103 protein-coding genes, 3 tRNA genes and 1 pseudogene (1 of these 107 only partly in view) are annotated in these 115343 nt (G+C 37.5%); 33 read left to right on the top strand and 74 right to left on the bottom strand.

The window, feature by feature from the left end:
* The 7 genes from BN3282_RS05335 to BN3282_RS05305 form a co-directional block, all read right to left on the bottom strand.
* Positions 1 to 664 carry the 5' end (the start) of a [FeFe] hydrogenase, group A gene (locus BN3282_RS05335; RefSeq protein WP_059067242.1) on the bottom strand. It extends 1028 nt beyond the left edge of the window, so only the first 664 of its 1692 coding nucleotides appear in the window; the start codon lies at positions 662 to 664; its stop codon lies off the left edge, out of view.
* Between the two features lie 12 nt (positions 665 to 676).
* Complete coding sequence (nuoF, locus tag BN3282_RS05330; RefSeq protein ID WP_059067240.1) at positions 677 to 2563, bottom strand: NADH-quinone oxidoreductase subunit NuoF; 1887 nt, start codon at positions 2561 to 2563, stop codon at positions 677 to 679.
* A 4-nt stretch (positions 2564 to 2567) separates the two neighbouring features.
* Positions 2568 to 3041, bottom strand: coding sequence for a complex I 24 kDa subunit family protein (locus BN3282_RS05325; protein WP_059067238.1), 474 nt, complete (start codon positions 3039 to 3041; stop codon positions 2568 to 2570).
* Between the two features lie 343 nt (positions 3042 to 3384).
* The gene (locus tag BN3282_RS05320; RefSeq protein WP_059067236.1) at positions 3385 to 4260 is read right to left on the bottom strand and encodes a PfkB family carbohydrate kinase; all 876 of its coding nucleotides are present in this window, start codon (positions 4258 to 4260) and stop codon (positions 3385 to 3387) included.
* A 17-nt stretch (positions 4261 to 4277) separates the two neighbouring features.
* Positions 4278 to 5261 (bottom strand): SIS domain-containing protein, encoded by a 984-nt coding sequence (locus BN3282_RS05315; RefSeq protein ID WP_242866605.1) that lies wholly within the window; start codon positions 5259 to 5261, stop codon positions 4278 to 4280.
* 2 nt (positions 5262 to 5263) lie between these two features.
* Positions 5264 to 6523, bottom strand: coding sequence for an MFS transporter (locus BN3282_RS05310; RefSeq protein WP_059067234.1), 1260 nt, complete (start codon positions 6521 to 6523; stop codon positions 5264 to 5266).
* Between the two features lie 13 nt (positions 6524 to 6536).
* On the bottom strand, positions 6537 to 8093 hold the full coding sequence (locus tag BN3282_RS05305; RefSeq protein WP_059067232.1) for an amidohydrolase: 1557 nt from the start codon (positions 8091 to 8093) through the stop codon (positions 6537 to 6539).
* Between the two features lie 245 nt (positions 8094 to 8338).
* Here BN3282_RS05305 and BN3282_RS05300 point away from each other — a divergent pair, with 245 nt between their 5' ends.
* Positions 8339 to 9064 (top strand): GntR family transcriptional regulator, encoded by a 726-nt coding sequence (locus BN3282_RS05300; RefSeq protein ID WP_059067230.1) that lies wholly within the window; start codon positions 8339 to 8341, stop codon positions 9062 to 9064.
* A gap of 212 nt (positions 9065 to 9276) precedes the next feature.
* Here BN3282_RS05300 and BN3282_RS05295 read toward each other — a convergent pair.
* From BN3282_RS05295 to BN3282_RS05285, 3 genes are all read right to left on the bottom strand, one after another.
* A tRNA-Cys gene (locus BN3282_RS05295) sits at positions 9277 to 9348 on the bottom strand.
* Between the two features lie 52 nt (positions 9349 to 9400).
* Positions 9401 to 9472: transfer RNA gene (locus tag BN3282_RS05290), tRNA-Glu, on the bottom strand.
* A 110-nt stretch (positions 9473 to 9582) separates the two neighbouring features.
* Complete coding sequence (locus tag BN3282_RS05285) at positions 9583 to 10968, bottom strand: DUF6612 family protein (protein WP_059067228.1); 1386 nt, start codon at positions 10966 to 10968, stop codon at positions 9583 to 9585.
* Positions 10969 to 11139: 171 nt separating this feature from the next.
* Here BN3282_RS05285 and BN3282_RS05280 point away from each other — a divergent pair.
* Positions 11140 to 12514 (top strand): annotated as a pseudogene (locus BN3282_RS05280) (transposase).
* 214 nt (positions 12515 to 12728) lie between these two features.
* Here the strand turns inward: BN3282_RS05280 and BN3282_RS05275 are convergent.
* The 12 genes from BN3282_RS05275 to BN3282_RS05220 form a co-directional block, all read right to left on the bottom strand.
* Positions 12729 to 15080: a transglutaminase domain-containing protein gene (locus BN3282_RS05275; protein ID WP_059067226.1), complete on the bottom strand. Its 2352-nt coding sequence runs from the start codon at positions 15078 to 15080 to the stop codon at positions 12729 to 12731.
* A 107-nt stretch (positions 15081 to 15187) separates the two neighbouring features.
* Positions 15188 to 15709 (bottom strand): hypothetical protein, encoded by a 522-nt coding sequence (locus BN3282_RS05270; RefSeq protein ID WP_059067224.1) that lies wholly within the window; start codon positions 15707 to 15709, stop codon positions 15188 to 15190.
* Positions 15693 to 16211: an RNA polymerase sigma factor gene (locus tag BN3282_RS05265; RefSeq protein WP_059067222.1), complete on the bottom strand. Its 519-nt coding sequence runs from the start codon at positions 16209 to 16211 to the stop codon at positions 15693 to 15695. Before BN3282_RS05265 ends, BN3282_RS05270 begins: the two co-directional genes overlap by 17 nt.
* A 28-nt stretch (positions 16212 to 16239) precedes the next feature.
* Entirely contained in the window at positions 16240 to 17403 is a 1164-nt protein-coding gene (locus BN3282_RS05260) for a DUF3810 domain-containing protein (protein ID WP_242866603.1), read from the bottom strand.
* A gap of 296 nt (positions 17404 to 17699) precedes the next feature.
* Entirely contained in the window at positions 17700 to 18161 is a 462-nt protein-coding gene (gene tnpA / locus BN3282_RS05255; RefSeq protein WP_059066847.1) for an IS200/IS605 family transposase, read from the bottom strand.
* Between the two features lie 245 nt (positions 18162 to 18406).
* Positions 18407 to 19018 (bottom strand): manganese catalase family protein, encoded by a 612-nt coding sequence (locus BN3282_RS05250; RefSeq protein WP_059067220.1) that lies wholly within the window; start codon positions 19016 to 19018, stop codon positions 18407 to 18409.
* The gene (locus BN3282_RS05245; RefSeq protein ID WP_162858217.1) at positions 18982 to 19467 is read right to left on the bottom strand and encodes a spore coat protein CotJB; all 486 of its coding nucleotides are present in this window, start codon (positions 19465 to 19467) and stop codon (positions 18982 to 18984) included. The genes BN3282_RS05250 and BN3282_RS05245 overlap by 37 nt, the downstream gene beginning before the upstream one ends.
* Before the next feature lie 91 nt (positions 19468 to 19558).
* Positions 19559 to 21157, bottom strand: a complete 1599-nt coding sequence (locus BN3282_RS05240) for a xylulokinase (RefSeq protein ID WP_082667482.1) — start codon at positions 21155 to 21157, stop codon at positions 19559 to 19561.
* Positions 21158 to 21340: 183 nt separating this feature from the next.
* Positions 21341 to 21413: transfer RNA gene (locus BN3282_RS05235), tRNA-Ala, on the bottom strand.
* Between the two features lie 114 nt (positions 21414 to 21527).
* A complete protein-coding gene (locus BN3282_RS05230) occupies positions 21528 to 22346 on the bottom strand; it encodes a CvpA family protein (RefSeq protein ID WP_059067217.1) in 819 nt (272 codons plus the stop codon).
* Between the two features lie 8 nt (positions 22347 to 22354).
* Entirely contained in the window at positions 22355 to 23548 is a 1194-nt protein-coding gene (locus BN3282_RS05225; RefSeq protein ID WP_059067215.1) for a DUF5711 family protein, read from the bottom strand.
* Positions 23549 to 23602: 54 nt separating this feature from the next.
* Complete coding sequence (locus BN3282_RS05220) at positions 23603 to 24718, bottom strand: LysM peptidoglycan-binding domain-containing protein (protein ID WP_059067213.1); 1116 nt, start codon at positions 24716 to 24718, stop codon at positions 23603 to 23605.
* A gap of 208 nt (positions 24719 to 24926) precedes the next feature.
* Here BN3282_RS05220 and BN3282_RS05215 point away from each other — a divergent pair, with 208 nt between their 5' ends.
* The 5 genes from BN3282_RS05215 to BN3282_RS14605 are packed head-to-tail and all read left to right on the top strand — an operon-like array spanning position 24927 to position 30355.
* On the top strand, positions 24927 to 26654 hold the full coding sequence (locus BN3282_RS05215) for a zinc ribbon domain-containing protein (RefSeq protein WP_059067211.1): 1728 nt from the start codon (positions 24927 to 24929) through the stop codon (positions 26652 to 26654).
* 18 nt (positions 26655 to 26672) lie between these two features.
* Positions 26673 to 27341, top strand: coding sequence for an ABC transporter ATP-binding protein (locus BN3282_RS05210; RefSeq protein ID WP_059067208.1), 669 nt, complete (start codon positions 26673 to 26675; stop codon positions 27339 to 27341).
* A 51-nt stretch (positions 27342 to 27392) separates the two neighbouring features.
* Positions 27393 to 28613 carry an ABC transporter permease gene (locus BN3282_RS05205; protein ID WP_059067206.1) on the top strand — a complete coding sequence of 407 codons (1221 nt, stop codon included), beginning with the start codon at positions 27393 to 27395 and terminating at the stop codon, positions 28611 to 28613.
* 39 nt (positions 28614 to 28652) lie between these two features.
* Complete coding sequence (locus BN3282_RS05200) at positions 28653 to 29840, top strand: ABC transporter permease (RefSeq protein WP_059067204.1); 1188 nt, start codon at positions 28653 to 28655, stop codon at positions 29838 to 29840.
* Complete coding sequence (locus tag BN3282_RS14605; protein ID WP_082667481.1) at positions 29837 to 30355, top strand: HD domain-containing protein; 519 nt, start codon at positions 29837 to 29839, stop codon at positions 30353 to 30355. The genes BN3282_RS05200 and BN3282_RS14605 overlap by 4 nt, the downstream gene beginning before the upstream one ends.
* Before the next feature lie 59 nt (positions 30356 to 30414).
* Here the strand turns inward: BN3282_RS14605 and BN3282_RS05190 are convergent, their stop codons facing one another.
* The 14 genes from BN3282_RS05190 to BN3282_RS05125 all read right to left on the bottom strand — a co-directional run bounded on the left by BN3282_RS05190 (position 30415) and on the right by BN3282_RS05125 (position 47682).
* Positions 30415 to 34125, bottom strand: coding sequence for a Rib/alpha-like domain-containing protein (locus BN3282_RS05190; RefSeq protein WP_059067201.1), 3711 nt, complete (start codon positions 34123 to 34125; stop codon positions 30415 to 30417).
* 299 nt (positions 34126 to 34424) lie between these two features.
* Positions 34425 to 35363: a transketolase family protein gene (locus BN3282_RS05185; RefSeq protein WP_059067199.1), complete on the bottom strand. Its 939-nt coding sequence runs from the start codon at positions 35361 to 35363 to the stop codon at positions 34425 to 34427.
* Positions 35351 to 36187: a transketolase gene (locus BN3282_RS05180; protein WP_059067197.1), complete on the bottom strand. Its 837-nt coding sequence runs from the start codon at positions 36185 to 36187 to the stop codon at positions 35351 to 35353. Before BN3282_RS05180 ends, BN3282_RS05185 begins: the two co-directional genes overlap by 13 nt.
* An 18-nt stretch (positions 36188 to 36205) precedes the next feature.
* Positions 36206 to 36859 carry a fructose-6-phosphate aldolase gene (gene fsa, locus BN3282_RS05175; RefSeq protein WP_059067194.1) on the bottom strand — a complete coding sequence of 218 codons (654 nt, stop codon included), beginning with the start codon at positions 36857 to 36859 and terminating at the stop codon, positions 36206 to 36208.
* Positions 36860 to 37096: 237 nt separating this feature from the next.
* Positions 37097 to 38209, bottom strand: coding sequence for a LacI family DNA-binding transcriptional regulator (locus tag BN3282_RS05170; protein ID WP_059067192.1), 1113 nt, complete (start codon positions 38207 to 38209; stop codon positions 37097 to 37099).
* Between the two features lie 15 nt (positions 38210 to 38224).
* Positions 38225 to 38821 carry a recombination mediator RecR gene (gene recR, locus BN3282_RS05165; RefSeq protein ID WP_059067190.1) on the bottom strand — a complete coding sequence of 199 codons (597 nt, stop codon included), beginning with the start codon at positions 38819 to 38821 and terminating at the stop codon, positions 38225 to 38227.
* Between the two features lies 1 nt (position 38822).
* Positions 38823 to 39176, bottom strand: coding sequence for a YbaB/EbfC family nucleoid-associated protein (locus BN3282_RS05160; RefSeq protein ID WP_059067188.1), 354 nt, complete (start codon positions 39174 to 39176; stop codon positions 38823 to 38825).
* A 2-nt stretch (positions 39177 to 39178) separates the two neighbouring features.
* A complete protein-coding gene (dnaX, locus tag BN3282_RS05155) occupies positions 39179 to 40768 on the bottom strand; it encodes a DNA polymerase III subunit gamma/tau (RefSeq protein ID WP_059067186.1) in 1590 nt (529 codons plus the stop codon).
* A gap of 51 nt (positions 40769 to 40819) precedes the next feature.
* Positions 40820 to 41896, bottom strand: coding sequence for a 6-phosphofructokinase (locus BN3282_RS05150; protein ID WP_059067185.1), 1077 nt, complete (start codon positions 41894 to 41896; stop codon positions 40820 to 40822).
* A gap of 264 nt (positions 41897 to 42160) precedes the next feature.
* A complete protein-coding gene (locus BN3282_RS05145; protein WP_059067182.1) occupies positions 42161 to 43210 on the bottom strand; it encodes a hypothetical protein in 1050 nt (349 codons plus the stop codon).
* Positions 43197 to 44000: a DeoR/GlpR family DNA-binding transcription regulator gene (locus BN3282_RS05140; RefSeq protein WP_242866602.1), complete on the bottom strand. Its 804-nt coding sequence runs from the start codon at positions 43998 to 44000 to the stop codon at positions 43197 to 43199. Before BN3282_RS05140 ends, BN3282_RS05145 begins: the two co-directional genes overlap by 14 nt.
* An 81-nt stretch (positions 44001 to 44081) precedes the next feature.
* Positions 44082 to 45185, bottom strand: a complete 1104-nt coding sequence (ulaG, locus tag BN3282_RS05135; protein WP_059067178.1) for an L-ascorbate 6-phosphate lactonase — start codon at positions 45183 to 45185, stop codon at positions 44082 to 44084.
* Between the two features lie 256 nt (positions 45186 to 45441).
* Positions 45442 to 46788 carry a glucose-6-phosphate isomerase gene (locus tag BN3282_RS05130; RefSeq protein ID WP_059067176.1) on the bottom strand — a complete coding sequence of 449 codons (1347 nt, stop codon included), beginning with the start codon at positions 46786 to 46788 and terminating at the stop codon, positions 45442 to 45444.
* An 87-nt stretch (positions 46789 to 46875) separates the two neighbouring features.
* On the bottom strand, positions 46876 to 47682 hold the full coding sequence (locus tag BN3282_RS05125) for a hypothetical protein (protein ID WP_059067174.1): 807 nt from the start codon (positions 47680 to 47682) through the stop codon (positions 46876 to 46878).
* Positions 47683 to 48046: 364 nt separating this feature from the next.
* On the opposite strand from BN3282_RS05125, the gene BN3282_RS05120 reads away from it, so the two are divergent.
* Together BN3282_RS05120 and BN3282_RS05115 are read left to right on the top strand one after the other, a co-directional pair.
* Positions 48047 to 49162 carry an anaerobic sulfatase maturase gene (locus tag BN3282_RS05120; RefSeq protein ID WP_059067172.1) on the top strand — a complete coding sequence of 372 codons (1116 nt, stop codon included), beginning with the start codon at positions 48047 to 48049 and terminating at the stop codon, positions 49160 to 49162.
* Positions 49163 to 49280: 118 nt separating this feature from the next.
* Positions 49281 to 49523, top strand: a complete 243-nt coding sequence (locus BN3282_RS05115) for a TIGR03905 family TSCPD domain-containing protein (RefSeq protein WP_059067170.1) — start codon at positions 49281 to 49283, stop codon at positions 49521 to 49523.
* A gap of 38 nt (positions 49524 to 49561) precedes the next feature.
* Here BN3282_RS05115 and BN3282_RS05110 read toward each other — a convergent pair whose 3' ends face one another.
* From BN3282_RS05110 to BN3282_RS15305, 8 genes are all read right to left on the bottom strand, one after another.
* A complete protein-coding gene (locus BN3282_RS05110; RefSeq protein ID WP_059067168.1) occupies positions 49562 to 51079 on the bottom strand; it encodes a sulfatase-like hydrolase/transferase in 1518 nt (505 codons plus the stop codon).
* A gap of 5 nt (positions 51080 to 51084) precedes the next feature.
* Positions 51085 to 51828: an ABC transporter ATP-binding protein gene (locus BN3282_RS05105; RefSeq protein ID WP_059067166.1), complete on the bottom strand. Its 744-nt coding sequence runs from the start codon at positions 51826 to 51828 to the stop codon at positions 51085 to 51087.
* Positions 51829 to 51840: 12 nt separating this feature from the next.
* A complete protein-coding gene (locus BN3282_RS05100; protein ID WP_059067164.1) occupies positions 51841 to 52605 on the bottom strand; it encodes an ABC transporter ATP-binding protein in 765 nt (254 codons plus the stop codon).
* A complete protein-coding gene (locus tag BN3282_RS05095; RefSeq protein WP_059067162.1) occupies positions 52584 to 53372 on the bottom strand; it encodes an ABC transporter permease in 789 nt (262 codons plus the stop codon). Before BN3282_RS05095 ends, BN3282_RS05100 begins: the two co-directional genes overlap by 22 nt.
* Positions 53369 to 54202, bottom strand: coding sequence for an ABC transporter permease (locus BN3282_RS05090; RefSeq protein ID WP_059067160.1), 834 nt, complete (start codon positions 54200 to 54202; stop codon positions 53369 to 53371). The genes BN3282_RS05095 and BN3282_RS05090 overlap by 4 nt, the downstream gene beginning before the upstream one ends.
* A 143-nt stretch (positions 54203 to 54345) precedes the next feature.
* Positions 54346 to 55422, bottom strand: a complete 1077-nt coding sequence (locus BN3282_RS05085; protein WP_082667479.1) for an ABC transporter substrate-binding protein — start codon at positions 55420 to 55422, stop codon at positions 54346 to 54348.
* A gap of 129 nt (positions 55423 to 55551) precedes the next feature.
* Positions 55552 to 56598, bottom strand: a complete 1047-nt coding sequence (locus BN3282_RS05080) for a LacI family DNA-binding transcriptional regulator (protein WP_082667478.1) — start codon at positions 56596 to 56598, stop codon at positions 55552 to 55554.
* A gap of 713 nt (positions 56599 to 57311) precedes the next feature.
* A complete protein-coding gene (locus BN3282_RS15305; protein WP_267304199.1) occupies positions 57312 to 57551 on the bottom strand; it encodes a helix-turn-helix domain-containing protein in 240 nt (79 codons plus the stop codon).
* A 510-nt stretch (positions 57552 to 58061) separates the two neighbouring features.
* Between BN3282_RS15305 and BN3282_RS05075 the strand changes: the two genes are divergently transcribed.
* Together BN3282_RS05075 and BN3282_RS05070 are read left to right on the top strand one after the other, a co-directional pair.
* Complete coding sequence (locus BN3282_RS05075) at positions 58062 to 58643, top strand: 5S rRNA E-loop-binding protein (protein ID WP_059067155.1); 582 nt, start codon at positions 58062 to 58064, stop codon at positions 58641 to 58643.
* 185 nt (positions 58644 to 58828) lie between these two features.
* A complete protein-coding gene (locus BN3282_RS05070; protein WP_059067153.1) occupies positions 58829 to 59536 on the top strand; it encodes an MgtC/SapB family protein in 708 nt (235 codons plus the stop codon).
* A gap of 420 nt (positions 59537 to 59956) precedes the next feature.
* Here BN3282_RS05070 and BN3282_RS05065 read toward each other — a convergent pair whose 3' ends face one another.
* Positions 59957 to 60454, bottom strand: coding sequence for a DUF6147 family protein (locus BN3282_RS05065; RefSeq protein WP_059067151.1), 498 nt, complete (start codon positions 60452 to 60454; stop codon positions 59957 to 59959).
* Positions 60455 to 60541: 87 nt separating this feature from the next.
* Positions 60542 to 61438, bottom strand: a complete 897-nt coding sequence (locus BN3282_RS05060; RefSeq protein ID WP_059067149.1) for a DUF4367 domain-containing protein — start codon at positions 61436 to 61438, stop codon at positions 60542 to 60544.
* 284 nt (positions 61439 to 61722) lie between these two features.
* Here BN3282_RS05060 and BN3282_RS05055 point away from each other — a divergent pair, with 284 nt between their 5' ends.
* Positions 61723 to 62793 carry an undecaprenyldiphospho-muramoylpentapeptide beta-N-acetylglucosaminyltransferase gene (locus tag BN3282_RS05055; RefSeq protein ID WP_059067148.1) on the top strand — a complete coding sequence of 357 codons (1071 nt, stop codon included), beginning with the start codon at positions 61723 to 61725 and terminating at the stop codon, positions 62791 to 62793.
* 67 nt (positions 62794 to 62860) lie between these two features.
* On the opposite strand, the gene BN3282_RS05050 is transcribed toward BN3282_RS05055, so the two are convergent.
* Both BN3282_RS05050 and BN3282_RS05045 read right to left on the bottom strand, forming a co-directional pair.
* Complete coding sequence (locus tag BN3282_RS05050) at positions 62861 to 63406, bottom strand: RNA polymerase sigma factor (protein WP_059067146.1); 546 nt, start codon at positions 63404 to 63406, stop codon at positions 62861 to 62863.
* A 13-nt stretch (positions 63407 to 63419) separates the two neighbouring features.
* The gene (locus BN3282_RS05045) at positions 63420 to 63827 is read right to left on the bottom strand and encodes an HIT family protein (protein WP_059067144.1); all 408 of its coding nucleotides are present in this window, start codon (positions 63825 to 63827) and stop codon (positions 63420 to 63422) included.
* A gap of 181 nt (positions 63828 to 64008) precedes the next feature.
* On the opposite strand from BN3282_RS05045, the gene BN3282_RS05040 reads away from it, so the two are divergent.
* Complete coding sequence (locus tag BN3282_RS05040; protein WP_059067142.1) at positions 64009 to 64740, top strand: sensor histidine kinase; 732 nt, start codon at positions 64009 to 64011, stop codon at positions 64738 to 64740.
* On the opposite strand, the gene BN3282_RS05035 is transcribed toward BN3282_RS05040, so the two are convergent.
* The 16 genes from BN3282_RS05035 to BN3282_RS04960 all read right to left on the bottom strand — a co-directional run bounded on the left by BN3282_RS05035 (position 64733) and on the right by BN3282_RS04960 (position 78525).
* Complete coding sequence (locus BN3282_RS05035) at positions 64733 to 65329, bottom strand: rhomboid family intramembrane serine protease (RefSeq protein ID WP_059067140.1); 597 nt, start codon at positions 65327 to 65329, stop codon at positions 64733 to 64735. The genes BN3282_RS05040 and BN3282_RS05035 overlap by 8 nt on opposite strands.
* Before the next feature lie 129 nt (positions 65330 to 65458).
* Entirely contained in the window at positions 65459 to 66238 is a 780-nt protein-coding gene (locus BN3282_RS05030) for a DUF6382 domain-containing protein (protein WP_059067138.1), read from the bottom strand.
* Entirely contained in the window at positions 66235 to 66636 is a 402-nt protein-coding gene (locus BN3282_RS05025; protein ID WP_059067136.1) for a TadE family protein, read from the bottom strand. The genes BN3282_RS05030 and BN3282_RS05025 overlap by 4 nt, the downstream gene beginning before the upstream one ends.
* Positions 66623 to 67054, bottom strand: a complete 432-nt coding sequence (locus BN3282_RS05020) for a prepilin peptidase (protein ID WP_059067134.1) — start codon at positions 67052 to 67054, stop codon at positions 66623 to 66625. Before BN3282_RS05020 ends, BN3282_RS05025 begins: the two co-directional genes overlap by 14 nt.
* Positions 67042 to 67848, bottom strand: coding sequence for a hypothetical protein (locus BN3282_RS05015; RefSeq protein WP_059067132.1), 807 nt, complete (start codon positions 67846 to 67848; stop codon positions 67042 to 67044). Before BN3282_RS05015 ends, BN3282_RS05020 begins: the two co-directional genes overlap by 13 nt.
* 93 nt (positions 67849 to 67941) lie before the next feature.
* Complete coding sequence (locus BN3282_RS05010; RefSeq protein WP_059067131.1) at positions 67942 to 69312, bottom strand: DUF5702 domain-containing protein; 1371 nt, start codon at positions 69310 to 69312, stop codon at positions 67942 to 67944.
* Between the two features lies 1 nt (position 69313).
* On the bottom strand, positions 69314 to 69502 hold the full coding sequence (locus BN3282_RS05005; RefSeq protein WP_059067129.1) for a Flp1 family type IVb pilin: 189 nt from the start codon (positions 69500 to 69502) through the stop codon (positions 69314 to 69316).
* Between the two features lie 45 nt (positions 69503 to 69547).
* Positions 69548 to 70792 carry a hypothetical protein gene (locus tag BN3282_RS05000; protein ID WP_059067127.1) on the bottom strand — a complete coding sequence of 415 codons (1245 nt, stop codon included), beginning with the start codon at positions 70790 to 70792 and terminating at the stop codon, positions 69548 to 69550.
* Positions 70793 to 70795: 3 nt separating this feature from the next.
* Complete coding sequence (locus BN3282_RS04995) at positions 70796 to 71389, bottom strand: type II secretion system F family protein (protein ID WP_205408527.1); 594 nt, start codon at positions 71387 to 71389, stop codon at positions 70796 to 70798.
* 109 nt (positions 71390 to 71498) lie between these two features.
* Entirely contained in the window at positions 71499 to 72713 is a 1215-nt protein-coding gene (locus BN3282_RS04990) for a TadA family conjugal transfer-associated ATPase (protein ID WP_059067123.1), read from the bottom strand.
* Positions 72706 to 73530: a P-loop NTPase family protein gene (locus BN3282_RS04985; RefSeq protein ID WP_205408526.1), complete on the bottom strand. Its 825-nt coding sequence runs from the start codon at positions 73528 to 73530 to the stop codon at positions 72706 to 72708. Before BN3282_RS04985 ends, BN3282_RS04990 begins: the two co-directional genes overlap by 8 nt.
* A 411-nt stretch (positions 73531 to 73941) precedes the next feature.
* Complete coding sequence (locus tag BN3282_RS04980) at positions 73942 to 74151, bottom strand: pro-sigmaK processing inhibitor BofA family protein (RefSeq protein WP_059067118.1); 210 nt, start codon at positions 74149 to 74151, stop codon at positions 73942 to 73944.
* Between the two features lie 75 nt (positions 74152 to 74226).
* Positions 74227 to 75651 carry a family 4 glycosyl hydrolase gene (locus BN3282_RS04975; protein WP_059067116.1) on the bottom strand — a complete coding sequence of 475 codons (1425 nt, stop codon included), beginning with the start codon at positions 75649 to 75651 and terminating at the stop codon, positions 74227 to 74229.
* 26 nt (positions 75652 to 75677) lie between these two features.
* Positions 75678 to 77081 (bottom strand): PTS transporter subunit EIIC, encoded by a 1404-nt coding sequence (locus tag BN3282_RS04970; protein ID WP_059067114.1) that lies wholly within the window; start codon positions 77079 to 77081, stop codon positions 75678 to 75680.
* A gap of 92 nt (positions 77082 to 77173) precedes the next feature.
* Positions 77174 to 78043, bottom strand: coding sequence for a PRD domain-containing protein (locus BN3282_RS04965; RefSeq protein WP_059067112.1), 870 nt, complete (start codon positions 78041 to 78043; stop codon positions 77174 to 77176).
* A 14-nt stretch (positions 78044 to 78057) separates the two neighbouring features.
* Positions 78058 to 78525 (bottom strand): PTS sugar transporter subunit IIA, encoded by a 468-nt coding sequence (locus BN3282_RS04960; RefSeq protein ID WP_059067110.1) that lies wholly within the window; start codon positions 78523 to 78525, stop codon positions 78058 to 78060.
* 496 nt (positions 78526 to 79021) lie between these two features.
* Between BN3282_RS04960 and BN3282_RS04955 the strand changes: the two genes are divergently transcribed.
* Positions 79022 to 80491: an FGGY-family carbohydrate kinase gene (locus BN3282_RS04955; protein WP_059067108.1), complete on the top strand. Its 1470-nt coding sequence runs from the start codon at positions 79022 to 79024 to the stop codon at positions 80489 to 80491.
* Between the two features lie 97 nt (positions 80492 to 80588).
* Here the strand turns inward: BN3282_RS04955 and gyrA are convergent, their stop codons facing one another.
* The 6 genes from gyrA to dnaA all read right to left on the bottom strand — a co-directional run bounded on the left by gyrA (position 80589) and on the right by dnaA (position 89304).
* Positions 80589 to 83084, bottom strand: coding sequence for a DNA gyrase subunit A (gene gyrA / locus BN3282_RS04950; RefSeq protein ID WP_059067106.1), 2496 nt, complete (start codon positions 83082 to 83084; stop codon positions 80589 to 80591).
* Positions 83085 to 83135: 51 nt separating this feature from the next.
* Positions 83136 to 85073: a DNA topoisomerase (ATP-hydrolyzing) subunit B gene (gyrB, locus tag BN3282_RS04945; RefSeq protein WP_059067105.1), complete on the bottom strand. Its 1938-nt coding sequence runs from the start codon at positions 85071 to 85073 to the stop codon at positions 83136 to 83138.
* Between the two features lie 11 nt (positions 85074 to 85084).
* Positions 85085 to 86170, bottom strand: a complete 1086-nt coding sequence (gene recF / locus BN3282_RS04940; RefSeq protein WP_059067103.1) for a DNA replication/repair protein RecF — start codon at positions 86168 to 86170, stop codon at positions 85085 to 85087.
* Positions 86171 to 86211: 41 nt separating this feature from the next.
* Positions 86212 to 86427 carry an RNA-binding S4 domain-containing protein gene (locus tag BN3282_RS04935; RefSeq protein ID WP_059067100.1) on the bottom strand — a complete coding sequence of 72 codons (216 nt, stop codon included), beginning with the start codon at positions 86425 to 86427 and terminating at the stop codon, positions 86212 to 86214.
* A 65-nt stretch (positions 86428 to 86492) separates the two neighbouring features.
* Positions 86493 to 87602 (bottom strand): DNA polymerase III subunit beta, encoded by a 1110-nt coding sequence (gene dnaN / locus BN3282_RS04930; protein WP_059067098.1) that lies wholly within the window; start codon positions 87600 to 87602, stop codon positions 86493 to 86495.
* Between the two features lie 331 nt (positions 87603 to 87933).
* Positions 87934 to 89304 carry a chromosomal replication initiator protein DnaA gene (gene dnaA, locus BN3282_RS04925; protein WP_059067096.1) on the bottom strand — a complete coding sequence of 457 codons (1371 nt, stop codon included), beginning with the start codon at positions 89302 to 89304 and terminating at the stop codon, positions 87934 to 87936.
* Between the two features lie 358 nt (positions 89305 to 89662).
* On the opposite strand from dnaA, the gene rpmH reads away from it, so the two are divergent.
* From rpmH to rsmG, 8 genes are all read left to right on the top strand, one after another.
* On the top strand, positions 89663 to 89797 hold the full coding sequence (rpmH, locus tag BN3282_RS04920) for a 50S ribosomal protein L34 (RefSeq protein WP_004841272.1): 135 nt from the start codon (positions 89663 to 89665) through the stop codon (positions 89795 to 89797).
* 60 nt (positions 89798 to 89857) lie between these two features.
* The gene (gene rnpA / locus BN3282_RS04915; RefSeq protein WP_059067094.1) at positions 89858 to 90193 is read left to right on the top strand and encodes a ribonuclease P protein component; all 336 of its coding nucleotides are present in this window, start codon (positions 89858 to 89860) and stop codon (positions 90191 to 90193) included.
* Positions 90194 to 90223: 30 nt separating this feature from the next.
* Entirely contained in the window at positions 90224 to 90436 is a 213-nt protein-coding gene (gene yidD, locus BN3282_RS04910) for a membrane protein insertion efficiency factor YidD (RefSeq protein ID WP_059067092.1), read from the top strand.
* A 12-nt stretch (positions 90437 to 90448) separates the two neighbouring features.
* The gene (locus tag BN3282_RS04905; RefSeq protein WP_059067091.1) at positions 90449 to 91753 is read left to right on the top strand and encodes a YidC/Oxa1 family membrane protein insertase; all 1305 of its coding nucleotides are present in this window, start codon (positions 90449 to 90451) and stop codon (positions 91751 to 91753) included.
* Between the two features lie 21 nt (positions 91754 to 91774).
* A complete protein-coding gene (gene jag, locus BN3282_RS04900) occupies positions 91775 to 92572 on the top strand; it encodes an RNA-binding cell elongation regulator Jag/EloR (RefSeq protein WP_059067089.1) in 798 nt (265 codons plus the stop codon).
* Between the two features lie 89 nt (positions 92573 to 92661).
* Positions 92662 to 94077: a tRNA uridine-5-carboxymethylaminomethyl(34) synthesis GTPase MnmE gene (gene mnmE / locus BN3282_RS04895; RefSeq protein WP_059067087.1), complete on the top strand. Its 1416-nt coding sequence runs from the start codon at positions 92662 to 92664 to the stop codon at positions 94075 to 94077.
* The gene (gene mnmG / locus BN3282_RS04890) at positions 94043 to 95953 is read left to right on the top strand and encodes a tRNA uridine-5-carboxymethylaminomethyl(34) synthesis enzyme MnmG (protein WP_059067085.1); all 1911 of its coding nucleotides are present in this window, start codon (positions 94043 to 94045) and stop codon (positions 95951 to 95953) included. Before mnmE ends, mnmG begins: the two co-directional genes overlap by 35 nt.
* Positions 95954 to 95966: 13 nt before the next feature.
* Positions 95967 to 96677 carry a 16S rRNA (guanine(527)-N(7))-methyltransferase RsmG gene (gene rsmG / locus BN3282_RS04885; protein WP_059067084.1) on the top strand — a complete coding sequence of 237 codons (711 nt, stop codon included), beginning with the start codon at positions 95967 to 95969 and terminating at the stop codon, positions 96675 to 96677.
* A 346-nt stretch (positions 96678 to 97023) separates the two neighbouring features.
* On the opposite strand, the gene BN3282_RS04880 is transcribed toward rsmG, so the two are convergent.
* Positions 97024 to 97986, bottom strand: coding sequence for an alpha/beta fold hydrolase (locus tag BN3282_RS04880; RefSeq protein WP_059067082.1), 963 nt, complete (start codon positions 97984 to 97986; stop codon positions 97024 to 97026).
* 226 nt (positions 97987 to 98212) lie between these two features.
* On the opposite strand from BN3282_RS04880, the gene BN3282_RS04875 reads away from it, so the two are divergent.
* The 5 genes from BN3282_RS04875 to BN3282_RS04855 all read left to right on the top strand — a co-directional run bounded on the left by BN3282_RS04875 (position 98213) and on the right by BN3282_RS04855 (position 102742).
* On the top strand, positions 98213 to 98980 hold the full coding sequence (locus BN3282_RS04875) for a ParA family protein (protein ID WP_059067080.1): 768 nt from the start codon (positions 98213 to 98215) through the stop codon (positions 98978 to 98980).
* Between the two features lie 3 nt (positions 98981 to 98983).
* Entirely contained in the window at positions 98984 to 99889 is a 906-nt protein-coding gene (locus BN3282_RS04870; protein WP_059067078.1) for a ParB/RepB/Spo0J family partition protein, read from the top strand.
* A gap of 68 nt (positions 99890 to 99957) precedes the next feature.
* On the top strand, positions 99958 to 100488 hold the full coding sequence (locus tag BN3282_RS04865; protein ID WP_059070286.1) for a DUF4446 family protein: 531 nt from the start codon (positions 99958 to 99960) through the stop codon (positions 100486 to 100488).
* Positions 100489 to 100561: 73 nt separating this feature from the next.
* Entirely contained in the window at positions 100562 to 101848 is a 1287-nt protein-coding gene (gene serS, locus BN3282_RS04860) for a serine--tRNA ligase (protein ID WP_059067076.1), read from the top strand.
* Positions 101849 to 101866: 18 nt separating this feature from the next.
* Positions 101867 to 102742 carry a DUF3881 family protein gene (locus BN3282_RS04855; RefSeq protein ID WP_059067074.1) on the top strand — a complete coding sequence of 292 codons (876 nt, stop codon included), beginning with the start codon at positions 101867 to 101869 and terminating at the stop codon, positions 102740 to 102742.
* A gap of 895 nt (positions 102743 to 103637) precedes the next feature.
* On the opposite strand, the gene BN3282_RS04850 is transcribed toward BN3282_RS04855, so the two are convergent.
* Both BN3282_RS04850 and BN3282_RS04845 read right to left on the bottom strand, forming a co-directional pair.
* Positions 103638 to 105413, bottom strand: a complete 1776-nt coding sequence (locus tag BN3282_RS04850; RefSeq protein ID WP_059067072.1) for a sensor histidine kinase — start codon at positions 105411 to 105413, stop codon at positions 103638 to 103640.
* A gap of 18 nt (positions 105414 to 105431) precedes the next feature.
* The gene (locus BN3282_RS04845) at positions 105432 to 106178 is read right to left on the bottom strand and encodes a response regulator transcription factor (protein WP_059067070.1); all 747 of its coding nucleotides are present in this window, start codon (positions 106176 to 106178) and stop codon (positions 105432 to 105434) included.
* A gap of 162 nt (positions 106179 to 106340) precedes the next feature.
* On the opposite strand from BN3282_RS04845, the gene BN3282_RS04840 reads away from it, so the two are divergent.
* From BN3282_RS04840 to BN3282_RS04815, 6 genes are read left to right on the top strand one after another with little or no spacing between them, the layout of a single operon-like run.
* On the top strand, positions 106341 to 107675 hold the full coding sequence (locus BN3282_RS04840; protein ID WP_059067068.1) for an ABC transporter substrate-binding protein: 1335 nt from the start codon (positions 106341 to 106343) through the stop codon (positions 107673 to 107675).
* 55 nt (positions 107676 to 107730) lie between these two features.
* The gene (locus BN3282_RS04835) at positions 107731 to 108609 is read left to right on the top strand and encodes a carbohydrate ABC transporter permease (RefSeq protein WP_059067067.1); all 879 of its coding nucleotides are present in this window, start codon (positions 107731 to 107733) and stop codon (positions 108607 to 108609) included.
* A 1-nt stretch (position 108610) separates the two neighbouring features.
* Positions 108611 to 109450: a carbohydrate ABC transporter permease gene (locus tag BN3282_RS04830; protein ID WP_059067065.1), complete on the top strand. Its 840-nt coding sequence runs from the start codon at positions 108611 to 108613 to the stop codon at positions 109448 to 109450.
* A 35-nt stretch (positions 109451 to 109485) separates the two neighbouring features.
* Positions 109486 to 111216: a hypothetical protein gene (locus tag BN3282_RS04825; RefSeq protein ID WP_059067063.1), complete on the top strand. Its 1731-nt coding sequence runs from the start codon at positions 109486 to 109488 to the stop codon at positions 111214 to 111216.
* Positions 111197 to 113137: an ADP-ribosylglycohydrolase family protein gene (locus BN3282_RS04820; RefSeq protein ID WP_059067061.1), complete on the top strand. Its 1941-nt coding sequence runs from the start codon at positions 111197 to 111199 to the stop codon at positions 113135 to 113137. Before BN3282_RS04825 ends, BN3282_RS04820 begins: the two co-directional genes overlap by 20 nt.
* A 3-nt stretch (positions 113138 to 113140) precedes the next feature.
* The gene (locus tag BN3282_RS04815; RefSeq protein ID WP_082667475.1) at positions 113141 to 113860 is read left to right on the top strand and encodes a GDSL-type esterase/lipase family protein; all 720 of its coding nucleotides are present in this window, start codon (positions 113141 to 113143) and stop codon (positions 113858 to 113860) included.
* Positions 113861 to 114013: 153 nt separating this feature from the next.
* Here BN3282_RS04815 and BN3282_RS04810 read toward each other — a convergent pair whose 3' ends face one another.
* Positions 114014 to 114619, bottom strand: coding sequence for an HD domain-containing protein (locus BN3282_RS04810; RefSeq protein ID WP_059067058.1), 606 nt, complete (start codon positions 114617 to 114619; stop codon positions 114014 to 114016).
* Positions 114620 to 115343: the final 724 nt, after the last annotated feature.

The following is a 115343-nucleotide window of genomic DNA, read 5'->3' as shown; positions in this document are numbered from 1 at the left end:
GTATATTTTTATCTGCCAGTATCTTCCACACCGGTTCTACATCTTGTTTGATACTGATCGCTCCCGTCGGACAGACCGCACGACACTGGCCGCAGCCTACACAGTCCGTCTCAGACAGATTCTTATTAAACGCTGGTGTTACCTGCATCTTAGAACCACGAAATGCAAAATCTAAAATTCCCAGTCCCTGGATTTCTTCACAGGTCCTCACACAGTCTCCGCATAAAATACATTTATTCGGATCACGGATGACACATGCCGAGGACGTATCTTTGGGAAGCTGTTTTTTATTATTTTCAAACCGTACATCCATGATCCCCAACTGTCTGGACAGCTTCTGCAAAGTACAGACTCCGTTTTTCGCACAAGTCGTACAATCCCGGCAGTGAGAGGCAAGCAGCAGCTCAATGATCATTTTTCTATGATGCTGCAGCCTCGGTGTATTCGTATAGATCACCATTCCATCCCGCGGCGTTTCTGAACAGGACGCGAATATTTTCCCTCTGTCATCCTCCACCACACACATACGGCAAGCGCCATACGTAGAAAGTTCTGAATGATAGCAAAAAGTCGGAAGGTCGATGCCTGATTTCCGGATAACGGAGAGAACATTTTTTTCATTCGTAAATTCTACTCTTCTATTATTGATCATCATATAACTCATGTCCGTGTCCTCCTAGCCTTCAATATGTATTGCGCCAAACGCACACGCACTCTCGCATGCGCCACATTTAATACATTTCTCGTTATCGATTACATATGGTTCTTTTATCCTGCCGCTGATAGCGCCCACAGGACAGTTTCTGGCACACTTGGAGCATCCTTTGCAGCGTTCAGGACTGATGATAAATCTGCGCATCGCCGTACAGGTATGAGAAACACATTTTTTCTCCACCACATGCTCCATGTATTCCTCACGGAACAATTTTAATGTGCTCATAACCGGAAGCGCCGCGCTCTTTCCAAGGCCGCATAAAGCTGTATCCGTGATCGTTGTCGCCAATTCTTCTAAAAGATCTAGATCTTCGACTTTTCCGTTTCCTGCTACGATCCTTTCCAATATCTCCAGCATACGCTTTGTACCTTCCCGGCACGGCACACATTTGCCGCAGCTTTCGTTCTGTGTAAAATTCATAAAGAATCGCGCTACTTCTACCATACATGTATGATCATCCATGACAACAAGTCCGCCAGAACCGATCATAGCCCCCATTTTTTTCAGAGAATCAAAATCCAGATGCACATCCAGATGCGGTGTGATCAGACAGCCGCCGGAGGGACCGCCGATCTGTACTGCCTTAAATTCTCCGTCCCCTTTTATTCCACCGCCTATATCATAAATAACTTCCCGCAGTGTTGTTCCCATAGGCACTTCGATCAATCCCGTATGTTTTACGCTTCCTGTCAAGGCAAATGCCTTTGTTCCCGGACTATTCTCCGGTCCTATACGTTTAAACCAATCTGCCCCTTCTAATATGATCATCGGTACATTCGCAAAGGTTTCCACATTGTTCAGAACCGTCGGTTTGCCAAATAGCCCTTGTTCTACCGTCCGAGGCGGCTTTACACGAGGCATTCCTCGATTTCCTTCAATAGAAGCCGTCAAGGCGCTTCCTTCCCCACAGACAAAAGCTCCTGCCCCACGATTGATATGTAGACGAAAACTAAAATCGGTCCCCAGAATATTGTCTCCTAGTAAACCACACTCCTCCGCCTGGCTGATCGCAAGCTTCAGACGGCTGATCGCAAGAGGATACTCCGCGCGTACATAGATATACCCTTCCTTTGCCCCAACCGCGTAAGCGCCGATCATCATGCCTTCGATCATTTTATGCGGATCGCCTTCCATGATGCTTCTGTCCATAAAAGCGCCCGGATCTCCTTCATCTCCGTTGCAGACAACATAGCGTGTCTTTTCTTTTTGCCTTGCCACCTGAGACCATTTATATCCGGTCGGAAAGCCACCGCCTCCCCGTCCCCGGAGACTGGAATCTGAAATTTCCTGTATTACTTCCTCCGGTGTCATCTCAAACAACGCTTTTTCCAAAGCCTTATAGCCGCCTGTAGAAAGATATTCCTGAATATGCTCTGCATCGATATGTCCGCAGTTTTTCAATACGTTTCTTGTCTGTTTCTTATAAAAAGGGATATCTTCCTGCCGTTTATATTCGATCCCGTCCTGTTTAAACAAAAGATGACGTATAGGATCCCCTCTTTCGATCGTCCTGTGGAAGATCTCCTCACAGTCTTCCAGCTGCACTTTTGTATACAGGATCCCCTGAGGCTCGATCCTCATAAGCGGTCCCATCTCACAAAAACCATGGCATCCGCTTTTTTTTACAGCAATCTCGCCGTCACCATGCGCGATTTCCGGTCCAAAATGTACTTCTACATCTGGATTATCCTTCACTAATTCACACATTCTTTCATAAATTTTGCCGGAACCTCCAGCTAAACATCCTGTCCCCGCGCAGATCAGGATTCTACACTTACTGTTTTCCATCTGTGCCTTTGAAGTCTGGCGTATCTGCTCCAGTATTTCTCTGTTTTCTATTCTTTCCATACGCTTATGCTCCTCTCAATTCATGAATCAGCTCTGCCGCGGCATCCGGAGTCATAGCCGGGTATACTTTGTCATTAACAGTCAGCACAGGTGCCAGCCCGCAGGCGCCAAGGCAGGAGACTGTCTCCAGAGTAAACATCATATCATCTGTGGTCGCTTTCTCACTGGATAAACCCAATTCACTGTACAGACGTTCCAAAATAGGGATGGATTTACGCACATGGCAGGCTGTCCCATCACAGACTTTAATGATATATTTCCCTTTTGGCTCAAAAGAAAAGTTTTCATAAAATGTAGCCACACTATACGCTTTCGCTTCATTGATTCCAAGCTTTCCCGCCACATAATCTAAGAGTTCCGGCGGAAGATAGCGATACTCTGCCTGGATATCCTGGATAATAGGAATGAGAGATGCCTGTTCGGCGCCATGTTCCGCAATAATCTCATCCGTCTTGTCATAATAGCTTTGGTCTAACATTGGGATCCCTCCTTATTTTCATACATTATAGTTAAAAAATTATCAATTAAAAATTATTATATGGTAATCTTATATAATATTCAACTGTTTTTATGTATTTTTTGTAGTACATTATTACTGTTTATCTGCTCTATTTTTTTGTGCTTTTTATAATTTTTTACCGTGTTACAAGGATGAAACTGCAAAAAAGGAGAGCAGTTCATTAACGATAATAAGAAATGCCTCCCATCACAGCGATTATCACCCGTGAAAGGAGGCAGATACGATACACTTTATACTTATACTATTCCTACTCAATTCCTGATTTTTTAAAATAGTATATATTACGATTCGTTTTTTTCTTTTATTCTGTTTTCAGAGCATCTATCTGGACTTCTTTTCTATGTCCAAACGCCCCTTCCATCTGACATACTTTTGCAGCAAACTTTGCAGCCTCTTTTATGCTTTCTTTGATTGCTATGTCATCATCCATATTCTTTTTCTTACGATCAAGATAGCCTACCATAAAAGTAGTAATAAGAGAATCACCTGCGCCCATTGTATCTATCGCTTTTTCAATTGGATAAGCTGGCTGTTCAAAAAACTTATGATTGGCATAAAGCATACAGCCTTTTGCTCCTCTAGAAGCGCATACAATTTTCGGTCCATAAGATGCTATCTTCTTAAGATGTTCCTTTACTTCATCATCTGTTCCATCAAAGGAGCAGAATGCATATGTTACTAATGGTGCTATTTTTTCATAATATTCTGATTCAGAATCATCTGAAAAATCAAAGGATAATGGAAGCCCAGCTGCTTTAATCTTCGCAAGCTGTGACTCCATATAACAGTAATTTCCACTATGCACCAAATCAAATTCTGCAAGATATTCCAGATCGAATTCATCCAGATTATAAATATGCTTGCTACGGACTCCACCTTCATTATAATCTAGAAATACACGATCACCATCTTTTAATGTACATCTGGAATAACCATTTTCTCCTTCAATTTTTTTGCACTTTACCAGTTCAATCTTTTCTTCCCTTAATGCCGAAATAACATGATCCGCATTTTTATCAGTGCCAAAATAGCCCATATAAGCACACCTTTTTGCGCCAAACATCTTGGCATACACTGCCAGATTTACACAATTTCCACCCGGATACTGCACATTTTCGTGAGTATAAATATCTACCACGTTGTCACCAAAGCCAACCACACTTACATCATAATTCATGTTACTTCTCCTTTCTCCTAGTACTCTACCACTCCCATATATCGACGCATATCCAATGGGTGTCCACTCTTATTCTGAATTGCGGTACGATATAGCACGCTCATTTCATAGAATAACGGAGCATTAAAATAATCTACACAGGAAGCATCAATTGCATCCATTCCACAATCTGCAGCATCAATAATCTCATATTTTTCTGCATATTTATTTAAAAACACTTCCGCTCTTTCATCAATCATTCTTGTCTTTCCTACCGATTTTAAGAGGATATAAATATGATCTTTATCTGTCACCTCAAATGGGCCATGGAAATATTCTGCAGAATCAAAATAACAGCAATCCATCCATTGCATCTCCTGAAGAGAACAGATTGCAAAACCGTATGCCTGTGCATATGCCGAACCAGATGCCATAATATATAAAAATGGGGCATTATAATAATGTTCTGCAAAATTCCATGCCTTATTCTGGAACTTCTTTGTCGCATTGCGGATGATTGCGTCGCATTTAATAATTCCCTCCTTCATCCCTTCATAAAGTTTATACTCTGGCTCCTGTCTGCGGATCAACTCATTTATAATACTATAATTTAATCCTAATGGCCTGTCTTTCTGTAACGTTTCCGGTTCCCAGTCATAAACAATCGCATGGAATTTGTCACTGTCACAGGCACTCCCCGGTGTATGTGTATATGTAATGACAAATGCGCCTTCTTTTACAGCAAGTTCTGCTGCTTCTACAGTTTCCATTGTATTCCCACCATGTGAACAGAGGATAACAACAGAATGTTTTCCAAGTTTCTTTGGAGGGGTTAAAACAAATTCCTTACTGGTGATCCACTCTGCTGTCATAGTAGATGATTCGCAGTTAATAAAGTAACATGAGGAGTAAAGATCAACTAAAGAACCGCCGCAAGCCACGAAATATACTTCACTGATTGTTCCATTTTCCTTTTCAATCGTATCTACAAAGTTTTCTACATTAAATTCTGATGCATGCATTTTTAAATTCCTTCTTTCTTATTATTTTTCTTAATTAGTTTTCTCATTAAAATGGTTATAACTAGACCCAGTACAGCTGTTCCCATCAGGAACCCAAAAATCATCGGATAAGCATTATTTCCAAATTTGTCCATCCACTTTCCGAAAATAATATAGTAAAAGGAGTCTGGCAAATATCCAATAATAGATGCAATCCCTATTACAGTTCCTGCGTATACCTGTTTAAATTTACATTCTTGCAATCCTGACCAAATTACTCCGTAAAGCATCATGCCAATTGCGCTTGGTAATAAAGAAACAATAGTTGCCAGTCCCGGACTGATGCTAGAAGGCATTATCAATACCCCGCCATAAATCACAATTGTAATTCCAAATGCCGTCATATACCATTTTGTAGAAGATTTAAAAATTTTATCTATGATAATTCCACCAATCGGACATAAGAGATTCATAAGATTGCTTCTTACAATACTGATAAAGGATGATTGAACCAGTGATACACCAAGAACATCTGTCAGATATGGTGAAAAATAAGATACACTTGTATACAAGCCGTATGCACATAATACCATCAGTGAAAAGAGCCATGTCATCGGATTCTTTAGTGCTTCACCAACATATTTAATCTTAAATTCTTCATCAGAAGATTTTGTCTCTGTAATACTTTTTTCTTTAAAAAATATCATTGTCAAGATTAATGCGACTGCTGTAAATGCTACCATTGCCCATACCGCAATACTAAAGGAAGTAGACGGATCATCTGATAAATGGCTTACCTGTAAGCATACCGCATTTAAAATTGCAGAAATAATACCAGAGGCTGCATAATAAATCCCATAACACATTCCCTGTTCTTCTGCTGTGCCAACCTGACCTACGGCTTTGGTTATTGCTGCCCAGAATACAAAGATCGTAGATACACCAAGTCCAGCCCATAATACACAGGCTACTGCAAAATTCATTGTCAATGCATAAATAATTCCGATAATTACAGAACCCAGAATGGATCCTACAAGACATTTTTTTACTGACCATTTATCAGCCAATATTCCTCCCGGAATCAATGTGATTGTATTTGCTGCTGCATAAATTGTCATTAGAATTCCCGATTGGGTATTCGTGATTCCCATAGCTGCAATCTGTTGATCATAAAATACATATCTGATATACGGAAAACAATACATAACTGCATTTACAAGTCCCAGAATGAAAAGTACCCATAATGTTTTTACACTCAAATGTGCTTTTGTTTGATCGCTCATCACAACCCCTCCTTTAACTGTTCTCCATTTCTTTATAAACATCCCGCCCAGCACATATTGTTCTTAAAACATGTGCCTTCCGGATTTCTTTAATATCTGCTTTAAACAGATTCCTGTCAAAAATTACAATATCGGCCTGTTTACCACTTTCCAGAGTTCCCAATATATGTTCCTGCCCCATAGCATACTGGCTTCCAACTGTCCATGTTTTTAACATTTCCTGTATTGTCAAACCATTCTTTGGTTGAACCTGTTCTGCAGCATCGGCAGCATAGGTCCCACATCCATAGTAAATCGCCTCCGGTATATCCGGTATTAACATTGGAAGATCTGTTGCTCCACTTAAAATCACGCCATAATCTGCAAGTGAACGGTAATTCATATAACGGCTCCGTCTACTGCCCAGTTTTTCATCATAATCTCTCTTCCAGTTTTCACAGGAATCCAACTTATAGACCTGTGCATAAATCTCTCCAAAGACTCCAAGCTGTGCCATTTTCTTCTCATCTTCTGCGCCAGTCAGTTCCAAATCTGTAATTCCATGCCGATTCTTCAATTTTCCATTTTCCTTCTCACATTTATCATAAATCTGAAGAATTTTATGGAAAGAACCGTCTCCTTCAGAATGCAATGTAAATCGGAAACCTTCCCGGTCTGCTGCAAGTACATCTTCTTCTAGTAATGTATAATCAATATACTTTTTGCAACAATACTCTTTTCCTTCATATGGCTCCATCAAGTCTGCCTCTTCCGAGAGTATCAATCCATCTGTCATCTGATTATAACCGGAAAATCTTAAGAAATCAGAATGATATTTCCTCTTCATTTCTTTTCCATATTCTAAATCCATTTTCTTTCCTACAGGTTGTGACATAAAAGAAATCCGAAGGCTTAATTCTGCTTTCTGTTCTAATTCTGCCAATATATCTGTAAAACCATAAAAATTGTCAAATCCTATTTCTTTCACAGATGTTATTCCATGTCTGTTTAACATAGACATGTACGCCTTGAACTGTGGAATAATAAACTCTCTGTCGTTCAAATAAATTTTCATGATCTTATAAATTGCTTCTGAACTTCCACATGTATCTGGTGTAAATCCAAATACTTCTTCTGCAACTTTATTCATGGCACAATATCCATGGCCTGCTGTAAATAAAATAACCGGTCTTTGGATCTGTTCCAGTACCCCTTCTTTATTTATTTTTTCTGCCAGTTCCATTTGTATATGATTTCCAAATAAAACCATGACTTCTGGGGTATTTTTCACTTTCTCTGACAACAGTTCCATAACTTTTTGCAAATTAAGTACTTCTGACAAATCCTCGCCAAGATAATCCACTACATATCCCGTAAAAAACGTATGAGTATCACCAAAACCCGGACAAATGGTTCTCTCCCCATAGTCCACAACTTCCGTAGATGCACTTACCAATCTACTTGGGATATTTCCACGCCCAACTTCAAGAATCCGTGTTCCTTTTATTGCTATATATCCCGGATATACCTTTTCCGAAACAGAATCAAAAATACAGGCTGATTTAAATATCTTATCTGCTTTTTCTATCATTTTCCCACCTCCTTTTTGCTGTATTGATTATATCATTCTATAACGTTATATTCAATATTGTTACTTTATCTAATACTATTTTCATTACTATTCACATTTTATTGTCCATTTTTTATATTTTTTCTTTTATTTTTATTGCATTTTTAACAGTTTTTCATATAATCTTTCTTGTATAATGTTTTTCAAATTCATATTGTCATATAAAACATCATATGTTATTATAATGTCTGTGAGGTGATATTATTATGAACTTAAACACAGCCAGCGATATTCCTCTGTTCGAACAGTTAAAAAATGATTTATTTGAACAGATAAAAAAAGGGATTTATATTTCCGGCCAGCAAATTCCAACAGAAACTGAATTATCTGAACTATATCATGTAAGCCGTATTACAATAAGACGTGCCATTACTGAATTATGTAATGAAGGGATTTTGATTAAGAAACAGGGAAAGGGAACTTTTGTAAAAGAGCGCAAAATTTTTCGGAAATTAGAGCATACGCTCAGTTTTTCTGATGCGTGTAAAGCCAATCAAATGGAAGCTTCTACTATTGTAACAAAACGCGAAGTCATACCTTGTGAACAGTATCACTTGGATAATAGCAGGCTCTTTGAAGGAGATTCTATTGTTTATATCCAGCGTATCCGATACGCAGATACCATACCTATTATGATCGAGAACAATTATTATCCCTGCCAGAAATTTTCATTTTTGCTAACAGAACCTTTAGATAGCTCTCTATATCAGCTTTTGCGTGAGAAATATAATATCTGCATTGGATGTTCACAGAATTCTTATATTGATGCTATAAAGGCTTCTACAGAACAAGCCAATCTGCTTCGTATTTCCCCCGGTGACCCACTGTTTCTTTTTCATACAGAAATGTATGATATTCACAATCAGCTTATTCATGTAGGATATGAATATATCTGTGGCAGTAAATACCGTTTCTGTTATGACAATTCATAACTTATTTTTATTGTTCTGGAGCCAATATCCACTATACTTCCCCCTACATGACCTTGCATTAGCGCTCTTATAAGAAAGATTGTATCGAAGGAAACAACTGTAAAACACCAATAGAAAAACGAAAGAAATTGCTTACTGTAGGTAAAAAAATGTAAAAAGAAAGTTGCCGCTTCACGATTTATCAATCGTTGAAGCGACAACTTCTTTTCAAGAGGCGCAGACCGGATTTGAACCGGTGAATCAGGGTGTTGCAGACCCACGCCTTACCGCTTGGCTACTGCGCCTTATCATAAAACCGCTGCTTTAGGATGTCTACATCCTTTTACATACGATCAATGACTCCGACGGGAATCGAACCCGTGTTACCGCCGTGAAAGGGCGATGTCTTAACCGCTTGACCACGGAGCCTCAAAACAATCACTGCTTCCGCAGTGACCGTTTTTTATATTAGCATATATGTTTCTCTTTTGCAAGCCTTTTTTTCAAGTTTCTTTCAAAAATCTACTTAAACTCTTTTTCTATTCATGATGATCCATATACATACTCATAACCAGTCCTGTCTCTGCCTCAAAATCAATCTCGCATCCGTTATAGTAACTGTCTTCTGCATACCAGCTGTACATATCCATATAGTCTCCTTCATAGACATCTTCACATGCACCATACGCTGCTGTCACTTCTTCTACTGTAGAGCCGATCTGGATTCCGCCTGGGAAGATCACTGTCATACCGCCATTTTCCAGACCATAATCATCTACAGAAATCCCTCCAACCAAGCAGTCTTTTAATTCCAGCGCAGAACCGGATGTATTGAGAGCATCTACCATGATCTGGTTTCCATTTTCATCCATGAAATAGGCAAGTTCATACTCTCCTGTATTGACCATATAATTAGCCGGTGTGTAGCTCGTATCCAATGTCAGACCTAACGCTTCAAGTTCCGACATCTCACAAGGAAGTGTCAGCACCGTATCATTGATCTGTACTGTATAGCTGTCCCAACTGTCTCCCAGTTTACCGCTCTGTTTCGCAGGCGTTGCTTTTTTATCTGTACCTTCATCCTCGTCCATGTCAAAGTCGTCTGCCGCATCCCCGGAAACTGCCTCTTTCGCCTCATCTGGAACTTTGATCTCTTTTACCTTATCATATTCTACATAAGTCATTTCTATATAGAAATCGGATACTTCTACATCTTCTCCGGTTTCTCCCATCATAGATTCCATAACTTCCTTCATGTCTATGTTCACTCTTGCCGGAAGGATAGATTCTTTGTAGACTTCTACCGTACATGGGATCGTCACATCTTCTAAAGCGTCTTCATCCATGACTCCGTCTAAACCGAATGAGCTCATCATCTCTTCATCGAACAGTCCGTTTAAACTTTCTCCTTTGATCTCTCCTTTAAGTTCAAAACATTCTTCACCTTCTACATCTGTCAGATCTTCTGATAATTCAAAATCATCTGCCATATCTTCAAAACCGCCAAACATGTTCTCGCTGAGCACATCGATTTCGCTTTCGTCCATTTCTTCCTTAGACCACTCATCTTCGATCATGCTGTATGATACATATGTATCATCTTCCTTGATCGAATACGCTTCCATCTGCGCACTCATACTGGATCCACTAAAATCTATAGAAATATCCCCTTCAATATGTGCCGCTTCCGGTTTCTTCGTAGCCTCTACATCCAGTTCCATACCTATTCCCATAGTATCTGTTCCGTCTGTTAAGGATGCTTCCACATTCATGCTGCAAAGTGCGGATTTGATGTCCTTCATATTCTCGGACATATCCTTAAATAAATTTTCCGGCGTCGCCTTTGTTCCACAGCCGGACAACAGCGTTGCTGTCATTACTGCGACCATACCCGTCGCTGCTACTCGTTTCCCATACTTCTTCATAGATTTTTCTCCTTTTCCTTTTAGTTAGTTAATAGGCGTTTGCGAAACGCCACAAGCCGCATAAATACGGCATTTTAACTTTTATAAAACAAAACATCTCCTCAACGGATTGTGGTAAAATAGAGTTGCCTAGAAACTATAAACCAACCACCCGAAAGGAGATGTACCTATATGATAACATATAAGCAGCTCACTTTGGCAGAAGTTTTTGAAAATTGCCAAAATAAATTCGATAATGACAAATATCAGTTTCTTTCTCTACTTGACCAAACCATTAATCTTGATGAAATTGTTCCTGTTTCTTTTGTTACTCATTTTCACGCTTCTACAGGAAGACCTCGCAAGCATCAGCTTTATCCTATAATCAAGGCTCTCCTTATTCAGCGCATTTTCTCAATCCCGACCGATACTCTTCTGATCATATTTTTAAAATATTCTCAGGAACTACGGGATTTTTGTGGCTTCCGTGTTGTTCCTGATGCCTCAAAATTCACCCGTTTTAAACAGGACTTTCTTATGGACTTACAATCGATGTTTGATCACTTAGTTGATATCACTGAACCGATCTGCCAACGTATTGATTCTAACCTTGCTTCCATGAGCATCTTTGATACTTCTGGAATTGAGGCATGGGTGACAGAAAATAATCCGAAATACGCGAACCGTATCATAAAACAGTTAAAGGCCTTTGCAAAGGCTCACAACTTTGATCCTTACAAAGCTGCTTACGGCTCAATGCCCACACACGCTGCTGCTAACCCGGCTATCCAACAGATGTATATCAACGGACATTTCTGCTATGCCTATAAGTTTGGTATTGTCACGAATGGTCTTGGTATTGTTCGCGATATTACCTTCTACAATAAAGATTTCCTAAATGCTCATCCTGATATCATTGTTGAAAAGAAATCCGATTCGCCAGATGAAGATAAATCACTTGCGGACTCTAAGGCGCTGCTCCCTGTTTTGATTGATTTCTTTCAGAAGCATCCTTTGATCAACCCTAAAACTTTTCTAGGCGATGCCGCTTTTGATACCATTGAAATCTACAAAGCCCTTTTGGATGATCTTGGCTTTGAAAAAGCATTGATTCCACTCCGGACAAAACTATCAATGGAAGAACATGGCTACACCTTCAACGAAAATGGTGTTCCTTGCTGTCCGCATGATTCCACACTTCCAATGAAACGGGAAGGGAGTAAATCTCATCTGAGAAGCAAACTTCCCAGCATGAAGTTTGTATGCCCTAAAATGAAATGGGAATACAACCGCGAAACCAAAACGAAACGCCGTGTCTGCCACTGTGAGAACCCCTGTACCACATCTTCCTGTGGAAGAATGATTTACATTTACCCCGAAAAGAATCTGCGTGCCTATCCCGGTGTGGAACGTGGTTCCGTAGAATGGGATGAGACCTACAAAATCCGTGTAAACGTTGAAAAATCAATCAACCATTTTAAAGACAGTTTCTGTATTGCCGGTCGTAAAACCCAAAATGAGAAAACACTACATGCAGATTTGTTGCTTGCAGGAATTTCTCAGTTAATAACTGTCATGGTTGCTGATAAAATTCACCAGCATCAATATATACGAAGTTTAAAACCACTCATAGCATAGGACTTACCAACTTCATAAGCCCATGAGGTTTATTTGTTGTGCCAAGAAATGAACGATTTTCACTTCCTATCTCAAGAATCCTGCATGACAGGATCCTTTGCCTGTTTTTAATCAGGATTGCGGACTTGTTTCGCAATTACCTATTAGTTAGTTAAATATATCACTCCCATCCAATATGTGCCGCTTACATCACTGCTTCCATATTGGGTGATAACCTGTTCAGCAATTTCCATAAATTCCTCGTCATTAAGGTTATAATCCGTCCTGAAAACTGCACTCCCCTCTTCTTCTAATGCTTCTGTTACCGGGGTCACGATCTCTTCCTGTCCATAAAATTTTTCTTCTATATGATAATATTCATTTTCATCGGTAGAAGCCTCATACTCTTTTACTTTGCTATCCAATGCATATCGTGTATCTTCTACCAGCACTTTTTTCGCCGCATTATCCGGAAGATTCAACAATGCATTGAAAATCAGTTCATTATCATTATTCGTACTGTCTACAATCTGCCACTGCCCCTCGATCTTTACTTTATTCCAGGCATGCGGAAGATCGCCGTCTAGATTTCCTGTCACTATGATACTCTCCAACCCTGCCGCATCCGCAAGAAGTTTAAATGCGCCTGCATAACTAGAGCATACACCTTTTTTGTTTAAAAGTACACCATATGGCGTAAATGCATCGTTAAATTTTTCATCCACCCCGACGAAATTATTTTCTTCTGCATTTTCCAGAGCATCCATATCATATTCTGCCGTGTCGCACAGATATTGGTTGATTGCCAGCTCTTTCTCCAATTCTGTCATATCTTCTGTAATGATCTCTTTTATGACATTCTGGACCTCAGCGGCAATTTTCTCCTGCTTTTGACTAATCTCGTCTGTATCTATATCATACTGCACAGACAATGTTTTTCCGTCCGCAGAGATTGAAGCGCTTTGTACGCCTAACACCATTGGATTCTGATAAACAGCTTCCTCCCAGGCATCCAGTAAATATTCCTGATCCGAGCTCTCCGGAAATTCAGACAAATCGATCGCCATATTGCCGCTCATCATATTTACGGCAAGGTACTCGCTCAAAGCGCTGTTTGCCGTGACAGGATATTCCGTAACCTGTACTTGCTCTGTGTCCTCTTTCGCTTCCTCTTGTTCCTCTGTCATTTCAATATCAATGGCTCCGCCTTTGCCGCGTAATTTTTCCTGCCGTTTATGTATTTCCTCCAAATCCTCTTCCCATGTGTCCGGGTCGTAATTTTCCACAACCACTGTGCCTGTAAAATCCGTACCGTCTATGGTATACGGTATTTCTACGATATCTACTTCCACCAGCCTTAGATCCGACATATCTGCCTTCTCATATTCTCCCCAGGTCTCTGTCTTTTGCTTAGCTTTATCAAAATCATAATTCACCAGTTTTTGCACCAGTGTCCCGTCACACATCGTGACCCATTTATACGCAGGCATTTCTTCAAAACCTTCTGTATAGTTGGAACCTTCCTCCGACAGACTCATTCCCACTTCTTCGGTATAAGGAACTTTCCTGGCTATATCCTTCACATCAAATGTATTGCTGATCGCCGATGTCCCATCCTCTGACGCTGCGATCACACAGTAATACGTATCGTATTCCGAATTTCTCGGAATAGCTTCTGTTCCCTCTCCATATTCTTTTATATAATATTGCTCGCTTCTGTCTGCCTCAGACACCGCATACGTAACAAACTGTCCGTTAGACTCCGGTGTCCACTCTGTTTCGTCTGTACTTGCCCGCACCAGACCGCTTCCGGAGAAACCGCTGTCTTCATTATAGACCAGAGACATCACATAATATCGCTCCGCCCCTTTTATAGGTTTCCATGTAAATACAGGCTTTCCATCCTCACTTATTGTCAGATTAACTTTCGGCGCCTTCTCCACCTCATGCTTTACTTTAAAAACAGTCACCTTCGGTTTGGCAAGCGCTTCTCCCGTCTCGCAGTCCACATACTGCACCATATAATATTGAGGAAGATTGCCCCAGTCATTTAATTCTCCCTTGTCAAACAATGTGCCGTCTGACGGATGATACCCTGGATCTTCTTCTCCCAGATCTATACTGGCGATACCCGCCGTCTCCCATCTGGGCGGTGTGACAGACAGCACCTGGGTTTCCTCATCCCACTCAAAATGGGAGCCGACAGCCTGCGTAAGCTGCGCATCTTTATACACATTTACAATCTGTGTATACTCTGTAAACTCTCCGCCTTTAATGTCAAATCCCATTTGCAGCGTCAGCTTCTCATCCCGTCCTACATCTTTTATAGGCTCTGTATATTCATATTTCTCGTCCTGTGCATATTTCTCTTTCGTCTTTTCTGCGAGTTTCTTGGTTTCCATGACTGCGCCGTTTTTCTTTGTGCTGTCATTTCCGGTGCTGCCGCCGGCAGAACATCCTGTTATCAGCATGACTGCTGCTGCAGTACAAATATATCTAGCATATTTTATTTTCACTTTCTCACCTCTCTGCTGCTTTTAGTTCCATTCCTTCTGTACAAAGACATGTTCTTGATCCGTGTTCTGCTTATAATACCTCGCATCCCTGCAAAAGGTTACAGCAATTACAGCTGTTTTTTCAAATATGCCAAAAAATCTTCATACGAAATATCTTCTCCCTTTAAATAACAATACTTTCCTTCCTTTTTATACGCCGCAAACCATTTTGACTCTCCTGTTTTGCCGATATGCACTTCACAGCCATTTACTTTGCTGGGCTTGACATCCCACAATTCCCGCGGAGCGATATCCTTTTCTTCCCCTGTGTGAAGTTCTATATTTCCCTCCGTTTTTTCACTGTCTTTTGCGTTTTCTCCTGTTTTGTCTGTGTCCGTTTTTCCCAGATTTCTTTCAATATTCCATTGCGCAGAGGCGACCTGTATCTCTTCTACGTATACCTTGTCTCTTGCCGCAAATCGCCAAGTTCCCAAGATCGCCAGGCACAGACAAGCCACAGCGGCACCGTTTCTGACGATATAGAATACCTTTCTTTTGCTCTTTTCTTTTCGCATCTGCTTTCTCGTCTTCTCTAGAAGTTCCTGGGGAGCGTGAATTTTATCATTTGCACTTTTATATTGCTCCTGCATGTCCGAATTCTCCTTTCAGTACTTCTCTTAGCTTCGCCCTGGCACGGGAAAGTCTTGTCTTTACTAATGACTCTGACACATTCAGTACCTCACCGATCTGTTTCACCGTATATTCTTCGTAATAAAATAAATGTATGACATTCTTGTAGTCTGCAGGAAGCGCCTGCACAGCCTCATATACACTGTGCTCTTTCGTTTCCATCTCATAAGACATCTCTTTCCCCGGCTCTGATACAAAAGGCACCGTTTTTCTTCTGTATGCATTGTCAAACTGTTTCTTACAGCAGTTTATCGTAACACGGATAAGCCATGCCTTTAAATGTTCTTCGTTTTCAATGCGATTCTTATATTTTACAAGCCGCAGAAACACCTCCTGGAAAACATCCTCCGCCTCACTTTTATTCTTCATCTGAAGCACAGCGATACGGTATACCATGTCTCCATATTCTAAAAGCGCCTTTTCTGTATCTATTTTATATCTTTCCTGTACCAGTCCTTTCATATAAAATACCCTTCATCTCCTGTAAAAGTTACAGCCTTTCATAAAAATATGCCACGATCAGATCTACCATTCTGTCATAACTGTATACTCCTTCTGCCTGTCCGTTCACTTTCAAATAGGTATCATTCACTTTGTTCGCTACTTCTGCGACTGTCCCGTCATATGTATTCCAAAATATATTGTTTGCTGCCAGATCCGCTTCTGCATCCTCTGCCAGTTCCCCTCGCACTTCCTGCCACTTCTGCGGAGATACCTCATATAGTGTATTCATACAATACAGCCACCCAGACAGATACCCACTGTATTGAAACACCATATCCTGTGACTCTGTACAGGCAAGAAACGCGATAAAGTTTGCCTCCTGTTCCTGCATAAATCCACGCAGATGAGAAAGCTCATGACAGAGTGTAAACGGTATGTTGTATGCCAGCATATCCGCATTATAACCGGCTTCTATAGTAAACGGTATATACATTCCTGTCAGTCCTTGATAAGAGAGTATCTCCGAAACGAGCAGTCCTTTAGGGCGCGGATAATATCCCCGGAGACAGGAAAATGTGCCGCTTAGATTTTTCATAGCCTTTACAGATTCTTTCTCTGCTGCTCTTAGAGCAGTGGACTTTTTTTCTTCAGCTTCTAACTGCAATCTCCCTTCTGTATCTCTTGGAACTTTATCCGCTCTTATATTGACCTCCTTCGTAAGCCAGAGGCAGACTTCCTCCAATTCTTCTGTACTATATTCTCTGATATCAATTCCCGCCTCATCTGAAAAAGATCCTCTGTGGTAATTGATCCCACAGCAGGTCACATAGAGAAATAAAAGGATGCCTGCTGCTAAAAATACCCTGGAAAACCACCTATAAAAAAGGACTCCTTTTTTCCCTCCGGTCAGCATCCTTCCAATCATATGAACAGTAGATATAAACAGAAGCGCAAGAAGTATGTACAGCAAAATTTCCGCCATAGAAAATGGGAACAGAGCGGATACCCTTCCCAGGAAAGATACCAGAAAAAAATAGACATGCGTGGAATACCACTGTGCCATTCTGTCATTGCAAGCCGCGCACACGAGAAGAATTACGCCGGATACCAAAAGGATCGCAGCCGCAGCAGCATAACCGTCATATCTATAAATCTTCCTATCCTTTTTAGCTCTTTTGCGGAACATTTTTCTTTTTGCCTTGTTTTTCATATTGTTTATCTGCATGTTGAAATTTTTTTATAAGTTTATGATTATTTTATCATATATTTATATGAAGAAAAAGAAATATTCGCGCAATTGAAGCTAAAATAATGAGAGTCGCCCCCACCCGTAAAACGGGTGGCTCGGGACGCGGGCTCTAAGCCCGCCCTACTTGGCCGCGCCTCAAGGCGCTGGCTTTCTCTTTTTACGCCATGGGAAGTCTACCCTTTGTAGCCTTCCCACGGCTCCGTTCAAGCCACATTGCTATTGACTCGTCGCTGCCCCTAAAGGGGTGTTTGTACTACTCAGCCTTGACCCTTAAAAGGGTCTTCATATTCTTTCACACTGAGTTTGTCTTGCATAATATCCGCTTTTTCCTGTTCTTGTATATACTTCTTTATCGCGGCTTCATTTAATCCGACTGTGCTCACATAGTATCCTTCCGACCAGAAATGACGATTCCCAAACTTATACTTTAAATTTGCGTGTCTGTCAAACATCATCAGCGCACTTTTTCCTTTCAAGTATCCCATAAATGATGATACACTGATTTTCGGCGGTATACTTACCAGCATATGCACATGGTCTGACATCAGATGCCCTTCCAATATCTCCACTCCTTTGTAACTGCACAATTGTTTCAATATATCCCGCAAATCATTTTTGTATTGATTATAAACAATTTTTCTTCTATACTTGGGGGTGAAGACGATGTGATACTTACACATCCACTTCGTATGTGCGAGCGAATTCGTTTGCTTTGCCATTGAAATCACCTTTCCTTTCTTTAATAGTGGCCTGAACACCTCTATTATAAAGGAAAGGTGATTTTTTGTATAACTAACGTCGCGCACCCGCATAGCAGGTGGATTATATTTCGCACGTTTCCGTTTCTCTGTTGAGAAACTCCAACGTACTCAACTGGGTCTATCCGACCCCTATTAAAAAGAAAAACCGGCGAGACATTTACAATCTCGCCGGGCTTCCACGTAAAATAAAAACACAACTCGTTTTATTTTCGAAAAAGTGTCTTATCAAATTCTGGGTTAAAATAATAATAATTCTGACTGTCCAATTTTTCTTTTACCTTTTCCAGTGCTTCTCCAAAGCGCTGAAAATGAACGATCTCTCTTGTCCGCAGGAATTTCAATGGTTCTCTGACCTCCGGATCGGTTATCATCCTAAGAAGATTATCATATACTGTACGGGCTTTTTGCTCTGCCGCCAGATCTTCTGTCAGATCTGTGACCGCATCGCCTTTAGACTGGAATTCCGTCGCCGAAAAGGGCAGCGATGACGCAGCCTGTGGCCACAATCCACTGGTATGGTCTATATAATATGCGTCAAACCCTGCCGTCTTTGCTTCTTCTATAGTCAGATTTTTTGTAAGCTGGTACACCATGGCACAGATCATTTCCATATGCGCCAATTCTTCCGTACCTATATCTGTCAGCAGCCCTCCGACTTCTTTGACCGGCATCGAATACCGCTGCGCCAAATATCGCATGGACGCCGACAATTCCCCATCCGGTCCGCCGTACTGACTGATAATAAGCTGTGCCGTCTTGGGACATGTCTTTGTGATCTTTACAGGAAACTGGAGTCTTTTTTCATAATACCACATAAAGTACATCCCCCTTCCCACGGCATTGGCAGTCTTTGCCAACCAAAATATTCTGTTTCTTTGTCTTCTGAACAGCAGTCTCTTGTCAATGGTCCGCATATTTCCGCAAACTTCTGCAAAAGTTCTTTTCTTTCACCGGTCTTTTTTAGAAACATTTGTAATGCCGCCGTATCCTGTTCGTGTGTATCCAGATATAAAGTCAGATCATCCAATACAAAACTGAGTTCCTGAATCTTTCCCAACATTTCTTCTTGTTCTGTCTGCCGAGGATCCAACTTCTCTCCTTCTGCCGCTTCTTGTTCTGCCCCTTCTGTCATTTCCTCCGCGGCAAAAAACGGTTTATCTAACGCTTTAAAGATCGTTCCCTTTTTTAAAGCTTCCCGGTCTAGATATAAATCTCCCCATTCCTGCACGGGAACTGTCGCTATCGCCAAATTTTTCTCCGACATAAAAACCACCCTTTCTGTATAAAATAATTGTGCCGGCACTTTTAGTGTCTGCATGTAAGAGTGTTTTTAGTTTAGAAAAATTCTCCTATATTTATAAAAGATTCTCTACCGCCGCTCTTTCAACCGCCAGTCCGTTTTTATACTGCCGCATAAATTTCTCGAACCCTACGACATCCTTTTCTGTCGGATCGCATGTATTTTCTTTTGCTGTATGATATACCCTGTCACGCAAAAATGTCTCCAAGGTCTCCTCTTCTCCACGTCTCATCCGATAAGCTGCCAACAGGGCAATTCCCCAGGCGCCGCCTTCTCCTGCTGTTTCCATAACAGACACCGGCGCTTTGACAGCCGCCGCGAGAAGCCGCTGTCCGACCTCCGGCGTTTTAAAAAATCCGCCGTGTCCGTATATCTTGTCTATTCTTATATTTTCCTTCTCATATAGGATATCCATCCCCATCCGGATGGCGCCTAGTGTCGTCATAAGATTGACACGCATAAAATTAGCCAGGTTAAAATGGCTATTTGGCGTTCTCACAAATAAAGGGCACCCTTTGTCAAAGCCTGTGATATGCTCCCCGGATAAATAGCAGTAAGATAAGAGCCCGCCGCCATCCGCTTCTCCTTCTAAGGCTTTCGCAAAAAGCGTGGTATAGAGTGTATCCATGTCTACCTTTGCCCCCACTGCCTCGGTAAATTCACGGAAAAGCTTCGCCCATCCGTTAATATCGGAAGTACAATTATTACAGTGTACCATCGCCACCAATTCTCCGGCAGGCGTTGTCACCATGTCCAACTCCGGATACACGCCATCCAGCTCTTTTTCCAATACGATCATAGCAAAAATAGATGTTCCCGCTGACACATTCCCTGTACATTTCGCTACGCTGTTCGTCGCAGTCATTCCCGTTCCGGCATCTGATTCCGGCGGGCACATAGGGATCCCTGCTTTCAGTCTTCCGGAAGGATCCAGAAGCGCGGCCCCTTTAGCCGTCAAGGCTCCCGCCTCTTCGCCGGCTAGCAGCACCTTCGGCAGTATCTGCCGAATCGTCCAAGGATACTTCTTGTCTGCGATCTTTTCATCGAACTTGTCCAACATTTCCGTGTGAAATTGTTTTTTCACTGTGTCCACAGGAAACATCCCCGATGCTTCTCCAATGCCTAAAACTTGTTCTCCCGTCAGTTTCCAATGTACATATCCTGCCAAAGTCGTTAGATAAGCAATATCCTTTACATGGGGTTCCTCATTTAAGATCGCCTGATACAAATGTGCAATACTCCATCTCTGCGGAATATTATAGCTAAACAGTTCTGTTAGTTCCTCTGCTGCCTGTCCCGTCATCGTATTGCGCCAAGTACGGAATGGCACCAGCAGCCTGCCCGTCTTGTCAAACGCCATGTATCCATGCATCATCCCGCTGATCCCGATAGCTTTTATCTGTGAGAGTTCTACGCCATATTCTTCTTCAACATTCCTGCACAGATCCTGATAGCAGCTTTGGAGCCCTGTCCATACGTCTTCTATATGATAAGTCCAAATCTCATTTTCAAACCGGTTCTGCCACTCGTAACTTCCAGATGCAATAGGCATGTTCTCCCCATTGATCAGTACTCCTTTGATCCTGGTCGAACCAAATTCTATCCCAAGTATGGATTCTCCATTTACAATTTCCGCTCTTATTTTTCCATCCATATACGTTTCTCCTTCCATGGTCTGCTTATTCAATAGAAATCTCTCTGTATCTGCTTTCTATTATAGAGAAGCAGAACTGTATTTACAACATATATAGATAGAACTCCATACAACAAAAAAAGACCTGCTTACAAAAGCGGTCTCTTTTTATTTCTGTCTTCAGAATTTGTCCTATTTTTTTAATGGAGAATACGAGATTCGAACTCGTGACCTCCTGCTTGCAAGGCAGGCGCTCTCCCAACTGAGCTAATCCCCCGTGTGACTGATTTTTTCAACTTCAATAGAATAGCATACAACCGGAAGATTTGTCAATATCCCGCCGCTAATTTTTCGGCATAATTTTTTATCTGTTTTTATCGCGCGCTGTTTACTAAAACGAAAGTAATTTACTGAGCAAAATATTCTTTTCGTACAAAAATGTAAGGATCGGGCTCTTTTCGATCATTTCAAAACATGCCGCTCCCGCCGCGGTGGAATAGCAGACAGTGATCACCAGAAAACCAAGCCATACGATAACAAGCGCGATAAATATTCCGAGCACAGCTCCGCCCAGATGATTAAAAAAGCCGATCACCGGCAGTTCTCCAATGATATGCACTGCAACCATCAGTGCTTTTACTATAATGATCGCTAATATAAACGTCACAAGAAACGATACAATACGCATTGCCAGCCTGGATATATACGCCGCCGCATATTCTGGAAAGGTATCCACTCCTAGTTCCTCATAAATAGCAGCATTATTATTTTCTATCAATGCATTTTTTAAAAACTGCGGAATAGGCGCTTTTTCAATCTCCTGAATCTGTACGTCCTTCGGAATTTCGCCAATAACACCTAAAATATCCTGTGGAGTTATCCCCAGCATGTCCCAATCCAGTTCATTTAATTTCTGGATCTCGTCAGATTGCAATCCTTCCAGCGGCGTGCCGCTTAACTCCATATCGCTTAATTGTTCTGCTGAGATTTCCGGCATAAATGCTTCTACCACCTTTTCTTCAAGTATCTCATCCGCAGGCGTATATTTCTGAAGCACATCAGCCACATAAGGTGACAAGAATATCACGATGACAATTGTAAGGATAGTAGAAATCAAAGACAATCCGATCTTTAAAGCCCCACGGATATATCCTGCCACTATACTCACTAAAAAAATAACTCCGACAATGATCAACAGCCAATTATCCATATGTTCTCCTATTTTGTCAAGTATATTACGCGCAGTCCGTTCGCGCTCATCACATAGTATCTATTTATTCCCCACGCATGTGAGATTTCCTGTGCATCCACTTTTAGATCTCCTTGAAACTTTATGATCCCCGTGGCTGTGATGATACAGCATTTTGAGCCTTCATACAGGATCACCTCGTCACCGTCCATTTTTACTTTGCTGTACTCTCCCGTAAATCCACGGTTCATCACCTGTTTTCCGTCTTTATCGTACAGCCGGACTTCATAGCCGGACTTTTCCTTGTTTAAAAGGATAAATCCTACGTATTTATCCGTATGAAATACACTTTTTATTTCTTGTGTGATTTCGATTTCCTTCTTCTTTTTCGGAATATCCGTGCCTTCATAAATTGTAAAAAAATGATCGCCGATTACAACCGACCGGCTTTCTCCCATAAAAAAGATTTCTCCTATGACTGAATCCGCATATTCTTCTTCACTGACCTCATTATCTGCTTTTGCTTTTCCGGTTTCCCCAAAATTATAATATACGACCCTGGATTGCATAGCTGTACCATTTACACACAAATAAGAAACTGCCAGCAACATTCCGTCATCTGAGATTTCAAGCGCCGTAGGATACCCGGCATTTCCTGCGGTCACCTGATGCTCTACCAAAATATTTCCTGTTGCGTCATACGCCATGATCATCGGTGTATTCTCATTTTTTAAAAGTACACCCACGATCCCCTGCTCTGACACAGTCATCTTTTCAATCGGAAGGTTTGTCTCTATCTCGCCTTTTAAACCTTTTTGTGTAAAGACCTGGATCGTATTTCCGCCGATATCTGCCACTGCAAAAGTTTCCCCATTTATATCGACTGCAGGGCTTTGAAACTGAGCAGGCTGTATCCACTGTTCCTCATTTTTATGATCCAGCAGTACGACTCCATCTCTGTTATAGCGAATGATACTGTCTTTAAATACCGCATAGCGATTGCTGTCAGAAGTCTCCTGCGTATACTCTGCCGCTGTTCTTGCAGTCTGATACGATTTATTTTTCAGCAATAGAAACGTCCCGATCATGGCAAGAATAAGCAGTCCGACTACCACGATGATCTTCTTCATCTTTTCTATACGATGCTTCTTCTCTCTTTTTTTGACCGCCTCCATATCCGGAGACTTTACTGCCTGCAGATATGGTTTTTTCTTTTGCGCCATATAATTCCCCTTAATTTCTATCTTTCATCTTTTCTCCACGATTATAACATCATTTTAGGGTAATAGCAATTTTTGTCCTACGTAAATCAGATTTCCGTCTGTTATCCCGTTCATTTTACATATTGCCTCCACATGATCTACATCGCCATACATCTTCTTACTGATGATCGCCAGTGTATCTCCTTCTTCTACCACATAGACTCCATCGCCGCCATTTTCCCCGGACTGTGCTTTTGCTTCTTCTGTATCCTGCGTATCCTCCGCTCCTTCCTGCACACCGCCGGCTTGTCCTATATCTTGCAGTGCTTCTTTCTGCTGTGTTTCTTTCTGTTCTGTTTCTTCTGTGACAGCAGTCACAGCGCCGCTCGTTTCCTGTATCTCCATAGAATTTGTATCTGTTGCCGCTGTATCTGTCAGATGCTTTAGTGTCGTCTGCACAGATTTCATTTTGTCAAAATTATTGACCATGGTGACTCCCATGATGATCACGACCAAAAGCAGACATGCACTTACCGCATAGATCAGACGATTTGCTTTTTTCTGCTGTTGGCTTTCTTCCCTGTTTCTAACCATACTACGAAAGTCCTTTGCAGCTCTATCTTCAACAGTTTCCGAGGGACACACCCCATTTTTCTTTCTTGCAGAGATCATATAGTTCTGCATGCAGGGGTTTTTCTCGTAATAAGTATAATGTCCGCCAATCTCCAGCAGATCGTTTAGTTTATGTACATAATAAATCTCGTCCTTTTCAATCGGATCTTTCATGATAAAGACCGTGTTTTTCTTTGGGAATGACTTTTTATGTAGTTTGATCGTGCTGTGCTCCGGCGTCAAAGGTACGCCCGCATGAGCCACAAACCAGCCAAGCATTTCGCCGTCTTCAAAATACTGCTTGCAGTCCTCGTATGCTTTCTTCCATGTATCCTCATCTATCACATAATCTTTGCCCGAAAGTTTCAGATCGTGCATACGGATCGCTCCATATATGTATACATATTCATCCTCTTCTGTCTTTTGCATATCTCCTATAAGAAACGCCCCCACAGGCCCCTCTTCTGCCTTGTCACATATCTGTGTAAAAAATGTGTCCACATAATCTTCCACATAGATTTTGGGGCTGTCACTGACATTTCCGATCTGCCGCACGTTTTTTGGAATCTGTCTTTCCATTATACTCACCTCTATTTAAATTTTTTCTTAGCATAGCATACAAAAACAGGCTGATTTTAGCAGTTAGTGTCAGGTGCGTTCGACAAATTGAACAGAACTGTTCGCATAGCGGGAAAATATTAGCTCCATCACCCTTTTTTACATTGAACAGATTTTTCTTTTCATATATAATTATAAAAAGAGAAATGTTTATAAGGAGGAAAAAGGAATGTTTTGTAAAAATTGCGGTACACAATTAACGGAAGGAGTAAAATTTTGTCCCCGCTGCGGTACTCCTATTCCGGAGCAAAAACAGACGGCTTCACAGCAGACAGCCGCCCCCTCCGGCACGCTGCATACTGCTGCCCCCTCTCCTAAAAAGCCTGGCAGCAAGAAAAAGATCATTATTCCTTGTGTCGTTGCCGGCGCGGTTTTGATCGTCTCTGTCGGCGCATTCGCCATGACAAAGACGAACGCGTTCAAAGCCAGATTTACTGATCCCGTCGACTATTATAAAGCCGTTGAAACGGCATATATTGATAAAAATGCGGCAATACTTGAAAAAACAGCTTCCAACAAAAGCGATTCTTCTTCTATCACTATGGGCGTAGATATAGACGACGCAGGGATCGCGCTTCTAGGTATAGGAAATTATGATGCAGAGATGATTACAAACGGGCTCAACGAGCTGGAACTCCAGGTGAATTATGGACAGACGGATGATCTGATGGGTGCAGAGGCAGCACTCTATTCCGGCAAAGACCGTATCGTCAGCGCCAATACCGTGATAGACTCTGAATATGAAGAAGCTTATATCCAGATCCCGGAGATTTCTTCCGGATATCTCTGGATAGATGAGGAAGCCTATTCGGAGGCCTCTCTGGGATCTTTATCCATTCTGACCGACATCCCGGATACTGCTAATCTGTCTCCTATTTTCAGTAAATATGCCAAGACCATGCTGGACTATGTAGAAGATGTAGAACGCGAAACAGATGAATTGAAAGTAGACGGTATAGCACAGAAAACCACTCATCTGACGGTTACAATGGACGATAGCCAGCTGCAGGATCTGTTTGTAGACATTCTGGAAACAGCACAAAAAGACGAGGATCTAAAAGATTATATCGTGTGGCTGGGAGACTGCAGCATGATGAGTAACGGGTATTATGACAACAGTTATTATGATGACGACTATTATTATGATGATTATTATGACGATGATTATTATGACGACTATTATGATGGAGAAGCGTATTACGACTCTTTTATAGAAAGCCTCGATAACGCTATAATAGAGATTGAAGAATACGGCGCTTTGGATGAAGCAGAAGCCGAAATGGACGTCTGGGTAGATAAAAACGGGGCGATCATCGGAAGAACTCTGACTGTCTCTAATTTCGAAGAAACTATGGAAGTTTTCAATTATCAGACTACCCGAGAAAAAGATAAATTTGCCTGTGTTCTATCTTTTGGAGATCCTGCCAGTGAATATGGAGACTATGTTCTCTTAGAAGGCAATGGCTCTATCAAAAAGGGCCTTGCCGACGGAACCTTTACACTGGAATCTTATGGTGAAACTATAGGGGAATTCACTCTTTCCAACTATGACCTTAAATCTGCAGAAGATGGCTATTTCAACGGTACCCTGGCAGTGAGCAGTGATATGTCTTCCGATCTTTACGGATATGGACTTGAGGTCGCTGTCGCATCTAATGCAGATGGCGGAGAGTATACATTTTCTATTCTCAGCAATGATGTTTCTCTGGGCTCTATCCATATGACATATACAAACGATTCTGACTATACACCTAAGATACCGGACAGCAGTGAATTATATAATGTCATGGACTACGAGGATATGTATGACTATGAGGATTCCATGGATCTTTATGCTCTGGAAGAAAATTGTAAGAAAAATGAATTTCTTTCCCTTATGCTTGAAGAAATGTATTAAAGAACCGGGTGCAGCAGTATGATACAAATCAACCATCTGTCAAAAAATTACGGAAAAAAAACAGTCCTTCACAATATCTCTTTATGTGTGGACCGGGGAACCTGTGTTGGTATCCTGGGAGAAAACGGCTGTGGCAAATCCACTTTTTTCTCCATTCTTGCCGGGACGTTGCCCGGCAAGAGCGGAGAATTTCTTTATAACGGCATTGACCTTTTCCAAAACCGAAAAGCGCGTGCTTCCATAGTCGGGTATGTGCCGCAGGGCATACCGCTTCTAGAAGAATTACATGCGCTGGATAATCTCCGGCTGTGGTATCGCAGCCGGAAAGAACTCAAGCAGGAACTGGAAAACGGTGTTCTTGCCATGCTTGGAATTCCTGATTTTCTAAAAGTGCCTGTATCACGTATGTCCGGCGGAATGAAAAAACGTTTAAGCATTGGCTGCGCCGTGGCGCATCATCCGAAAGTTCTTTTACTGGATGAACCCTCTGCCGCGTTGGATCTCATCTGTAAAGAACGGATCGCCAATTATCTTCTGGAGTTTAAACGCCAGGGGGGGATTGTACTACTGACCACACATGATATCCAGGAACTTCCTCTATGTGACGCTTTATATATCCTAAAACAAGGTTCTCTTATCCCCTATACATATGACGGCAATTACCATCATCTGGCGGGGAAATTATAATAGATACTTTCTACGGCACAGGATAACGGATACCTAAGGGAGATACCTGATATGAAATATTTTACTCTGCAGATCAAACGGGTATGTAAAGCTTTTCCGGCTATCATACTTACAACGATCATACTTGCCGGGGCACTCGCCGCCCTTGCCTATATACAGCTTTCTTCTGCCTCTGCTTCAGAACAGAGGCAGAAAATTACACTCGCCCTTGTAGGAGACAAAGAGGATCCAGCTATCGGACTTGGCGTATCCCTTATGCAGGAGATGGATTCTTCCCGTTTCACATGTGCGCTGGTAGATATGGAAGAAGCAGAAGCACAAAAAGCTCTGGAACGACAGGAGATCCAGGGCTATCTTCTCATACCCGAAGATTTTATCCAATCTGTTATGTATGGATACAATGAAAAGGTAACTTTTGTAACCGATTTCTCGCAGCCTGGTATCAGTATCCTCCTGGCAAGGGAACTGGCCGATGCGGTCTCCGTTCTCTTGACCGAAACCCAGTCTGGTATTTATGCCTTTCAGCGTTTTGCCGAGCAGGAAGATATGACAGCAGGGCTGGATGAGGCAGTATACGATATGAATATCCGCTATTTCAATTTCGTTCTGCCCAGGCAGCAGCTGTATCATATCGATACACCAGATTCTCATACCGCAATTTCCACACAAGGCTATTATTTTTGTTCTTTTCTGCTGCTCTTTTTTCTTTTTATCGGTATTGCCGGATGCCACCTTTTTGTGCGCAGTGACCTTTCTCTGTGTCGCTTGCTTTCTGTCCGTGGTTACGGCAGTTTTCCCCAGGTCCTTTCCGAATATGCTGCCTGCTGTTTCCTTCTACTTTTGCATTATCTTGCGGCTCTGGCTCTGTTGACAGGTATGATAAAAATTACAGGGATTACGCTGCCTGAACTTATAGGTGAGTCTTTACAGGCATATATAAAAATCTTTTTGGCTTTTGGGCTGCTGATCCCAGTCACTGCCGGGCTTCTTTATCTACTGTCTTCTCTTGTCCGCAGTTTGATCAGCGCCGTCATCTTGATCTTTTGCTGTATATTGTCTCTGGGCTATATTTCCGGCTGCTTTTATCCATTATCTTTCTTTCCGGAAAGCTTACAGAAACTGGCGGGCTTCTTACCTACCGGCATGTCCATGGAATATATGCAGCGAGTTCTGACTGGGGAAAGTCCAGGATGGCTTCCTGTATTTTTATGTATCTGGACAATTCTGTTTTTGTTGTCCGCCTGGGCGGTCCGCAGGCGCCGGCTTGCTTGAACCTGACATAAAAACAATAGATATGAGGCATATACTACAATGAAAAAATTATGGTTATGGTACCTTCTGCTTACCAAAAGATTATTGAAAAAACCGTCTTTCCTGGCAGTCCTTTTACTCGCTCCGCTTTTGGCCCTTAGCCTTACACTCCTTGCAAAGGAGGAAGCGCATATTGTCAAAATCGCGGTGTATACAGAAAAATCTGCAGATCCGCTGGGAGAACAGATCACAGATGAACTGTTGGAGCTAGACGGCGTTATAGAGTACATTCCCTGTGACACAGAAAACGAACTGCGCAGTAAAGTCGCCTATGCGCAGGCAGACGCAGGTTACCTGATCCCGGCAGATCTGACAAAACAAATAACGAACTATGTCTCCGGCAAGAAACACAGTCTGCCCTACCACGGTCACCTTATCGCTTTTATCACCAACGAGAATACTACACAACTCCAACTTGCCAGAGAACAATTCTACACAGTATTATATCCACATCTATCAAAGAGCATAGCCGAACAGTTTACCCTGGAACAGCCATATTTTTCTCGCTTGGATCAAGACTATGTCACAAAAACGCTGGATAGATTTTATGAAGAAATGCATGTGGATGAATCCATCTTCCGTTTTTCCTATACGGAAGGGAGCGCTCCTCTCCCTCTGGAAAGCAACAGCTATCTGACCTCCCCCTTAAGAGGTCTGCTGGCTCTGTTCGTATTCCTCACCGGCCTTTCTTCCTCTCTGTATCTGCTGAAAGACAAAAGATCTGGTATCTTTTCCTGGGTAAGGTATGACTTAAAGCCTCTGTATGACTGGACCTATATTCTTTCAGGAACTATCCTGGGCGGTCTTATGGCTTATGCGGGACTTTTCCTGTCCGGTACATTTACCGACTGGCAGACCGAGCTTCTTCTCATGCTGCTGCTTATCTTTGCAGTTTCAGGTTTTTGCGGTATACTAAGTCAGACCATAAGAAATATTTCCGTACTCGGTACGTGTATTCCGCTGCTTTTATTACTGTCCGCCGCTCTCTGCCCGATATTTGCGTCTGTACCAGGATTAAAACCGGTAAAATATATGCTGCCTCCTTATTTTTATTTATACGGACTGCACAGCGGACATTTTCGCCTGTATTTATTCTTATACGGTATCTTTACAACTTTATTGTGCCTGCTTCTGCACCGTATCTCTGAAAAACATTATATAAAAAGGATGGGAACTTCTGTAAAATGATAAGATTGCATAATAAACTACTTACAAATCTGAAAAGAGAAGCTGTACAAAAACATGAAAATCTGAAAAGAGACTGGGGCGAAGATTTCTATGCCTGCATAAAAGATATTGCGGAACATCCCGTCGTACTGCGGATGAAGCTCTATCCTCATCACGGAAAAACAAACTGTTATCAGCATTGTCTCCACGTGGCCTTCTATAATTACCAGTGGTGCCGTTTTATGCACTTGGATGCCATCTCTGCTGCCCGTGCAGGAATGCTGCACGATCTGTTCCTCTACGACTGGCATACTCACGCCCAAAAGACAGGCAATCGTTTCCATGGGCTTACCCATCCCAAAACTGCCTATCAACATGCCCGAAAATTTTTCCGGCTTAACTCTATAGAACGAGATATTATCCTGCATCATATGTGGCCTGTCACACTATTTCATTTTCCAAGGACAAAAGAGGGATGGATCACGACTTTGACAGATAAGTACTGTGGTCTGCTGGAATCTTCACGCCGAAAATGAAAGTAACGAACTTGTTCAAAGAAAGGGGGAGGCTCTAGATGAGTCTCCCTTTCTTTATATTAAAACTGTTTCCTTCTAAATTTCCTTCTAAGGATCACACCTGCCGAGCCTAAGAGAGCAGCTCCTAATCCCCATACATTTCCTGTGTCTCCTGTTTTTGGTGCATTTGCAGACACCTTTTCGATATTTAAAGAACTCGCCTTCGTTCTTCCATTATTTGAATCGTCTGTTCCTGATTTTTTGCCATTCTGGCTGTTGTCACTTGATGTTTGACTTTTCTGATTATCGTTGACAGGCTTTTCCTCTTTTGGCTTCTCTACAATAACCGGAATCTTTACCTCCTCTTTACTTCCATCTGGATAAGTCACTTCCACCGTACCTTCATATTCTCCCGGTTTAGATGTATCAATCGTTCCCTCCGGCGTAATATCCTCTACCTTGGTTCCTTCCGGAAGTGCATCCAAATTTGTTACATTATCTGTAAGATCTGGTTTTTCTCCAGGTTTGATTACTTCTTTCTCGACCTTTGGATCGTATTTATCCGCATCTGTCATCTCCGGCTTTTTCTCATTCACATGGATCTGAACTTCTACTTCATCCTGTGAACCATCTGGATAAGTCACTACAATAATTCCCGTCTGATTTCCGACACTATTAGTATCAATTGGCTGTTTCCACGTATAGTCTGTATTTTCCGGGAGCTGATCTTTATTTCCAATCCCTTCTTCCGCATTTGCAGGTTCTCCAATTTCCACCGTAATATCTTTCCCTGCCGGATCATAAATATCTTTGGCGTCTCCATAGGTAACGATTACTTTTACTGTATCCGTCGTATTATCTGCATAGGTTACAACGACATCAACTGCCTGATTTTTCCCACTTGCCGGGATATCTCCTATAACAATCTTGGATTTTATTTTTTCATCTGGCGCATCCGTTGTTACTTTCCCAAGAACTTCTGCTTCCGTCGCAATATCTCCATAGTCTTTGTTCAATATACCTCCTGTTGCCGTATACTTCTGCGCATCTGTCTGGTCTTCCCCGGGCTTAGAATTTGGGTCTTTTGGATCCGTTCCTTTTTCTATCTCTTCTGTATCCGGAAAACCATCTCCGTCATCGTCATCATCTATGATATCAGGCGTTCCGTCTCCATCCGTATCCCTTTGTACTGTGACTACAAATGATTTGCTCGTAGTTGCTCCGTCTTTTTCTGCTTTCACTGTTATCGTGATATCTTTCGTTTCTTCTGCTCCATTCCACTCTACACTTGGTGTACCCTGAATGGTTCCATCTTCAAAAGTTAATCCGTTTCCTAAACCTTCTACTGTTACTGTGGATCCTTCTGTAACTTCCGGCGTCACTGGTGTGATGGCAGTTCCTTCTACGACTGTCTGATTTTCGATATCTCCCACAGTTGGTGGTACAACTAAGTCAATTTGAGGAATTGAATTAGGATCTTTTGGATCCGTTCCTTTTTCTATCTCTTCTGTATCCGAAAAACCATCTCCGTCATCGTCATCATCTATGATATCAGGTGTTCCGTCTCCATCCGTATCCCTTTGTACTGTGACAGTAACTTCTACGTTTTTTATGGATGTACCATCTTCTGATGTTACAATTGCATGAAGTGTAATATTCTGCTCTTCATAAGTGTTTGAGTCTTTATCTCCCCATAAAAGCCCAGCAGGCATTCCTGATAAATCTCCCTTTTCATCAATTGTCAATCCCGAATTATTTCCTTCGTCATGTACTCCTGAAACAGTAAAACCATCTTCATTTGCCTCAATTACTTTTGTATTAGGCGCTACCTCCTGTCCTTCAATCTGTTTTGGAGGATTCGTAACAGTCACTTCAAAACCTTGTACCACTTTTACAGGAACAGTCACCTCAAAAGGCTCATCTCTGTCCGGCACAGTTACCGATACAACTCCTGTTTTTTCTCCAATCTCATCTGTATTTGGTGTTGTTTTCCAAGAATATTTTGTCCCTTCCGGCATTTTGGCTGCGTTTGCAATTCCTGATTTCGCAATAGTACTATCGTCTGTTAAATCCGTATCTTTAGCAATTTCTATCGCTTCCTGAACTGCTTTAGGAACCTCTTTTACTGTTGCTTTTGCTTCTTCTCCCTTTGTATATCTCGGATCTGAAGGAATGATACGAACTATAATCTCATCGCCGGCTTTACCTAGCTTACTTGGATCATTTACATTAAACTCTAATTCTTTTACTATTGTCTTAGGTACACCGTTTTCTTCTGCATTTAGATTATTTATAGTAGCTATTATTTCTCCATTTTTGTTAATAAGCTGTGCTTTATTTCCTTTTCCTGCATTTTCATTTAATAAAACAGACGCTTTTACTTTTGTGTCTCCATTATAAGGCGCCTTAATCTTTGGTATCCCAATATAAGGACTTTGATCGCTATTTACCTCTTCGTCGTCAGTCTTTCCGTCACCGTCAATATCTTGAACTCTGTAAAAGCCAACACCATGCGTATTTGGAATTAACGCATTTACAGTCTGATCTGTAAGCCATGCATGGAAAACAAAATCATCTCCGAAAGGTGCGCCCTCACTTACTCCAGCTTCATTTCTCAGTTCTTCCAAAATTTGATCCATTGGCTTGTTAAGTTTATATACATATCGTATAATTACCGGTCTCGGAGAGCCCTCTGTAAATGCAACATAATCTGTAAGATTACTATCCGTGAAAAAGCCTGTACCATATTTGACATTTTCAGGTCTTCTGTCTATAGATAAATCTATAACTTTTTTATTACCTTTACCGCTAAAAGAAAAATCTGGTGCTACTGCAGTGGCATCTTCCATTTTATATAGCTCTATCCCATCGATATACTTTACAAGTCTTGGATCAACAGAATATTTTAAATTCCATGGTTTATTTTTTGCACTTATCGTATAGCTCAAATTCGTATTCTTTGAAATTTTATAATCTACAACGATTGCGCCATTCGAACTTCCAATAACTGGATTCTTTTCATATCTGCCCTCCACCGATGCATGTTTGAACCAATCGTTGCCGACAGATACTGCATTTTCAATATTGTCTTTATCAATACCCTGTACCTTGAAAAAACCAGTCGAATCAATTCCCGGCACAATTTTATCCTCATCTTTCTTACTTGTCAGATAAATCCTATAAAACAGCTTGTCACTGCTTAATTTATCATCTCCTATGTCCGCGAGAATTTCCTTTACCGGTTTTTCAAAATAGATTTTACCATTATATGCCGTTTGTGTATCTGTCGTTTCTCCTCCTGCAAAGATTCCCGCGCTTGCCCGAATATAATTAGCGACCCATATATTTTTGCTTCTCCCTAGTGTATCGTTTTTTCTTTGAAAAACAATTCTTTGTGAACTTGCACTTCCTTCCACAAGTCTCTTAGGCTCAACCTCAATTTTAGTTATATATTTTGCAAGCCTCTCATCAATCTGAAGATTTATTTTCCAGTTTGCTGTTGAAGCTGCAATATTATGTTTTCCATACAGCTTAAAGTTCGCTTCTGTCGTAGTATTGTTTTTTGACAGATTTTCCGGATCAAATTTTAAGTCCTGAAAATTGTATTTCTTATTTTTTGTATATCCCAGCATCTCATAATCAATATTTCCAGACGCTGCTTTACTCCCAATTGAACTGCTGTCAGCTGCCATTGTCATCGGCGACAGCACAAATGTATATCCCAACACACATGACATCACTCCAATAGATACTTTTCTGATCTGCTTGATCACAGATTTTTTGTTTCTCAATTTCTTCTCTCCTTCGCTCTTTCTTCCGTACTTATCGTACTTATTTTTTGTTCCTATTTCCTATTAGAAATAAAATATACTTATATATTATTTCTAAAATTTAATTCTGGATATATTTACAGAAAACAAAAACTATATATACATACTTTAGCCGCATTATACATAGCGCAGGAGTCTGTCATAAAAATATCATAAACAACAAAAATGCCATCAGAACCAACCTAACACTGCTAAGATCACAGATTGGTTTCTAATGACATTTCACTTATTTTATATCTCGTTTTTCTTCTCTTACAATACTACATAAACGCCTTGATCTTCTGATAGATACTCTCTGTATCCAGACCATATTTCTTCAAGAGTTCCAGTGCAGGCCCTGATTCGCCGAATGTATCGTTGACTCCGATCTTCAGCACTTTCGTCGGCGCCTTTTCGGAAAGAACGTCACATACTGCGCTTCCCAGACCGCCGATAACGGAATGTTCTTCAACTGTAACAACTTTCCCTGTCTCTTTTGCCGCTGCGACCACAAGTTCTTCATCCAAAGGTTTGATCGTATGGATATTGATCACCTTTGCTTCAATCCCTTCTGCCGCCAGTTTTTCTGCGGCTTCCAGACAATTTGCTACTGGAAGACCTGTCGCAATGACCGTCACATCTTTTCCTTCTCTTAATACCACGCCTTTTCCGATTTCAAACGTATAATCCGGTTTATCGTTGATCACCGGAACCGCAAGACGTCCAAAACGCATATACACAGGACCCTGGTGTTCATATGCTGCACGCACGGCAGCTCTGGCTTCAATATCATCAGAAGGATTTAATACAACCATTCCTGGAATCGTACGCATCAATGCGATATCTTCGTTACACTGATGTGTCGCTCCGTCCTCACCTACAGAAATACCAGCGTGTGTGGCGCCGATCTTCACGTTCAAGTGGGGGTATCCGATAGAATTCCTCACCTGCTCAAAAGCACGTCCTGCCGCAAACATGGCAAAAGAACTTGCAAACGGAACCATCCCAGCAGCCGCCAGCCCTGCTGCCACGCCCATCATATTTCCTTCTGCGATCCCACAGTCTATAAATCTATCCGGATGTGCCTTCTTAAATACACCTGTCTTTGTCGCTGCCGCCAAATCGGCATCCAGTACGACGATCTCTTTATGTTCATTTCCAAGTTCAGCCAAAGCATTACCGTAGCTATCTCTTGTCGCAATCTTCTTTACTTCTGACATAATGCTTCACCTACTTTCTCCAAATCTTTCATAGCAATCTCATACTCCTCATCATTCGGAGCCTTACCATGCCATCCTACCTGATTTTCCATGAAAGATACGCCTTTCCCTTTCACAGTCTTTGCAATGATCGCTGTCGGACAACCTTGTACCGTCCTTGCCTCTTTAAAGGCTGCTTCTATCTGATCAAAATCATTTCCATCAATATTGATCACGTGGAAATTAAATGCCTCAAACTTTTTGTCGATCGGATATGGAGAGTTGACTTCTGTGATCTCTCCGTCTATCTGCAGATTGTTGTTGTCTACGATAACTACCAGGTTATCCAGTTTTTTATGGCCTGCCAACATAGCAGCCTCCCAAACTTGTCCTTCCTGGATCTCTCCATCTCCCAGCAGTGTATATACACGATACTCTTTTCCCTGCAGTTTTGCCGCAATCGCCATTCCTACTGCTGCTGAAATCCCCTGTCCCAACGAACCGGACGTCATATCTACCCCCGGAATGTGCTTCATATCCGGATGTCCCTGAAGATATGAACCTGTATGGCGCAGAGTCTTTAAATCCTCCTCTGGAAAATATCCTTTTTGTGCCAGAACAGAATATAATCCAGGAGCCGTATGCCCTTTAGAAAGTACAAACCTGTCCCGATCCGGATCTTTCGGGTTCTTTGCGTCTACATGCATTTCTGCAAAATAAAGGTAGGTAAAGATCTCTGCTGCCGAAAGTGAACCGCCCGGATGTCCGGCTTTTGCGCTATGTACTGCCGTTACGATCCCTTTGCGGACCTCATTTGCAGTTTTCATTAATTCCAGTTTGTTCATGGTTTCCTCCTATTGGTTTTATTCACCAAATACTGCTTTATAGTCTGCCTGAAACTTTTCAATTCCAGCATCTGTCAAAGGATGATGTGTCATCTGCTCGATCACTTTGTATGGAACTGTCGCAATATCCGCTCCCGCAAGGGCACAGTCTGTAATATGGATAGGATTGCGCACGCTGGCAGCAATGATCTCGCTCTCAATTCCTGCTACTTCAAAGATCTGCGCGATCTCTGCGATCAGGTCTGTTCCTCTTACGGAGATATCATCCAAACGTCCCAGGAATGGGGATACATATGTCGCGCCTGCACGTGCTGCAAGCAATGCCTGGTTTGCTGTAAAGATCAAAGTCACATTCGTCTTGATCCCTTCGGATGAAAGCACTTTGCATGCCTTTAATCCTTCTACAGTCATTGGGATCTTTACGACCATATTTGGATGGATCTTTGCGATCTCTCTTCCTTCTTTGATCATACCTTCTGCGTCTGTTGTTGTTGCCTTTACTTCTCCGCTGATAGGTCCGTCCACAATAGAGGCGATTTCTGCGATGACTTCCTCAAATACACGTCCTTCTTTCGCTATCAAAGACGGGTTGGTCGTTACCCCGCAGATAACTCCCATATCATTTGCTTTTTTGATGTCCTCTACATTTGCTGTGTCAATAAAAAATTTCATTTGCTGTTCCTCCTTGAACTTAAACCAATTTTACCTATTTTCGATTATATCCCATTCTCAGAAAACAGGTCAATAGCACTCATAATTATTAATAATTTTATTTTATTTATAATTTTTAATTATTAATATTCTTTTTTCTATGGCTTGCTGTTCAGGTTTAAAATCCCATTGCTTTTGTCTATATTCAGTCTTATATTTCTGTCGACAAAAGAGGGTTCTCAAATTATTACTAATAATTTACTTTCTTGTATTAATTTTTCTTTTTTTACTGTGTGGATAAGAGGTCGTTCCTCTTTCCACGACTCTTGGTTCATACTCTACATGATAGATACTGACCGGTTCCATTTCCGCATAGCGCCGGCTTCTTGTATTGATCTTTTTCATGATAATGTCGCAGGCATCCATTCCTTTATAGATCACAAAATGCTCAATCGTAGTCAGCGAAACTTTATGCATTTTCGCGAAAAGTGTATTGTCACACCCCATGACAGAAATATCTCCGGGCACCTTATATTTCTCATCATACAAAGCGTCTAGGATTCCAAAGGCGATCATATCATTTAAGCCTGCGATAGCTGTAAACCCTTGTTCTTCTTTTAAGAGTTCTTTTGTCAGATCATATCCGATACGGTATTCTGAATCGATTCCGGGAATATCTTTGTCTATCTGTTCGTCTGCCGCCTTGATAATGACATTTTCTCCCAAGCCGACCTCCTTGAACTCCTTTAAAAAACCCTCTACCCTCTTAGAACGCTGCTTCTGTCTTACCGTCAAGGGCGGAGCAATGTACGCCACATGCTTATGCCCCAATTCTAAAAGATGTTTTGCCATCAGCCTGCCAAGCTTTGCATTATCCAGCTCCACGGCATCTACGTCTAGCTTTTCATTCTGATTGTTGATAATGGCAAAAGGGATTTTTCTGGAAAGTTCTTCTACAAGAGGCATAAAACATCTGCTGGGATTGCAAGTATAAATGACGCCCTGCGGATTCAGTCCCGGCATCATTTTCAAATATCTTTCTTCTAGTTCCAGATCTCTTTGCGTATTGCACACAAATAATCCAAAGCCCTGTTCTGTCGCCCTGGACTCAATTCCCTGCAGCAGCATCACATAGTAAGGATTGGTCAGATTCGGGCTTAAGACCACCAGCAATTTCTCCCGGCGGATCTCTTTCCTGGGCTTGCGGTGTGGCAGTTCATAGCCCAATTCCTTTGCTGCACTTTCTACCCTTTGCACCACTTCTTTAGAAAAAGATACATTATACTTCTTATTCAGTATCATAGAAACGGAAGCCTGAGACACCCCTGCTTTTTTTGCCACATCAGAAGATGTTACTTTTCTCTTATTCATCGCCTGTATTCCTCTTTAAATCTCTGTCCTGCCTTCCAATGCACGCAAAAGTGTGACTTCATCGATATACTCCAAATCTCCGCCAACCGGTACACCGCTTGCGATCCTGCTTACCTTGATCCCGGCAGGCTTGATTAGTTTGCTGATGTACATAGCTGTCGTTTCACCTTCCAAACTGGAGTTCGTCGCGATGATGACCTCATCTACATCTCCCTGTAATCTTTCCATCAACTCTTTAAGACGGATATCTCCCGGCCCGATTCCCAGCATAGGAGAAATAGCTCCGTGCAGGACATGATATACGCCGTCATATTTTCCTGTCTTTTCATAGGCAGCCAGATCTCTGGGAGTCTCCACTACCATGATCGTCTTATGATCCCGCTTTTCATTCCTGCATATAGGGCAAACTTCCTGATCTGTCAGCGTACAGCATTCTTTACAATAACGCACGTTGTTTTTTGCCTCTACGATCGTTTTCGCCAAGTTCTCTACCTGTTCTTTCGGCATATTGATTATATGAAAAGCAAGCCGCTGTGCGGACTTGCTTCCGATCCCAGGGAGCCTGGATAACTCCTCGATAAGCCTACTGATCTGATTACTGTAATACTCCATTTTAGAACATCCCCGGTACTCCGCCGCCTAAGCCGCCTGTCAGCTTCGACATTGCCGCGCCTGACTCCGCGTCTACCTGACGCAAAGCTTCATTCACAGCGGCAACGATCAGATCCTCCAACATCTCAATATCATCTGGATCTACGACTTCCTCTGCAAGTTTCACCTTCATCACTTCTCTTTTTCCGGAAACTGTTACTTCCACAGCCCCGCCTCCTGCTGCCGCGGTAAATTCTTTCGATTCCAGTTCCTTTTGCTGTTCCTCCATCTGCCGCTGCATCTTCTGCGCTTGTTTCATAAGATTTGCCATGTTTCCAGGCATACCTCCGCCCGGAAATCCTCCACGTTTTGCCATGTTTAATCCTCCACTATAATCTCCATATTTATTTTCTGTTCAATATCCACGAATGTATCTTCAAAGTGCCTTCCTTCTTCTACATGACGCACTTCTACTTCCACTTTCTTTCCAATCCGGTTTTCTATCAGCGTTTCCAGTTCGCTTTTGTGCTCTTCACTCCCTACCACATCCGCCTCCAGACTTCCCGGCATCACGATCAGCAGGCGGTTGTCACCGCCCAAACTCAAACGCGCTTTCTTTAAAAATGTACGAAGCAGTCCGGAAGTCTCCTCTGCGATGGAACGAAAATTCTGTACAACCTCTTTTACATCCTCCGGGATCGCCTTTGGAATCTCTGGTTTTATCCGGCTCTCCTGCGGCATATCCACTCGCCCGTCAGACCTTCCTGTATAGTCTGCGTAAGCCGCCTGCCCTGCCATACCCGCAGCAGGAATTCCCTTCTCTACTTTTTCTTCTACAGCGCGGATTCTGTCCAGTAATGTATCTGTCTGTATCTCCATCGCCGGCACACATAGCTTGATCAGCGCCACTTCCAAAAGCACTCTTTTCTGTGTTGCGTATTTCAATTGTCCTGAAAGTTCAGAAAATACACGGATAAACCGGAAGAGCATATCTGTCTCGATCATCTGTGCTTCTTCTTTTAATTGCTCCATATTTTCCGTGGATACATCCAATACATCCTCTATATTATCAGATGTTTTTACCAGAAGCAAGTTTCTTAAATACCAGGTAAAATCCGCCGCCATCTGGGTCAATTCTCTGCCCTGCATGACAAGTTCTTCCACTGTATCCAACACTTTCGCCACATCTCTGGAAACAATATTGCGCAAGAGCTGGCTGAATACGTCTGTATCCACTGCGCCTAATACTTCCAGTACATTATCATACGTCAGGGTCTGTCCCAAATAAAATGCGATACACTGATCCAGCAGACTTAAAGCATCGCGCATAGAACCGTCCGCCGCCTTTGCTATATAGCGGAGCGCCTTTTCCTCCACCTCTACCTGTTCCCTGCCCATCAGGTCTTTCATGCGCCTGCAGATTGTCTCTATGCTGATTCTTTTAAAATCATAGTGCTGACATCTGGACAAGATTGTGATCGGTATTTTATGCACTTCCGTTGTCGCCAGGATAAAAATGACATATTCCGGCGGTTCCTCCAATGTCTTTAAAAGCGCATTGAAAGCCCCTATGGAAAGCATATGCACCTCGTCTATAATATAGACTTTGTATCGACCTTCTGTAGGGCGGTAAGTAACTTCCTCTCGAATCTCCCGGATATTGTCCACACCATTGTTGGATGCCGCATCTATTTCAATCACATTCATGGACGTTCCTGCCGCAATGGAACGGCACATAGCACATTCCCCACAGGGACTTCCATCTATCGGATGTTCGCAGTTTACCGCTTTGGCAAATATCTTTGCTACGGTCGTCTTCCCGGTTCCCCTTGTCCCACAAAACAGATATGCATGCCCGATACGGTTTGCTTTGATCTGATTTTTCAGCGTTGTAATAATGTGGTCTTGCCCTTTTACATCCTCAAATGCCGTAGGACGAAATTTTCTATAAAGTGCCGTATATGACATGAATTACACCTCTTACTTCATACTTTTTCCTTTACAATTATGAAAAAACTATCATTTGTCTCCAAAACTGATCCCGACCATTCTTGCCTCCTTGATCAGACTACAGTTGGGATCTACATATTTGAGTTTCCCGGCTATTTCCTCAAGCGGAACCTTTATCGTCTCTCCTTTTTTCATAGCCACCATATATCCATATTCTTCGTTTAAAATAAGTTCTGCCGCCTTTGCTCCTACTCTTGTAGAAAATACGCGGTCATACGGGCATGGTGAACCTCCTCTTTGGGTATGCCCCGGTACAGTAATGCGCACTTCTTTGTCTGTCTTTTTCTGTATCTGCTCTGCAAGCTCATAGGCGATCGAAGGATATTTTCTCTTTGCTACCTTCTCCTTATACTCTTTCTTTTTCAATTTTGCATCTTCTTTAGAAATAGCGCCTTCCGCCACTGCCAGGATCGTAAAGGCTTTTCCTGCCGCGGAACGCTTCTGGATCACATTCGCGATCTCATCGATGTCATAAGGAATCTCTGGAAGAAGGATAATATCTGCCCCTCCTGCGATTCCTGCATGTAAGGTAACATGTCCGACTTTATGTCCCATGATCTCTATGATAAATACCCGGCTGTGAGAAGTCGCTGTCGTATGGATCCTGTCGATTGTATCGGTAGCAATATCTACCGCACTCTGGAAACCAAACGTCATCTCTGTCCCCCACAGATCGTTGTCGATCGTCTTCGGAAGAGACACTATATTCAAGCCTTCTTCTCTTAACAGATTCGCTGTTTTTTGTGTGCCGTTTCCTCCCAGGATCACCAGACAGTTTAAGTTCAACTTATGATACGTATGCTTCATTGCTTCTACTTTATCCAGCCCATCCTTATCCGGTACGCGCATCAGTTTAAACGGCTGTCTGGACGTCCCCAGGATAGTGCCTCCACGGGTCAGGATCCCGGAAAAATCTTTTGATGTCAGCATATTAAAATCTGCATATATCAAACCTTTATATCCATCTTTAAAACCATATATCTCTACATCATCTCTCTTAGAACAAAGCCCTTTAACCACGCCGCGCATAGCCGCATTCAAAGCCTGGCAGTCACCGCCGCTTGTCAGCATCCCGATTCTTAACATTCTTCTATTCCTCCTTTACACCATGATCTATATAATAATAGACAGCCGAAGATGATCGGCTGTCTATTATTATACTCTATTTGTTTTGCAGTTTAAAAGGATTTTCTCCATATATTTCATTTTCATGTTTTATAGGACTTACTATATACAAATATCTAAAACTGTGTAATCCATATGACAAAAACTCCAAACTTACTCTTCTAAAGTGTAATATATAACAAAAGGCTGACCTTATCAGCCAGCCTTCTCTACATCTATATAATTTTATTCTCCCTCAAATGTATACATCGCGATCTCATCGATTTCTCTGTTTGTAGAGATCAGCACTTCCTCACCGTCTCTGACATACTTACATACATTTGCCGGTCCACAGTCCTGATCCAGAACTGTGGCCTTATATTCCTTTTCTTTCTCATCATAGGTAAATGCCAGAAGATTTCTTTTTCCCTTTCTATGCCCGATGATGACCGTCGGTTCTCCAAGCAGTGTGCCGCCATAGATAGCATGCGCAAATTCTGCGGTGTCATATGTATACACTTTTTTGTATGCCCCGTCTTTCTTTTTCAAAATATAAATATTTTGTCCGTGGAATGGGGAGATCATAACCAGTTCCGGCTCTCCGTCCCTGTCCAAATCCACAAGTACCGCATCGCTTCCCGGTTCATCTGTCAATTTCTCGATTTCCCAACTTTCCTCTGCGGATGCCGGAGGGATAAATTTATATACGCCTTCGTCACAGGAGATCAGACATACATCCGTCCCCTTTTCCTGCATTTTATAGTAACCGTGATTTTTCAGCATATTGTCTTTGATAACGGTCAGTTCCAGCTGGTGCTCCTCATCAAAACAACTTAAATCCTCCGGAAGTACTGCTGCATAAGTCTTGCCAGGCATAGACCAGTCGTCCTTATAGGCATGTCCGGATTTCAGCGCACATGCAATCAGATAATTTACGCCGTTTCTCGTAACAATATCAAACCGATGTACATGTGGAAGTTCCACTAATGTGCGTACTTCCCAGCCCCCGTTTTCTCTAGGGGATACGATCACGATCTTTGCTTCTTTGGAATCATTTGGGGAATAAAACTTATGGGTCGCTAAAAATACACCGTCGCTTCCCGGTACCTGCACCATGCTCATAACTCCGCCCGGTTCTTCCCAAATAGTATCTGCCTTATTTCCCTGTGCATCAAATAAATAGCAAGGATCCTGCTTTTCTGCCGCCACGAGGATATGCTGCTCCCCTTTGTACATAAGCGGCGCTATAGAATAACATTTTGTAAGCTTTCCTAATACTTTTTTATTTACTTTCAAGACTGACGCCTCCTGCTTCTTTTTCCGCTTTCACCTGATGAATCTGTACGCCCATTTTTTCTATCTGTTTCAATACATCTTGAGGCGCCTTTTCATCCGTGATCAAATGCCCGATCTGTCCGATCGCTGCACTTGTAAAACTGCTGTTTTTCCCAATCTTTGTATGATCTGCCAACACATACACATCTTTCGTTGCATTTTGGATCATCAATTCATTGATTTTTACTTCTGCGGCGATCTCTGTCGTCATACCTGACATTGGAGATATCCCAGAGCATCCAACGAACGCTTTTTTCGGAAACACCGTCTGCAGATTGCGGATAGCAAAATCTCCAACCATCGCGTCTTTGGGATGACGTAGTTCTCCCCCTGTCATCAACACACTGATTCCTTCCGGATAATCTGTGTGGATCGCCTTTCCATTATTTGTAATGACTGTTACATTATCACAGTTGATATATTTTAAGATCTGCAGTGCATTTCTGCTGGAATTAATAAACAAAGAATCTCCCGGCTCTACAAGAGAAGCCGCATATTTAGCAATCAGATTCCTGTATACACTGATCTCTCCATCTTCTTTTTTCTCTGCTTTCGCACAGACAGCACCGCCGTAAAACCGTACAAGAAGATTTTTCTCTTCTAAATACTGCAAGTCTCTGCGGATGGTGATCAAAGATACCTGAAATTTTTCTGCCAGTTCATCTACCCGCACCGCCGGATTTTCTTTCATGAGAGCAAGTATCTGTTTTCTTCTTCCTTCTACATATGCCCGTTCTCTTTTCATCGCCATACACTCCGTCCATATATGATCATATTTCTTCTATATATCCTTCCGTTCTTTAAAAGAAGTGTTTTTTATCTTAAACTTCTTTTACAGTAATGAACGGAACGGAATATTCTGAGGAGCTTCAAAACAGTCCTCAAATCCTCTTCTGTGGTGATATGCTCTTTTATCTTTATCTGTAGGATATACATATTTTCCTCCTACTTCCCAGAAGAAAGGATGGAAGTCATACCCTAAACGATCCTTTTTCATCTCATACAGAACCTTGATCTCATTTACATCCGCCATAAAGTTTGTCCATACATCATAATGGATCGGGATCACTACTTTACATCTCAAGGCTTCAGCCATTCTGAGTATATCAACAGATGTCATTTTATCCTGCATACCTACCGGATTCTCTCCATAAGAACCAAATGCCACATCAATATCGTAATCTTTTCCATGTTTTGCAAAATAAATAGAATAATGAGAATCTCCGCTGTGGTAAATATTTCCTCCCGGTGTCTTGATCAGGTAATTGACTGCCTTATCATCCATGTCTGTAGGACATTTTCCCGTCAGTTCTTCTCTGTCTTCTCCCTGGGAATCTGTCGTTACGATACAGGTTCTGTCAAAAGAATCTAATGCAATGATCTCGATATCTTTGATCTTAATAGAATCTCCTGGTTTTACGGTTATGCATCTATCTGCCGGTACTCCCCATTTTTTCCACAATTCTACAGATTTCTTTGGTCCGATAAAAGGTACCGGAATCTCTTTTCCATTTTCATCTACGGTTGTCATACCGCTTTTGATCACATGGGAAGCATACTCGGCGCTCATATGATCCTGATGATAATGTGTGGCAAGCACTGCGTCTACTTGCTTAATGCCAAATGGATCGATTACAAACGGAACCGCTCTTAGATTTGGCTGCATTGCCCTTGCGCCACACATATTTGCCATCTGATGTCCAACCTTCATCTTGCCGTCTCCATGTGTTCTCTTTCCGTTTCCGCACCACAAGTCTACGGTAATATTGCATCCTCCCGGCGTCTTAAACCACATGCCTGTACAACCAAGCCACCACATTGCCACTGTACCTGGTTTTACTTCTTCATTCTCGATCTCTTCATTGAGCCATGTTCCCCATTCCGGAAATGTACTCATAATCCAACTTTCACGAGTGATCTCATCAATTTTGCTCATCAGACTTCCTCCTCAACTAGGGTTATGTTTTATTAATTGAATAATATCACATATTATGTTCTTTTTCAATCGTATTATATGATTGTTTTCATTCATAACCTATCCGCTGCTATCTATTTATTCTTGAAAACACAAGCAGAATGCTTTCATAGATATGCACAAAAAAGCTGACGCAAATACAAAGAAGGATTTGCGTCAGCTTTATATAGAACTTCCTACATAAAAATATCACATTGTTTCTAAATATAGTACTATATTATAATCTCTTTAATAACTCTTCTCTTTCCTTTTCATATCCTGGTTTTCCAAGTAAAGCAAACATGTTTTTCTTATAACTTTCTACGCCTGGCTGGTTAAATGGATTAACGCCGAGTAAATATCCACTAAGCCCACAGGCAAATTCAAAGAAATAGAATAATTCGCCAAGATAAAATTCGTTCTGCTCCGGTATTTTTACCATGAGGTTCGGAACATTCCCATCTGTATGGGCAAGGATCGTTCCATTCATTGCGCTTTTATTAATAAAGTCTACATTTTTTCCTGCCAGATAATTCAATCCGTCCAAATCAACCGGCTCTTCATTTATGATAATTTCTTCTCTGGATTTTTCCACATTTAAAACAGTCTCAAATAAAATTCTGTTTCCATCCTGTATAAACTGTCCCATAGAATGAAGGTCTGTTGTCAGATCCACGGAAGCCGGGAAGATTCCTTTCTGATCCTTTCCTTCACTTTCTCCATACAACTGTTTCCACCATTCAGATACATAATGCAGGCTTGGTTCATAATTCGCCAGAACTTCTATTGTCTTCCCTTTACGCAGCAGGATATTACGGATCGCCGCATACTGCATAGCATCATTTTCCGCGAAATCTTTCTCCAGCGCTGCTTTTCTTCCAGAAGCCGCTCCCTCCATCAATTTGGTGATGTCAGCCCCGCTCACCGCGATCGGCAGAAGTCCGACTGCTGTCAAGACAGAAAAACGTCCGCCCACATCATCCGGTACTACAAATGTCTCATATCCTTCTTCTGTCGCAAGATTCTTCAATGCCCCTCTTGCCTTATCTGTCGTTGCATAAATTCTCTTGGCAGCACCTTCTTTTCCATACTTCTTTTCCAATATTTCTTTGAAAACACGGAAAGCAATAGCTGGTTCTGTAGTTGTACCAGATTTGGAGATCATATTAATGGAAAAATCTCTGTCTCCTACCACGTCTGCCAAATCTTTGATATATGTACTGCTGATACTGTTTCCTACATAATAAATCTCTGGAGATTTCCGAACATCTTTAGAAACGACATTTGCAAAAGAATGACCTATGAATTCAATCGCAGCTCTTGCGCCCAGATAAGATCCTCCGATTCCGATCACAAGCAGCACTTCTGAATCTTCTCTGATCTTTTCCGCTGCTTTCTGAATACGGACGAATTCTTCTTTGTCATAATCTACCGGCAGGTCGATCCATCCCAAGAAATCGTTTCCGGCTCCTGATCTCTCAAGCAGTTTGTCCTTTGCCTGTGAAACCAATCCACTCATATATTCCATTTCATGTTCCTGAATAAAACCGTCTGTTTTTGAATAATCAAATGTTACTTTAGCCATTGATACCCTTCCTCTCCATTGACTTTTCTTACAGCATCTTATGTGCTATCTGTCATACACACATTTTACCAAATCCATATAGCTTATTCAAGCCAAAAACTCCTCCAATATCTGCCGGATCGTCTCTTCCTTCAACGTCGGTTCTTCGTTTTCTTCTATTTTTTCTTTCACGGTCCTGCGTATGATTTGTTTCGCCGCGTCTCCCTTTTTTGCATCTCTTGGTTCTCCTTCTATATTGATCGATAAATTGGGTTCTGGCTTTGCAGAGGAAGCTCGTTCTTCTGACACTGTAATTTCTTCGTCTCTTGATGGCGTCACCTTCTCCGTATTTGGTGCGGCAATGACATTGATTGCCTCTTTTTCAGCCGCTTTTTGCTTTTTGTAACGGCCGGAACAGGTATTTTCCAGATAATCTACCATATAGTTCTTTGCTGCATTGATCTTATACGGCTCGTCCGATAGTTGACGGATCACAAATAAAAATACCATTTCTGCTGCTCCTGCCGCCATATATTGAAACACGGATTCTGTAAATCCGTAGGAAAGATAGTTAACCGACGCTCCCAATGCCGCCAGTATTCCCGAAAACCAGATTGCCTGTAACTCCAATTGCCGCCAGGTGTGTATCCGGAATAAGAAGCCCCGGTATTCGAATATATATTTCTCTACAAATGCATCTGTATTCTCTACTGCATCGTGTGCCATACATGCGTGCTCATATTTCGCGCGCACCAATTTTATCAGTTTGTGTGTACTCTTTGACATACTTCCTGCGGCCTTCACCAATCTGCGCAGCGTGATCTGATTTACCACTTTGGATAAAATTCCGATAACGCCGACTATGATCATCAGATACATCATGATATTGGTGTCCGCTGCCATTTCTTTTAGCATAACTGTTCCTCCTATTTTTTATTCTGTCACAATGTTCTTTTTCAGGTTTTCCCTGCATTGCGTTTGAGCACATTATAGCCCATCTTTCAAGGACTTTCCTCAAAAACCGTTTTACATTTTTCTACAAAAAGGAGACTCCTTACAAGCTATTATTCGGTCTCTTTTCTTTTTTGAAGAACTTCATAATCCGTTCTGCATCTTTTACTTAAGAATACATTTCCCTTACTTTTCTTAAGTCCCTTTCCTCTCTTTACATTGTCATTTTTATAGAGATAAACACGAATTTTGGCGTGCGAAATTTAAAATCTGTGTTACACTATATAGAGATACGAGCTATTTCTATAAAACAGATAGAGGAAAAAACATGTACTTACAAACCGTATTGATAAAACCCACTTCCAGTCTATGTAATATGCATTGCGATTACTGCTTCTATTGTGACGAAGCCGCAAAAAGGGAAACGGCTTCTTATGGAATGATGAGTGAACATACATTAAAAAATATAATCAAAAAGACTCTCTTCCAGGCACAGTCCGATATTTGCTTTGCCTTCCAAGGCGGAGAGCCTACACTGCGGGGACTTCCTTTTTTCCAAAAGGTGATTGACTTTGAAACTCGTTTTAACCGGAATACAGTCCGGATATCTAATGTTATACAGACAAACGGGCTTCAAATCGATACTGACTGGTGTAAATTCTTTAAAGAGAATCATTTTCTGGTTGGTATATCGGTGGATGGCACGCAAACAACACATGACATGTGCCGACATACGAAATCTGGCACATCTACCTACGCAAAAATAAAACAGTCTATCCATCTGCTAGAACAATACCAGGTAGACTATAATATCCTGACAGTTGTCAATGCCTTTACAGCTCCTGCAATCTGCGAGATCTATCAGGAATATAAACAAAACGGCTGGAATTACCAACAGTACATCACCTGCCTGGAACCATTGGGAGAAGAGGCACGAAAACACCCTTATTCATTGACTCCTTCCATGTATGGTAAATTTTTGATTCAACTTTTTGATATGTGGTATAAAGACTGGAAACGCGGAAAGGCTCCCTATATACGCCAATTTGAAAATTATATTGGAATCTTAATGGGCTATCCGCCCGAATCCTGTGAGCAAAGAGGGATCTGCAGCATGCAGGGCGTCATTGAAGCAGACGGCAGCGTGTATCCCTGTGATTTTTATGTTTTGGATCCATACAAACTTGGCAGCTTTAACGAAAATGCCATCTCCGATTTTTTTGAAAATAAAAGAGCAAAAGATTTTATCGAAGAATCGAAAAATATCAGCAGCGCCTGCAAAAACTGTGAATACTATACTTTATGCCGCGGCGGCTGCAAAAGAAGCAGAATAAAGGAACCGGACGGCACAGCTTATCGAAGTTATTTCTGTGAAAGTTATCGGATGTTTTTTGCTAAAGAGGGAAAACGCCTGGAAGAAATCGCAAAATTTTTAAGAAAGTAAATTCGTTATTTATATCTTACTGGTTGTAATTATCAGAAGAAACATTTATAATGCTGTTGTGTTTGCGGCATTTGTTTAATGCCTGTACATACTTTAAAACTTTTGAAAGGAGTCTTTTATGGATTATAAAACGAAAGGTGTTTGTTCCCAGAAAATTCATTTTGATATTGAAGATCATAAAGTGAGAAACGTATCTTTTTTAGGAGGCTGTAGTGGAAATCTCCAAGGAATTTCCCGTCTGGTAGAAGGAATGGATGTAGATGAAGCCATCCACAGAATTGAAGGAATCAAATGTGGTTTTAAAGCAACTTCCTGTCCTGATCAATTAGCAAAAGCATTAAAAGAAGCAACCGGGAAATAAACGGCTGCTTCTTTATGATTGAATCACACTTCCTCTTTTTAATAATCTCTGGGCTTATTCGTCCCTTTGCTTAAATATTCCTGTAATATGTACTCGCTATCTCCATCAAAGAAATTATCTTTCTCGTCTTTCACCCAGTCTCTCAGCATCTTATCCAATTTATTTTTTAATGGGAGATGTTTTTCTGAAAATATCAGATTTTTTGTCTCATATGGATCTAATGCCAGATCATACAATTCTGCAATGTCTTCTTTATTCACCGTATACTTATATCTAGATGTAACTAAAGATTTCGCTACATTTCTTTCTATATGTCCATATGTTTCACTAACTAAAAATTTCCTTCTCTTTTTAAAACCGGATGCTTCCAGCTCCAGAAGATTCTCTCCATCCGGCTCATAATCAAAAGAAAGTCCTGCTGCTGCCAGAATCGTAGTAGGTACATCCAGGTTACTTACCAATGCGTCTGTGACCTGTTTTGGTTTGATTCTTCCTTTATAACTCATTGCCAGCGGGACACGCATAACCTCTTCTGCCATATAGCTTGCTTTATCAAACTTCCCCCCCTGACATGCAATTGCATCCCCATGATCTGCAGTCCAGATGATCAATGTATTCTCATCCAATCCAAGCTCTTTTAACTTTCTGATTACTATTCCAATTGCATCATCTACCATTGTAGAATGTGCGTAACACCGCGATAATAAGAGCTGCCACCGTTCCCACGGTATAGGATTAGGATAGATTAAATTTCCTTTACTATCAGCAATTCCTAAATTATGTTCCTTTCTATAACAGGAGGGTTTTTCTAATTGTGCTGAATCAAATGTAGGATACTCTGGTATTTCCTCTGGCGGGTACATATCTGCATACTCTTGTGTCACAAAATATGGTGCATGCGGTCCCCATAGATCCAATCGCAGGGAAAATGGCCTGCTGTTCCCTTCTACTTTTATTTTTTCTAATCGTTTACATACCATATCTGCAAGGAAAAAAGATTCATGTGTCTCCTTAGGCGTTAAAAGGATACCCGATGCCTCCTCATTTGTCCATTCCTTGTCCTGAACATATAGTTCTCCCGGTTTAAGATCCAATCTCCATGGATCCATTGTACATTCCACTCTTATCTTAGGACTTGGCAAATGATATTCTTCCAAATAGTCCTTATATTCCTGTGTCAGATAAGGATTACCATATGAAGGATAGCAAAACCCCTCACATCCATGATCTAATGCTGTTCCAACTCCGGCATGCCATTTTCCGTAATAATAATTTTTATATCCATTTTCTGTCAGAATATCTAAATACGTTTTTTCCGAAAATGGAACGTTTACATCATTTAATATTTCTCCATGGTGATGAGAATATAAACCTGTCAGTATGCACCTTCGCGTCGGCCCACATAAAGGATTTGTAGAATATGCTCTTGTAAAATCCACTCCACTTAAAGCAAATTCTTCAAAATTATCTCTTTTTATTTTAGGTCCCATATCCCAGCCATGTCTATAATAAATTTGATGATCTACCATTATATATAAAATATTCGGTTTATTCATATACTTTACCACCATTTAATCTGTTCTGTAATATAATTTCTTATTTCTATAAATCTAGGATCATCTACTCTCCTAGGATGCGGCAGATCAATAATTACCTCATCCTTTACCTTTGCCGGTTTATTCGATAAGATAAGTACTCTCTCTGCCATATAAACTGCCTCTTCTATATTATGTGTAATAAAGATGATTGTTTTTTGCAATTCTTTCCAAATCCTGATCACTTCGTCTTCCAGATAAAACCTTGTCTTAACATCCATCTGTCCATAGGGTTCATCCATCAACAGCAAATCAGGCTCTACAGCAAATGCCCTTCCTATTACTATCTTTTGTTCTGAACTTGTCGATAATTCTGCCGGATAGGATTTTCTATATTTTTGTAAACCCATTAAGTCTAGTATCTTTTCTGTCTGTTCCTGAATATACTGCTTATCTTTATTTTTTGCCTTCAGCCCATATGCGATATTTTTTTCGACAGTAAGCCAGGGTAAAGCCGACGGTTCCTGAAAAATAAAGGACAGATTATGCTTTCTAGGACTTGCTTTCTCCCCGTCTATCAAAACCTCGCCTGATGTAGGTTCCAGCAGATTTGAAAGCACATTTAAAAAAGTCGTTTTCCCGCATCCTGTAGGCCCTACCACACATACGAATTCTCCTTCTTTGATCTGAAAGCTGCAATCTTCGATTACCTTTAAATCTCCGAAAGATTTACATAAATTATTTACTTGAACTTTTACCTTCTTCTCCACAGCATTCTCTCCTCATCGTATGACCAAATCTGTATGGTTGCTGATCTCTTCACGTATTCTAAGGAATTCCTGATTTGTGTAATCTCTTGGACGCTTTAATTCTTTCAGATCATAAATCCCTTTTACTTTCATAGGACGTGCGCTAAAAAGGATAATTCTGTCACCTAAATATACGGCCTCTTCTATATTATTTGTAACGAAAATAACTGTCTTTTTATTTTGATTCCATATTTTTAGGATTTCCTCCTGCATGGAATACCTTGTCTGTGCATCTAATTGTCCGAATGGTTCATCCATCAGCAATATTTCAGGATTACTTGCATAAGCTCTTGCTATACCTACTCTTTGTTTCATCCCCCCGGATAGTTGTCTCGGATAATGCTTTTCAAATCCAGTAAGTCCTACCAGGTCAATATATTTTTGTGTTTTTTCATATCTCTCTTTTTTGGGAACTTTACGAAATTTGTCTGCAAGCGCAACATTATCACGCACCGTAAGCCATGGCATAATTCCCAATTTTTGAAAGATAAAACCTATATTTTTATTAATACCCTGAGATAATGTCCCATCAATATAGACCTCTCCCCCTGTCGGCTCCATTAAACCTGCTATAATATTGAGCAAAACTGTCTTTCCACATTCTCCCGGCCCCAATAAAACAAGGAATTCATTCTCTTTTACATCTAAGCTTACGTCTTCGATCGCTATTTCATATGACTTTTTTGTTAAGAATGCCTTACTGATATTCCTGATTTCTAATTTATTTCTTCTTTCCATGGACATAATTTCCTTTCTGCAAGTGTCAATAGCCAGGATAAAATTGCTCCAATCATACCGATCATAATCATTGCTAAAATGACCAACGATAAATCTGCCACATCAGAACCTCTGATAATCATAAAGCCCAGACCTGAATTTGCTGAAATCATCTCAGCTGCAAGCACAACTATCCATGCTGTTCCCATAGCTGTTTTTACACCTGCCATGATAGCGCTTAATGAACACGGCAGTACAATTTCCTTAACGATCTGAAATTCCGTTGCGCCAAATGCCCTCGCAACATCAATATTTAATCTAGGAATCAGCCGAACTCCAGAATAAGTATTTACAACCACCGGCATTAAAGTTCCTACAAAAATCAATGCGATTTTAGAGGATTCTCCTATTCCAAACCATAGTGTCATAAGAGGAATCCAGGCAAGCGCAGGTACCGGACGAATCAATTCAAATATAGGTTTCAGAAGATCACAACACTTTTTATTCCAGCCGATCAATAAACCAAAAGGAATACCAAAAATACAGGCTAACAGCAAACCGCTCAACACTCTCTTCATACTCGCCCATATATGCCCCATTAATGTAATGTTATTGATGGGCTTTTCTAATAAACGTTTACCCCGATCTATTACATCCGCAGGGGCAGGTATAATCTTCCCTTCTCCGGAAACTAATATCCATAACAAAAGAAAGAGCATAATAGAGACAAGCGGCAAAATATTCAGGATAATTTCACGTGTTGAAAATTTTCTTGTATTTTTTTTCATTTCGTATTTATCCTCCATTTCAGGACATAATTTTCAATCTTACTCAGACCGAAAGTCAATCCCAGGCCAATCAGACCTATTACTAACATACCTGCAATAATAATATCAATCCTGCCATAATTTCTGCCCATAAAGATCATATATCCCAGGCCACTGCTGGATGCCAACATTTCAGCCGCGATCAGAGTCCCCCAGCCATTTCCCAAAGCAATCACCATTCCTGCAAATGATAAAGGCATTGCAGATGGAATTCCGATCGTCAAGAATATCCTCCAATTAGAATAGCCACATGTTTTGGCATAATTGATATAAACCTGGTTCGTTTCCCTAATGCCAGTATAAGAATTAATCACAATGGGTACAAATGTAGTGAAGAAAATAATAAAAGATTTCGCTACTGTTCCTATACCTAATAACACAATGACAATCGGTATCCACGCAATAGGCGGGAGAGGTCGAATCAATTCAAAAATTGGTTTTATAAATTTATCCAGAGGCCTATACCATCCCATCAATAATCCAAGCGGCAATCCGACAATCAGAGCTAGAAAAAATCCTATCATAGCAAGTTTGAAACTAGATAAAATATTTTCAATCAACGTATTCCCATCTGGTCTAGGATCACCAATTTTCGTTATTATGGCATCAATAACCTGTAATGGCGACGCCAATACATCCCCACTTACAATCTTTAAACTACACAATAACTGCCAAACACATAGAAATACAGCAATACTGATAATTCCACACAAAATGGTTATCCGCTTCTTTCTTTTTGCTTTCTTCCTGAGTATGTAAACCGCATTTTCCATATTCGCCGGATTTTCCATATAATTTCCTTTCTCTAATACGTTTGACTAAACGTAAGTAATGATATAGGGGACAAAAAAGTTTTTGACCCCAGTATCAAATAATTTAAACCTTATCGGGCATAGCCTTCTATCCGAAAAACATGTATTACAGTATGCCTATACTATTCTACAAGTTTTTCCATAAAAGAACTATCATAACTGTCTTCTTCCAACAACGCTGCCTTTTCTTCTTCTGTATAATTTCCCATAGCAATATAAATATCCATTACTTCCGCAAGTCTATCCTGTAAAACGGTTCCATTCTCACCTTCTGCAAAGTATTCCATTTGTTCTTGTGGTGACGGAATATCTATAACCTGTGCATTGACAAACTTTAACGCATTTGCTTCATCTGTTGCTACTCCATTTGCTTCTGAAAATTCCACAAACATTTTTGCTGCTTCTTCCGGATTATCTTTTATCCACTGAACACCTTTCATATAAGCACGTATCCATTTTTCTACAACCTCTGGACGTTCCTCCAGAATTTTTTCACTTGCCGTAATCGCACATGGCAAAAATATTTCCTGACTTTCCCCTGTAGTTGCCGGGATCCAGCCTTCTTCTTCTGCATTAAAGTAAAAAGAAGCATTCGCCTGTACCATATCTCCACTGCCAGATTTAAAAGCTGTAAATGCTGGAGAAGAATCCATATTTGTACGAACAACATCATCAATTGTAAGTCCCAGTTTATCCAACGTTTTTATTAACAAAATATCTGTTATCGTTCCCTGTGTATATAAAATTTCAGCATCTTTCCAATCTTCCGCTGTTCCATAACACCCTGTATCCTCATGAAGACCATCCTTCGCAATGGAACTGTCCTCTTTTGTCCACAGACCCATCAATGCTCCATCATCAATGCTAATGCCGATAATTCTCAAGTCTTTCTGTGCAACTCCCAGAACAATTCCTCCAAATCCAGTTGTCCCTATATCCCACGCGCCTGTCTGATAAGCTTCCATCTGCGGAGGCGCACCGATATATACTAATGTCTCTACATCCAATCCTTCCTCTTCATAATATCCATTTTGCTCTGCTACATATGCAGGAAGACCATGTCCCGATGGATGAACACTGATTGTAATAGAATTCTCTTCCCCTTTTCCTGCATCTTTATCTTTATTTCCCCCTGAACATGCTGTCATACTTAAAACCATAGCAACCGCTAATAACATACTTAATATTCTCTTTTTCATACTTTTATTCCTTCCCTTTTTTGAAACGTTTCATTTAGTTTTTAAATATATTCGGGTATCAAAATAAATTTTTGAAACCCGAATTTCAGAATTTAAATTTTAAAATACGTTCATAAAAACTATTTTTCATCACTTTGTTAAATCCTTTACTGTTTCTCCAGTTATAATATTTCCTTTTACAAATAACTTTTTCTTAATTTTATCTTCCTCCATTCCCTTATCTCTTGCTTCTCTGATTTTCAAGTACATAAGCGTAGCTTTCTGGATCACTTTATCGAATCTTCTGTCGTAGGTAGAAAGTCGTTTCGGTGTAGCCGCTTTAGGATAAAAATTCCCAAAACTCATAATTGACACATCCTCAGGAATACGAATACCATATCTTATGCAGGCATTGTAAAAACCAATAGCAAAGCTATCATCTCTAGGAAATACCAACCCAGGAAGTCGATTAGATAAGATCATTTGTTCTGCCGCCTGATACCCAACCTCCATATCATTCTCCGATCTTTTATATTCCTGCTTTTTATACTCTATCCCCCTCTTCCTACATTCTAATTCTATCCCAAGCCTTCTGTCTCTGTTAGGTGACAGCATAGATTCTTCTGCAATATCTAAATATGTAATCTCTCTATGACCTCTTTCATAAACGAAATCTACCATACTTTTCGCAGCATATTGATTGTCAACAGCAACATACGGAAGCGTACAATTATCTAAATATCGTGCCAGAAAAATAATCGGAATCTTTTCTGTCTCAGCCAGCTTTCTAAAATATTCTTCATTCTCAAGTGATTCAAAAAATATAAACAACCCATCCACTTTGCTGCTAAGCATTGCCTCACAGTTTCTTCTTTCTCTCTCACTATCATTACGGGACGTTGCCGTAATAATTCTACATTTATGCTGTTCAGCAAATGTCTCCATAGGCATCAACATCTTTGTCTCAGCAACATTTTCTATATTACTCACGATCAATCCAATCAAACTTGTTTTGCTTGCTGCTAATCCTCTTGCCTGGTAATCAATACGGTATCCTAATTGACGCATTGCCGCATAAACTTTTTCTTTATTTTTTTCTTTTACGTTACCCTTTCCTTGTATCACATTAGAAACTGTTCCTAATGACAGCCCTGTGAGTTTTACTATATCTTTGTAAGATGACAATTTAACCTCCATATGAAACGTTTCATTTTATATTCTTATACTAACATCCTATTTACATTTTTGTCAATTATTAATTATTTAACTTTATATTTTTGTGCAATATACACTAAAACTTTTAGATAAAATAAGCTAGAAAAGAAATAGAATTCAACTGTCAAACTCCAGGGTTTGTAGGTTTTTCAAACATATGTTACTCCCCGCTCAATAAATTCTCTCAGGACAGTTTGTGGTGATTTCTACCCCAGAACTCTCACGGGAAACTGGTTATAATCTCTACGGTTATAGGTTTGAAACTGCTTAGAAAAAACCTCAAAGGAATAGAAAATATACGAGGCATAAAACCGTTCATTATCCTTGCGGTGGCTGCGTTCCACTCTTCCGTTATGATGTGGTGTAAAGGAGGAATCAGCTTGTGACGTATTCCGTTTAACCTGTGTTGAAATAACGTCAGTGTCTCCTTGCCGGAAGTGGAAAAAATCGGCATGGGAAAGCGCCTAATGAGGTGTTCCAGAAACTGCGTATAGGAATATGTGCTGTATTCTTCACAGACTTCTACATAACGCCAACGGAAATATTCGTCGATTGCAGTATATTGGTAGACTTTTCCCTTTCGCCTCATTGACAAGGCTGGAGGCTGGAACGAATTTTACATCGATCTGGATACGCTGACCGGGATATTTCATCTGCTCATAAGGCTTTGGAATGTATTTGGGGTTGGGAAGCTTCTAACCCATGATTCCCTGTTTCTTCGGGAAACGATACAAACCGGAAATGGAACATTTATAGCCACACTGCATGAGTTTCCCCCAAAAGATGACCGGACTGGCATGAGGATTGCGTCTACGCATATCATGGATAAGCTTGATTTCTTCTGGGGTATGCCGGTTGGGATGGTGATAAGGGCAGCGTGAGCGGTCGCGCAGGGATTCTATCGTGCCGTCATAGCGTCGTTTCCAGCGATAAATATACTGACGATTAGTTTTATATTCAATTTAAGTTTTAGAAACGCCATGCTTTTCGGCGAAACAGATCAGAGATAGACGATACCTCATATCTTGTGTTATACTTGCCATGCGGGAATCCTTTCTTTCTAGTTGGATTTTGGTTTGGCGATTAAAATATAACACATAAAAGGTATTCTCGTCTTTTAAATTATTCAGTTGTAACACATGTATTGTAATCCTACAGACTGGTTTGTCAAACTCTAGGACTTAACTTGCTTTTTCTAATAAAGTGTGCTATTGTAAATAGAACATTTAAATATTAAAAAGAACCGTCTTAAAGAAGGGCTTTTGGTATTACGCTGACCAGCGTTATATGAAGAGTTCTTCTTTTTTATTTTATACTAACTTAGTGCTTATTCTATCTGTCAAAAAATGATTTTGGATATTTAAAAAAACTGCTTTATGGTATTAAACGTACCGATCAAGGGTGCATTTAATATAAAATTTCAAATTATAAGGAGGAAATGGACAATGGAAAATATTTATGTTCAAAAACGAGATTTCACCGTAAAAGCGAAAAAGATGAGACAGATTGGAATGGTTCCGGGAAGTGTATTTGGCAAATCTCTGCCAGAGTCTATCTCCATTCAGATAGACGAGAGAACTGCCCGTAGATTAATTCGTAATAAGCGGGAAGGCAGTAAATTAAAACTTGACCTCGATGGTCAGATCATCCCCGTACAAATCAAAGAAAAAACTATAAATACACTAAATAATGAAATCCTTCATATAAGTTTTCAGGCTCTGAAGGTAGATGAAAAGGTCAATAGTGTAATCCATATCATTCTGAAAAATACAGAGAAAATTACAGAAATGCTGGAAAGTATGTTGTTGGAAATCCCCTATTCTTCTTTCCCTGAAGATATGATCGATACAATCACTGTTGATGTTGACGGAATGAGCGTAGGTACTGTTATAACTGTTGACGATATTCCGGAACTGATGAATGAAAAAATCGACTTACAAGTTGATAAAAAGGACATCATCCTTAGGATCAGTGATAAAAAGTACACAGTCAAAAAAGATGCAGAACAAAAAGTCACAAACGCATAAACGGCTTGTAATGATCACAGCAAAATGAACAGTTAAAGAGCTTGGACCGTCTCGCCATCATTGGTACAGATAGTACAAGCTCTTTTCATATATGATAAAAAACATATATTCCTGGCTTTTACGCAGAGATTGATTTCTGCAGTAAACACAACAAAATATCTATTTATACAGGAGGAAAGCTAAGTTTGAATACACGTGAAATTGCAAAAACTGTCGGTCTGCTGCAGGAGATTTCCTTGCTTTCTGTAATTATACGGCTTGCTTTATCTGTTTTAATAGGCGGAATCATTGGAACAGAACGTGGACTCAGAAACCGTCCCGCCGGCTTTATGACATATGTATTAGTATGTTTGGGTTCTACTTTGATTATGCTTACAAATCAATACATTTCAAGTATTATCCCGGGAACCGACCCTACTCGTCTTGGTGCGCAAGTAGTCAGTGGGATTGGTTTCTTAGGAGCCGGTACAATCATCGTTACAAGAAAGGATGAAATACGCGGACTAACAACTGCCGCTGGACTCTGGGTTGCCGCTGGACTCGGATTAGCAGTAGGCGTTGGATTTTATGCTGGCTCTATTGTTGGATGCTTGTTTATTGTTTTTGTGCTTGTAAGCCTAAAGAGAATTGATATTTACATTAAGCAGCACGCAAAAAGCATGGAAATCTATTTAGAGTATGATTCATCTTTTTCCATACGTACTTTATCTGAATTTGTGGAAAAACAGGGATTTGAATTATTTGATATACAAAGAGGTAATGTAAAGAGTTTAAAAAAAGAACTGGGAACACTTATCTTTTCCCTAGGTCTCCTTAAAAGAACAAATCATCAAGACGTATTAAAAAGCCTTTACACTATAGAAGGCGTTGAATATGTCAGGGAACTATCTTAATATAAATTGATATGCCTCAATTATAATTGGTTCTTACTATCGCTAAAAAACGATACCAGCATGCAACCCCTATTAATCTATTGGATTTGATCCAAAAAGAAAATCTTGGACTATTAAAACCAGCGGAACAATATGGACTTTCTTTTAGTTTCCTCTTTTCTACATATACAATATGGTAGATATGCGAGGCAATTACACAAGGAATAACTGATGAGGCAGGTATGTCTGTCAAAAGAATAGAACAAATGAAAAGCCCCTTCCCTTGAATTCTGAAAGCAGACGCTGTAACTTGCGTATAGTTTGTGGTGTTTTCTCGGTACAGGTTTTCTATAATCAATCAATGGTTAATAGTTCCTGTTACGCTGCATCACAGCATCTGCTTTCAAAACTCAAGAGAAGGGCATTTTAATCTTAGAAAAATTATGGGACTAAGATACCGTCAGTGAAGGAATAAGTTTCTTCTAAAGGTTCAGTATCCATCCCTGCAAAATGTTCAGCATGCACCCTATAATAATATCCTCTGTCTACAGTAATTGTCTTTGAGGTGGCAATAAAATAGGTATCTCTATCTTCTACCATCCAATTATCAATTTGTTCCCATTTTTCTGTCTTTTCATTATAACGATCAACATAAATAATAGCTGCCACATAATCAACATAACTATCAGCTGTTGTCGCCGCATATACGTATATACGATTTCTCCCTGCTTTAGTTATGGAACACTCTCCGTCCATCAGATACTCGCCTCTAAGTATATCTGAAGGACTTTTTCCTATAGAAGTATCTTGTGTAGTCAGATACGATCCATCTACTTGTATTACCTCATTATCCATAGCTTGTACATCTACGATAGATACTGTAAATACAAAGCATAACACAATAACACTACTTACAATAGATAAAATTCTTTTTTTCACTTTTCCACCTCATTTGTATTACTTATTTGTCCTAATTTGTTCTTCTTAATAAGTAAACAACTGAAGTTCTAAAAACTTACGCGGAAATTATAAAAATCTTAAATTTTGGATAATTTTTTCAAATTCTTTCTTTTCCATAACTCCCTTGAGCTGATAATGTATTCCCTTATAGCTAAATTTTGCATTGTATCTATAAGAATCTTCTTTTTTATACTCTTCAATACTTATATTTGTACTATTCACTTGCATGCTGTATTCCTCTGTTAATTCATCTAATTCCTTCTGTCCTAATGATGAATCTGCAGAATTTAAGTAAATAATATATTTTACTATATTATCATTATAACTATAAAACAGCTGTGCTTTTTTTTGTTCTTTATCTATGTTATAATTCTCTAATGTCATTTCTATAGGTTTATACCCAAGTCTTACTGCTGAAATCCCAAAGCTTTTATTTATCTCCTTATAAACTTTGCTATCTTCTACATCTTCTGTTTTTTGTACCTCCATATCTTCCACATTTATAACTGCCGCTTTTTCATCACCTACAGCTCTTTCCCACAGTACTTTCCAATACGATTTACTTCCTATACTTGTAAGTCCACTTCCCAAAACAAGTATCAGCACAGCTGCAAACGCTATAAATAGATACTTTTTCTTTTTTCTTCGATAAATGGTAACAGTACCTGAGATATTTTTATTATCTTTTGTAAAATATTTTTTGTTATTTTTCTCTGCAAGCAATTTATCTGGCTCAGGCATAAGTTCTCCTGCAAATTCCGTATCATCTGCATGAATAACTGTTCTATTCTCTTTCTCTGCCCTTTTCTTCTCATACTCTTCTATTTTTTTTAAAAATGCTGCATCAAATTCATCCGAAACTTGTATACCTTTTAAAGCCGGATCCTCTGATACTTCCTTTTCTATTTTCTTCGCCTCTTTCTCTATTTCTTTCTGCAGTGATAATTTTTTATATTTATTCATTCATCTGCCTCTTTTTATATTTATTTCTCCTTGACTTTTTATTAAATAAGGTTAATATGAAAATATATCTAATGGAACAGTGCTTTCCTTTTCTATTATATAATGAGCAATAAATTTGTATCCATTATTATCTAACTATATACTCTGCGAGAATATGCAGTAATAAAAATTCTCTGTTCTACAGTTACCTGATCCATATCAAATCTCGCAGATAACCTGAATTGGTTTTATCAGATATATGCCCTATTGTCTATATCATTATTTTAAATTTGGAGGTTTTCATTATGAAACGTATTATTCTTACCGGTGGAGGGACAGCCGGTCATGTTACTCCGAATATCGCCCTGATTCCCAAACTTAAAGAGTTAGGTTATGATATTCAATACATAGGTTCTTATACAGGAATTGAAAAAGAGTTGATAGAACCTTTTGGAATTCCTTATCACGGCATTTCCTCCGGAAAACTCCGGCGTTATTTCAGTGTACAAAATTTTACTGACCCTTTTCGTGTACTAAAAGGTTTTGGTGAAGCCAAGTCTCTTATAAAACAATTAAAGCCTAATATTATCTTTTCTAAAGGTGGTTTTGTCTCTGTTCCGGTTGTACTTGCAGGGAAAAAAAATAAAATCCCTGTAATTATACATGAATCAGATATGACCCCGGGACTTGCCAATAAAATTTCAATTCCCTCTGCTGCCAAAGTATGCTGTAATTTTCCAGAAACATTAGAAGCGCTTCCGAAAGAAAAAGCTATTCTGACCGGCTCTCCCATTCGCCAGGAATTACTATCCGGAAATAAAATCGCAGCTATGGATCTATGTGGTTTTTCTTCTGATAAACCAGTGATCCTTGTAATCGGAGGAAGTCTTGGCTCTGTAATTGTCAATACAGCGGTACGCCAGTCTCTTCCAGAACTTCTGAAAAAATTTCAGGTTATCCACCTATGCGGAAAAGGAAAACTGGATGATTCCCTTTCTCATACAAAAGGATACTGCCAATTTGAATATATAAAAAATGAACTGCGTGACATATTTGCACTTGCTGATATCGTTATTTCCAGAGCCGGTGCCAATGCTATTTGTGAATTACTAGCACTGAGAAAACCAAATCTCTTGATTCCTTTATCTGCAAATGCCAGCCGTGGAGATCAGATACTAAATGCGCACTCTTTTGAACGTCAAGGATTCAGTATGGTGCTTGAAGAAGAAAATCTTTCTGCAAAAACCCTATTAGATTCTGTTCAAGAGCTTTACAACAATCAAAATGCATTTATAGATGCTATGCAAAATTCTGATCAGCAGGATTCCATTCACACGATCATTGATCTTATCGAAGAAGTCAGTCTAAAATCATAATATAATAATTCACGAATACTGAATGTAAAATGTTCGATTTTTGGGCATATCTTACATTCAGTATTTGTCAAAACCGATTTAGTTCCTTATATTCTACTTCAAAATTTTTCTTGATCCATTCTCTGGCTCTATGTAAAATACTATGCAGAACTTCAACACTTATCCCCATCTTTTCTGCAATCTCAGCTTGTGGAATTTTCATATAACATGCCAACATAATGGCTTCATACCATCGTTGATTCTTTTCCATTAATGCCAGAAATATAAATTCATGAAGCTCTTTACGATCTGTTTCAAGCACCTCTTTCATATATTCATCTTCTGTACTCTCTCTTACTTGTTCTAATATACTGACTGTATCATCTTCATTTTCATAAACTTCTCTTACTATTTTCCTCTTGTAATTCAAAGCATCGTTCTTAGCCGTTGTATATAACCACGAAGAAATGTTCTTCTTTTCCATATTATGATAATGTATGTATAACTGAAGGAATGTATTCTGTGCAATATCTTCCGCCGCATTGTAATCTCCTGAATACTTATACGCTACCTTAAGAATGAGATTCTTATACTTATTGTAAATCTCATCAAATTCATGATTGCCTGTCAACATTCTTTCTCCGAATTTACTTTATTTTTTCTAAAATTTCTTTTTTGTCCGCTTCTGATAATTCACCCATTTTCCACCCAATACCGACATTATCTCCTTTATATCTTGGAATTAGATGCATATGAAAATGAAATACCGTCTGTCCTGCTGCTTCCTCATTATTTTGAACAATATTATATCCGTCACATCCTAAAATATCTGTCATCTTCCGGATCATTGTTTTTGCTAAAACAAATACCTTAGAAGCTAATTCATTATCTAAATCATATAAATTTCTATAGTGATCTTTGGGTATAATAAGTGCATGTCCTTTCGATGCCGGACTTAAATCAAGAATCACTCTGAAATCTTCATCTTCATAAATAGTAGCTGATGGTATTTCTCCGGAAGCAAGTTTACAAAAAATGCAATTATTATCTTTCATAATAAGACCTCTTTCCCAATTTATTTATATAGTAGTATAGACTATTTTTACATAAAAGAGAAGATTTTTCATTTATATTTTCTTTCCTGCGTTTGTCGAAACATGTCATGTTGATTTTATTGAACACTATATTTCATCGTGATAGACTAAAATATATCAAAATTGAAAGAGAGGTTTATACATGCTTCATAACATAGATATTAATAAAATGAATCAGTTGATGGAAAACAATAAAGATGCAAAACAGATCATCAGCCAGCTTTTAGAAAATTATCAAACCACAGTATCCTCTATTGCACATGAAATCCGTAATCCTCTTACTCTGGTATCTTCTTCATTACAGGTTATGGAAATTCAGCATCCCGAAGTTAAACAGTACTCTCACTGGAAGCAGACTATGGAAGATATTACGTTTATGTGTAATTTGCTCAGTGAACTTTCTTCTTTTAATAATGGACATCAGCTTCACCATTCAGTTTTTTCAATAGAAAAATTATTAAAAAATATTGCTGTTTCTTTTGCTATTTCTCTAGATTCTGAAGATTCTCCTATAGAATTTTCTTCTTCCATCTCATCACCTCTCGGTGATTTTACCGGTGATAAGGTAAAATTAGAAGAAGTTTTTTTAAATGTTTTGAAAAATGCAAAAGAAGCTGTAGATAAAAAAGGTAGTATCACACTATCCGCAGAACGAAAAAAGGACACTCTACTTATTCAATGTAAAGATAATGGATGTGGTATTTCGGATGACAATATAGACAATATATTTTCACCTTTTATGACTTCAAAAGAAGATGGCACAGGATTAGGACTTCCCCTTTCCAAAAGGATAATCGAAGCCCACAATGGGACGATTTCTGTAGAATCTATTCCGGGAAAAGAAACAACTTTTACAATTAAACTTCCTATTTAGCACATTTCTTTCTTTTATAATATAAGCAGACCGCCGTTAAGAAACCAAATACTAATCCTCCAAAATGTGCAAAATTATCAACACCTGAACTTGTTGCGCCAAAATATAAACTCAATATGACCATAAAGATCATCCCTCGTCCGGTCAGTCTCCCTACTCTTCCTCTATTTATAATAACTATATAGAGCAAAGCCCCCATAAGACCAAAGATTGCACCGGACGCTCCTGCGGAAACCACATTTGTTTCCTGTAAAATATTAAAATATAAGGATACAAGATTTCCTCCAATTCCGCTTATAAAATAAATGATAAGGAATCTTATTCTTCCAACTTCCATTTCTAGATTCCATCCAATTGCCCCTAATATTACCATATTGTTTAAAAGATGATTGATTCCAAAATGCAGAAATAAACTTGTAAAAATCCTATAATATTCATGTCCTTCTATAATATATGGTTCATACATAGCTCCATGATCCAACATAAATGCTGCATCCTCTGTTCTTCCGAATAATGTAAGTAACAGAAATACTGCAATATTTACGATGATAAGACCCGTAGTACAGACTGCTTTTTGATTTTTGTTCAAAGCGGCTCCTCTTTTCTGCTTTATTTTATAAAGCTTCTAACATACTATCTATAATATACCTTACCGTGCGCAGCACACCTGCCTGCAACGCATGTATTGTGGAATGTCCGGATAGATATACTCTTTCTATTATAGTTGAGGCTCCTGATCTTGTCCATCTGTTTCCAGGATCAGATCATCCCAATTTCCCCAGCGTTTTTTTCTAATTTTGTCTGCTGCTTTTCGCCATGGTTTCTTCCATCCTCCTATTTCACGAATTGTTTCTATGTCTTGATTCGGCTTATATATATCTTCTTCATCTTCTATAAATACATTATCTTCTGTAAAACTTCCCCTTCCTTCTTTTAATTCTTCTATTTCATTCATTCTATCCTTTTCCTGTTCTTCGTAATTCCTTATTATTTGTTCCAAATTATAATTTTCCTGCAAAGTCGCTTTATGTAATTCATATGCAAGAAAAATACTTTCCGTCTCCTCATAATCTAAATTTTTTACAAAATACTCTGTCATCTCATGAAAAGACTCGCTTAATATCTTTTGCTTTACCGGAAGATAACAAAACGAATATTTTTCCTCCATTACATATACATATTCCGGACTCACTAATAAACAATCCGGATTCAGAAGATATTTTTTCAAAGTATCAGTCACTGTTATCAAAGAAAATACGAATTTTAGAATATCCTCTTTTTTTATATTTTTTCTTTCATAGATCTGATTTATTGTCTGCATTCCGCTGATCGTAAACGTATATCTGCTCCCTTTATCAAATTCCATACCTTTCATTTTTAATATTCCCGGTATTTTATTTTTTCTTATCATCTGAAGCTGATAATTCTCTTGAAATTCTTCTTCTATATCAATATGGAGATATGATCTGTCCCATTCTTTTTCTAAAGTCGTTTTCAATTCCGCAACCTCTTTTCTGTTTTCATTATCCTTGCCTTTTGTTCAATCTTGAGTTTCATTTTATTTTTTTTAGCTTCTGCTTTCACGGTTATTTCACTATTTGTCTTACCTATAGATATCGTATATTCTGAAAATAGTATCAGCTTTTTTTCTGTTCTCTCTCTAAAAAATTGTTCTAGATTTGTTTTTTCCGTTTCATCCTGTTTTCTTTCCAATTGTGCTCCCAAAACAGCTGTTTCACATGCCGCCCCATTTAATATAATTTTATCGTGGAAATAAAAAACTGTATGAATGATCAATATAAAAAGGAAGAAAAAGGCTGGCATGATATATGCCATCTGTATACTCGTAATTCCTGTTACACTGTTCTTTCTCCCCTTTTTTCTAAAACTTTCCAAATAATACTCCTCCTAAATATCCTATTGTCAGAAAGGGAATAAACGGAAAACTTTCTTTTTTCCCCTTCCTAAATATACTAAGAAGAATAATGGAATACACAGCAGATACAAAAAACGCTATAAAAAGCAGATACAGTATATTCCAAAATCCCAGAAAAATTCCAAGTATAAAAATTAAAATACTGTCCCCGTATCCAAACTTTTCTTTTGTCGCTTTACTTGTTATAATAAATACTGCTCCTATTATGCCTCCTAAAACGACTAAAATATAATCTGTATTTCCGGTCATATACTGAAAAATAACGGATAACATCATTCCTATGATCAAAGTCCATACAGGAATTTTTCTGCTTTTTATATCTATAAATGATAAAATTAATAAATATATAAAACATATACCTTGACTTATTTCGTACATCTGGAACACCCTCCTTTACCTCCTGCTTCTGATTTTTTAATTGCACGGATCGATCTTTTTAAACCGCTGCATTGAATAGAATTATGATACTTATTTCCGCTTTCTGTTATATATACCCCCGTGTATGTATCTCCATGTACACATTTTTCACACTTATAATATTTACCTCCATCTTTATTTCTCAGTTCAGATACTCCCGTATAGGGTACAAATTTTATGGAAAGCTGCAGATAGGAACACTGATAATCTTCATGATAAACCGATCCTGTATCTGTAATATATACGATCGTATCATCTTCCTGATCAAACTGCCCTTTTTCATATCCTGTCCATCCTTTTACTCGTAGTTTCTCTGTAAATTTACCAGAAGGATTTCCAAAAGAGGGAAATGGAAGCCTAACTTTATATTTTAATTGAATATATATTTCTTCATTATGCGATGATATATAAGATCCTGCGCAAGAAATCCCGCTGCTTCCCCCTTCGATCAAACTTCTGTCTATTCGTTCTGCACCAATTAAATTTATCAGATCTGCCTGAAAACTTGCCGGATGAAAATTATTGTATACTGCCGCTTCCTCTGCTGCACTTTTTCCTGCATTCAACGCCGCAAAATGAATACTTGCTTTGATCGCCTGGATTTCCATCAAATAGACAAGACATAAAAATGCAAATAAAAAAAATGGAATTGCAAAGGCTGCTTCAATCGTCACATTTGCCTTTGGTCCTGACACAGATACCCTTTCTGATTGCGGATTGGATATCATTCTATTTCTATTCGATTGTTTGTACATCACAGCTTCTCCTTTCTTAAAATTAATGTTTTCATTGGGGGATGATAAAAGGAAAGGGTATCTGTGTCAGAACCAAAGGCATTTCTCTGCTTTTTATTCATAACCAAAATATACCGGAAAATCATATGTAAAATTTCCGCCAACCCTGGCTTGGTTTCTTAATTTTATTTTAGTAATACAAAAATCTAAGCGAAAAAAAGCAAGATCACGTTCATAAATTAAATTTTGTTCTATTCGGTCAAGACATCTTATGGCGCTTTCTCCACTGTCCTGTAAAAAAAGAAGTACTCTCAGATAATCTTCATAAGAAAAACCCTCTTTAGAATCTGCACCTTCCAAAGAATCCGAATCTGTCCCCAAAGTCATCAGACCTGATAAAGACAGCTGCCAATTTTCTGCCGTTTTTACAAGAGCAACTCTTCCACCGGATAATACTGTTCTTAAATCCATAATGCTTTCCCCCGCTGCCCAGGCAATCAAAATCAATTGTTTTACAGCTTCTTCTGCCCAAGGAATCGCTAACAATGTTGAGATTGTCAATGCCAGGGCTGCCGCTTCCGCCTGTTTCCCGGTATCTGTAAGTAAATATAAATAATTAATACCCAGCCGTATAAGAAAAATTTTCTGTACAATGCTCTCCAGATTTTTCTCATCGCTTTCCTTTCCGGATAAAATATATTCTATTTCATAAGAAAGAGAACGGTCTTTTTCTTCCTCCGACATTGCATTTTGAAATTTTTCCAATATATACTCAGAAAAAAGCAGTTTTTCTTCTATCCCGTCCATATTCTGCCTTGCCGGAAATTTCCCCTTTCCTGTCATTAATCCTCTGTAGGACGACATAATACTTAAATCCACATTTTTTCCTGACAGCGAAAATTCTTCAGGAAGTACCATAACCAAAATGCCAGATTTATTTATTTCTTCTATACAGACAAAGGGATTTTCATCCCCTAGATCAGGAATCTCTTCTCCTTCCGGAAACAATTCCTGATAATCATTTAATAGATTTTCTTCTTTTTTGCCCGCTTTTTCTCCTTCTATCTCCTGTTCTTCCCATGTTTCTGCCATATCTATAATTTCTTTTACCGCTGCTATTCCATTCTTTTGTTCCATATATGTAATTACCTGCTCTCTAAAAGCCTGTCCTTTGTTATCTGTCAGAAATTGAATTCCTTCTACTTCATGGTGTATATTTTCCGTCCCATAATAATGTAAGCGATTTATCATAGCCTGCTCTGAAAAATCTCCAGTTTCATAACTCCCTTCTAATCCAAAAATCTGATATTCTTCAAAAAGCTCTTTCTGATATTCTCCAAAAACAGAATACAATGCCGCATCCGTATCTAATCTACTCTGACTCTTTTGCTGCTGTATAACTGCCGATTCCATTGTTCCCATGACAAATGAAATAAGAAGTACAAATATCAGACTTAAAAAGGCAGTTATTTCTCCCTTAAACATATCAGATTCCTGCACTTTCACTCGTCACCTTATCAAATATTGTATTAATCAGACTGATAAGCTGTGATTTAAAAATTAATAAAAGTGCTATAATAATGACTAAAATTAATACCATTTCTATTACCGTCACACCAGACACACATTTACGCTTGATCAGCATAGCATCTATCTTTTTCTTTATTTTTTTCATTCTATACTCTCTCCTTTCATTTATAACTGCCTTGATACTTCCCCTTTATGAAATCTGAATAGAAAAAAATGCAGGTACTATCATGATTGCCATCACAACTGCCAGCATGATAAACATAGGAATTAATAGTTTAGTTCCCGCTTCTTCCCCTGCTTTTCGTGCCAGATTTTTACGTTCCTCAAATGCATCTGCCGCTTCTATTTTTAAAAGTTCTGTTAGTCCCTTTGAACCTTTTTGGAGATTCTGTGAAAGTATTGCGGAAAGTTTCCTATAAGAAGAAATATCACATCTGCTTCCAAAATCTTCATAACATTCTCTTTCTGTCTTTCCTGTCTGCATTTCATACATTGCATGTATCATTTCTTCATAAGCTGCTCTTTTTCCTATTTTTTCTCTGTCATTCTTATATTCTTCTGCGGTTTTGAACCATGCTGCCCGTATTGTCATTCCTGCGCCCATATACAGAACCAGACTGTTGATAATTTGAGGATAATCTATTTGCAGTTCCATTTTTTTCTTTTTTTGTTCTTTGACGATCTTTTGTTTTTCAGCAAAATAGAAAAGTACTGCCATCAGCAGACTTAAAATTAAAATTTCTACTGCTCTGTAATTCAAAGGATAGCTCCACTTAATTTCTTTTCCTTCTATTTCCTTAGGTAAAACCAAGTATTCTTTTTCTTTTGTTTCTTTATCTGCGTCATATATTAAAGTTTTTATCTTATCTGCTGTTTTTTGTTCTTTTGTTCTCTTAGGTGGAAAAACATGTACGTAAAATTCATAAAGTCTACTTTCTTCTTTATATGTCAATAATGCCTTAAGTCCCAGCAGTGTCCCTTCATCACTTACGTTTTCTGCTTTAAGATTTCCCTGTACATCCATGATAGAATAATCATCAAGTTCCCAAGATACTTTGATATTGTTTTCTGGAATTTCTGTAATTAGATTTAAATCAGAACGTACTTCCGAAAGACTTTCATTTTCTCCTAATATGTAAGTCTCTAGTTTTTTTTGTGCCTGCTCAAAAACTTTCTTTAACTGTTCTTCATCATATTCTTTTTCTTCTACAGTAATTTCTATCGTCTCATTTATACCGTCTGTCTGAAAATTCAATGACTCTTTTTTATCGCCCTCACCATGATCATTTCTCTGCAGGATTACCTCTCCCTTTTCATCTTTTTCTAATGATTTTCTATTATCTGTAAACCAAATACATCCCGAAACCACGAATGACATAAAAACGATAAAGCAAACTTTTATATGGACAGATTTTTTCTTTTTTTCTCTTTTCAATGATCAAACCTCTATCTGTATAATTCTTTTTCCCATCTGATAAGCAATCATATAAAAGAACAAACATACACTCATGACAAAACCCCCTGCCGTATTCCCATATAAAACAGATAAAAATTCTCCAAATGTCAATTTCAAATAGCATATGATACAAAATGGGATAAAACACATGATTCTAAACTCCATTTTTTTAGAAGCTAATAATGTCTGGATTTCTTTTTCTGTTTCTATTTTTTCACTGATTATTTTTATGGAATTGTATATAATGGATATACTATCGCCTCCGCTTCTTTTTGCCGCGGAAAATACGGTAATAAAATTCCGAACATCCTCCTGTTTTACATTTTCAGAAAATTCTTCTAATACTTGTTCAGCTGTTCTATTTATATTTAATTTATATATCATCTGTTCATATTCTTTTAAAATACGACTGTCTTTTTTATATAGAACTTTTAAATCTTCATACGTCTCACGGATTGCATTTTCTACAGAATATCCGGCTTTTAATGTAGCCGCCATTATTTGTATACTGTCTTTGAACTGATTTCTAAATTCTAATTCTTTTTTATGAATGTATGACTCTGTCCAATCTTTCATATAAAATATAAAAATAGGCAGTAAAAGAAAAAAAGCTTTCCATGATTCATAAAATGCATAAGAAATTCCTGAAAAAATGAGGATTCCTTTTCCGATGCCAGCAGCATACTCAATTCCTTTTATATCCTGCAGCCAGCAGTTTTTCTGTATATTTAAGTTCCTCTGCCTTCATAAGCCTGCCTTGAATTTTCCCATTTTTCATTCCCTCCTCTTGAAATTCATATAATGTTCTTAGTTTAATATCTCCTTGCTCGTATTCCATCACTTCTGCTATCTCCAATACTTTTCTGCTTTTGTCCCGCAATCTTCCCAAATGAATGATAATATCCAACGCAGAAGCAATCTGTCTTTGAATTGCCACAAAGGGCAATTCGATCCCCATCAGCATCATTGTCTCCAAACGTTTCAACATATCCGCAGGATTATTGGCATGTCCTGTTGACATAGAACCACTGTGTCCGTTTAACATTGCTGATGAGATCATATCTACTGTTTCCTCTCCTCTAACTTCACCTACGATAATTCTATCCGGCCTCATTCTAAGAGCAGATTTGATCAAATCACGGATCGTAACTGCTCCATCACCTTCCAAATTTGCATTTCTTGCCTCTAAGCGTACTAGATTATCCACTCCTTTTATCTGGAGTTCTGCATTATCCTCAATCGTGATGATCCGTTCTTCTTTTGGTATAAAATCTGATAAAGCATTTAAAAATGTCGTTTTTCCCGCACCAGTACCTCCACTGACAAAAATATTATATTTTGCTTCTACAAGTATCTTTAAAAATTCAGCAGCTTCTTTTGTAATACTTCCAAATTGTATCAGCTGTTTTATGGTTATCGCCTCTTTCGGAAATTTCCGGATCGTCATGATCGGTCCATTCAAAGCTACCGGTTTTAATACTACATTGACACGCGATCCATCCTCCAGTCTTGTATCTACAATAGGGGAAGATTCATTTACATAACGGTTTGTTCCAGATACGATCTGCTGAATGACATCCTGCAGTTTTTCTAAAGAAAAAAATCTTTTATCCGAACGAAATATCTTTCCTTCTTTTTCAAAAAATATATTTTCTGTGCCATTTACCATGATTTCTGTGATTGTGTCATCTTCAATTAATTCCTGTAAAATATCCAGTCTGCGAAATGCATTAAATAATTCACGGCTGATCTGTATTTTTTCATTAAGCGGAATATATTCTTGTTTTCCAACCTCTTCCAATACCTCTTGAATCATCCGTTCCAGTTCTTCATCCTGTATCTCTTTCGACATATCCATCTGAAGCATCATTTTTGCATATATCCATTCCGTGTTAATCATTTTTCATGCCTTCTTTTCTGTCTGTTGTAAGATTTTTATTCCTTCTTGTAACCTTTTTGCGTATCGTATGTTCTAATATTGCTTCCATCTCCATACGTTTGATATTTTGTTCATACTGTCTTACTTTTTCCTCTGAAGTTGGTTCCTCTGCATAATGTGTATATATGACAGAACAATTTTGTAGAATTGTATATAATCCATCCACACTATCACTCAAATCTAATATAATTGTTTCATAAATACATTTTTTTAATATCTGTTCAAACAGATTTAGCCATTCATCGACTTTTACTTGTCTTAAATCTTGTAGGATCGGTATTGGCATAATATAATCTAAATTTTCTATTTGTCCTGCAATCGTATTAATGCGAAACCCTAAATTTTCTGTATTCTGTCCTGCATAAAATAATAAATCACCGATATTTTTCTCTTTTTGATCTGGATAATACAATCCACTTGCAGGATACTCTTCTAGATTCAAATAAAGCGTTGGAACATACTTTGCTGATTTTATCCCCAGCTGGATCGCAAACTTCGTTTTCCCGATTCTGTGCACAGGCGAGTAGATCCCTATCAGACCTTTTCTCCTTATTATTCTGTCTGTATCTTGTTTTTTCCTTATTGATAAAATATCTTTGTTATCCTTTTTATCTTGTTCTGCATCTTCAAATAAAATTTTTATGATGTTCTCCGCAGACTGATATCTATAGATTCTTTTTTGATCGGTTCTCTTATCCTGCTCATTTTTAGTCAGCACAAATTTATTTTCTGTAATTTTTTCAAATTTACCGTCTTGATCATACTCCTCTGCTATCAAAAGAATATCAATAGGCTTGCGTTTAGAAAAAGACATAAGGCTTTCTTCTTCATGAAAAATCTGAAATTGCAGATCTATTTTTTCCATTTCAGATATAAACTTCATCAGATTTTCAGAATACTCTTTGTCAGGGTCACATATTACAAAATGACCTGAATACACTGCCATCCTCCTTTCTTATTTAGTTTTATCCCCTCTGTATAAATAAAAACTGAAAATTTGCTGCGAACCTGCAGCTTGAATAGAATATATGACGAACAGATATGTATATATCCATTCCGCAGACCATTTACAATAAACTATTAAGTAAATGGAAAACCAGATTGATATCTGGTGTGTAAATCGAATTATAAACGTCTATTTTTTCTTTGTCCAGACGTAAATTAAAATTTGCAGGATTTTGTGAAATACTTACAAAGTCTGATAAAATAAAATACCATAAAGAAGACAGACACCAGGAATACCAAGGCTTCCAGTTGTCAAAAAAGAGAGTGTATTCAATCCTACATTCATTGAATTTTCATCCGGAAGAACAAACTGATTAATGAAAAAAATCAATGCCATGCCAATCACTGCACGTACAAGGAAATTTACTACAGCAGAAATAAGTCTGTTTTCCATTTATGATAACCTCTTTTCAAATTTATAATATATCTTATTCCATGTCTGTCTTCATTATGCTCTATATTTTAAAAACTAATTTAATGGCTCTTGTCCTTTTTCTAATGCTTCAATTACATCTTTAAACTGCGGAAGATATTCCTTTTCTAAAATAAGCAATTCATTTAATGCACTTTTTGCATTATAGTAAGAATTTACCAGAGGATTTGCAACCAAAGCTTCCAAAGCTGCATGGTAACTTCCTGTAACTGCCGCTTCTACCGCCAATTTTTCATACTCTTTAGCTGCATATATTTTGCTCATCATATGGCCTGGAAGTTTTGGAAAACATATAGGATGAATTCCGGCTGCATTTACTAAAGAAGTTGTCGTGCATACACAGTTTGGATCAAATTCTTGAATACATCCCATACTTGCTACATCAGGGCTGAATATTTCATTTGTATTGTTCCAAATAGCGTTGATCAATGTAATTCCAGCTTCTCCATATCCTTTTCCTCCCCGGGTATTTGCAGCTAACGGATAAGCTCTAGGATCTAATTTATCATATAATTCAAATGTACGTTTTTCTACAATTTTTACACATTCTGCTCTGGTCGCATGCTCAGGCATTACTAAATCATCCAGCACATCGCCTACCTGTTTTTGTACATGTGCCAGCATGGATGCCCAATGGTTTCCCGAATAATCCTGCAAGTCTTTAAAACTGTTCGGAAAATCATAATAAAATTCAAGATATGGTCCCATTGGAATATATCCAATAAATTTTTCTAATGCAGGTTCTACAAATTCTTTCCGCAGTGCGGGAATATTTTCTGCCGACCATTCTAACAGTTTTTCAAATGCTTCATCTGTTACATCTTCTCCTTTCACAAAAACTTTACACCAGATCAAATGGTTTAATCCTATAACCTCTACAAATACATCCTCCGAATTTTCCTGTCCATAAATTTCTTTCATTGCTGTACGAATAACAGTAGGCCCATTACATAATCCAGCATATTTAATATTAGAATAACGATTTAACGCCTCTGCAATCATACCAGACGGATTCGCAAGATTTATCAGATAACACGATTTTTTTGCATACTCTTCAATTGCTCTAGCAATTTCCAAAATAGGCGGAATGCTCTTAAATCCCATTATCATTCCACCGGGAGCTGTTGTTTCTTGCCCTATCAGTCCGTGTTTAAAAGGGATTGTCTCATCCAGGTTCCTAGCATCTGATTTTCCAGGACGAATTGTACAAATAACAAAATCACAGTTTTGTACAGCTTCTTCTAAATTATTTGTCAATACTATCTTTGTTGGCATATTTGCATCTTCAAACATTTTCTGTACATACTTACCTGTGCAGTTAAGTCGATATTCATCAATATCCATTAATCTCCATTCCTTTATTGGCATTTTATCTCTTCTTTCAATCAGCATTTCTGCTATATCTGGCAGATAAGAAGATCCTGAACCAATATTTGCTAAAATCATATTTCTCTCTTTCATTTTTCATACCTCCATATATTTTTTATTTATTCACTTTTTTCATCACGATAAATTAACAACATTACTATAAGAGCCGCAATGAAACCAATCCCGGCAGCAATGCATCCATGAATAAAATTCATCTGTGTTCCTCCAAAGAAACCAACTACTCCTAAAATATTACTTGGACCAAATGAATAATAAGTTACATTCATAATGCCAAGATAAAGACCTGATACTGCCCCCGAAATAATGGTTGTAAGCATCGCTCTTTTGTTGTTGAAAATAATTCCAAAAATCGATGGTTCACTTACACCTCCCAAGATAGAGGAAATAAAACACGTAATACCAAATTGTTTCTTTTTCGCAGATTTTGTTTTGATTATGTATCCTAAATCAAGTCCCATTACAATAAAATTATTTACTACCATTGCAATCGGCATAACTGCTCTTTCCTGCCCCGCCGCAAATAGTGTTGTCATTGCAATAAAGAAAATAGGTCGTGAAATACCTGTTCCCGTCAAAATCACACAAAACGCACCAAATAGCATTGTTTCCAAAGGACCTGCTATATCATATAATCCGAAAATCAAATTTCCAAGACCTACTCCCAAATAATTTCCTATTGGTCCTAAAATACAAAAACTTAAAGGCAGCATAATCGCAATCGTTCCGCATGGAATTAAAATAACTTTTATTACATCAGGTATATATTTATTAAGAAACTTTTCAATATATTTCTGTATCCATGCAATCAAAATTATAGGAATCAGTGAACTACTATATTCTATTGCAGCGGCAGGAATCCCATAAACCGTATAGGAACCCCCTTCGCCAACAAGGCTTACAAAATTTGGATATATCAACATACACGCAATTACCATTGTGATCAATGTATTAGAGCCAAATTTTCGCGACGCCGTATATCCAACCAATACAGGTAAAAAATAAAGAATTGTCTGTCCAACCCAATAGAAATTTCTATAAATATCCGATTCTTCCCCTACTAAATTTAAAAACTGAGGACCAATCAATACAGCGATCATATTAAAAATGCCTATCACAACAAATAATGGCACTAGCGGTGACAAACAAGAAGAAAATATACTAAAGATGCCATTAATGAACCATTTTATATTTTTCTTTTGTTTATTCTCTGTTAACATGCTATCTAAATTTTCATCTATACTTTCTGTCTCTTCCAGACCAGTCAAATCTAAAACAGCATTATATACAGAATTTACACCTGCTCCAATAATAACTTGTATCTCTCCCTCTGCTACCTGTACCCCATAAACACCTTCTACTTCTTTTATTTTTTCTAGGTTAGCCAATCCATTATCTTTTAAATTAAACCTCAGCCTTGTCATACAATGAAAAACATGACTGATATTTTCTTTCCCCCCGACAAGTCTCAATACTTGTTCAGCAATCCTTTTCTCTTTATTCATTCTCCTTCCTCCTTTTCTTTTGCTTTTTATATAAACCATGCCGCGCGCAAGCATGTTTCATTTTAGCAGAAAACCCCAAAAAAACAGCCAAGCTATTTTTTTGGGGTAATGCCCTTTCGGTTACAATCCTCTTTTGTATATAATTGTTGAATATGAAGCATTAAATATAACAATTCTTTTTTTGAACAATGTTTCTTAAATTCTTCTACCAGATACGTATCCACTTTCATTACACATTCAAATACCTTTGGATAAGTTTGTTTTATTTCTTCGAATAATTCATCTCCTCCATCCAGAATATTTTCTTCTATTCTCTGCCTTTGTACAAAAAATTTTATATGGTTCTTAAAACGGAAATAATAAAAACTCCGTTTATCTATATTCATGTCATAAAAATTTTCTATAATACTAGTAATATTCTTGATAATACTGGCAATATGATCAGATTCATCTCGAATATTTTCTTTTATTCTTTCTCCTTCCAATGCATTTAAAAAATGCATGGTAATACTAGTTATCTCCCCCTTTTCCAAAGTTGTATGCATTCTTTCATTTATTTTTTTTACAAACCAGGCTGCTATTTTTGTCAGCTTAGGATATTCATATTCTAATTCGTATGAATATGGAAGAGGTATATCCATATTTTTTCTGTTTCTTATAATTGCAAAATTAATATGATCTGAAAGAACAAAAACAAGATTTGGATTCAAATCTCCATCTATTTCTTTCTTTGCTATGTTCAACAATTTATTAACAAAGAAAAATACTTCTTCAGAAACTTCATTTAAAAGTTTATAATATTTGTGATCGATATTATAATAAGTTCTGTCTATCTTTGAAAGATCCTTTAATTCATATGGCATTTCAGGAAATCCAATTCCTTTGCCAAACACCACTATTTCATTTCCATTACTGTCAAGACCAACTGCTACATTATTGTTAATCTTTTTTGTAATTCTCATGAAACTCCTCCTTCTCAGGAAATTAATACTTCTCCGGCTTTTACATCTTTTCCACAGCAGTTTAATTTTATTGCACCGTCATAACCTTCTGTAAATACGACAACTGTTGTAAGATTTATATTTGTTTTTTCTATTTCTGCATAATCTACATGTATAAGAGGTGTTCCCGCTTTCACTTTTTCTCCTTGTTTCACAAAACACTGAAAACCTGTTCCTTTTAATTTTACTGTATCTAGTCCTACATGCAAAAGTATATTTATATCATCTTTTGTTTTAATTCCTACTGCATGTTTTGTATCCGCCAATGTAATAATTTCTCCATCTGCCGGAGATACAATTATATCCCCCGATGGAATTACTGCAAATCCATCTCCTAATATTTTTTCAGAAAAAACTGCATCAGGTACCTCTGTGATTGGAATACATTTTCCACATACTGGAGATACAATTTGAGTCTTTTTCTTTTTTAAAAATTCAAACATACTATTCTCCTTTATAAATAAAAAAACCCTCTGCATATCCTTTACTAAAAGGTAATGCCTCAGAGAGTTACAATCCTTAAAACATTTTATATAAATTTCTTTCTGTACATTATGTTATACTACGTATCTAAAAAAATCAATAACAAATTTTATTTTAGTTAAACCATACAAAAAAACAAATTATAAATTGTACAATTATCCTATAATTCAAAAAATTATATCAAAACTTATTTTTTTCTAAATACTATGATCCATCTAGTAAATCATATATTATATGTTCTATTTTAATCATATAATTTTTATTTTTTGTGCACTATATCTATTTTTTGATACAAAAAAATATTTATTATTCCTAAAATAAATATTATTTTACGATTATTATTGTTTTTTTATGAACAAATATGATAAATTAATAATAAGTTAAAATAACTTTTTACTTTTTCACAAAACTACTTATCTCATCATTATCTTAAAGATATAATTTAGGAGGAACATCATGAATATAGCCGTTATCGATGTAGGAACATCCAGTATAAGAGGTATTCTCTATAATAACAGTGGAAAAATCTTACATATGCACCAAATTCGCTATCAAGTGCAGTATATCAATGAAACCTTTGCTGAAAAGGATCCTGAAGAATGGAAATGTGATCTCTATGCAATTGGAAAGAATCTTTCTGAATGGACAAATGAACATCATATACATATAGATGGACTTTCCCTTACGAGTCAACGTTCCACTGTTATTCCTGTTGACAAAAATGCCGTTCCTCTGTCACAGGCAATTATGTGGATGGATAAGAGAAATACTTCCATTGGAAATGAATTAAAACATGCAGAAAAATTAATTTCTGAAAAAACAGGAGCCCGGATCAATGATGTATTTTCAGGTAGTAAAATGACCTGGATAAAACGAAACCAACCTGAAATATATGCATCTGCTTATAAAATTCTTACTGTCGCGGACTATTTTGCTTTACTGATGACTGGTGAATTCAAAACGGATCACACATATGGAAGCCGTTCTTCTTTGATGAACATAAGAACAAGACAATGGGATGATGAGCTTCTTAAACTTTTTGAAATCGAAAAGGGAAAGTTATGCGATTTGATTTCTCCCGGTGAAGTATTAGGTACTACTACTGAAGACTTCTTTCATGCAACCGGAATTATGCAGGGAACTCCACTCATAAGCGCGGGAGGGGATCAGCAATGTGCCGCACTCGGACTCGGCATCATAAAAACAGGTGATATGGAACTTACAACAGGCACTGGGGCATTTCTTCTTGCTTATAGTGATAAGGTACCCGATAATTTAGAAGATAATGTAATATGCGGCGCTCATGCAGAAAAAGGAAAATATGTACTGGAATCCAGTATTCTTTCTTGTTGTTCTTTATATGACTGGTTTAAAAATCAATTTTATGTGGATACCACTGATTATGACCTCATTAACCAGGATATATTGCAATCTGTCCCTGGCTCCAACGGCTGTACTGTTCTTCCTTATTTCCAGGGCCGCGGTACGCCCGATTGGAATGCAGATGCTTCAGGTTGTTTTCTTAATCTGACATTGAGAACTACCCGACAAGACATGGCAAGATCTATATTAGAATCTATTGCTATGGAAACTGCAAATAATATTGATGTTCTGGAAAATTATGTAGGATATACAAATAAAATACATATAAGCGGAGGACTGACTAATTTTTCAGCTTTTAATCAAATACAGGCAGATGTATATCAAAAAGAATTAATAAAAAGTAAAAATCCTGAACAAACTTCTCTTGGCGGACTGATCAATGCCTTAATTGGACTAGGATATTATACTGATTATCAATCTGCTCTTAACGCTGTAAAAAAAGAAGAAAAATCTGTCCTTTATGTCCCTGACAAAATGAATGCTTCTCTTTACAAAGAGAAAAGACTATATATGAATAAAATGTATAAAAAGCTGTATTCTTAAACCTTTATTTTATAAGAAATGGAAAGATTTCCATAAAAAAGAGTACTAGATTAAATTTAAAAATAATCTAGTACTCTTTTTTATTTCTTAATAAATTTTATTCTTCTTCATCTTCTCCGGAGATTTCTACTTGTTCACCATCTATTTCTGCAGAAGCTTTCCTTACTTTTGCTGTACTTGCAACTGTTTCATTTTCTGGTAAATTAATTAATTTCACTCCTGAAGTTATTCTTCCATATACAGAAATATCAGAACACTTCATTCTTATTATAATACCTTCCGTATTGATGATCATAATTTCATTATCTTCATCTACCGCTTTCATACCGATCACATTTCCGGTCTTCTCAGTGATCTTATAACATTTCACACCTTTTCCACCACGGTTTTGTCTTGTAAATTCATCCATATCCGTACGTTTTCCCATACCCTTTTCAGAAATGATAAGGAGGTATTTTCCCTGACTGCTCATCTGCATGCCGATAACAACATCATTGTCAGATAAATTCATTCCACGCACACCCATAGATGTTCTTCCTGTAGAACGTACGTCCTGTTCATTAAAGCGGATACACTGACCATATTTTGTAACAAGTATAATATCTTGTTCGTTATCTGTTACTTTTACTTCTATCAACTTGTCATCTTCACGTAATGTGATAGCCGCAAGACCGGTTTTTCTGACATTTGCATAGTCAATAATAGGTGTTTTCTTTACAAGACCTTTTTCTGTTGCCATAAACAAATACTTTCCATCTTCATATTCTGAAATAGGAATAACAGCTGTGATCTTTTCATCCGGCATTAATTGAAGCAGATTGATAATCGCTGTTCCTCTTGCAGTCCTGCCGGCTTCCGGTATCTCATATGCCTTCAGTCTGTAAACTCTTCCTGTGTTTGTAAAGAACATAATATAATGATGACTTGTTGTGATAAACAGCTCTTCGATATAATCATCCTCCAGAGTCTGCATACCTTTGATTCCTTTTCCGCCTCTATTCTGGCTCTTAAAGGTATCCATCGTCATTCTTTTGATATATCCCAATTTTGTCATTGTAATGACTACATTCTCTCTCGGAATGAGATCTTCCATGGAAATATCAAATTCATCATATCCTATATGAGTTCTTCTTTCATCTCCATATTTTTCAGAAATAATCAAAATTTCCTTTTTGATGACGCCAAGAAGTATCTTTCTGTCTGCAAGAATTGCTTTCAATTCTCCGATTTTTTTCATCAATTCTTCATATTCTGCTTCCAGCTTTTCCCGTTCTAAACCTGTCAGCGCACGCAAACGCATATCTACAATCGCCTGTGCCTGTACATCTGTCAGTTCGAATCTTTCCATTAATTCTTCTTTTGCAATTTGAACGGTTTTAGATCCTCTGATGATCTTTATAACTTCGTCAATATGATCTAAAGCAATTAATAATCCCTGTAAAATATGAGCTCTTTCTTCAGCTTTATTCAGTTCATATTTTGTTCTTCTGGTAACAACATTTTCCTGATGTTCCAGATAATATTTCAGCATATCCAGGATATTCATGATCCTTGGTTCATTATTTACCAAAGCCAGCATGATCACGCCAAATGTATCCTGAAGCTGTGTATGCTTATACAACTGATTTAATATAACATTTGGATTTACATCTCTTCGCAGTTCAATACAAATACGCATACCCTCACGACTTGACTGATCACTTAGATCTGTAATTCCATCTATTCTCTTATCTCTGACTAATTCAGCAATTTTTTCAATCAATCTCGCTTTATTTACCATATATGGCAATTCTGTCACAATGATCCTGTTTTTTCCATTTTGCATTGGTTCAATGTTCGTGACAGCGCGTACTCTTATTTTTCCTCTTCCTGTGCGATATGCCTCTTCAATTCCTCTTGTTCCTAATATCTCTGCTCCTGTAGGGAAATCAGGTCCTTTTACAATTTTTAATATATCCTCAATCGTAGTCTCCCCATTTTCATCTATCTGATCATCAATGATCTTTACTACTGCGGCTATCACCTCCCGCAGATTATGAGGAGGAATATTCGTTGCCATTCCTACTGCTATTCCTGATGTTCCATTTACAAGAAGATTTGGAAATCTTGATGGAAGAACGACAGGTTCTTTTTCTGTTTCATCAAAGTTAGGCGCAAAATCTACTGTATCTTTATTAATATCCGCAGTCATTTCCATAGATATTTTGCTAAGCCTTGCCTCTGTATAACGCATTGCCGCAGCTCCGTCTCCATCCACAGAGCCAAAATTTCCATGTCCGTCTACAAGTGGATACCTAGTGGACCATTCCTGCGCAAGATTAACCAAAGCACCATAAATAGAGCTATCCCCATGTGGGTGATATTTACCCATTGTATCACCGACAATACGAGCACATTTACGATGCGGTTTATCAGGACCATTATTCAACTCTATCATTGAATACAAAATTCTTCTCTGTACCGGTTTTAATCCATCTCTGACATCGGGAAGCGCACGAGCAGCAATTACACTCATGGCATAGTCGATATAAGAAGTCTCCATTGTCTTTTTTAAATCGACTTCATGAACCTTGTCAAAAATATTATCTTCCATTTTTTTCTCCTTTATCACTTACTTTTGCATACTACCGACTCCTAAAATCTGCTATATATCCAGATTCTGGACGTATTTTGCATTTTCTTCTATGAATTCTCTTCTTGGTTCTACTTTATCTCCCATTAAGGTAGTAAAAGTCAAATCAAGTTCGGAAGATGTTTCTTCATCCATTGTTACACGAAGCAGTATTCTATGTTCCGGATCCATTGTCGTATCCCAAAGCTGCTCTGCATCCATCTCACCCAGACCTTTATATCTCTGAATTTTATTATTTCCGTCTCTTCCCACTTCTGTCAGAATCTTATTTAATTCTTCATCACTATATGCATACCAAACCTTTTTATTTTTTTCTAATTTATAAAGAGGCGGCTGTGCCAAATATACATACCCTTCTTTGATAAGATCAGGCATAAACCGATATAAAAAGGTTAATAATAAAGTACTGATATGAGCCCCATCCACATCGGCATCTGTCATGATGATAATTTTATGATATCTTAATTTTGAAATATCAAAATCTTCATGGATCCCTGTACCAAAGGCTGTGATCATTGCTTTAATCTCGGCATTTGCATAAATCTTATCTAAACGTGCTTTTTCTACATTTAAAATTTTTCCACGCAGCGGAAGGATTGCCTGTGTCGCCCGATCTCTTGCTGTTTTAGCAGAACCGCCCGCAGAATCTCCCTCGACAATATAAATTTCACAATTTACAGGGTCTTTATCTGAACAATCTGCCAATTTTCCCGGAAGCGACATACCTTCTAAAGCAGATTTCCTTCTTGTCAGATCTCTTGCTTTTCTTGCCGCTTCTCTGGCTCTTTGCGCCATTACAGATTTTTCAATCGTCAGCTTTGCTACACTTGGATTTTGTTCAAGAAAAATCTCAAGCTGGGTACTTACAATATTATCTACAGCTCCTCTTGCCTCGCTATTTCCAAGTTTCTGTTTTGTCTGCCCTTCAAACTGTGGATCTTCAATTTTAACACTGATGATCGCAGTCAGACCTTCTCTTATATCTTCACCTGAAAGATTCGGTTCATTATCCTTTAAAAGTTTATTTTTTCTGGCGTAATCATTAAAAGTCTTTGTCAATGCATTTCTGAATCCTACAATATGGGTTCCCCCCTCCGGTGTTGTAATATTATTTACAAAACCATATGTGTTATCGCTGTAAGAATCATTATGCTGCATAGCAACTTCTACAAATACATTATCTTTCATCCCTTCACAGTAGATGATCTGCTCATAAAGAGGCGTTTTGCTTTTGTTTAGATAAGTAATAAATTCTTTGATGCCGCCTTCATAATGGAATGTTTTTTCCTTTGGATCTTCTTCTCTTTCATCTCTTAAAACAATTTTTAATCCTTTTGTTAAGAAAGCCATTTCTCTAAAGCGCTGCTTTAATATGTCATAATCAAAGATTGTTTCTTCAAAAATTTCCTTATCCGGCAGAAATGTTACTTTCGTTCCTGTTTTTTCTGCTTCGCAATCGCCGACTACTTTTAATTTAAAGGCTACTTTTCCTCGTTCATAACGTTGTTTATATATTTTTCCTTCATTGCAGATTTCTACTTCCAACCATTCAGAAAGCGCGTTTACGACAGATGCTCCAACTCCATGGAGCCCTCCCGAAACCTTATATCCCCCGCCGCCAAATTTTCCGCCTGCATGGAGGATCGTAAATACAACTTCTACTGCTGGAAGTCCTGCTTTATGATTGATTCCTACCGGAATTCCACGCCCATTATCTATAACTGTAATGGAATTATCCGCATTGATACTGACAACTATAGTATCACAATATCCTGCTAAAGCCTCATCTACCGCATTATCTACAATTTCATATACCAGATGATGGAGACCTCTCGAAGAAGTGCTTCCGATGTACATACCCGGTCTTTTCCTTACCGCTTCTAATCCTTCTAATATCTGAATCTGATCTGCTCCATATTCAGCATCAAATTCTGTACCTGTTGCACCCATTTAAAAACCTCCTAATTTTCATTCGCTACTTTTCCATTTTTCACATGAAATATTTTATTAATTGAAAAACGATGATTCACAAATTCATCCAATCCAGTACATGTAATGACTGTCTGTATATCATGGATACTATCCAATAGATAGTTTTGCCTATGTTTGTCCAACTCAGACAATACATCATCTAATAATAAAATCGGTGTATCATTGATCAACTTTTTTACAAGCTCTATTTCTGAAAGTTTTAAAGAGAGAGCTGCCGTTCTCTGTTGTCCCTGAGACCCGAATTTTCTTATGTCAATATCTCCTGCCGTAAAACACAGATCATCTCTGTGTGGTCCGGAAGATGTACTTTTCATTCGTATATCTCTTTCCCTGTTCTTTTTAAGCGACTGCTCCAAAGAAAGATTTCCAATACTCTTTTCATATGTAATGAAAATTTTTTCCTTCCCGCCTGTCAATTTAAAATGAATATCCGAAATAATTTTATTTACCTGTTGTATAAATTTTTCTCGTCTCTCTATTATTTTGTTTCCGTATTCCACTAACTGAAGATCCCAGATATCCAAAGTTTCCATCAAACTTTCCTGTTTATATAATTCTTTCAATAAGGAATTTCTTTGATTGATGATCCGATTATAATTAGACAGGTTACTCAGATATAATTTGTCAAGCTGTGACAATTCCAGATCCATAAATCTTCGTCTGCCAGAAGGACCTTCTTTAATGATATTCAAATCTTCAGGAGAAAAAAATACAAAATGTATGATTCCAAATAATTCACTTGCCCTTCTGATTGGAATTTTATTAATAGCAATTCCTTTTGGACTATTCTTTTTCAAATGCATATCTATCTGAAAATCAGTCCCATGCTTGTTGACGATAGTCTCAAGATGGGACTCTTCTTCTCCAAATCTTATAAGATCTCTGTCTTTTGTTCCTCTGTGAGATTTGGTTGTTCCAGTCAAATAAAGGCCTTCCAGAATATTTGTTTTTCCCTGTGCATTATCTCCATACAAAATGTTCGTCTTTGGATCAAAGGTCAAATCTAATAAATCATAATTCCTATAATTTTTCAGCTTTAAAGATTTGATTACCATACTTTCTCCATTATTACTTACCTATTTTACACTTTTTTACCCTATTTTTCAATTTTTATTTCCTTGCCGTCAAAAGCAGCAATATCTCCATCATAGAGCTTTCTTCCACGCCTCATCTCTACTTCCTGATTGACTGTTACCAGACCATCCTGAATCACTTCTTTTGCTTCCACACCAGATCCAACCAGGCCTGCCGCCTTCAAAGCCTGACCTAACTTGATAAATTCATCATTTTGACGTAATTTTATACTATCCACTTTCTTCTTTCTCCAAATCTTCTCATATACACAACATTTCGTTGCGTTTTTATAAATGGTTTCATTTATGCTACTGCACTGAAATTTACAGGAAGTATCAGATAAATATAACTCTGTGCCTCATCTTTTATAAAACACGGAGCTTTTGCATTCATAAAATACAATTCCACTTCTTCATCTTCTATGACTCTTAATGCATCTATCAAAAATTTAGGATTAAATCCGATCAACAAATCTTTCCCTTCTTTTGTTATAAAAATTTCTTCGTCCATAGAACCGATCTGTGACTTTATTTTCAGTTCCATAGACTCGTCTCTGATGTCTATAATGATAGGCTTTTTATCCCCTTCTTTGATCAAAAGTGTAGCTCTGTCAATACAATCTAATAATTCACGTTTATTGATCTTTACTTTTGTTTCATAATCACTGGAAAGCATTTGATCGATCTTAAAATATTCTCCCTCTATAAGGCGAGAAACCACAACTGTCTTGTCAAATTCAAATACAATATGATTTTTTGTAAATGAAATATCTACTTCTGCCTCTGCTTCTCCTCCAATGATCTTACTGATTTCCTGCAGTGTTTTTCCAGGCACAATGACTTTTTTTGAAGCATAAGAATCTTTCAGTTCAATTTTACGAATGGAGATTCTATGCCCATCAAGAGATACCACTTTCAGCATATTGTCCTCAATCTCAAAAAGCTCTCCTGTCATCATTTTATTTGTATCATTATCAGCAATAGAAAAAATTGTCTGCCGGATAACTTCTTTGAGTGTAAATTCTGTAACTGTAATAAAATCATCTTTTTCAATAACAGGAAGATAGGAAAAATCATCTCCTGATTGTGCTGCAATGTTAAATTTTGCTTTTTCACATGTGATCAAAGCCTGACTATCTGATTCTGTCTCGATCACAACATCATTATCTGGAAGTTTTCTTACAATTTCAGAGAAAATTTTTGCATTTAATGCTATGATCCCTCTTTCAATGATCTCACCTTCAATTCTAGTTTCGATGCCCAATTCCATATCATTTGCTGTTAATTTAATTTCTTCTGCGGATGCATCTATTAAAATACATTCCAGAATAGGCATTGTAGTTTTTGAAGGCACTGCTTTAGATACAATGCTGACTCCTTTTACCAGATTTGATTTTGTACAAACAATTTTCATATACATAACTCCTTTCGACTTCCATGCTTTTATATATCTAAGAAAAGTTTATCTGTCTATAAAGTAAGTGTGGGGATAAAAATCCAGGTTCTTTTTTAGATATAAATATATATATCAATTCCGTATTCTTCTTAATAGGGACTGTGAATATGTTAATAAGTGCTTCAAAGCCTTAAAAAATAAAGGGTTGTCCATTTTGATAACTATGTAGAAAGACAATGTATAAGGGTTGGATAAAATGAGAATAAAAAATCATTAAAAAAATAAAAAATGTTTTTCACACATTCATCCACATGTTTTTTACATAGTTATTCACAAGGATGTATTTTGTTTATATTGGATTGATTTTTTTCTTTATAATATTGACTGTATTATTAAGAGCTTCATCGTTCTTAAGAGCGGCTTCAATTTTATCTACTCCATGACTGATAGAAGCATGATCTCTGCCGCCAAGGATGATCCCAATGGATTTTAAGGGAGTCTCTGTCATTTTACGGCATAGATACATGATGATCTGTCTGGGAAGGACGATTTCTGCATTTCGTTTTTTTCCTTTTAGTTCAGAAACAGGAATATTAAAATGGTCAGATACAATGTCAATGATCAGTTCCGGAGTAACGACCCGATTTCTGTCCGGAGAAATAATATCCTTTAATGCTTCTGCAGCAAGTGGAATATCAATAGCTCGGTTTTCAAGGTTAGCAAGAGCAATCAGTTTATTTAAAGAACCTTCAAGTTCTCGGATATTAGATTTGATATTATTTGCTATATATTGCATGACTTCATCGGGAATATGATAACGCTCCAGTCCATCTAATTCTTCTTTTTTTCTTAAGATGGCCATTCTTGTTTCATAATCAGGAGAGGAGATATCTGCGATCAGTCCCCATTCAAATCTTGTCCTAAGACGTGCTTCCAGTGTCTCGATATCTTTTGGAGGCTTGTCGCTGGAAATGATGATCTGTTTTCCTGATACATGAAGATGATTAAAGGTATGAAAAAATTCTTCCTGTGTACTTTCTTTTCCTATGATAAATTGAATATCATCGATCAGAAGTACGTCATTATTTCTATATTTTTCACGAAATGTGGTCATTGCCAACTCGTTTCCGTTTTTTCCAATTTTTAAAGCATCGATCAGCTCATTTGTAAATGTTTCACTTGTTACATAAAGAACCTTTTTAGAAGAATCATTTTCTAATATAAAATGAGCAATAGAGTGCATTAGATGGGTTTTTCCAAGCCCTACTCCTCCATATATAAAAAGTGGATTGTAAATTTCGCCTGGCGATTCTGCGACAGCTAAAGAAGCTGCATGAGCAAAATTATTATTGCTTCCGACAACAAACGTATCGAATGTGTATTTGGGATTTAAATTTGCCTGTTCAAAAATAGCATTTGATTTTTGTTTCTTTACAGAGGATTGTTTTTTTTCTCTGATGACAGTTTCATCTTCTGTGACAAAAGCAACTTCATATTCAATTCCTGTTACTTCACCGATACACACGCGGAAAGGAAGTCTGTATTTATCTTCTATATGTTCCAGACTTGCTCTTAATTTTACCAGTATGTAGACTGTATCTTCTGTTACTTCATATACAGTAAGCGGGGCAATCCAGGTATTATATGAAATATTTGAAGAGCAATATTCTAATTTCATTTTATTCAGGATCTGCTCCCAATTTTTTTCTACAATATTCATGGATAATAACTCCTAATCAATATAATAGAGAGATATAAAGGCAGAATCTCTCTATTACATTTTACATCAAAAAAGAGGTATAAGCAACGGAAAATCTATGTGTATAAGTTTATGAACATAGAATATACAGAGAATTGAGACATGTTTGGGATAAAAAGAAAAGTTATCTACAGATTATTTTGTGGTTATCCACAAGTTATTCACATTGTGTGGATAAAGTGGATAAAAAAATATTCCGAATTGCTTGACTTATGGCTGTTTTTTTTCTATAATTAAGAGCAGTGTCTTTTTGTATAATGAGATAATATTGTTGATACTTTATTATAAAGTATATCAAGTAAAGGGAGGTGTATGGATAATGAAAATGACATTTCAGCCTAAGAAAAGATCAAGAGCTAAAGTTCACGGTTTTAGAGCGAGAATGAGCACACCAGGCGGAAGAAAAGTTTTAGCTGCCAGAAGAGCAAAAGGAAGAAAACAGTTGTCAGCGTAGGCCGCATATATGTGGCCTTTTCTTCTATTTATTTAAAATGCAGATGGAATGAGGAGATAAATGAAATTTTCCGAATCTTTAAAGAAGAATAAAGATTTCCAGACAGTTTACAGACAAGGAAAATCTTATGCGAATAAATATCTTGTTATGTATATTTTAAAAAGTGAAACTGGAAAAAATAGAGTAGGAATTTCTGTCAGCAAGAAAGTAGGAAATAGTGTCATAAGACATCATATCACAAGATTGATCAGAGAAAGTTATAGACTATCGGAAGAACATTTCCAAAGTGGATATGATATTGTCATTATAGCCAGAGTAAGTGCAAAAGAAAGAACATATCAGGAAATTTTGAGTGCACTGATCCACCTTGGAAAACTTCATGAGATATATGTCTGATCGGACAAACATAAAGGAGTGCAGTAGAAGATGAAACGGATTTTGATCGCGTTGATCCGGTTTTATCAAAAGTATTTATCCGGATTAAAAAGGCAGTATCATTGTATTTATATACCAACTTGTTCACAGTATGGGATTGAAGCAATCGAGAAATACGGAGCAATCAAAGGGGGCGCTTTGACTGTTTGGAGAATACTGCGCTGCAATCCATTTGCAAAAGGAGGGTATGACCCGGTACCTTAAGGAGGATAAAAGATGTATGGGATTTTAGCTGTCGGTTACGGAGACTGGCCGATTATCAAGCAGATTGCCTGGCTGTTGGGTAAACTGATGAATGGAATCTATAATGTGATGAATGCGATTGGTATTCAAAATATCGGTATTTGTATCATTATATTTACGATCATTATTTACACATTAATGATTCCTCTTACGATCAAACAACAGAAATGGTCTAAGATGTCTGCTGTTATGCAGCCTGATATAAGAAAAATACAAAAAAAATATGCAGGAAAAAGAGATCAGGCTTCCATGTTAAAACAGCAGGAAGAAATGCAGATCATATATGAAAAATACGGAACTTCTCCAACAGGAGGATGTCTTCCGATGTTAATACAGATGCCGATCTTGTTTGCTTTGTACCCGGTAGTTTCTAATATACCAAAATATGTACAAGGCGTAAAAGATGTTTATATGCCTGTTGTAAATCAGATTATGGCGACAGATGGTTTCCAGAAGATCATGGAAAAAATAGGAGAAGCAAGTCCGGTTCTTATGAGTCCAAAATCTTATGATTATTCGAAAGTGGATACCATTGTCAATGCGCTTTATAAATTTCAGGATTCTACATGGAATACATTAGTTGATAAAATGCCTTCTCTAAGTGAGATCGTAAATGATACGGTCAGTCAGGTAGGTCATTTAAATACTTTCCTTGGGATCAATATTGGAGAGCAGCCTTTGACTATGTTAATGTCAGCATTCCATGATTTTTCTATCATAGGGATCATTATGGCTGTTATCATTCCTTTGATGGCAGGACTTACACAGTTTATCAGTGTGAAATTACAGCCGCAGCCGGCAATGCAGGATAATGGAGATAATCCGATGGCGGGTTCTATGAAAACAATGATCTATACAATGCCGCTGATTTCTGTTGTATTTGGATTTACTCTTCCTGCAGGTCTTGGTTTGTATTGGGCAGCAAGTGCTCTGGTAAGATGTGTACAGCAGCTTGCGATCAATAAGTATTTAAGCAAGAAAACAGTGGAAGAATTGATTGAAGAGAATCAGAAAAAGGCAGCTAAGAAGCGTGAGAAAAAAGGTACTTCTGCTCAGGAAATAAATCGAATGGCAACACAAAGTACAAGAAACGTGACAGCGAAGAAAAAATCAAATATGTCTGATTCCGAAAAAGAAGAAAAGTTAAAAAAAGCCGCAGAATATAGTAAGAATGCAAAACCGGGAAGTCTTGCAGCTAAGGCAAATCTGGTAAGCAGATATAATGGCAATGACGGCATAAGCAAAGAAAAAACGAAGAAAGAAGATAGTGATAAATAGTTATCGCGGGAAGGAGCAGGGATGAACGGGAGTATCAGAGTATCAGCAAAGACTGTCGATGATGCAATAACAGAAGCATTGATTCAGTTGGGTGTAACAAGTGACCGACTGGAATATGAAGTGATTGAAAAGGGAAGCGCCGGTTTTCTGGGAATTGGAATGAAACAGGCAGTAATTGAAGCAAGAAGAAAGCCAGAACCAAAACCAGAGATCATAAAAGAAGAACCTGTTAAGAAACCCGAGATAAAAAAGGAAAAGCCAAAACAGGCTGAAAAAATCGCACCTGCAGAAAAAACAGAAGAAAAAGTTGTTGAAAAACAGGAAGAAACTTCTGTAAAACAAAAAGAGGATCTTGCTGAAGTAACGGATGAAGCAATCAAAGCCGTAGAAGATTTCTTAAAGGATACTTTGTCTGCTATGGATATGGAAGTAGAAATCACTTCTAAAGTAGATGAAGACGGTGCTTTAAGCATTGAGATGAATGGAAAACACATGGGAATTTTGATCGGCAAAAGAGGACAGACATTGGATGCGCTGCAATATCTTGCAAATCGTGTGGCAAATAAACATCAGGAAGGATATGTGCGTGTTAAATTAGATACAGAAAATTATCGTGCAAGAAGAGAAGAAACTCTGAAGAATCTGGCAAAGAATATTGCGCATAAGGTGAAAAGAACACGCAGAGCAGTATCTCTCGAACCTATGAATCCATATGAAAGAAGAATCATCCACGCTGCTTTACAGGCAGATCCATATGTTACGACACATAGTGAAGGGGAAGAACCTTACAGAAAAGTAGTTGTTACATTAAAGAAATAGGAAGATTATAGAAGCGAAAGAGACGTTTTACGCTTCACGGAAACTTTCGTGAAGATAAAAAGCGTCTCTTTTTGTTATTGAGGTGAAAGATGAAGAAAGATACAATTGCCGCAATATCTACAGGAATGACGAATGCGGGAATCGGAATCGTCAGGATTAGTGGAAATGAAGCATTTGAAGTGATAGATAGAATTTATAAAGGAAAAGAAATATTATCAGAAGCAGACAGTCATACGATCCACTATGGGTTTATCCAAAAAGACAATGAAAATGTGGATGAAGTTCTTGTCAGCGTTATGAAAGCCCCAAAAACATTTACAGGAGAAGATATAGTAGAGATTAATTGTCACGGAGGTACTTTTGTTCTACAAAAAGTTCTGGAAACTGTATTAGAAAATGGGGCAAGAGCAGCAGAGCCTGGAGAATTTACAAAAAGAGCCTTTTTAAATGGAAAAATAGATCTATCCCAGGCGGAGGCAGTTATCGATGTGATACAGTCTCAAAATGAGTATGCCCTGAAAAGTTCTGTTAGTCAGCTAAAAGGAAGTGTAAGAAGAAAGATAGAAGAAATCAGGAAAGAAATCTTATACCATACAGCTTTTATAGAGACCGCCTTAGACGATCCGGAACATATCAGCGTGGATGGGTATGGTGAAAAATTACAAAATACAATAGAGAAAATAAAAAAAGAACTAAAAAAACTAATTTCTTCCGCAGATGATGGAAGAATCCTGAAAGAAGGAATACAAACTGTAATTGTAGGAAAACCAAATGCAGGAAAATCCTCTCTTTTAAATGTACTGTCGGGAAGAGAACGTGCTATCGTAACAGATATAGAAGGTACGACAAGAGATATTTTAGAGGAACAGATACACTTGCAGGGATTAAATTTGAATATGATTGATACTGCAGGGATTAGAGAAACAGAAGATATCATTGAAAAAATGGGTGTAGAAAAGGCAAAGGAATATATAAAAGCTGCAGATCTTATTATTTATGTAGTAGATGCTTCTAGAAATCTGGATGAAAATGATGAAAAGATATTAAATCTTGTGTATAATAAAAAAGCAATTATTTTGTTAAATAAGTCAGATTTAGATACTGTTATTACAAAAGAGGATATAGAACAAAAAATAGAAGAAGTCTCATCTGTTTATAAAACAGATGAGAAAAAGAAAGAAAATAACATTCCTATGATCGACATATCTGCAAAAAAAGAACAGGGTATCAGAGAATTTGAAGAAACTTTAAAAAGAATGTTTTTAAGGGGAAATATTTCTTTTAATGATGAAATCTATATAACAAATCTAAGGCAAAAGGAGGCTTTAAAAGAAGCGGTAAACAGTCTGGAAAAGGTGACAGAGAGCATAAATAATCAAATGCCGGAGGATTTCTATTCTATAGATTTAATGGATGCATATGAGATATTAGGAAGTATTACAGGAGAAACAATAGGAGAAGATTTGGTCAATGAAATATTCAGTAAATTCTGTATGGGAAAATAAAGATGTGTATGATGTAGTTGTAGTAGGAGCAGGACATGCGGGATGTGAAGCTGCGCTTGCCACAGCAAGACTTGGTTTTAAGACGATCATGTTTACTGTCAGTGTAGACAGTATTGCCTTAATGCCTTGTAATCCCAATATCGGGGGAAGTTCCAAAGGACATCTTGTCAGAGAAATAGATGCACTAGGAGGAGAAATGGGAAAGGTGATCGACCGGACATTTATCCAGTCTAAAATGTTAAATCGCTCAAAGGGTCCGGCAGTCCATTCACTTCGTGCACAGGCAGATAAGGCAGAATATACAAAAGAAATGAGAAAAGTTCTGCAAAATCAGAAAAATCTGGATATTAAACAAATGGAAGTAACAGATATTTTAACTGAGAATGGAAAAATAACAGGGATACAGACCTATTCAGGAGCTATTTATCGTTGTTCTGCGGTAATACTTTGTACAGGAACTTATTTAAAAGCGAGATGTATATATGGAGAGGTAAGCACTCCTACAGGCCCAAATGGACTGCAAAGCGCAAATTATCTGACAGATAGTTTAAAATCACTTGGGATTAAAATGTATCGTTTTAAAACAGGAACACCTGCAAGGATCGATAGGAATACAATTGATTTCAGCAAAATGGAAGAACAAAAAGGCGACGAAAGGATTGTTCCCTTTTCATTTACAACAAATGCAGATGATGTGCAGATTGAACAAGTTTCCTGTTGGCTGACTTATACAAATGAAAAAACGCATGAGATCATAAGGGAAAATCTGGATAGATCCCCTTTATTTTCTGGAATGATAGAAGGAACAGGACCAAGATACTGTCCGTCTATTGAAGATAAGGTTGTAAAATTTGCTGATAAAAACAGACATCAGGTATTTATAGAACCGGAGGGATTAAATACAACAGAAATGTACGTAGGAGGAATGTCTAGTTCATTGCCAGAAGATGTGCAATATGCTATGTATAGAAGTGTTCCGGGGCTTGAGAATGTTAAAATCGTAAGAAATGCCTATGCGATAGAATATGATTGTATTGATGCAAGACAATTAAAAAGTACACTGGAATTTAAAGAGGTAGAAGGTCTTTTCAGCGGCGGACAGTTTAATGGAAGTTCAGGATATGAGGAGGCAGCGGCACAGGGACTGATTGCAGGTATCAATGCGGCAAGAAAGCTGCAGGGAAAAGAAGGAATCGTGATCGATCGTTCAGAAGGATATATAGGAGTCCTCATAGATGATCTGGTTACAAAGGAAAGTCATGAACCCTATAGGATGATGACATCCAGGGCAGAATACCGTCTTTTGTTGAGACAAGATAATGCCGATCTTCGTTTGACAAAAAGGGGATACGAAATAGGTTTGATTGATGAAACACGCTATCAAAATTTATTAAAAAAAGAGCAGTTGATAGAAGAAGAAATAAAAAGGGCAGAGTATACAAATATTGGAACATCTGGAGAGGTGCAAAATTTACTTTCTTCTTATGGAAGCACACTTCTTACTTCCGGTACTACACTGGCAGATTTGATAAGACGTCCGGAGCTATCTTATGAAAGTCTTAAACCTATAGATAAAGAAAGAAAAGAACTTCCGGCGGATGTAACAGAGCAAGTTGAAATTAATATTAAGTATGACGGATATATAAAGAGACAAAAAAGACAGGTTGAACAATTTAAAAAATTGGAAAAAAAGAAAATACCGCAAGATATAAATTATGATATGATCCAGAGCCTTCGTATTGAAGCAAAGCAGAAATTAAGCCAGCTTCGTCCGGAATCAATAGGGCAGGCATCAAGAATATCTGGTGTCTCACCGGCAGATATTTCTGTTCTTTTAGTATATCTGGAAGGTATATATAACAAAACAGATAAATAGGATGATGAATTATATGGCAGAAAAATTTGATATACAATTAAAACATTTAAAAATAGATTTAGATGATACGCAGAGAAAACAGTTCCGAGATTATTATGAATTGCTTGTAGAATGGAATAAGATTATGAATCTGACAGGCATTACAGAATATGAGGAAGTGTATGAAAAGCATTTTATTGACAGTCTTACAGTAGTGAAGGTTCTCGACATGACAAAATATACATCCCTGATCGATATAGGAACAGGCGCCGGTTTTCCGGGAATTCCGTTAAAAATAGCTTTTCCGGATATGCAGGTGGTTCTTTTGGATTCCTTAAATAAGAGAGTAAAATTCTTAAATGAAGTCATAAAGAAATTGGAATTAAAGAATATTACTGCTATACATGGCAGAGCAGAAGACTTTGCGAAACAGGAAGTATATAGAGAGAAGTTTGATCTATGTGTTTCACGTGCAGTTGCAAATTTATCTACGTTAAGTGAATATTGTATACCATTCATACGGATAGGGGGTATATTTATTTCTTACAAAAGCAGTACTGCTGATGAAGAGATAAAACAGGCAGAAAAGGCTGTACACATTTTGGGCGGAAAAATATGTGATAGTATAAAATTTCAGATACCGGAATCAGAAATTGGGAGATCTTTTATTAAAATACAAAAAAATAAAAATACACCTAAAAAGTATCCAAGAAAAGCAGGATTACCAACAAAAGAACCATTGTAAATATGACTTCACGCTGCTGCGGATTTCCAAACAGAAGTATTTATTTCCTTCTGATAGTGGAGCGAAACTTCTGATTGAAAGAGACAACAAAGAAACACTGTGTCAGATAAGCGGGCCTGCCCTGTGTTCTGACACAGTGTTTCTTTGTGTACCTTCTATAGTTTTTTCTGTTTTGAATATGAGCTTATGTTCTTCCGCAGTGTTAGCTCAATTCCGCTTACGCTTCATTTCGCTATCGGCTATCGCCGAATGAAAAGGAACAGTCTACACCCTGTTTACATGCAAGCATGACACAGGATGTAGACTGTTCTTTTTGTACTGCTTGTTGCTTCGGTAAATTTCTATTTTACTTTTCTTCTGAAAATAATATTTTTATTTGTTCTATAAATTCATCTGGTCTTTCCATATGAGGAAGATGTTTTGTTTTGTTGATTCCTATAATTTCTATGGAAGGTAATTGGTTTTGGTATTGATTAGCTATTAATCCATATTCAGGATTAGAATTTCCAATGATAATAAAAATACTATTAGTAAGTTTGTGTAAACAATAAAGTATATTAGAATTAGTGTATCTGCCTTTTTGACTTGCATAGAGATATTTTGAATGAGTATTTTCTTTATGAGAAGATTCAAAATAGGTCATGATACTTTTTTCATCAATTAAATTTTGGTTATAATAGTATGAAGAATAGAAATCTTGTCCAATTGTCTTTTTATTTACAAGTATATTATAAATAAAAGTTCCAAGTACAGGAGTGGACATTAAATGTTTTATAAGTTTTGTTCGCTTAGTTGGAATTTTGGCAAGTGAGACAATATTTTCTGGATTAACTAATGCAACACGATTTATATTAGTAGGATCATTTGCACACGCCATAATGACAAATGAACTTGAAAGGCCAGATACTACTACATCTGTTTTTTCTCCAATGACATGTTTGATAAAATCATTTATCATTTGTACATAAAGAAAATTAGTATAAGTTAAATTTGGTTTATCTGAACAACCACATCCAAGTAGATCAATGGTATAAACTGTATTTGTTTTTGAAAGTGTTTCTGTTATTTTGGACCATTCATAAGAAGAACTTCCTACGGTTAAATCATGTATTAATAGAATCGGAGAACCTGCCCCTTGTTTTTTATAGGCAACTTTTCCAAAACGCCAATCATAATAATTGTATTTATCAGAATCTAGTAGATTATCTACAGTAGAAATATAATACACTAGTCTATTTATTATATACATGATTCCTAAAGTGCTGCCTGTTAATGCTGTAAAAACAGCTGCCTTCTTTTTAAAATTCAATGTATCACCTGCTTTCAATTATATTTTTAATTATACTACACTCTTTCTTGCAAATAAACCCTAAATTATGAAAATAAATGTTTCACGTGAAACATTGAAAAATATAAAAATAAAACTCATATTTTAATAATAACTTTAAAAATATGTTTCACGTGAAACATTATTATAGATAATAAAATTAAAAGGTGATATAATAATAAAGTATTCATCAGAAAGGAGTACAAAAATGAGCAGAATTATTGCAATAGCTAATCAAAAAGGTGGTGTAGGAAAGACAACAACAGCAATCAATCTTTCCGCTTCTTTGGCTAGTTTAGGAAAAAAGGTTTTAGCACTTGATATGGATCCACAAGGAAATATGACAAGTGGATTAAGTGTGGATAAAAATGAAGTTGAAAATAGTATATATGATTTGATCATAGGGAATGTTGGAGTAGAAGATTGTATATGTAAGGAGGTTTTAGAAAATTTAGATGTACTTCCTTCGAATATTGATTTATCAGCAGCTGAAATAGAATTGATAGGTGTAGAAAATAAAGAATTTATAATTAAAAAAGAAATAGATAAAATCAGAGATAATTATGATTTTATTATTATTGATTGTCCTCCGGCATTAAGTATGCTTACGATCAATGCAATGACAACGGCAGATTCTGTTTTAGTACCTATACAATGTGAATATTATGCGCTGGAAGGGCTTAGCCAACTTATACATACTATTGAACTAGTTCAAGAAAGATTAAATTCTTCTTTGAAAATAGAAGGAGTAGTATTTACCATGTATGATGCAAGAACAAATTTATCACTGCAAGTTGTAGAAAATGTAAAAGATAATTTGGAACAAAATATATATAAAACAATTATCCCAAGAAATATCAGACTTGCAGAAGCACCAAGTTATGGAATGCCTATAAATCTATATGATGCAAAATCGACGGGCGCTGAAAGCTATATGATGCTCGCAGAGGAAGTGATTCATAAAGGGGAGGAATAAATAATGGCAGTAAAGAGAAATGGACTTGGAAAAGGATTAGATAGTCTTATACCTTCAAAAACAGAAAATAAAAATAAATCTGATGTGAACACCGGTAGGAAAAATGAAGAAAATATCAGTGGAGAAGTGAAGGTTAAAATTAATTTAGTAGAACCAAATCGAGATCAGCCAAGAAAAGAGTTTGATGAAGATGCACTTTTAGAGTTGGCTGATTCGATAAAACAATTTGGTATTTTACAGCCATTACTTGTTCATAAAAAGAAAGATTATTATGAGATCATTGCAGGAGAGAGAAGATGGCGAGCAGCAAAATTAGCAGGCTTAAAAGAAATTCCTGTTTTGATAAAAGAATACACGGAACAGGAAATAGTTGAAATCTCTTTGATAGAGAATATACAGAGAGAAAACTTAAATCCAATAGAAGAAGCAATGGCATATAAGAAACTTCTAGAAGAATTTAATCTGAAACAAGATGAAGTTGCGGAGAGAGTTTCTAAAAGCAGAACTGCAGTTACAAATTCCATGAGACTTTTAAAATTGAGCAGTCGAGTACAGCAAATGATCGTCGATGATATGATAAGTACAGGTCATGCAAGAGCACTGCTTGCTATTGATGATGAAGAACAGCAGTTTATTCTCGCAAATAAAATATTTGATGAAAAGTTAAGCGTAAGGGAAACAGAAAAACTTGTCAAAGAGATAAAAAATCCAAAAAAGGAAGTAAAAAAAGAAAAAAAAGAACATACGTTTGTATATGAAAATATTGAAGAACGTATGAAAAACGTCATTGGTACAAAGGTAAGCGTGACTCCAAAAGCAAATGGAAAAGGAAAAATAGAGATAGAATATTATTCAGAAGAAGAATTAGAAAGAATTTACGATTTAATTATGACGATCCAAAATAAATAAAAATTTCGGGGAGAATAAGATAAAAAGAATTTACGTACATTGAAAATTAATAAGGAGACTTGATGAATATGGAAAGCAAAATTTTAGAAAATATAGGCATTGATCCATTCTATATTTTTGTAATATTATTTTTTATACAAATTATATTGTTTATATTACTGATAAGTGCCAATATGAAATATAATCGACTAAAGGCAAGTTATTCATCTTTTATGAAAGGAAAAGACGGAAAAAATCTGGAAGATAGTATATTTGAAAGATTTGATATGCTAGAAGAGATTTCAAAAATGGCGAAAGAAAACCGTGACAACATCAAAGATATTTATAAAAAGATAGAAAACAATTATCAAAAGATCGGTATTGTAAAATATGATGCATTTCATGAAATGGGGGGAGATTTGAGTTTTGCATTGACAATGTTGGATCAAAATAATAATGGATGGATCTTAAATGCTATGCATAGCAGGGGAGGCTGTTATACGTATATTAAAGAAATTGTAAAAGGGGAAAGTTATATAGAACTTGCAGAGGAAGAAAGAGAATCACTCGAAAAAGCAATTTATCAGGAAGCATATGATCTTAAAGACATGGAAAAATAAAATAATCAAGCAGTAAAGTAAAAAATAACAAGATAAGATTAAAGAAATAAAAAAGGAAGAGGAAAAGAAGAATATGTTAGATATTAAATTTGTAAGAACAAATCCGGATAGAGTAAAAGAAAATATCAAAAATAAGTTTCAGGATGAAAAACTTCCATTAGTAGATGAAGTTTTAGAATTGGACAAAAAAAATAGAGAAATAAAGCAGGAAGTAGAATCTCTGCGAGCAGAAAAGAATAAAATCTCCAAAAGTATCGGCGCTATGATGGCACAGGGAAAAAAAGAAGAAGCAGAAGAACTTAAAAAACAAGTTACAGAAAATGCCGACAGAATGGAAAGATTATCTGCAGAAGAAAAAGAAGTGGAAGAAAAGATCAAGAAAATTATGATGACGATTCCTAATATCATTGATCCATCTGTTCCGATAGGAAAAGATGACAGTGAGAATGTGGAAGTAGAAAGATTTGGAGAACCGGTAGTCCCTGAATTTGAAATCCCTTATCATACAGAAATCATGGAGGCTTTCCAGGGAATTGATTTAGATAGTGCAAGAAGGGTTGCGGGAAATGGTTTCTATTATCTGATGGGAGATATTGCAAGGCTGCATTCTTCAGTTATCGCATATGCGAGAGATTTTATGATAAACAGAGGTTTTACGTATTGTGTGCCGCCTTTTATGATACGAAGCAATGTTGTGACAGGCGTCATGAGTTTTGCGGAAATGGATGCCATGATGTATAAAATAGAAGGAGAAGATCTATACTTGATCGGAACAAGCGAACATTCCATGATTGGAAAATTTATTGATACTATGTTAACAGAAGAAGAACTTCCGCAGACATTGACGAGTTATTCCCCTTGTTTCAGAAAAGAAAAAGGTGCGCATGGTATAGAAGAAAGAGGCGTATATAGGATTCATCAATTTGAAAAGCAGGAAATGATCGTAGTATGTAAACCGGAAGACAGTATGCAGTGGTATGATAAATTATGGCAAAATACAGTAGATCTTTTCCGTTCCTTAGATATTCCTGTGCGTACTCTGGAATGTTGTTCAGGAGATTTAGCTGATTTGAAGGTGAAATCTGTAGATGTAGAAGCCTGGTCGCCAAGACAAAAAAAATATTTTGAAGTAGGCAGCTGCTCAAATTTAGGAGATGCACAGGCAAGAAGACTGGGAATCAGAGTAAAAGGAGAAAATGGAAAATATTTTGCGCATACATTAAATAATACAGTAGTAGCACCTCCGAGAATGTTGATCGCATTTTTGGAAAATAATCTTCAAGCTGATGGCAGTGTGAGAATACCAGAAGCGCTCCGCCCATATATGGGAGGCTGTGAAAAAATCGTGCCAAAAAAATAGTCTAAATTGGAGAACACAATGCACCAATATTTAAAAGCAATCGGTTTTGGGAATCTTCAGACCAGAAAAGAATTAAAAGAAATTTTAAAACAAGCAGAAGAAAATTTTACACATCAGATGATCGTTTCTTATCATACTTCAGAAGATTTCTGTGAATATCAGAAAGAGTATGGGCAGAATATGGGAATTACACTTTGTGGAGAATTGGATGAACAAGAAAATTTTGACATGAGCTATTATTTTCCATATTTTGAAGGAAGCGGAGTTACAACTTATGCAGAAATCGCTGTAGAAAAGAGAATAGAAAGAGAACAATACATCGGAGTATGTGAGGATCCAAAAGTTGGGATCAGCCTGATATTTACTCTGCAAAATGGTGTAGAGTATATGAAAGAGAAACAGATTGGTTTTCTGTCCGGTCTGGAAACTTCCGTTACATTTGCAGGGCTGGCACTTTCCGGAAAAATATTATTTCCTGTCAGAAAAGATGAAAAGCAGATAAAAAACGAACAAGAAGCATCACAAAACAGAAAAAAATTATTAAATGCAGCGAGAAGCGGAGATCAGACAGCTATAGAGACTCTGACATTGGATGATATGGATATTTATTCTAAAGTGTCAAAAAGGTTGATAAGCGAAGATATTTTTTCGATTGTAGATACGTATTTTATGCCCTATGGAGTTGAATGTGATCTATATTCTATAATGGGAGAAATACTTGCTGTAAGGGAACGTGAAAATATACTGACAAAAGAAAGAATATATCAGATGAAACTAGATGTAAATGAATTACAGTTTGATATTTGTGTACCCGCCGCAGAGGTGATGGGAGAACCGGAAATAGGAAGAAGGTTTAAAGGTACAATATGGTTGCAGGGATACATTAATTTTTAATGTATCCCTGCGGTTTTAGGTAAGCCTTGCGGCGCACATCACTAACGGATGGAAGTCCGCAATCCATCCAATAGTAGGAAGGATACAGACAAAGACAAGACTTGATAAGATTTGTCGAGTAAAGAACTATAAAATATTTAAACTATTTTATAGCACAAAAAATAGATTGCTTGAATGAGTCAGTCTAAAAGTAGATTTATAAGTAGAGTTGTTTTTTTAGTAAATTCAAATCTTCAGTAACTCTTGTATAGCAAATGCGCAAAAATTTATTGTAACCAACAATCATGTAAATATAATAATGTTTTTCGCAATGAAGCAGATTGACGTTTGGAAATTTCTCGATTTTTGATGTCAATGGAACCAGAATGATACGGTAATGAATTCATACTGGTAAGGAAAAGAAAGAACATATAGACATAACGACTTTTTGGTTAGAAGTAGTCTAATAGATTAGATATTATCTGAAGAAAATCTTAAAAGAGCATACATGCAAGTTGTATGAAATAAAGGAGCAGAAGGAGTGGACGAAGTACACAGAATTCAAACAATATCTTGAGGAAAACGTAGAGATTATCAAAGAGCAGTTGAACAAGAAAATATAAGCTTCACTTGGTACAAAAATGGAGATATCAAAGTTGAATATAGGATTCAGAAAAACTGGGAGCATAGACAGTAACGGATCGATTTGTATAACAAGCTATTGCATAGATGCAAACGTTAATCTATGAGAAGTAGTTTATGACCATAGCTATAGGTTTAAACCGAATAAATGTGCATAGCAGGCAATTCAAACAGCATTGGATATGATGAATGTGAGGACTCTATTGTAGCAACCCAAAAGAAGGAAGAAGATGAAAAATATGACAAATATTTCATGAGTATATTTGCCTTTATTCTATTTTTTGGGAATAGAAAAGCTAATACAAGTACCTTGTCCTACATGGCTGATAATGGATAATCCTGCATTATCAGGATACGTAAGAATTAAACGTTTATGTGTATTTTTGATTCCTATATGGTGTTCTTGTTCTTCTGAAGACTCTAGAGAAATACGGATCTGTTCCAAGCGCTCTTTTTCAATACCTATCCCATTGTCTAAGATATGAAATCTTAAAGAATCTCCGGCATCATAAATTTTAATACGTATCACTAAAGTATCATGAGGAGATTGAAGACTATAGTGTATACTGTTTTCAAGAAGAGGCTGAAATAGAAGACGGATTACAGAATACTGCAATAAAGATTCATCATAGTCCCATAAAAGTACAATTTGTCCGGGATTATGGAATTTTTGTATTTCTATATATTCTTTACAGGACTGTATTTCATCTCTCAAAGAAACAGGAGTTCTGGAATCTTCCAGTGCATAGCGTAGAATATCTGAAAGTGCATGTATTAATTTGCTGGCTGATGCCTGATAACCTTCATTTTTTATAATTTCCATATCGATTGACTGTAAAGTATTAAAGAAAAAGTGAGGATTGATCTGAAGCTGTAGAGCTTTAAGTTCACTGAGGGTCTTTTTTAGCTGATATTCTTTTACTTGCATTGTTAATGTATTATTTTTAACAAAAGTGAGAATTACACGATTTAGAATCAGATTATATTCATCTAGTTTTTTAGCATCAATAAGTCCACCATTGTCATCAAGCGGAAGTTTTCCCTTTTCAGCTTTCCACAAAATATCCATAAGAAGTTCTATTTGATGAAAATTTTTTTGAGTCAAGTAAAGACTTAGTATTAGACATAGTATTGCAGCGATTATAATACCGACGATGACACAATAAAAAATATTATACATAAGACGATAAATATCATGTGAAGGAACAAGCGATAAAAAGTGAAGATTATAATCTGGATAGGTAAATTCAGTTACAGCATAGGTATGATTATCATATTTAGCGGAAGAAAGATAATGCCCCTCATTGGATAAAGATAACTGTTTATGAAGTCCTTGATCTTCTTTGAAGTTTAATTGTTTTGCATTTTTATTAGAAAATAAAATCATTCCATTTGAATCAGTGACAAAGACAGATTCATTTGGATAATTTTCAAGAGAAGATAGAAGATTTGACAAAACAGCTGGATTTAAATTAATGACTAAAACGCCGTCATAATATTGAATCCTCCTATAAATAGTCACGACCTTGTGAGCGTCTTCAAAATGATAATTCTGAGCGGTACGTAAAGTAATCCATTTATCTTCTTCTTTTGTATGTGTTTTAAAATCTTCCAGCCACTGTTTATCGGCAGAATGACTGATAGATGTCAATTTTTTATTTGTCTGGAAAAAGTAATCTTCTTCATTTGGAAAATATACATATACAGAATCCACATAAGAAGAGCTGGATTTTAAATTTTCAAAAATATAAAACATGATATTTTTTGTAATATTTTCTTTATAATCCATAGAATTTTGGTTAAGAATACGATACATAGACATGGAGATAGAACTATTTGTGTTCATTAAATCTGCTACATCATCACCTTTCGTAAGAATTTCTTCCATGAGCTGACTGCTTATTCGAAAGGTACTTTGTGCCTGCGTATTTGAATCCTGCCGAATTTGAAAAAAAGAGTAGATAGTAAGAAAAATTCCCATAATAATAACAGGCACAGAAAAAATAAAAAAATATCGAATAAATTTATGAATAAAATATTTTTGTTTCATAAAGTAGTACTGACCTCTTTATTCTTTAATATTGTGATTTCTATATTCTCGTGGTGTAACGTTAAAATATTGTTTAAAAGCGCGAGTAAAATTTTTGGGATTATCATATCCTACCATCAAAGAAATCTCATACATCTTAAAATCAATATTCTGCAATAATTCTGCAGCACGTTCCATTTTACATTGAATCAAATAATCAGAAAAGGTTACTAAGGTTATCTTATGAAACAATTTTGAAAAATATCCGGGACTCAAATGGACATGGAGAGCCGTATTTTCGAGTGAAGCTTCATTTAAATTTTTCTGGACATAATCTTTTGCCATAGAGATGATTTTTTTATGATAAGTGTCATCATTATTTTGTGTGTTTTGAGGAACATTATCAGATGTTTTTTCCAGTATTTCTTTAATATGCAGCATTGTTGTTGTCAGTTCTTCATATTTGATAGGTTTTAGCAGAAAATCATGTACTTGATAGCGAATGGCCTGTTGCGCATAGTCAAAATGTTTATATCCTGTAAGAATGACAATTTCGATTGGATTTTTATTTTCACGAAGCATACGGATCAAGTCCAGACCGGAAATATTTGGAAGCCGGATATCAGTTAAAAGAATATCAGCATGCTCGACAGATAAATAATGAAAAGCATCCTGCCCATTGGAGAAACTGGCTGTTACTTGTATTCCAAGAGAATCCCATGGAAATAAATGAATAAGACATTCGCGGATATTGGATTCGTCTTCTACTATAACTAAATTTAACATAAGAGTTCCTCACTTTAGGATATAAAAAGAGTAAAAATATTAATAATTGATACTTATGTAAAAAATCATATCATAATGTCAGAATAAAAGTCAAGAAACGTATCTAGGATAAAAAATAAGAGTGTGTTAATTTTTAAATATAAAAAAAGGAGGAACAGATTTATGAAAAAGAAGTATTTGGCAGTTTTATTATCAGTAACTATGTTTGTTACATCGGTAGCAGTTTTTACTGGCTGTGGAAAAACAGAGCAGGAAAATAAAACAGATGGACAAAACACAGAAAGTTCGGACGAGCAGATTACCTTACGTTTTATGTGGTGGGGAGATGACGTAAGACATCAGGCTACTTTGGATGTGATCGAACAATATGAAACAGAACATCCGAATGTAAAGATTGAAGCTGAGTATGGGGGATATGATGGCTATTTTGAAAAACTGACAACACAGCTTTCAGGAGAAACTGCTGCAGATATCATTCAATATAATGCAAATACAGTTTCGGATCTAATGGAAATTGGTGATGTATTTGTAAACTTGGAAGATTATGCAGATATTTTGGATACATCGGATTTTAATCAAGAGTTTATCCAAAATTTTTCTTATTATGATGGTAAAATGATCGCCCTTCCAACAGGAATTAATGGTGGAATCTGGCTGACAAATACACAACTTCTTGATGAAGCAGGAATGGATGCAGAAACTATTAAAACATGGGATGATTTTATTGAAGCGGGAAAAACACTTCATGAAACAAATGAAAACTACTATTTATTCAATATTGATATTGAAACACTTGGAAAAGAACTATTAGGTTCTATCATGGCACAGATCACAGGAGAAGATTTAATTAATAAAGATACAATGGAAATTAATTTTACGAAAGAGGATCTTAAAAAGGCATTTACATTGATTGACGATATGTATAGAAATAATGTCATAGAACCGGCGGCAGACAGCGCTCCGTATGCGTTAAAATTGAATACAAATCCAAAATGGATTAATCACGAATTGGCATTAGTTTACGGTGCAACATCTAACATATTTGATGGGTATTATGATTTTCAGAATACGGCAATAGCTTTAGATATGCCGGAATTTGAAGATGCTAAAGAATCTGGGATTTTATATGTACCTCCGCAGATGTTAGCAATTTCTTCAAAATGTGAACATCCGGAAGTAGCGGCAGACTTTTTGAATTATTTTTATAATAATGAGACAGCGATCAATACATTAAAGACATGTCGTTCTCTTCCTGCTACAGAAAAAGGTCGGCAGATTTGCGAGGAAGAAGGGTATGCAGATCCGGTATTAATATCAGCAATTGAAAAAGCTGAAGAAACAGGAACAATACATCAGAATCTTTATACGCCGACAGAAGTCGTAGAGATTTTGCAGGATGGTGTAGAAAAAATTGCATATGGACAGGGAGACGTAGAAAGTATAACAAATGATACAATGAGTCTTCTTGAAGAAACATTAGAACGTTTACAAAAATAATAAAAGAAACTAGGAGGGTTGACAAGTACGTCAACCTTCTGGAAAGTGGGAAGATATGAAAAGAAAGAAACTTGGAGAGGCAAAAGGATACTTGTATATATGTCCATGGGTAATAGGTTTTTTAATGTTTCAATTAATTCCTTTGGTAAATTCTTTTCGATATTCCCTGACTGATATTAAATTAGGAGGAGAATACCAATTTATAGGAATTGAAAATTACATAAGAATGTTTACCGCAGATGTAGATTTATTTAATTCTCTGTGGGTCACAGTGAAATATATCCTGATGGTAGTTCCTGCAAAATTAATATTTGCTTTGATTGTAGCTATGATATTGAGTATGAAGATAAAAGGAATACGGATCTTTAGAACTATGTATTATCTTCCTTCCATACTTGGCGGAAGCGTAGCAATTTCAGCCCTGTGGCGAGTCATGTTTATGAAAACCGGCATTATTAATAATCTGTTGGGAACAGATATTAATTGGCTGGGAGACCCAAAATATGCTTTATTTACAATCGGGTTGATCGATATTTGGCAGTTTGGCTCTTCTATGGTTTTATTCTTTGCGGCATTAAAACAAGTTCCAAGAGAATTATATGAAGCCGCACAGATAGATGGGGCAGGAAAAGTGAAAGTATTTTTTAAAGTAACCCTTCCAATGATCAGTCCTGTCATGTTGTTTAATATTGTGATGCAGACAATCAATGCATTGCAAAACTATACCTCGGCATATGTAGTAACAGGTGGGGGACCTTTGAAATCAACAAATATTATGGCGCTGAAAATATATGAGGATGCTTTTGTGAAATCAGATCTTGGATATGCAAGTGCAGAATCTTGGTTGTTGTTTATATTGCTGCTTTGTTTAAGTGGTTTTATTTTCTTTACTTCAAGATATTGGGTATTTTATGGTGATGAAGGAGGCAAATAAGATGAAAAAGAAAAAATATATGCGTTGGTTCTCCTTTATACTGATAACAGTAATCGGAATATGTATGATTTATCCGCTGGTATGGATGTTTTTCGCATCATTTAAAACAAATGAAGAAATTAATCTTGCAACGAATTTATTACCGGAACATTTTGATTGGTCTGGTTTTATAAAAGGTTGGGAATCTTCTGGACAATATACATTTACAGATTTTTTTATAAATACATTTTTGTTGGTAGTACCTACGGTTTTATTTACTGTTATTTCGTGTACAGTGGTTGCATATGGCTTTGCCAGATTCTCTTTTAAAGGAAATAAACTTTTATTTGGAATTATGTTATCGACTTTAATGGTTCCAAATGCGGTTCTTATTATTCCAAGATATCTTCTGTTTAGAGATTTTGGGTGGTTAGACAGTTATATGCCATTCTGGATGCCTGCATTATTTGCCTGTTATCCATTTTTTATTTATCAGGAAGTACAATTTTTAAGAGGAATACCAAAAGAGTTGGATGAAGCAGCTAAGATTGATGGATGTAATTCTTTTCAAATATTGACAAAGATTCTTCTTCCTATATTAAAGCCGTCTATGATATCTATTTGTATTTTTCAGACAATCTGGACATGGAATGATTTCATGAATCCATTGATTTACATTAATAGTGTATCAAAATATCCTCTTTCCCTGGCATTGAGAATGGGGTTGGATGTTGCGGCATCTACAAACTGGAATGAAATTATGTCTATGGCATGTGTTTCGATTATCCCTCTGGTAATCATGTTCTTCTGTCTGCAAAAATATTTTGTAGAAGGAATTGCATCTTCCGGTTTAAAAGGTTGAATGTATATTATATAGAAAAAGGAGAGAATTAATAAATGGAAACGTATACTTTTCGAGCAATGGAAATTCATGATTTTACACAAATATGGAATTTAGAGGAAATAAGAAGACGTTTGGATTTTATGGTACGCAACAATATGAATGCAATGGTTTTTCATGAACCTGGAATAGAAGATAAAATTGTTTTTCCGGCAAAGTTTTTGGGTGGAAGCGGTAATCCAAAAAGTTATTATGATGCTTTTTTAGAAGTAGATCATCCTATTCTAAATCATGCACTGCGTGAAAATTTGAATTTAAATAGAAGGGATTATATAAATCATGTGATTAGAGAAGCAAAAGAAGCGGGTGTAGATATTTATTTTGAAAATAAAGAGTTGTGGTTTTCTGATTTTGTTTTGAAATATAAAAAAGAGCTTATGCAAGAGGATGGAACAATTTGTCCAAGTAATCCATTTTGGTATGAAGAATTTTTACCATATAAATATAAAGAACTCTTTCTTGCTTTGCCGGATCTGGCGGGTATTGTTTGTTCTATCGGCACAGGTGAAGCAAGGCTTGCAATAAGCAATACATTTGCATGTGGATGTGAAAGATGCCGGAATCTGGATCCGGTAGAATGGTATAAAAACATGATTATGGCAATGTATAAACCTTTTGAAGAAGCAGGAAAGAAATTAATTATCCGAGATTTTATCTATACAAAGGCAGAACAAGACAGATTTCAGAAAGCATTTATCGATATGCCGGAAGAAATAGTACTGTCTTTGAAAAATACACCCCATGATTTTTATCCTACTTTCCCGGACAATCCACTGATGGGAAAGGTAGGTAATCACCAGCAGATTACAGAGTATGATGTGAATGGTCAGTTTTTTGGCTGGGGTGCACAGCCATCGGCAATGCTTTCAGATATCAAACGTAGGCTGAAATATGGAAAAGAACATAAAGTAAGCGGCTTCTTGGCAAGAACAGATTGGGAAGGGGTTCAGGACTGGACTTGTTTTGATAATTTAAATATGGTGAATTTGTACGCAATTGCAGCATATGCTGAGAATGAAAATATTCAGGAAGAAGAAATTTATTTACGGTGGCTGCAGGGAGAACATTTGATTAGTGACACATTAAATCCGGGAGAAGTAAAGAAATGTGTCAAAAAAATTAAAGAAATTATGGATGAGACATGGCCGATTGTCGAAAAGACCAATTTTGTAAATGGATGTTTATTTTCAAACGATAGTTGTATGCATCTGACACCAGAACAATTTACCTTTATCGGAGGCACACATCATAGTTTAAGTGAATGGGATCCAGAGAAAAAAGATGCATTAGAGATGACAAAAGAGAATATCGCTAAAATTGTATCCGATAAAGAAGATGCATATATAGCATGTGAAAAGTTGGTAGATCTGGTTGAAAAAGAAAATATGGGACTAACAGAAACAGCCTATGAGAAGATGAAAGAGCACTTTGCATTTATGCGTTGGTACGTACGCGGGTTTAGACTTACAGCAAGAGGGTATTGTTTTGGCAGATACGTGACAGAAAGAAATGAAGAAGACGTTTTGTTGGATGGAAAAACAGCATCACAACTTTTATGTGAAACAATACATGAAATGGAAATATATAAGGAAGGGCTTTTACAGACTTCGTTTATAGAAAAATATCCTTTTGATGCTCAGTTAAATCCGGAAAGAGTAGAATTCTATACAAATGCATTAAAAAGAATGTTGGAAGAAGGAAAGACATATGAAACAAATAAAAATTAACCGGGAATGTTTTCGGGATAAAGTTATGGGATGCTGGTTAGGCAAAAATGCAGGCGGAACATTAGGGGAACCTTTGGAAGGAAAATTTGGTGAAAGGAAGATGTTTCATATAAACTGGTATCCGTATCTTCCGGAAGGAGGGATCCCTAATGATGATTTAGAGCTGCAGTTAATCTGGCTGCAGCAGCTGCAGAAAAAAGGACCGGGGATTACAGCGATAGATTTGACAGAAGCTTGGAAAGACTGTGTTGCTTATAATTTTGATGAGTATGGACTTAGTAAAGAAAATATGCAAAAAGGATTGCTGCCTCCTGTATGCGGATGGCATAATAATTCCTTTAAAGATTGTATGGGAAGTCCTATTCGATCAGAATTGTGGGCGTGTATTGCACCGGGATGTCCAGAAGTGGCGGCATGGTATGCTTACCAAGATGCAATCGTAGACCATGGAGGCGGAGAATCTGTTTATGGAGAAATATTTAATGCAGTGTTAGAATCATATGCTTTTATAAATGGAAATAAGTTTTCGCTTTTGGATATGGCATTGGCAGCAATTCCATCTTCCTCTTTAACGTATCAATGTGTAAAAAAATGTATTGAAAATTATCATGCGGGTATGAAGTATGAAGATAATCGAAATAATCTGGTAGACACATTTTATAATCCAGTAGCGCAGTACTCTCCTTTAAATCTTGCATTTCAGACGATAGGCTGGCTATACGGAGAAGATTTTGGTGATTCTATATGTAAGGCAGTCAATTGTGGATGGGATACAGATTGTACAGCTGCAACTTTAGGAGCAATACTTGGAATCATAGGAGGTGCCTCCTCTTTACCAGAAAAATGGATAGAACCATTGGGATATGATATCGCAACAAATATGACCACTGGCGGAATCAGAAATTTGATTGCCCCTACTAATATACGTGAACTGACGGAAGAAGTCTGTGCAGAAGCAGAACGAGTGCTTCGGTATTGGGGATGTAAAATTATTTTTTCGGATAATGACGATATGAGCTCTAATATACAACTTCCGATGCCAAAACTTTCATTTTTGGAAGAATACGAGGCAGACAGTATATCCTATTCATATGGAACAATTAGTATAACGGTGAAGTATAAGGATGATGCTGCGATTTTGGGAAACCGGATTTCAGAAATAGGTATAAAATTTGAAAATCCGCATTTAATTGAAAAAGTATTGCATGTAGCTTTAGAAATGCCGGATGGTTTTAGCTTATATGAGCCGATGGACGAAACATTTAAAATCAAAGCAGAAGGAGAAAAAGAAATCGGTTGTAAGATCCAGGCAGATAATTTGAAGATTCAAGAATCTAATATTTGTTGGCTAAAAGTGCAAATAGAGGAAGAACCTGCTATCCCAGCAATTCCTATTGTCTTATTAGGCGGAAATCGATGGATGATTTCTGAACTTTATCCAGGAAAAAACATAGAAGATGATTGTGGTATAAATGAGGAAGAGTGGTTTGTCAGCCCGCCTTGTGGTTTTACTGAGCAATGGAATACAGGAAATGATTTACAGTTGGGAACACGCTTCAAAGAGAAGGGAGTGATTTATGCTCTGCATCATATCTACTCTGAAGAGGAGAAAGATGTTGTATTGGGAGTTCCGAACAATGGATATATGAAATTATATTTAAACGGAAAATGGATCCACACTACAATTCAGAAAACACCGCTTAGGGCAAATCTGGGAAATGGCGGCGCTTTGGGAGATTTGTCAAATTATAAAGTTACAAAATTTGTAAAAGGATGGAATCAAATTTTTATTAAACTTCAGGCAGAAGATTTTCCGGAAGAAGCACATTTTACAATTGGCGGTATGAGTACGGTATGCGAGAAAAATCATGGGATGCCTGTCATGGGAATCTGCCGAAATAAGTTTATATGGGAAAGGTAGAACATGAGCATTCAAAAAAATATATTACAAATGAAACCATGGATAAAGCCAGGGTATCTTTCACAAGTCATGAGGGCTGATGAAAGAAGAATGGAATTTGATTGTAAAAATCAAACACTTATACAAAAAGAATGTAAAGTAGACATGGTGTTTATTGGAGATTCAATTATACAAATGTGGGAATTATCCGCATATTTTCAAGAGTATCCACTTCGGATCATAAACCGAGGAATTGGAGGAGACAGAACTTCATCTCTTCTTCATCGATTTAGGGCAGATGCTGTTCAACTAAAACCTAAAATAGTAGTTATAATGGCAGGAATTAATGATTCTTGGGATTTGGAGTTTGATTATTGGAAGCAGGAAGAAGGAAAAAGATTAGAAAATATTCTGCAAGAAGCTCTGACAAATATGGAAAAAATAGTAAAGATTTCTGTAGAAGAACAAGTATCTGTAGTGCTTTGCTCTATTTTACCTACTTGTATGGAATGGACAAACCACGAACGTGACAGACAAAAATATGTGCATTTGTATAATCAGGAACTGAAAAAAAAGGCACAGAAATATGGTGTTGTTTTTGTAGATTATTATCCATCTTTTTTGAATGAAGACGGATATTCTCTAAGGAGAGAATTGAGTTTGGAAGGTCTTCATCCTAATGTATTTGGGTATGATATAATGGCAGAAATTTTGAAAGATACACTTCGGTTTTTTATTAAGTAAAAAATTTTGATAAAAGAGGTACTGACGAGAATTCAGAGTAATCATTTTCAATCGTTTGTACTTCTTTTTTTATAAAATATATCTTGACGTGCTACACTGCCTGAAAGGAATGTATCACGAGATATACGGATGGGTATACATCTTAAAGGTATCTTAGCTATAAATACATTTGTCTATATTCGGTAAAAGTGTATATACAGACGCTCCTAGCATTTTTTCAAAATATTCTTTATATTGGTATGTCTGCTTCCAACGGTCTATCGTAAATGGATATATACCGTATCGACATGTCGTATCTACAAATCTTTTTTCCAAAATACAAAAACCTTGTGCATCAGCAAGAGAATCACAAAGTATGATCAATTTGTCATAATCATCATACTCTGTTTCTTCTAAATAGCGCTTCATAAATTGGTATTGTTTTTCATTGATATCTGCTTTCGATATATCTGTTGTGATGTCTTTGACCGGAAATGAGTGAGTAAGACATATCCTTGCCACACTATTCCATCCTTTGGACATAGCATATTCATATCCGTCTATGGCATGCTTTAAAGCAGATTTGCCATTTCTTCGTCCTATATCATGCAAAATGCCGCAAATATAAGCTTTTTCCACATCTAGCGTTTTGCACGCTTCGGCAATATACTTTGCTGCCGCTCCTACATGATAAGAATGGGCAATCCATAGTCCGGGATTTTGCCTTTCAGCTATTTTTAATTCTTGTTTTGCGTCAGAGATTGTTATAGGATCTTTCATGATATGTCTTTCATCTCCTTTATGTTTTTAAAGAATACTCTATTTTTAACTATAAAATAGCATTTCCGTGATTGAAAACATCTGTTTATTTGTCTGCATAGTATCATATTTTCTTGTATTTAACAATTTGTAAATGTATAATAATGAAAATAGTATAGAATTTTGTTGAATAATCATAGTCCAGTGGTGTGATGTAAAATGAGAATGGATAATAAAAACACATATTTTCTGCTATGTTTCATGAAAATAAAAAGCACCTGCCTAAGCTCTGTCGACCATGTTTTTTTATAAGCAGGGCGTAGCTGATCAGCAAGTAGACGAATTTATCTTGCCGGATAATATAGACGATTGTATTTGAGCAGTGCAAAAACCAATCGCACAAATTTACGGGCAGTTACTATGAGTACATGTTTGTGTTAATGCCTGTTTACCGCTTTATATTTGAGGTAGTAAAAGTCAAGATATATCTTTGTTGCATCTTATTAAGAGAAAATGCTGCTTCGAGATCAAGCGGAACCGTGCCAAGGGAATGAGAAGTCATGGCAGAGATAAGGCTGCAAATTATAGGGGTTATGGAAAGTCTTACAGACAATGAATGTTTTTTAATTCTTTTGGAATCAATTTAATGAAAATGGAAGTGGGATTGTGGCTATGTACTTGTTTAAACTATGATCATGCATGACCTAAAAAAAGAAAAAATTAGTGAAAAAAACTTGGCAGAAAT

Source organism: Mediterraneibacter massiliensis (assembly GCF_001487105.1).
Taxonomy (GTDB): Bacteria; Bacillota; Clostridia; order Lachnospirales; family Lachnospiraceae; genus Mediterraneibacter; species Mediterraneibacter massiliensis.
The sequence above is the reverse complement of the archived record's forward strand: the minus strand, read 5'-3'. Positions and strand labels throughout refer to the sequence as shown.

What these genes read in the sequence shown, in the direction of transcription:
- BN3282_RS04815 (WP_082667475.1), top strand. Translation starts at nt 113,141, where the DNA reads ATGAGCATTCAAAAAAATATATTACAAATGAAACCATGGATAAAGCCA.
- recF (WP_059067103.1), bottom strand. Translation starts at nt 86,170, where the DNA reads ATGGTAATCAAATCTTTAAAGCTGAAAAATTATAGGAATTATGATTTA.
- BN3282_RS05260 (WP_242866603.1), bottom strand. Translation starts at nt 17,403, where the DNA reads ATGAAAAACAAGGCAAAAAGAAAAATGTTCCGCAAAAGAGCTAAAAAG.
- BN3282_RS05050 (WP_059067146.1), bottom strand. Translation starts at nt 63,406, where the DNA reads ATGTTGACAGGCAATCATGAATTTGATGAGATTTACAATAAGTATAAG.
- BN3282_RS05285 (WP_059067228.1), bottom strand. Translation starts at nt 10,968, where the DNA reads ATGAAGAAGTATGGGAAACGAGTAGCAGCGACGGGTATGGTCGCAGTA.
- tnpA (WP_059066847.1), bottom strand. Translation starts at nt 18,161, where the DNA reads ATGGCAAAGCAAACGAATTCGCTCGCACATACGAAGTGGATGTGTAAG.
- BN3282_RS04855 (WP_059067074.1), top strand. Translation starts at nt 101,867, where the DNA reads ATGCACCAATATTTAAAAGCAATCGGTTTTGGGAATCTTCAGACCAGA.
- BN3282_RS04875 (WP_059067080.1), top strand. Translation starts at nt 98,213, where the DNA reads ATGAGCAGAATTATTGCAATAGCTAATCAAAAAGGTGGTGTAGGAAAG.
- BN3282_RS04835 (WP_059067067.1), top strand. Translation starts at nt 107,731, where the DNA reads ATGAAAAGAAAGAAACTTGGAGAGGCAAAAGGATACTTGTATATATGT.
- BN3282_RS05060 (WP_059067149.1), bottom strand. Translation starts at nt 61,438, where the DNA reads ATGAATAAATATAAAAAATTATCACTGCAGAAAGAAATAGAGAAAGAG.
- BN3282_RS04840 (WP_059067068.1), top strand. Translation starts at nt 106,341, where the DNA reads ATGAAAAAGAAGTATTTGGCAGTTTTATTATCAGTAACTATGTTTGTT.
- BN3282_RS04810 (WP_059067058.1), bottom strand. Translation starts at nt 114,619, where the DNA reads ATGAAAGATCCTATAACAATCTCTGACGCAAAACAAGAATTAAAAATA.
- BN3282_RS14605 (WP_082667481.1), top strand. Translation starts at nt 29,837, where the DNA reads ATGATAAGATTGCATAATAAACTACTTACAAATCTGAAAAGAGAAGCT.
- BN3282_RS05075 (WP_059067155.1), top strand. Translation starts at nt 58,062, where the DNA reads ATGGAAAATATTTATGTTCAAAAACGAGATTTCACCGTAAAAGCGAAA.
- BN3282_RS05130 (WP_059067176.1), bottom strand. Translation starts at nt 46,788, where the DNA reads ATGGCTAAAGTAACATTTGATTATTCAAAAACAGACGGTTTTATTCAG.
- BN3282_RS04965 (WP_059067112.1), bottom strand. Translation starts at nt 78,043, where the DNA reads ATGAGAATTACAAAAAAGATTAACAATAATGTAGCAGTTGGTCTTGAC.
- rnpA (WP_059067094.1), top strand. Translation starts at nt 89,858, where the DNA reads ATGAAATTTTCCGAATCTTTAAAGAAGAATAAAGATTTCCAGACAGTT.
- yidD (WP_059067092.1), top strand. Translation starts at nt 90,224, where the DNA reads ATGAAACGGATTTTGATCGCGTTGATCCGGTTTTATCAAAAGTATTTA.
- BN3282_RS05015 (WP_059067132.1), bottom strand. Translation starts at nt 67,848, where the DNA reads ATGTACAAACAATCGAATAGAAATAGAATGATATCCAATCCGCAATCA.
- serS (WP_059067076.1), top strand. Translation starts at nt 100,562, where the DNA reads ATGTTAGATATTAAATTTGTAAGAACAAATCCGGATAGAGTAAAAGAA.
- BN3282_RS05055 (WP_059067148.1), top strand. Translation starts at nt 61,723, where the DNA reads ATGAAACGTATTATTCTTACCGGTGGAGGGACAGCCGGTCATGTTACT.
- dnaN (WP_059067098.1), bottom strand. Translation starts at nt 87,602, where the DNA reads ATGAAAATTGTTTGTACAAAATCAAATCTGGTAAAAGGAGTCAGCATT.
- BN3282_RS05270 (WP_059067224.1), bottom strand. Translation starts at nt 15,709, where the DNA reads ATGCAGGAGCAATATAAAAGTGCAAATGATAAAATTCACGCTCCCCAG.
- BN3282_RS05120 (WP_059067172.1), top strand. Translation starts at nt 48,047, where the DNA reads ATGTACTTACAAACCGTATTGATAAAACCCACTTCCAGTCTATGTAAT.
- BN3282_RS05210 (WP_059067208.1), top strand. Translation starts at nt 26,673, where the DNA reads ATGATACAAATCAACCATCTGTCAAAAAATTACGGAAAAAAAACAGTC.
- BN3282_RS05085 (WP_082667479.1), bottom strand. Translation starts at nt 55,422, where the DNA reads ATGAAAAAGAGAATATTAAGTATGTTATTAGCGGTTGCTATGGTTTTA.
- BN3282_RS05180 (WP_059067197.1), bottom strand. Translation starts at nt 36,187, where the DNA reads ATGAACAAACTGGAATTAATGAAAACTGCAAATGAGGTCCGCAAAGGG.
- BN3282_RS05225 (WP_059067215.1), bottom strand. Translation starts at nt 23,548, where the DNA reads ATGGCGCAAAAGAAAAAACCATATCTGCAGGCAGTAAAGTCTCCGGAT.
- BN3282_RS05310 (WP_059067234.1), bottom strand. Translation starts at nt 6,523, where the DNA reads ATGAGCGATCAAACAAAAGCACATTTGAGTGTAAAAACATTATGGGTA.
- BN3282_RS05150 (WP_059067185.1), bottom strand. Translation starts at nt 41,896, where the DNA reads ATGTTAAGAATCGGGATGCTGACAAGCGGCGGTGACTGCCAGGCTTTG.
- BN3282_RS04960 (WP_059067110.1), bottom strand. Translation starts at nt 78,525, where the DNA reads ATGTTTGAATTTTTAAAAAAGAAAAAGACTCAAATTGTATCTCCAGTA.
- BN3282_RS05220 (WP_059067213.1), bottom strand. Translation starts at nt 24,718, where the DNA reads ATGGAAAGACAGATTCCAAAAAACGTGCGGCAGATCGGAAATGTCAGT.
- BN3282_RS05200 (WP_059067204.1), top strand. Translation starts at nt 28,653, where the DNA reads ATGAAAAAATTATGGTTATGGTACCTTCTGCTTACCAAAAGATTATTG.
- BN3282_RS05095 (WP_059067162.1), bottom strand. Translation starts at nt 53,372, where the DNA reads ATGAAAAAAAATACAAGAAAATTTTCAACACGTGAAATTATCCTGAAT.
- BN3282_RS05010 (WP_059067131.1), bottom strand. Translation starts at nt 69,312, where the DNA reads ATGTTTAAGGGAGAAATAACTGCCTTTTTAAGTCTGATATTTGTACTT.
- BN3282_RS04980 (WP_059067118.1), bottom strand. Translation starts at nt 74,151, where the DNA reads ATGGAAAACAGACTTATTTCTGCTGTAGTAAATTTCCTTGTACGTGCA.
- BN3282_RS05205 (WP_059067206.1), top strand. Translation starts at nt 27,393, where the DNA reads ATGAAATATTTTACTCTGCAGATCAAACGGGTATGTAAAGCTTTTCCG.
- BN3282_RS05090 (WP_059067160.1), bottom strand. Translation starts at nt 54,202, where the DNA reads ATGGAAAATCCGGCGAATATGGAAAATGCGGTTTACATACTCAGGAAG.
- BN3282_RS05300 (WP_059067230.1), top strand. Translation starts at nt 8,339, where the DNA reads ATGAACTTAAACACAGCCAGCGATATTCCTCTGTTCGAACAGTTAAAA.
- BN3282_RS05185 (WP_059067199.1), bottom strand. Translation starts at nt 35,363, where the DNA reads ATGTCAGAAGTAAAGAAGATTGCGACAAGAGATAGCTACGGTAATGCT.
- BN3282_RS05115 (WP_059067170.1), top strand. Translation starts at nt 49,281, where the DNA reads ATGGATTATAAAACGAAAGGTGTTTGTTCCCAGAAAATTCATTTTGAT.
- mnmG (WP_059067085.1), top strand. Translation starts at nt 94,043, where the DNA reads ATGAAATATTCAGTAAATTCTGTATGGGAAAATAAAGATGTGTATGAT.
- dnaA (WP_059067096.1), bottom strand. Translation starts at nt 89,304, where the DNA reads ATGAATATTGTAGAAAAAAATTGGGAGCAGATCCTGAATAAAATGAAA.
- BN3282_RS04995 (WP_205408527.1), bottom strand. Translation starts at nt 71,389, where the DNA reads ATGAAAGATTGGACAGAGTCATACATTCATAAAAAAGAATTAGAATTT.
- BN3282_RS04955 (WP_059067108.1), top strand. Translation starts at nt 79,022, where the DNA reads ATGAATATAGCCGTTATCGATGTAGGAACATCCAGTATAAGAGGTATT.
- BN3282_RS04905 (WP_059067091.1), top strand. Translation starts at nt 90,449, where the DNA reads ATGTATGGGATTTTAGCTGTCGGTTACGGAGACTGGCCGATTATCAAG.
- BN3282_RS04825 (WP_059067063.1), top strand. Translation starts at nt 109,486, where the DNA reads ATGGAAACGTATACTTTTCGAGCAATGGAAATTCATGATTTTACACAA.
- BN3282_RS04850 (WP_059067072.1), bottom strand. Translation starts at nt 105,413, where the DNA reads ATGAAACAAAAATATTTTATTCATAAATTTATTCGATATTTTTTTATT.
- nuoF (WP_059067240.1), bottom strand. Translation starts at nt 2,563, where the DNA reads ATGGAAAGAATAGAAAACAGAGAAATACTGGAGCAGATACGCCAGACT.
- BN3282_RS05240 (WP_082667482.1), bottom strand. Translation starts at nt 21,157, where the DNA reads ATGGATGGAAAAATAAGAGCGGAAATTGTAAATGGAGAATCCATACTT.
- mnmE (WP_059067087.1), top strand. Translation starts at nt 92,662, where the DNA reads ATGAAGAAAGATACAATTGCCGCAATATCTACAGGAATGACGAATGCG.
- BN3282_RS04870 (WP_059067078.1), top strand. Translation starts at nt 98,984, where the DNA reads ATGGCAGTAAAGAGAAATGGACTTGGAAAAGGATTAGATAGTCTTATA.
- BN3282_RS05170 (WP_059067192.1), bottom strand. Translation starts at nt 38,209, where the DNA reads ATGAATAAGAGAAAAGTAACATCTTCTGATGTGGCAAAAAAAGCAGGG.
- BN3282_RS04830 (WP_059067065.1), top strand. Translation starts at nt 108,611, where the DNA reads ATGAAAAAGAAAAAATATATGCGTTGGTTCTCCTTTATACTGATAACA.
- ulaG (WP_059067178.1), bottom strand. Translation starts at nt 45,185, where the DNA reads ATGAGCAAAATTGATGAGATCACTCGTGAAAGTTGGATTATGAGTACA.
- rsmG (WP_059067084.1), top strand. Translation starts at nt 95,967, where the DNA reads ATGGCAGAAAAATTTGATATACAATTAAAACATTTAAAAATAGATTTA.
- BN3282_RS05315 (WP_242866605.1), bottom strand. Translation starts at nt 5,261, where the DNA reads ATGCATGCATCAGAATTTAATGTAGAAAACTTTGTAGATACGATTGAA.
- fsa (WP_059067194.1), bottom strand. Translation starts at nt 36,859, where the DNA reads ATGAAATTTTTTATTGACACAGCAAATGTAGAGGACATCAAAAAAGCA.
- BN3282_RS05020 (WP_059067134.1), bottom strand. Translation starts at nt 67,054, where the DNA reads ATGTACGAAATAAGTCAAGGTATATGTTTTATATATTTATTAATTTTA.
- dnaX (WP_059067186.1), bottom strand. Translation starts at nt 40,768, where the DNA reads ATGTCATATACGGCACTTTATAGAAAATTTCGTCCTACGGCATTTGAG.
- BN3282_RS05320 (WP_059067236.1), bottom strand. Translation starts at nt 4,260, where the DNA reads ATGAATTATGATGTAAGTGTGGTTGGCTTTGGTGACAACGTGGTAGAT.
- BN3282_RS05140 (WP_242866602.1), bottom strand. Translation starts at nt 44,000, where the DNA reads ATGGCGATGAAAAGAGAACGGGCATATGTAGAAGGAAGAAGAAAACAG.
- BN3282_RS05005 (WP_059067129.1), bottom strand. Translation starts at nt 69,502, where the DNA reads ATGAAAAAAATAAAGAAAAAGATAGATGCTATGCTGATCAAGCGTAAA.
- BN3282_RS05245 (WP_162858217.1), bottom strand. Translation starts at nt 19,467, where the DNA reads ATGTCGGAGAAAAATTTGGCGATAGCGACAGTTCCCGTGCAGGAATGG.
- gyrA (WP_059067106.1), bottom strand. Translation starts at nt 83,084, where the DNA reads ATGGAAGATAATATTTTTGACAAGGTTCATGAAGTCGATTTAAAAAAG.
- BN3282_RS04970 (WP_059067114.1), bottom strand. Translation starts at nt 77,081, where the DNA reads ATGAATAAAGAGAAAAGGATTGCTGAACAAGTATTGAGACTTGTCGGG.
- BN3282_RS04865 (WP_059070286.1), top strand. Translation starts at nt 99,958, where the DNA reads ATGGAAAGCAAAATTTTAGAAAATATAGGCATTGATCCATTCTATATT.
- BN3282_RS05215 (WP_059067211.1), top strand. Translation starts at nt 24,927, where the DNA reads ATGTTTTGTAAAAATTGCGGTACACAATTAACGGAAGGAGTAAAATTT.
- gyrB (WP_059067105.1), bottom strand. Translation starts at nt 85,073, where the DNA reads ATGGGTGCAACAGGTACAGAATTTGATGCTGAATATGGAGCAGATCAG.
- BN3282_RS05080 (WP_082667478.1), bottom strand. Translation starts at nt 56,598, where the DNA reads ATGGAGGTTAAATTGTCATCTTACAAAGATATAGTAAAACTCACAGGG.
- BN3282_RS05110 (WP_059067168.1), bottom strand. Translation starts at nt 51,079, where the DNA reads ATGAATAAACCGAATATTTTATATATAATGGTAGATCATCAAATTTAT.
- BN3282_RS04820 (WP_059067061.1), top strand. Translation starts at nt 111,197, where the DNA reads ATGAAACAAATAAAAATTAACCGGGAATGTTTTCGGGATAAAGTTATG.
- BN3282_RS05325 (WP_059067238.1), bottom strand. Translation starts at nt 3,041, where the DNA reads ATGTTAGACCAAAGCTATTATGACAAGACGGATGAGATTATTGCGGAA.
- BN3282_RS04990 (WP_059067123.1), bottom strand. Translation starts at nt 72,713, where the DNA reads ATGATTAACACGGAATGGATATATGCAAAAATGATGCTTCAGATGGAT.
- BN3282_RS05230 (WP_059067217.1), bottom strand. Translation starts at nt 22,346, where the DNA reads ATGGATAATTGGCTGTTGATCATTGTCGGAGTTATTTTTTTAGTGAGT.
- BN3282_RS04845 (WP_059067070.1), bottom strand. Translation starts at nt 106,178, where the DNA reads ATGTTAAATTTAGTTATAGTAGAAGACGAATCCAATATCCGCGAATGT.
- BN3282_RS04975 (WP_059067116.1), bottom strand. Translation starts at nt 75,651, where the DNA reads ATGAAAGAGAGAAATATGATTTTAGCAAATATTGGTTCAGGATCTTCT.
- BN3282_RS05045 (WP_059067144.1), bottom strand. Translation starts at nt 63,827, where the DNA reads ATGAAAGATAATAATTGCATTTTTTGTAAACTTGCTTCCGGAGAAATA.
- BN3282_RS05305 (WP_059067232.1), bottom strand. Translation starts at nt 8,093, where the DNA reads ATGATAGAAAAAGCAGATAAGATATTTAAATCAGCCTGTATTTTTGAT.
- BN3282_RS05100 (WP_059067164.1), bottom strand. Translation starts at nt 52,605, where the DNA reads ATGGAAAGAAGAAATAAATTAGAAATCAGGAATATCAGTAAGGCATTC.
- BN3282_RS05040 (WP_059067142.1), top strand. Translation starts at nt 64,009, where the DNA reads ATGCTTCATAACATAGATATTAATAAAATGAATCAGTTGATGGAAAAC.
- BN3282_RS05160 (WP_059067188.1), bottom strand. Translation starts at nt 39,176, where the DNA reads ATGGCAAAACGTGGAGGATTTCCGGGCGGAGGTATGCCTGGAAACATG.
- BN3282_RS05250 (WP_059067220.1), bottom strand. Translation starts at nt 19,018, where the DNA reads ATGTGGTATTATGAAAAAAGACTCCAGTTTCCTGTAAAGATCACAAAG.
- rpmH (WP_004841272.1), top strand. Translation starts at nt 89,663, where the DNA reads ATGAAAATGACATTTCAGCCTAAGAAAAGATCAAGAGCTAAAGTTCAC.
- recR (WP_059067190.1), bottom strand. Translation starts at nt 38,821, where the DNA reads ATGGAGTATTACAGTAATCAGATCAGTAGGCTTATCGAGGAGTTATCC.
- BN3282_RS05265 (WP_059067222.1), bottom strand. Translation starts at nt 16,211, where the DNA reads ATGAAAGGACTGGTACAGGAAAGATATAAAATAGATACAGAAAAGGCG.
- BN3282_RS05125 (WP_059067174.1), bottom strand. Translation starts at nt 47,682, where the DNA reads ATGCTAAAAGAAATGGCAGCGGACACCAATATCATGATGTATCTGATG.
- jag (WP_059067089.1), top strand. Translation starts at nt 91,775, where the DNA reads ATGAACGGGAGTATCAGAGTATCAGCAAAGACTGTCGATGATGCAATA.